Origin of the sequence: Streptomyces sp. NBC_00370 (genome assembly GCF_036084755.1) — a bacterium.
Lineage (GTDB): Bacteria > Actinomycetota > Actinomycetes > Streptomycetales > Streptomycetaceae > Streptomyces.
This window is the reverse complement of record NZ_CP107968.1, coordinates 7,129,234-7,243,253: the sequence shown is the minus strand read 5'-3', so window position 1 is coordinate 7,243,253 and position 114,020 is coordinate 7,129,234. Positions and strand designations below refer to the sequence as shown.

The window sequence follows — 114,020 nt, the reverse complement described above, 5'->3', positions numbered from 1 at the left end:
TTCGAGGAGCGGGCGGCCCGGCAGCCGGACACCGTGGCCGTCGAATCACCGCAGGTCACCCTGACGTACGGCGAGCTGAACGCGCGCGCCAACCGGATCGCCCACCATCTGCGCACCCGCTACGGGGTGCGGCCCGACATGCCGGTCGCGGTGTGTCTGGGCCGTGGGGCCGACCTGGTGACGGCGGAGCTCGCCGTGCTGAAGGCGGGGGCGCCGTACGTACCGCTGGACCCGGAGTACCCCGTCGAGCGGCTGGCGTTCATGGTGCGGGACACCGGGACCCCGGTCGTCCTCACCCACGCGGCGCACGCGGACCGGATCCCGTCCGGTGTCCCCCTGTTGCTGCTCGACGAGTGCGACGCCGAAGGGGGCCCACTGGACGGCGAGCCGGTCACGAACCCCGAACCGGCCGCCACCGCCCACAACTTGGCCTATCTCATCTACACCAGCGGCTCCACCGGCCGGCCCAAGGGTGTCCAGGTCGAGCACCACAGCCTGGTCAACCTGGTCCACTGGACGGCGGGACAGTACGGTCTCGACCCCGGGCAGCGGATCGCGCTGCTGGCGGGGATCGCGTTCGACGCCGCGGCGTGGGAGCTGTGGCTCGGCCTGGTCCGGGGCGCGACCTGCTGCGTCACCACCGAGCGGGTCCGGCTCACCCCGCACCTGCTGCGGGACTGGCTGGGCGAACAGGCCATCCACGCCACGTTCCTGTCCACGCCGATGCTGGAGTCGCTGTCGGCGCTCGACTGGGACGAGGACAGCACCCTCGACTACGTACTGACCGGCGGCGACCGGCTGCGGATGCCGCCGCGTGCCCGGCTGCCGTTCCGCGTGGTCAACAACTACGGCCCGACGGAGACCACGGTCATCGCCACCTCGACCGTGTGCGTCCCCGGGGACACCGTCCCGCCGATCGGCCGGCCGATCGGCAACACCCGGTGCTTCGTGGTGGACCAGCACGGCACACCGCAGCCGGTCGGTGTTCCCGGTGAACTCCTCGTCGGCGGCGTGCAGGTGGCGCGCGGCTACCTGGGGCGCCCCGAGCTGACCGATGAGCGGTTCGTCACGTTCGACGACGAGGAGGTGGGCGGCCGGGTCTACCGCACCGGCGACCTGGTCAGGTGGCAGCCGGACGGGCAGATCGAGTTCCTGCGCAGGATCGACCACCAGGTCAAGATCCGCGGCAACCGCATCGAACTGGGCGAGGTCGAGGCCAACTTGATCACCCATCCCGGTGTCGGCGAGGTCGCCGTGATCGTCCGCGAGGACGTCCCGGGCGACAAGCGGCTGGTGGCCTATCTGGTGCCGGCCGGACCGGAAGCCCCGAGCATCACGGAACTGCACGCGCACCTCGGGCGCTATCTGCCCGACTACATGGTCCCGGCGGCGTTCATGGCGCTGGAGCGGCTGCCGCTGACCGCGAACGGAAAGGTGGACCGGGCGGCGCTGCCGGTCCCCGACGGCAGCCGGCCGGACCTGGGGACGTCGTACACGGCGCCGCGCAACACCGTGGAGCGGCACATCACAGCCGTCTGGTCGGAGCTGCTGGGCATCGAACGCGTCGGCGTCCACGACAACTTCTTCCAGCTGGGCGGGCATTCGCTGCTCGCCACCCAGGTCGCCTCACGGCTGCGGAAGGCGTTGCGGGTCGACGTACCCGTACGGTCGGTGTTCGACCACCCGACACCCGCCGAACTGGCACAGAACGTGGCGGATTTGATGATGGCGGCGATCAACGCGCAGTTCGCACCGGCCGGATGACAGCGGCCGGATGGAGAAGTACGCCCCCACCGTCCGGGTGACGGTGGGGGCGTACGTACGGGCGGGGCCGGGCCGACGGTCGGGGCGTACGCGCAGGCGCGTCAGACCATGTCCTCGACCCGGATGCCACCCTGGGCGATGGCCAGGGCGCCGAGCTGGAAGCGGCTCTGCGCGCCGAAGCGGTCGGTCAGCTTCTCGGAGAGCCGGCGGACCGTGCGCAGCGAGACGTCCATCCTGCGGGCGGCGGCCGCGTCGGTGAGGCCCTGCGCCCAGAGCCGCAGCACGTGCTGCTCCTGGAGGGAGAGGCTGCCACGGGTACGCGGGCGCGCCTCGGTCAGCGGCAGCGCCTCCTTCCAGAGGCGGCTGAACAGGGCGGCGAACGCCTCGGTGACCGACTCGACGCCGCACACCATGGCGCCGACGACGGACCGGGCGCTGGCGACCGGGACCACCGCGTGGGTGCGGTCGCAGAGAATCATCCACGCGGGCAGCGAAGGCAGCGTACGGATCGACCCGACGCTGTCGTCCGTCCCCCGTACGCGGCCCATCGCCTCGGGATCGTTGCGGACGCTCTCCAGGACGATGGTGCGGGCTGCGGTGCCGCGGCGGCGCAGGATCTCGTCGACGGGCCGGGCGGACTCGGCGGCGGCCACGGCCAGCCGCTCGGTGGGACCGACGGTCAGCCACTCCTGCTCGCACCCTTCGGCGAGTTCCGCGAGGCGCCGCCAGACGGCGTCCGCACCGGCCAGCCACTCGACGCCGGGCATGCTCTCCCGGCTGCCGAGGGTGTGCTCGGACAGCAGCCGGGTGACTTCGAGTCTGCTGTCCTCCACCTGGAGCCGATGGCGGGCGAGTTCGTCCTGCTGCCGGGCGAGCATCGCGGCGAGGCCCACCTCGGGGTCGACCGGCCGGAAGCCGGTCGCGGTGTCGCCGGGCACCACGAGCAGCAGGGCGGACAACCGCTCAAGACGCTGCCTGACCGTCTCCTCGGCCTCGTTCAACTGCCCGGCCAACTCGGCGACTCCGGCGTCGGGCTGGTCGACCATGGCGAGATAGACGCTCCGTGCGAGGGAGTCGATACCCAGAGAGGTCCGCATGTCCTTCACTCCTGTTGTCCGGGGGTCCGGGGGTCCGTCGGCCGGTCATCAGTAGACGGGAGTGCGGGCGGCCGGCGGATGCGGGGCGACCACCCAAGTTGTGGGCGCGGTCCCCACGTTGTACGACCGGCGCGGCGGCGCGGTCCCCGGTGCCTCCCGCCGGTCACTCGCGCAGCAGGGGTTAACATCGCGCGCATGCCTGCCTCGCAGCCGACCGTCCTTGCCACCTCCGGAGGGCATCGCGCCGGTGCCCGCGCGCGGGTGCTGTTCGACTCCCTGGTCCACCACGCGGTCGACCTGTCAGGGGTGACCGGCCGCCGGCCGCGCATCCTGTACCTGGGCACGGCGGTGGGGGACGCGGAGCACGTCACCGCGCGCATGCACGAGGCGGCCAGGGTCGCGGGGTTCGACCTGACGCCGCTGCACCTGTTCCCCATGCCGAACGTCGCGGACGTGGAAGGCACCCTCCTCGACCACGACGTCGTGTGGGTCATGGGCGGCTCGGTGGCGAATCTGCTGGCGGTGTGGCGGGTGCACGGCCTGGAAGGTGCGCTGCGGCGCGCCTGGCAGGCGGGGGTCGTGCTGAGCGGGGTGAGCGCCGGGTCGATCTGCTGGTTCGAGGGCGGCGCGACCGACTCGTACGGTCCTGACCTGCGGCCGGTGGTGGACGCGCTCGGCTTCCTGCCGTACGGCAACGGGGTCCATTACGACTCCGACCTGGGCCGCCGCCCGCTGATCCACCGGCTGGTCGCGGACGGCACCCTGCCGACGGCGCACTGTACGGACGACGGCGTGGGGCTCGTCTATCACGGCACCCGTCTCGTGGAGGCGGTCACGGAGTCGGCCGGCAAGGGCGCCTACGTGGTGTCGCGCGACGGCGACGGGGTGCGCGAGGAACGCCTGGAGCCGCGCCCGCTGCCGCCGGCCCGGCACTGACCCCCTTACCGACCGAGCGTCAGGGCGGCCCCTGACCTGCGAGTTGGGACTCTGACGCCGGTAACGCGGCCCGTACGTACCCCCGTTCTTCCGCGCGGCCCCCACCCGGCTACCCGGGGCCGCCGGAGAATATGGGGGCCGCACCCCCATGTGGGGGTCGTGCGATATCTGCGACGTTCTTCCTGTGAACGAATCAGCCGCACCCACGACACCCCGAAGCGCGCACCTGCCGCTCGCCTGGTGGGCCCCCGCGCTCTCCCTCAGCGAGCGGGTCGGCGCCCCCGGACGTCCGGCGGCGTCAGCCACGACCGCCACGTCCGGCCGCGCCCCGTGGGCCGTCGGGGACACGGCGGGCTTCGCGACCCGGCTGGCCCACCTGGGTCTCGACGAACTCGCCGTGTGGGCACTGGCCGGCGAGGCACCGGAACACCTGGCGGACCGTGCCGGTACGCCCCGCTGGGCCGGTTACGTCGAAGAGGCCCTGGAATCCGCGCACTTCGCCGCACGGCCGGTGCCGGGTGACGACGACGCCACCGGGCCCGACGTGTTCGCGCCGGTCGTGGCACCGCTGGTGGTGCCTGCTTCGGACGCCCTCGACCGGCAGCTCGCACCGCTTCCCGCATCCGAACGGAACGTGCTGCGCGCCTCGTTCGAGCAGTGGCTGCTGAGCCGGCTGGCCCGGCAGGCGGCCCGCACCCTCGTCAGCGAACTGGCCGGCGCACGGCGCGCCGGACGGCTCGACGGGGCCACGCCCCGCGACCGGTTCGCCGCCTTCCTCGCCGCCAACGGCAGCGCGGACGGCCTGGGTTCACTTTTCACCGGCTATCCGGTACTGGCCCGGATGCTGGCCCTGACGGCGCTGGACGCCGCCGACGCCGTCGCCGAACTGGGCCTGCGGCTGCACGCCGACCGGGCGGACCTGGTCGGCGTCCTGCTCGAAGGACGCGACCCCGGCCCGCTCACCCGCGTCGAACTGGGCCGGGGCGACGCCCATCGCGGTGGGCGCTCGGTTGCGGTGCTGACGTTCGCCGACGGGTCACGCGCGGTGTACAAGCCGCGCCCGCTGGGGCAGCACGCCCTGCTGGACGACCTGGCCCACTGGCTCACCGGCCGGGTCGACGGCCTGGAGCTGCGCACCCCGCGCACGGTGCGGCGGCAGGAGCACGGCTGGCTGGAGTTCATCGAGCACCGCTGGTGCGGCTCGGTGACCGAGGCGGACGCCTTCTACCGGCGCCAGGGCGCGCTGCTGGCCCTGCTGTACGCGGTGGACGGCGCCGACATGCACTACGAGAACCTCATCGCCGACGGCGGCCAGCCGGTGCTGGTGGACGCCGAGACCCTGCTGCACACCGGACTTCCGCAGGCCGCGACGGCCGGGGCCGACCCGGCGGCCGACGCCCTCCAGGCGTCCGTGCACCGCACGTGCCTGCTGCCGCATCTGCTGATCGGCGAGAACGGCGCGCTGGACATCTCCGCGCTGGGCCGCGCCGAGGAAGGCACGTACCCGAGCGAGGGACTGTGCTGGGAGGACAGCGGCCTTGACACCATGCGGGTCGTCAGGGGCGCGGTGGTCAGCCCGGCAGCGCAGAACCAGCCGCTGCCCGGCGGGCACCGCCTCCAGGGCGCCGACCATCGCGCGGCGCTGCTGGACGGCTTCCGCACCACGTACGCGGCGATCCGGGCGCACGGCGCCGAACTCACCGCGCCGGGAGCCCTGTTGGAGCGGCACGCGGAGAGCCCCGCACGGCTGATCGTCCGCTCCACCCGGCTGTACTCGACGCTGCTGGAGGAGTCTACCCACCCGGCGCTGCTCGGTGACGCGCTCGCCAGGGACGCCGCCTTCGCCGTGCTGTGGACCGAGTCCGCGCACGACCCGGCGCGCGGCCGGCTGGTGGAGCACGAGACCGAGGACCTGTGGCGCGGGGACGTCCCGCTCTTCGTCCACCTGCCGTCCGGCACGGGGGTACGGTCGGCCGGCGGCACCTGGCTGCCGGACCTGCTGCCCGTGTCGAGCCTGAGCGCGGTCCGCGCCAAGATCGCCCGGATGGACGAGGTCGACTGCCGCAACCAGGAATGGATCGTCGCCGCGGCGCTGGCCGCCCGTGAGGCCGACTCCCCGCTGGTCCGGCCGCGCTCCGAGCTGGTGCCCGCCCCGCTGCCCGCCGTGGCGCCCGAACCGTCCCGGCTGCTCGCCGCCGCCTGCGGGATCGCCGACGAGATCGCCGCCCGCGCCGTGCGGTCCGGCGGCCGGGCCAACTGGCTCGGCCTGGAGAGCCTGCCGGGCGGCCACTGGTCGGTGCTCCCGATGGGTGCGGGACTCGCCCAGGGATACACCGGAGTCGCGCTCTTCCTGGCCCAGGCCGGGGTGCTGGCCGGCGCCGAGCGCTACACGGCGCTCGCCCACGAGGCGGTACTGCCGCTGCCCGCCCTGCTGAAGATGCTGGCCGCCGACCCCGAACTCTGCGCCGCTGTCGGACCCGGGGCGTACGACGGGCTCGGCGGCATCCTGTACGGGCTGGTGCGGCTGTCGACCCTGCTCGACGCCGACCTCGCCGACTCGCTGCCCGACGCCCTCACCGCGCTCGAACACGCCGTCATGGGCCGGATGGACCTCGGATTCGCCGACGGCGCCGCAGGCGCCCTGGCGGCGGCCGTCGCCACCCACGAAGCGACCGGCGCCCGCCGGGCCCTGGAACTGGCCGAAGCGGTGGCGGACGCCCTGGCCCCCGCCGCGGCGCGGGGCAACGGCGCCGCGGGGTTCGCCGAGGGCGCCGCCGGCATCGGCTGGGCGCTGTGGCGCCACGCTGACCACCGGGCGGACGGCAAGGGACACCCGGAGATCGCCGCCGGACTGCTGCGCTCGGCCGACACCGCCCCTGAAGCCGCAGCGCCCAACCCGTCGTGGACCACCGGCCTGCCCGGGATCGCCGCCGCCACCGCGCACCTGCCGGGGCGCGACGACCTCGCCACGCGCCTCGCCGCCCTCGGGGACGGACCCGAACTCAGCGCGGGCCACGGCGCGTTCGGTGCCCTGGAAGCCCTGTCGGTGCTGGCCGGCCAGGGCGACACCACGGCGTCCGCCGCTCTCGGCCGGGCCGGCGGCCGGGTCCTCGCGACCGTCGAGGGACAGCAGCACCGCTGCGCGACCCCCGGCCAAGTGCCCTCTCCCGGGATGCTGACGGGCCTCGCCGGCATCGGCTACGGGCTGCTCCGCCTCTGCTCCCCGGCCCATGTCCCGTCCGCGCTCCTGCTGGAGCACTCCTGTCCGGGCAACCCGGTCAATCCGCCCACCTGTTGAGGGCGAGCCTCCCCGGCCGGCCGGACCCGGCCCACCAACCGCTCCTCCCCGCACGCTCGTTGTCTCCGCTCTTCCTCTCGTTCACCCGCTCGTTCATCCGCGCACTTCCCCCACGAAGGAGTTCCCCATGAACCTGCACTCCCGCCGCGCCGCTGCCGTCTCCACCTCCGCCGTCGCCTCCGTCTCCGCCGACACCGAGGCCCCCACGCCCGCTGCCGCCGACGAGCAGGACGCCGCGGGCGGCATCACCCTCTCGGGCCGCAACCGCGCCTGCGCCCGCGCCCGCATCCTGGCCGGGATGGTCCTCACCAGCGGCCTCGTCATCACGCTCAGCTCGATCGACACCTCGGTGTCCGCGCCCCAGTAGCCGCGTCCCACCGCTCGGCGGGCCGACAGGACCGCCGAGCGGAAGGGAAGTCCCGACGGCACACCACGGTTCCGGATATTCTGATTATGCTTGGAAGCCATGCGTCTCCAAGCCTCTTCCCTCATCGGCCGGGATGCCCAACTGGGGCTGCTCGGACGCGCTTTGTCCGACGCTCAGCAGGGGCGCGGTGGCGTGGTCTTCCTGGTCGGCGAAGCCGGGGTCGGCAAGTCCCGGCTGGCGGCCGAGGTCGTGGGCAGTGCGCTCGGGGTCGGCATGGGCGTACTGCGTGGCCGCAGCAGCACCACAGGGCCCGCGGTGCCGTTCCGGCCGCTGACCGAGGCGCTGATGTCGCTCTTCCGCACCGGTGAATCGCTGGACGAGCTGTCCCTGGGACCGTACAAGCCGGTGCTGGGACGGCTGATCCCCGACTGGAACACCGGGGCGGGCGACAGCAGTTCCATCGTGATCCTGGGGGAGGCCGTCCTGCGCCTGCTCATGGCAACCGACCACGGCCGGGGCCGGCTCCTGGTGCTGGAGGATCTGCACGACGCCGACCCCGAGACCCTGGGCGTCCTCGAATATCTCGTGGACAACCTGGAGTACAGCCCGGTCCTGCTGCTCGCCACCGTCCGCACGGACTTCAGCGACGCGCTGGATCTCGCACAGTCGGCCCGCCGGCGCGGCACGGCATCCGTCGTGGAGCTGGCGCCACTCACCCGCCCCCAGGTACGCGACCTGGTCGCGGGCCAGTTGGGCACATCGCCGGAGGATGTGCCGGCGGCGGTGCTGGAGCGGCTGTGGGAGGGCAGCGCCGGAAGCCCTTACCTGGTCGAGGAGTTGCTCCAGTCGATGATCGGCGCGGGCACCCTGGTGCAGGGCCCCGACGGCTGGCGCACGGTCGGCGATCCGCGTGGCGACGTGTCGTCCGCGCTGGCCCGCGGCATCCTGCGCCGTATCGACCGGCTGGGCGCCGAGGGCCTGACGCTGCTGTCGGCGGCGGCCGTGCTGGGCAGACGGTTCCCGCTGACCGTGCTCCAGCGGATGACGGGAGTCGACGACCGGGCCCTGCTCAGCCATCTGCACGCCGGAGTCGCCGCTCGTCTGGTGGTCCCCGACGAGCCCGCCCCCGACTGGTACTCCTTTCGCCATTCGCCCACCGTGGAAGCCCTGTTCACCCAGCTGACGCCCGGTCAGCGCGCGGACCTGGCGCGCCAGGGCGCGGAGGCGGTCGAGAAGCTGCACCCGCAGCTGCCCGGCGACTGGTGCGCGCTCGCTGCCGGGCTGCGGTCCGAGGCCGGCGAGGACGCGGCGGCCGGCAAGCTCTTCGCCGAGGCGGGGCGGCGGGCCCTGGCCGCCGGCGCGCTCGGTTCCGCTGTGACCCTGCTCAGCCGGGCCGAGACCCTGCTGGCGCGGGCCGGCGATCCACAGGAGCGGGCGGGCGCGCTGGAGCCGCTGCTGCCCGCGCTCGCCGAGTCGGGCGACTTCGACCGGGCCTTCGACCTGGTCGAGCATCTGCACGCCCTGGACAGCGCGGGGCTCGGTGCGTCACGTCTGGCGATCCTGCACACCCGGCTGGCCAAGGTGGCGCACACGGCGGGGCGTTGGAGCGACGGCAACCGGCAGATCGACCGGGCCCGCGAGGTGCTGGGTGCCAATCCGGACGGCGCGGCGACGGCGTCCGTCGATGTCACCGCCGCCTATCTCGCCCTGGACACCCCCGGCACCGACCGCACCCAGCAGGCGGAGAAGCTGGCCCGCTCGGCGGCCGACGCCGCCGAGCGCTACGCGCTGCCCTCCGTCGCCTGCCAGGCGTGGGAGCTGCTGGCGACCGTGGCCCGCGAACGGGACCCCGACGAGTCCCGGGCCATGCTGGAGAAGGCCCTGTCGACGGCGGAGCGGCATCAGCTCCCCCTGCGGCGGATGTACGCGGCGACGCGGATCGGCGGCAACGACTGGCTGGCGGAGGGCGACACCGCCGGACTGCTCTCCGCCAGGGACGAGGCGCTGCGGCTCGGTTCGATCAACATCGTGCACACCGTGGACGGCATCCTCGTCCTGGACGGGGTGATGCGGGGCGCGCGCGACGCGACGCGCGAGGCGGCCGTCGAGTGCCTGACGATCGTGCGCAGGCTCAGACTCGCCCCCGCCGTCCGGTATCTCCTCATGTCCCTGGCGTCACTGGAGGCGCACCAGGGCGACCGGCCGGCGATGGAGGCCGCCCTCGACTCGTTCGCCGAATGGGAGGGGGCGGGATCGCAGGAGGAGCCGCTGACGCTGGGCATGGCCCGCGCCTTCTGCGCCCTGATGGAGGAGGACCGCGACCTGGCACGGGCGGAGCTGGGGGCGCTGTCGGCGCTGGAGCGGCACAACCCCAGCACGTACCACCTCGGCGGCACGCACGGGGTCGGGCTGCTGCTGGACGTGCTGGCGGGTGAGGCGGACCGCGCCCGGCACGAGGCGGTGGCCGCGACGGCGGTCGGGCAGATGCGGTGGAACCGCCAGTTCGTCACGCTCGCGGACGCCGTCCTGCTCGGCCGGGAGGGGCAGGGCGAGCGGGCCGCCGAGCGCATCGACACGGCCCTGCGCGACGCCGCCGCGTACCCGGCCGCCCTGCACCTGGGCCTGCGGCTGGTCGCGGACCCGGCGCACGAGGACGGCTGGGGCGAGCCGGTCGCCTGGCTCAGGCGGGCCGAACACCACTTCCACGAGCAGGGCGTACCGGCCGTCACGAACGCCTGCCGGGCCGCCCTGCGCCGGCTGGGCGCCCCGGTGCACCAGCACCGCAGCGGCACGGACGGCATCCCCGAAGAGCTGCGGACCCTCGGCGTCACCGTCCGGGAGTACGAGGCGTTCCTGCTCCTCGCCGACCGGCTGAGCAACAAGGACATCGCCGACCGGCTGTTCATCTCGCCCCGCACGGTCGAGAAACACATCGCCAGCCTGATGAACAAGACGGGCGCGGCCAACCGCGCTGACCTGTGCGAGCGTTCGACCCGACTGCGATGAAGCTGCTCCTCACCGACTCCGGCGTCAGGAACGCGAGCATCCTGGCGGCGCTGGTCGACCTCCTCGGCAGACCGATCGCCGAGTCGACGGCCCTGTGCATCCCCACGGCGGGGTACGGCGGGCCGTACGGGGATCCGGGCGGGCCGTGGCGTTTCATCAGCGGACGCTCCCCCGGTCCCATGACGGAGCTGGGGTGGAAGTCGGTGGGCGTGCTGGAGCTCACCGCACTGCCGGGCATCGACAAGGAACGCTGGGTCTCCTGGGTACGGGAGGCGGACGTCCTGCTGGTGAACGGCGGCGACGCGCTGTACCTGTGCCACTGGATGCGCGAGTCCGGACTGGCCGGCCTCTTCCCGTCGCTGCGCGACACGGTCTACGTAGGGCTCAGCGCCGGCAGCATGGTCCTGACGCCCCGTGTCGGAACGCACTTCGTCGGCTGGAAGCCGCCCGCCGGCGGCGACAGCGCGCTGGGAGTCGTGGACTTCTCCGTCTTCCCGCATCTCGACAGCCCCGACTGCCCCGAGAACACCATGGCCGAGGCGGCACGATGGGCCGCCGGGATCTCCGGCCCGGCGTACGCCATCGACGCCCAGACCGCGATCAAGGTGACCGGCGACGGCATCGAGGTCGTCTCCGAAGGCCAGTGGAAGCTGTTCAACCCGGCCCAGGTCGCTGGCAGTTGAGCTGATCCGTTCGGATACCTCTCAGCTCTCCAGCAGCCTGACCAGCGCGTCGGCGACGGCGGCCATGCCCTTCTCGTTGGGATGGAAGGAGTGCGCCGTGGATTCAAGAGTCGGCTGGAACCCGAAGACCCACGGTTCGGCCGACCCGAGGGCATGCTCAGCGCTCAGCTCGGACACTCGCAGGACCTCGGCCGCAGAGCGGTCCGCCGCGATCCCGTAGGCCCGCGCGATGCCGTCCTGGATCCTGCGGAACGCGGCCCTCTGCGCTGCCGAGAAGGGCAAGTCGTTGTCGGGGCCGGTGGCATCGTCGGATCCGGTGGCATCGTCGAGGACCGTCAGGTAGTCGACAAGGACCACGCGAGCATCGGCAGCACGGGACCGAACCGTCTGGACGATTCGAAGCAGCCCCTGTGCCGTCGCCTCGATCGCCTCCGTGGTCGGCGCTGGGACACCACGAGGAAATTGCTGAGCCATCATCGTGACCAGCGGGCTGTCGGGATCCTTCTGCCGCCAGGCCTCGTAGAGCATCGACCCGGCGAACTGGAGGTCGTTACCGCCGGCAGTCAGCGTGACGAGGTCAGCGTCCGCGGGGAGCCCTTCGATCTGCGGCGCGAACTCCACTCCTGCCATGGTGATCTGCGGTGTGTCGAGAATCGTGGCGGTCGTCGCCCCGGAGACCGTCAGATCGACGAGGTCGGCGCCGAGCCGCTCCGCGGCCAGGTGTGCGTAGTTGCGCTTCGACCGCATCGCGGGAAAGTCCTCGATCGGTTCGATGCCCGGTCCTGCCGCAAAGGAACTGCCCAGGGCGACGACGTGCCGGTATTGAGTCATCGCCCAATGCTCGCAGGTTCGGTGCGCACGACGAAAGCGAGTACCGCTGCGATCTCCGCCGACTCGCCGAACCGTCTGACGGCCGCAGACTTCAGCAGGTCCGATGCGCCGTGGTCCTTCTTGAGCTGACCCATAGCGGTGTCGAAGCTGCCCGGGAGACAGAGACGACGCGAACTCCGGGTCGCGCACCTCAAGGAGCGCCTTGCAGACGGCGACGACGTTGCTCACTCCTCACCTTTCAGCAGGCAGAGCGGCCTGCTCCCCGCGGTGTTCGTGCGCCAGACGGACGGCCATGGCGCCCTCACCGACTGCCGAGGCCACCCGCTTGACCGAGCCGCTGCGGACGTCGCCGACGGCGAAGACCCCCGGCAGACCGGTCTCCAGGGCGAGCGGGGCGCGGGCCAGGGGTTTCCAGAGGTCCGCTGCCGCATGGACCACGTCCTGACCGGTCGGAACGAAGCCACGCCGGTCCAGGGTTACGGCGTCGGCGAGCCAGGAGGTGGCGGGACGGGCGCCGATGAAGACGAACAGGGCCCGGTCCGGCAGTACCTCCTGTTCGCCGGTGCGGTTGTCCTCAACGACGACGGATTCGACCCCGTCCTCGCCGGTGACCTCCCGCACCTCGGTATGCAGTCGGACATCAATCCGGGGGTGCCGCTCGATCCGGTCGATCAGGTAGCGGGACATGCTGTGCGCCAGGTCTCCGCCGCGGACCAGCAGATGGACCGCGGGCGACTCGCGCGCCAGGAACAGGGCCGCCTGGCCGGCGGAGTTGCCGCCGCCGACGACAGCCACCGGGTCAAGGCGGCAGGTCCGTGCCTCCCAGAGGGTGGCGGCGTAGTGGACCCCCGCACCCTCGAACCGCTCCACACCCGGGGCTGTCAGCCGCCGGTAGCGGGCGCCGGTGGCCACCACGACGTTGTCGGCGGCGACCGTGCCGCCGTCGGCGAGCCGTACCACGCTGGTTCCGTCGCGCTGTTCGATGCCGGCGGCCTCGGCGGGGACGGAGATCCGGGCACCGAACCGGTTGGCCTGCACGACGGCGCGTTCGGCGAGCTCCATGCCGGAGATCCCGGCGGGGAAACCGAGGTAGTTCTCGATCCGCGACGACGTACCGGCCTGGCCGCCGGTCGCCACCGCGTCCAGGACGACGGTCGAGAGCCCCTCGGAGGCGCCGTACACCGCGGCGGCCAGACCTCCGGGTCCCGCTCCGACCACCATCAGGTCGCAGACCCCCGCGGCTGTCTGCGTCCGCAGCCCGATGACCCGGGCGAGTTCGGCGTTGGAGGGATTGCGCAGCACACGACGGTCGTGCCAGACGACGACGGGGGTCTCCTGCGGAGTGACACCGAGACGCGTCAGCAGCGCCTCGGCCCCGGTGTCCTTCTCAAGATCGGCCCAGCGGTGCGGAAGGCGGTTGCGGGCGGCGAATTCCAGCAGCCGCCGCGTATCGGGGGAAAAGGCGGAGCCGATGATGCGGAACCCCGCGCCCGCGCCGACCAGCATCGTACGGCGCAGCAGGTAGGCACGCAGGATCAGGTCGCCTAGCGCGGGTTCCCGGCTGAGCAGATCGCGCAGGGCGGCCGAACCCACCGTGAGTACGTCGCCGGGTGTGCTCGCCAGCGCGCTGAGGAAGGGCGTCTGGCCCTCCAGCACGCCCAGTTCACCGAGGAAGCTGTACGGACCGTGCAGTTGGACGATTTCGTCCTGGTCGTCACGGGCTTCGACCACGGCCACCGTGCCGCTGAGGACGACGAAGAACTCCTCGCTGGGCTCGCCCGCGCGGAAGAGATGTTCCCCCTCGCGGAGCGACCGTACCTGTCCGCAGGATCTCAGGATCGCGATCTGGTCGTCCGTCAGCAGTGGGTACGCGTCGTCCACGACGGGGGGCGGTGTCGGTGTCGGCATCCTTCGTTCCCTTCGTCAGAAAGGCGGAGGCGGAAAGCGGGATGGAGAACAGCGGCCGGAGCACGGTGGCTTCCGCCGTGCCGGCCCGGCGGGCTCAGACCATCGCCTCGTGCACGAAACACCACCGCCAGTCCTCGCCGGGCTGGAACGACCGGACGATCGGATGGCCGTCGGCCGCGGCGTGGGCGCGGGCGTGCCGCATCGGCGAGGAGTCACAGCAGCCGACGTGGCCGCAGGTCAGGCACAGGCGCAGGTGCACCCACGGAGTTCCCATGCGGAGGCAGTCCTCGCAGCCCTGCGGTGTTCTGGGCGTGACGGGCCGGACCAGGGACAGGTGCGGGTCGGGAAGACTGGTCATTACGGCCTCCTGGTGGCGGAGCCGGCTGGTCCCGAGGGCGGCGTCGGCAGCGACTCGTCCACCCAGCGGCGCAGCGCGTCCACGGGCGCTGCGCCGGTCCGGCGCGCGAGGGGCCTGCCGTGGTCGAGGATCAGCAGGGTGGGTACCGCTTGGACTTCGAACCGCCGTGCCAGGGCCGGTGACGTGTCGATGTCGACCTTCACGAGCTTGGTCCGGCCCGCCAGGTCCTTGGCGACCTGTTCGAGGGCGGGGCTCACCATGCGGCAGGGCCCGCACCAGGTGGCCCAGAGGTCGACGAGCACGGGCAGGCTCGCCTGCTCGGCGACCTCCCCGAAGTCGGCGTCACGCGCTTCGGCGATCCACGGCAGCGGGGCCCGGCAGTTTCCGCAGCGCGGGCTGCCCTCCGCCACGGCGGGTACGCGATTGGTCCGGCCGCAGCGGGCACAGGCAACCGTCCACACGGAGGTCTTCGCCCCGCCGGTGGCGCCGCCGCGGCCACCGCCGCTTTCCGGAGAGGTGGTCATCACGGCTCCTGCGGCTCGTCCTGGAGGGTCACGGTCAGTTCGCCGTCCCCGGCGTCGACCAGGATGGTCACGCCTTCGCGTGCCTCGCCGCTGAGCAGCGCCCGGCCGATCTTGGTCTCGACCTCGTGCGAGATGAAGCGGCGCAGCGGCCTGGCCCCGTAGACCGGGTCGTAGCCCTCGGCTGCGATCAGCCGGCGGGCCTCCTCGGTGAGGACGAGCGTGATGCGCTGCTCGGCGAGACGGTCGCGCAGCTCGGCGAGGAGCAGGTCCACGATGCGCTCGATCTGCGCGATGCCGAGCGGGTGGAAGAGGACGATGTCGTCCACGCGGTTGAGGAACTCGGGGCGGAACCGGCCGCTGAGTTCGGTCATCACCAGCGCCCGCGCCTCGGGCTTGATCTCGCCCGCCTGGGTGGCGTCCTGGAGCAGGTACTGGGAGCCCAGGTTCGAGGTCATGATGACGACGGTGTTGCGGAAGTCGACCGTACGGCCCTGGGCGTCGGTGATCCGGCCGTCGTCCAGCACCTGGAGCAGGGTGTTGAAGACGTCGGCGTGCGCCTTCTCGATCTCGTCGAACAGGACGACGGAGTACGGCTTGCGGCGCACGGCCTCGGTGAGCTGGCCACCCTCCTCGTAGCCGACGTAGCCGGGGGGCGCGCCGACCAGCCGGCTGACGGTGTGCCGCTCCTGGTACTCGCTCATGTCGAGGCGGATCATGTTGCTCTCACTGTCGAACAGCGCGGCGGCCAGGGTCTTGGCCAGCTCGGTCTTCCCGACGCCGGTGGGGCCGAGGAAGATGAACGAGCCGATCGGCCGACGCGGGTCGCGCACTCCGGAGCGGGCCCTGATCACGGCGTCGGCGACGAGCTGAACGGCCTCGTCCTGGCCCACGACCCGCTCGCGCAGAATCTCGTCCAGCTTGAGCAGCTTCTGCCGCTCGCCCTCCTGGAGCCGGGTGACGGGGATGCCGGTCCACGCGGAGACGATCTCGGCGATCTCCTCGGCGGTGACCACCTCGCGCAGCAGCCGGGTCTCGCCCTGCTTGTCGGCGAGCTGCTCCTCCTCGGCGGCCAGACGGCGCTCCAGCTCGCTGATCGTCCCGTACCGCAGCTGGGCGGCCCGGTTCAGATCGTAGGCGCGTTCGGCCTCCTCGGCCTCCTGCCGGGTGCGCTCCAGTTCCTGACGCAGTTCCTGGACCTTGCGGATGGCCTGCCGCTCGGCCTCCCACTGGGCGTGTTTGGCGTCCACCTCGCCCCGCAGGTCGGCCAGTTCACGCCGCAGGTCCGCCAGGCGGGTGCGGCTGGCCGGGTCGCTCTCCTGGTCGAGCGCGGCCTCCTCGATCTCCAGGCGGGTGGCCCGGCGGGTGAGTTCGTCGAGTTCGGCGGGCATGGAGTCGATCTCGGTCCGCAGCCGCGCGCACGCCTCGTCGACGAGGTCGATGGCCTTGTCCGGGAGGAAGCGGTCACTGATGTAGCGGTGGCTGAGGGTGGCGGCGGCGACCAGGGCGCCGTCCTGGATCTTGACGCCGTGGAAGATCTCCAGCCGTTCGCGGATGCCGCGCAGGATGGAGATGGCGTCCTCGACGGTCGGCTCGTCCACCAGCACGGTCTGGAAGCGCCGCTCCAGGGCGGCGTCGGACTCGATGTGCTTGCGGTACTCGTCGAGTGTGGTGGCGCCGATCATGTGCAGCTCGCCGCGGGCCAGCATCGGCTTGAGCATGTTGCCCGCGTCCATGGCACCCTCGGCGGCGCCGGCCCCGACGACGGTGTGCAGTTCGTCCACGAACAGCAGGATCCGGCCCTCGCCGCTCTTGACCTCGGCCAGCACGGCTTTCAGCCGCTCCTCGAACTCGCCGCGGTATTTGGCTCCGGCCACCAGCGAGCCCATGTCGAGCGAGAACACCGTCTTGTCCCGCAGCCCTTCGGGCACGTCGCCGCGGACGATCCGCTGGGCCAGTCCCTCGACGATGGCGGTCTTGCCGACGCCCGGTTCGCCGATCAGCACAGGGTTGTTCTTGGACTTGCGGCTGAGGATCTGGATGACTCGCCGGATCTCGGCGTCCCGGCCGATCACCGGGTCGAGGCGGCCGGTGCGGGCCTCCACCACGAGGTCACGGCCGTACTTCTCCAGTGCCTCGTACGCTTCCTCGGGATCGGCGGAGGTGACCCGCTGATTCCCGCGCACCGTGGTGAGGGCGCCGAGGAAGGAGTCCTTGCTGACGCCCTGTTCGGCGAGGCGCCGGCCGGCCGCGGTGGCCGGACCCTCGTCCACCATCGCCAGCACCAGGTGCTCGGTGGAGACGTACTCGTCCTTGAGCCGCTTGGCCTCCTGCTCCGCGCTGTCCAGCAGTCTGGCCAGCCGCTGGGTCACCGTCACCTGGCCGGGGGTGGCGCCCGGTCCTGTCATGCGCGGCCGCTTGGCGAGATCGGTCTCCACGGCGGCCCGCAGGGCGGCCGGGTCGGCGCCAGCGTCGGCCAGCAGGCGGCCCGTCAGGCCGTCCTGCTGGTCGAGCAAGGCCAGCAGCAGGTGTTCTCCGTCGACCTCGCTCTGGTCCATCCGCACCGCGAGGCTCTGTGCTTCCCGCAGCGCCTCCTGGGACTTGTGGGTGAGGCGGTTCATGTCCATGTCGCACGCTCCCTGTCGGCTCGTTCGCTGTGCCGCAGTGCGGTCTCCAGACGTTCGATGCGGCCGAGCAGGTCCAGGACGACGCCGACGGCCGCGTAGTTGAGGCACAGTCCGGCCCGCAGCCGCTGCACCCGGGCGATGGCCGACGGTGCGCCGGCCCGGAACCACAGGCGGCCCCGGGCATCACGCTCGGCGTCCACCAGCCCGAGAGCGACGAAGCGGCCGACGAGGTCGGGCGACAGTCCGCTGCGGCCGGCCACCTCGGCCATGGAGAGCTGATAGGGGTTGGGGCTGGTCCGGTAGACCCGCACCAGGGGATAGACGCCCCCGGCGCCGGCCCGTCCGGCGCCTTCGGCGGGCGAACGGTGTTCGGCTCTCATGTCTGCTTCCTCGGGTCGAAGGAGGAGACGGCGGCCAGTTCCTCGAACAGCTCGCGCTCACGCGGGCCGGGCGAGGGCGGCACCATCACCTTGATCTCGGCGTAGAGGTCCCCCGACGAACCCTTGGGGTCGGGCATCCCCTCACCGCGCAGCCGCAGCCGGCGACCGGTGGAGGTACCGGCCGGCACATGCACCTTGGCCGTCCCGCCGGGACCGGAGACCGGCACCGTCGCTCCCAGCGCTGCCTCCCAGGCGGTGACCGGCAGATCGACGTGAATGTCGCGTCCGAGGAGCCGGTAGCGGGGATGGGGGGCGATACGGACCACCAGGTAGAGGTCCCCGGCGGAACCCGGGCCGCGGCCCCGGCCGCCCTCTCCGGCGAGCCGGATGCGCTGACCGTCCACGACACCGGCCGGGATGGTGACGTCGTAGGTGCGCTCCCCCGCGCCTCCGCCGAGGGTGATCTTCCGCCGGCCGCCCCGGTACGCCTCCTCGACGTTGAGGGTGAGTTCGGCCTCCTGGTCGGCGCCGGGGATCGGGCTGCCCCGCCCGGCGCGGCCGGCCCGGCCGCCGAACATGCCTCCGAAGAGATCCTCGAAGTCCACGCCGGCGGTGTCGAAGTCACTCTCCGTCCAGGTCCGGGTGCCTGCCCGGCCGGCGCCTCCGGAGCCGTTGAAGGGACCGCCGCGGTAGGCGCCGGCTCCGCCGCCGAAGCCCTGGCCGGCCGCGACGCGCTCGTCGTAGTCCTCCGGAACCTGCCGGAAGTCCGGGCCGAAGCGGTCGTAGCGGGACCGGGTGTCGGGGTCGGACAGCACGCTGTACGCCTCGTTGATCTGCTTGAAGCGCTCCTCGGCGGCCGGATCGCGGTTGACGTCCGGGTGATAGCGGCGGGCCAGGGTACGGAACGCCTGCTGGATCTCGGCGGCGTCGGCGGTACGGGGGACGCCCAGCACCTGGTAGTAGTCGTCAGCCATGGCGGCCTCACTCCTGCTTGCGGCTGACCGCCACCGCGGCCGGCCGCAGTTGGTGGCCGGGTTCGCCGTAGCCGGGCCGCAGCACCTGGACGACGGTGCCCGCGGCGGTGTCCGGTTCATCCACCACGGACACCACCTCGTGCCGCTCGGGGTCGAAGGGGACGCCGGTCTCCTCGTAGCGGGGGTAGCCGAGGCTTCGCAGCACCTCGACGGCTTGGTCGCGTACCGCCCGGATTCCGCTGACGAGCGCGCCGGGATCGTCGGCGCCCGCGTGGTCGAGGGCCAGTTCGAGGTTGTCGACGACCGGGAGGAACGCGGCGGCCACCTTGGCGCGCTCGGCCTCCCGCTCCCGGGGAAGCTCGCGGGCGTGGCGCTTGCGGAGGTTGTCGAGGTCGGCGAGGGCTCGCCGCCACCGGTCCGCCAACTCCTCCGCGTCGGGGGTGCGGTGTTCCGGTGCGTGCTCCCCCGCTGCGTCGGGAGGCGGCGTGGGGGGCAGGGGCGTCTGCCCGGACTCGGGCGGCGAGCGGTCCTCGGCCGGACGCGTCGTCTGGTCCTGATCCGACATGTCGCCGCCTCAGCTCTTGTCGAAGTCGGCGTCGATGACGTCGTCGTCGCCCCTCGGGGATCCACCCTCGGGGCTCTGGCCGGGCGCCGGGCCGGGCCGTACGTCGCCTTCGGCTCCGCCGGGTGCGGTGGAGTGCGCGGCCAGAGCCGCGTGGAGCTGCTGGAGTTCGGATGTCAGGTTCCGGGCCCGGTCCGCCGGGGCCTCCTCCTTGACGGCGGTGCGCGCCTCGTCGATGAGCAGTTGGGCCCGGGCCCGCTCGTGCTCCGGTGCGGCGTCGCCGAGGTCGTCCAGCCGGCGCTCCACCTGGTACGCGGAGGCGTCCAGCTCGTTGCGGGCGTCGATGGCCTCGCGCAGGGCGAGGTCGGCGGTCCGGTTGCTCTCGGCCTCGTTGATCATCCGCTCGACCTCGGACGGGTCGAGATTGGAGCCCTCGCTGATGGTCACCGACTGCTCGGCGCCGGTGTCCCGGTCCTTGGCGCTGACCTTGAGGATGCCGTTGGCGTCCATGTCGAAGGTGACCTCGATCTGGGTCTCCCCGCGCCTGGCCGGCCGCAGGTTCTCCAGCCGGAAGCGGCCCAGCACCCGGTTGTCGGCGGCCAGTTCGCGTTCGCCCTGGAGAACCACGATGTCCACGGCCGGCTGATTGTCCTCGGCCGTGGAGAACGTCTCGGAGCGGCGGGCGGGGATGGTGGTGTTGCGTTCAATGATCTTGGTCATCACGCCGCCGGCCGTCTCGACGCCCAGGGAGAGCGGCGTGACGTCCAGCAGCAGGACGTCCTTGACCTCGCCCTTGAGCACCCCGGCCTGGACGGCGGCGCCCAGCGCCACGACCTCGTCGGGGTTGACGCTCATGTTCGGGTCCTTGCCGCCGGTCATCCGGCGGACGAGGTTCTGCACGGCCGGTATACGGGTGGAGCCGCCGACCAGGATGACCTCGTCGATGTCGTTGTCCGTGACCTTGGCGTCGCTCATCGCCGTCCTGATCGGGTCCAGGCAGCGCTCCACCAGGTCCGAGGTGATCTGCTCGAACGTGGAACGGCGGATTGTCTCGGTGAGGTGCTTCGGCCCGGAGGCGTCCGCCGTGATGAACGGCAGGCTCACCTGCGTCTGACTGACCGAACTCAGCTCGGTCTTCGCCTTCTCGGCCGCCTCGAACAGGCGCTGCAGGGCCTGCGGGTCCTTACGCAGGTCGATGCCCTCGGCCTGCTGGAAGCCGTCCGCGAGATGGTCCACCAGCCGGCGGTCGAAGTCGTCGCCACCCAGATGGGAGTCGCCCGCCGTGGCGCGGACCTCCACCACACCGTCGCCGACGTCCAGCAGGCTGACGTCGAAGGTGCCGCCGCCCAGGTCGAAGACCATGACCGTCTCGTGGCCCTTCTTGTCAAGACCGTAGGCCAGGGCCGCGGCGGTCGGCTCGTTGATGATCCGCAGAACGTCGAGGCCGGCGATCTTCCCGGCGTCCTTGGTGGCCTGGCGCTGGGCGTCGTTGAAGTAGGCGGGGACGGTGATGACCGCTTCGGTCACCTTTTCACCGAGCGCCTTCCCGGCGTCGTCGGCCAGCTTCCGCAGGACCTGCGCGCTGATCTCCTCGGGCGCGTGCTGCTTCCCGTTCACCTCGAAGCGGGCCACCCCGCCAGGCCCCTCGACGACGTCGAAGGAGACCGCCTTGGCCTCGTCGGAGATCTCGTCGTAGCGACGGCCGATGAACCGTTTCGCCGAGGTGATGGTGCCCTTGGGGTTGAGGATCGACTGCCGGCGCGCGAGCTGTCCCACCAGCCGCTCGCCGTCATCGGAGAAGGCGACCACCGACGGCGTCGTTCTGGCCCCCTCGGCATTCGGGACGACGGAGGGCCCGCCGCCCTCCCACGCCGCGATGACCGAGTTGGTGGTACCGAGATCAATGCCTACTGCCTTCGCCATGGGAATCTCCTCCGTCACAACACGGGACGGCCCGGCGGGCTGCCACGTGAACGGCTGGAGCGCCCACCGCACTTCTTCGAAGCGTCGCGCGGTACTCGTCGCGTTTCCTCACCCCGGCATGACCAATCGGCGCCGTCGTTCCGGTCCGCGAAGACGAGGATGTGGCAGGTCCGCAGGTGAGACCCTGTGCCGGACGGCGTAGCGTGGAAGGTGGAAAGTCGCTTTCGAGCCGCGAATGGACCCGCGATGGACGCTGTTCCGATTCCGACCACCGGGGCCCGCCGCCCCGTTCCGCGACCGGGGGGCGCGCGGGACACACTGCTACGGCTGGTGTCGGTCCTGCTCGACGGCGACGACGAGCGCGAAGTGCTGTGGAGCGCCATGGCGGCAATCACCGCCACCGGTCCTTTCACCGCCGAAGCCGCGTATTCCATGCACCACGGCCTGGCGCGGCGCTGCCCGCCGTGCCGGGTGGCTGCCTCCCCCGCTGCCCGGCCGGGGAGCGCAGCGGTGCGGGAGCCCGCGTCGGACCCGGCCCACGAAGCCCCGGCTGAAGCAGCCGCAGCCGAGGTGGTGGCCGCCGGCCGGCTCGACCGGCGGATCGACACCCTCGACGGCCGCAGCCGGAATCTTCACCAGCGGGACGGGCGGTGGACACGGGCCATCGCCCTGCGGCACCGGGACGCGTGCCTCGGCTATCTCGTCGTCCGCTCTCCGACCACGCCCTCGGCCGAGGAGACCGCGCTGACCGGCCTCCTCGCGCAGCAGACCGGGACCGCCCTCGCACGCCTCACCGGGCGCGAGGAAGAGCGGGCCCGCGCCGGCTCGGACGGAGACCTGCGGGAAACCCTGGAGGGCTCACCCGCCGCCGGCCTCGCCGCGGTGGTCTCCGCGCTGGCCTCCCGACTCGCCACCCACGACGCGCTCTCCCGCGCCGCCGTCTCCGGCGAGGGCGAGGCGGGGATCATGGAAGCCCTGCACGACCGCACAGGGTTCGCGGCCCTCACCGAGGACCGCTTCGGCAACCTGCGGGCCTGGACGGGGCCCGGCCGGGGCGAACACACGGGCGGGCCGCGCCCGGGGGCGGGCAATCGCCGCCGGGAGGCCGCGATACATGACGCGCGACGCCAGGCCGGCGCCGTCCGGGACCGGGACCGGCTCCTTATGCCCGTCGCGATGGCAGGAGATCTGCTGGGCGTGGTCGCACTGGTCGATCCGGACCGGCGGGCAACGCAGACGGACACCTCGGCGCTGGAACAGGCTGCTCTGGTGCTGGCCCCCCTCCTCTCCCACGAGCGCGGGCTGGCCACGCTGGAGACCCAGCTGCGCCATGACCTGGTCGACCGGCTGATCTCGGGTGAGGCGACCGACGAGGACTTCGGCCAGGCCGCGGTTCTGGGCCATGACCTGCACCGACCGCACAAGGTCGCCGTACTGGAGTGGTCCGGGACGGCCGAGCGGGCGGCACTCGGCAACGCGGTGGCGCGGGCGGCCGGGCGGCTGCGCCGGGACGTACTCGTCGGCTCCCGTGGCGCGACCACGGTCGTCCTGGAGCCCGGCGAGGACGGTCGTGCTCGGGAACGCGAGCTGTACAGGGCCGTCTCGGACGAACTCGGCACAGGGGCAGGGACGATCGGGGTCGGCGGCCAGTGCGACGTCATCACCGATCTGCCGCACTCCTACGACGAGGCCGTCCGTGCCCTCACCGTCCGCCGCCGTTCCCAGGACCCCTACGGCAGCACCGGCTTCGAGGAGCTGGGTCTGCGCCGCATGATGGGCACCGGCCAGGGCGAACGGGAAGCCGACCGCTTCGTCCGCGAATGGCTGGGCGGGCTGCTGGACTACGACGCCCGGCACCACACCGAGCTGGTCACGACGGTCTCGCGCTATCTGGAGAGCGGCGGCAGCTACGACGCGACCTCCAAGACGCTCCTCATCCACCGCAGCACCGTCCGCTACCGCCTCCAGCGCATCCGCGAGATCACCGGCCACGACCTGTGCGACGTCGAGACGCGCCTCAATCTGCACATCGCCACCCGCATCCGGGACGTGCTCGACACCCCGCGCTGAGTCCCGTGCGCGCCTGGTCGCCCCCCGGTGGCCTAACGAAGGACGCTGACCGCGCGGGCGATGACGAGTAGTGAGGTCAGCAGCGCGGCGATGCTCTGGATACTCATCATGACTTTGGCGCGGGCCGACAGCGGCATGGTGTCGGTCGGGCTGAAGGCGGCCGAGTTCGTGACGGACAGGTACAGGTAGTCCACCAAGGTGGGCATCCAGTCCGAGACGGCACTGGAGCCGTCCGCGACTTCCTGGACCGCGTCGCCGTTCTCGTCCTGGGAGAAGCGGAAGTCCGCCAGCGGCAGTTCGCCGCGTGGCAGCTGCGTACGGAGGACGGGACCGCCCCGGTCCAGTTCCCAGTAACCCAGACCGAACACGACGATGTTGGTGATCCAGACCTGCAATGCGGCTACCAGCAGCGAACGGCCGTCCTTCACGCCCGCGTACAACAGCTCGTGGATGAGCAGACCCAGCGCGAACAGGTTGCTGGCGGCGATCACCAGGACGAGCGTCAGCGACAGTACGCGGAAGATCGGGGTCTGGCGGGTCAAGCGCTTGGGATTGACCGCGATCAGCGGCACGAGCAACAGCACTTCCAGCGCCGGGAGCAGATAGCGCGGCGCGATCAGCAAGCGCTGCGGCAGGGCCAGGTACAGCACGATCGCGGTGAGCGTCGCGAGGACACCGGGCAGCCGGGCCTCTCCACGACGCTCATGCCGAGGATGCCCGGCCCGGGCCTGGACGATCCTGCGCGTCATGGTGGGCGCGCTCCCCTGTTCGTCGCCTCCGGCCCCTTGCTGACGGGCCGTCACCGGGATCTAACCACCGAGAGTGCGACGGCCGGCGGACCGCCATCCCCTTTTTCGCACGTGGCGCGCATCGGGCGGCATCGAGACGACGCGCCCCGGCGGGCTGAGCCGGGGCGCGAGCAACCGCCGTCGGGCCTCTTACCTCCTGTGGCCGTTGGCGTGTCCGTCCGGATGCAGGATCACCTTGGTCCAGCCGTCGTCGCGGGCGTCGAAGTGCTCGTACGCCATGGGTGCTTCGTCCAGGCTGAGTTCGTGCGACACCAGGAAGCTCGGTGTTGCCTTCCCACCGGCGATCAGGTCCCGCAGCGCCCGGTTGTACCGCTTCACCGGCGCCTGCCCGGTGCCCATGTGCTGGCCCTTGAACCACATCATGCCGAAGTCGATCGGGATCTTGCCCTGCGCCTCCAGCTCCCCCTGGGCCTCGGTGCCGCCGGGGTCCTGGGGCAGGAACACGCCCACCACGCCGATGTCGCCGGTGAACCTGACCGTGTCGATCAGTCCGTTGAGCGTGAGGCTGGCGTCCTCGTGTCCCTGGGCGTCGTGTGCCTGGTAGCCGACGCATTCACAGCCGTTGTCGGCGCCCAGCCCGAGGGTGGCCTCCTTGACGACCTCCGCCGGCTCCTGCTCGGCGGTGTTGATCGGGATGGCCCCGATCTCCTCCGCCTTGCGCAGCCGGTCGGGCTGGTGGTCGGCCACCCAGACGCGGCCGGCGCCCTTGAGGATGGCGGAGTACGCCGCCATCAGCCCGACCGGACCGGCACCGAACACAACGGTCTGGTCGCCCGGCTTGACGTGGGCCATCTCGGTGGCGTGATAGCCGGTGGGGAAGATGTCGGCGAGCATCACATAGTCGCTCTGCCGCTCGGCGGCGTCCTCGCCCAGACGCAGCGCGTTGAAGTCCCCGTAGGGCACGCGCAGCAGTTCCGCCTGGCCGCCCTGGTAGGGGCCCATGTCGGCGAATCCGTAGGCGGCTCCGGCGAGGGCCGGTTCCGGCTGCATCGTCAGGCAGTAGTTCGTCAGACCCCGCTCGCACTGCTTGCAGAAACCACAGGCGATGTTGAAGGGCAGCACCACGTACTGGCCGACCTGGACCTTGCGGACGGCCGGGCCGACCTCGACGACCTGGCCCATGTTCTCGTGTCCCAGGGTGCGACCAGCCTCGAAGGACGTACGCCCTTCATACATGTGCAGGTCGGAACCGCAGATATTGGTGGCGGTGATCTTGACGATGATGTCGCAGGGGTGCTCGATCTTCGCATCCGGTACGTCCTTCACCGTGACCGTGCGCGCTTCTTCGTATACCGCTGCCTTCATGACCGCTCCTCGGGTGCGCGGCAAAACCCGCGGCACCGCACTGATGGAGACGGCGCAAAGAGCCTGACTTCCGGGAGTTGGTGCGACGGGGCCCGTGGCTCCCGTACGCCTCTATGGCCGTTCACCGTTTCCGGTGGGACCGTACGCGCCGCCGCCGGTCCGTCGGGCGCACCCGGCGCTCCACCGGCGTACCGGCCGATCCCCTCGTCCACCACGCTAGTCGACCGCGTACCGATCGACCAGCGCTGTCATCGGCTCCGGACACCCGCAGCCCGCCACGAAACCCCAACTCAGTTATCAGCTAGTCATCGTGGCCGTCCTGGAGCATATGGCGACGTTCCTGTTCGCGCTTGGAGTAGGCGGCTGCCCGGATCGCCTCGTCGCTCTCCAAGCCTGATCCCAGCGCACCACCCACCGTGGCGACCGAAGCGACGAACCACGACAGCGCCACATACTTCGTGGCATGCAGCGAAGTCTGCGTCATCGAGGCGAACACCCGGTCGTTGATGATGAACAACGCCCACACCATATTGATGACGATCAAGCCCGCGTAGCAGACAAGCACCCCGATACCGACCGTCATGACCGTCGAGACGTTGTAGAGCCACGCCCTTTGTCTCTCTTCCGGCGAAGGCTCTGCCGGACGCTGCCACAGGTGCGCGTCAACGATCAGCCAGCCAATCATCAGGGCGACAGACCCGACCATGGCAATCACGAGACGTGCCACGCTCAGAGCCCCGGCCAGACTCCAGACCGTGGAGTTGACGGTGGCGATAGCACCCGTTGCCAACGCGGCCGCCAGAGCCTTCGACAAGCCCGGCACCAACCGCCACGGCCGGTTGGCACGGACCATGCCGACGAGGACCCGCAGATAACCGAACGACCCGTTGACGACGTACCGACGGTCAGCGGCCTCTTCCTCCCCGACCGGCCCGGGGTCGACATGCGTGAGACGACCGGTGAAGGACCCCGTCAGCGGATGGCTCGGAGAAGCCCCAGCGGCCACGGGGGCCTGCGGACCCGCCAGACCGAGCACCACTTCTTCCACGGCCCGCCGGGCCTTCTTCTGCAGCCGAAAGCCCCCGAGCGGTGGAAGACACAGCAACCCGACGCCGTGCTCGTGGCTCAGTTCCACAACGAGCTTGCGCCCCTGCGAGTGGAGAGGAAGATCGGTGAGCGCCACGACGACATCCCAGTTCTCCGTACTCGCGCGGTCGATGATCCGGCCCATCAGGGTGGACGTGTCCTCCGTCCCCGCGGTGAAGGGCTCACTGACCACCACAACGTCGAACCGCCGCCGCTGGCGCGACTTGCCGGCAAGCCGAGCAGGAAGTCGCTCCGCCATGCGATGCGCGACCTCTGTCGGCGCGTCCGGCTCCGCCAGGAGAGCCACGACCGTAACGCCCGGAGACGACACCGGCATGCCTGGCCCCTTCTCTCGTCGCCGCCCCCGCGATCACAAACACCCACAGAATGCCCCCGCCGTGCCCTCGACGCCGTGTGACACGCTCGCCCCCCGGCAGGCGCGAGCGGTACGGACCACATCTCCTCGTCCTCCGACGGGCCTGTCGCCACCGCCGAGCCACAGGTCCGTGCCCGCCGCGCACGCACACCCGTCCTCGCCACCGCCGGCGTCGGCGGCATGACCGTCTACGCGGTGGTCTTTTTCGTCCTGGTAGCGGTGGGGTGCCACGCGGGACGGTTCTTCGCGACCCACTCCGTCATCGCCAAGGCACTCGCCCGCTGGGGCCACATCCCGCTTCCCCTGATCCTCGTCGCCATCGGCCCGTGATACGGCGGAGCGGTTCACCTCTCGACGACGTCCGAACGATCAAAGGCCGGTATCGGATTTCTCCGATACCGGCCCTGACCTCGACTCTTTCGAGTCGGGACGACAGGATTTGAACCTGCGACCCCTTGACCCCCAGTCAAGTGCGCTACCAAGCTGCGCCACGTCCCGATGCCCGTGTGACCTGGGGTTTCCCCCGGCTCGACGTGCATCAGAACAATACCGCACTCGGCCGGGTGCTCACTAACGGCATTCCGGGGGCGTCCCGTGCCGACAAGAGGGAACCTGGACAGGACGTACCGATCAGCATCAGGAAGGGACCCAGTCATGACCGCAAGCGGTGACCTGCTCATCGACGCCTTCGGCCGTATCCGTGAGCTCGTGCACAACGTGGTCGACGGAACGGCTCCCGATGACCTCGCCGCCCGGCTGGACGACGGGGCCAATTCGGTCGCCTGGCTCGTCTGGCATCTCACCCGGATCCAGGACGACCACATCGCCGGCCTCGCGGGGAGCGATCAGCTCTGGACGTCACAGGACTGGTCGGAGCGGTTCGGTCTGCCGTTCCCGGCCGGCGCTACCGGCTACGGGCACTCCACGCGGGACGTGGCCGCGCTCGGGGGCGTGTCCGGTGAGCTGCTCGCCGGGTATCACGACGCCGTCCATGACCGGACCGTCGAGTACGTGGCCACGCTGAAGGACAAGGACTTCGAGCGGGTCGTCGACGACTCGTGGACCCCGGCGGTCACCCTCGGGGTCAGGATCATCTCCGTCATCTCCGACGATCTCCAGCACGCCGGCCAGGCGGCCTTCATCCTCGGTGTGCGGGGGCGGCAGTGAAGAAGCGCCGTATCGGCTCAGTGAAGGTGAGCGCGATCGGGCTCGGCGGTATGCCGATGTCGATCGAGGGGCGGCCCGACGAGGCCCGCTCCATCGCCGCCGTGCACGAGGCGCTGGACTCCGGGATCACCCTCATCGACACCGCGGACGCGTACCACCTGCACGCCCACGAGGTGGGGCACAACGAGGCGCTGCTGGCCAAGGCCCTCGCCTCGCACGACCGCGGTACCGACGTCCTCATAGCCACCAAGGGCGGGATGACCAGGCCGGGCGACGGTTCCTGGGACGTGGACGGCTCCCCCGCCCACATCAAGGCGGCCTGTGAGTCCTCGCTCGGCCGGCTGGGGGTCGACGCGATCGGGCTCTACCAGCTGCACCGCCCCGACCCCAAGGTGCCGTACGAGGAGTCGGTCGGCGCGCTGCGCGACCTGCTCGACGCGGGCAAGATCCGGCAGGCGGGCATCTCCAACGCGAATCCGGAGCAGATACGGGCGGCGAACAAGGTGCTCGGCGGGCGGCTCGCCTCCGTGCAGAACCAGTACTCGCCCGCCTTCCGCTCCAGCGAGGCCGAGCTGAAGCTCTGCACCGAGCTGGGCATCGCCTTCCTGCCGTGGAGCCCGTTCGGCGGCATCAAACAGGCCGGTGACCTCGGCTCCCGGTTCGCGCCGTTCGCGAAGGTCGCCGAGGCCCACGGGGTGAGCCCGCAGCGCGTCTGTCTGGCCTGGCTGCTGGCGAAGTCGCCGGTCGTCGTCCCGATCCCCGGATTCAGCCGGCCCGAGACCGTACGCGACTCGGTCGCCGCCGTCGGGCTCGTACTCACCCCGGCCGAGCTGGCGACGCTGGACGCCGCCTGACCGCACCGCGCGCCCGATCGCGCCCCCACACCTGACCGGCCGGCTCAGACGCGTCAGACGTGCGCGTCGAGCCAGTCGGTCAGGTCCCGGTGCACCTCGTCGCGGTTGGTCTCGTTCAGGATCTCGTGGCGGGCGCCCGGGTAGCCCTTCCAGCTGAGGTCCTCGACACCCGCGTAGCGGAAGTCCTCCAGCAGTTCGTAGATCAGCGTCATCCGCTGGTTGCAGGGGTCCTCCTCGCCCGCAGCGACATGCACCGGCAGGTCGGCCGGGATCCGGGCGACGGAGCGGGGGTCGTTGATCTTGCGGACGGCGTGCAGCCAGTCCAGGGCAAGACCCGCGCTGAAGGGGAAGCCGCACCGCTCGTCCGCCACATAGGCGTCGACCTCCGCCTCGTCGCGGGAGAGCCACTCGAAGCCGGTGCGGTGCGGGAACGGATCGTTGAACGAGGCGAAGAGGCCGGGGATGTACGGGGAGTGCGCCGCCCTGCCGTGCTCGGCGATCTCCTGCTCCAGACCGGCGAGCGAGGTGTCGATCTCCGCGCCCGGCAGGGTACGGAAGGCGCCGGTGAGCACGAGGGCGGTCAGATCGTCCGCGTACTCCTGCGCGTAGTCCCGGGCGAGCATCGAGCCCATGCTGTGGCCGAGGAGCACCACCGGCACGCCCGGGTACAGGGTGCGGGCCTGGTCCCCTGCCGTCTTGAGGTCCCTGACGATGGCCCGCCAGCTGCTCGGGGGGTCGTCGTCCGCGCTGTCGTCACTGTCGCCGGTGTCGGGTTCGGTGACGCCGAGACCGCCGGTTGAGGTGGCCGTGGCGCCGTGCCCGCGATGGTCCGTGGCGACCACCCCGTACCCGTGCTCCAGCAGATGCCGGGCGAACCGGTCGTAGCGCAGGGCGTGCTCGGCGGCGCCGTGGGCGATCTGTACGAGGGCACGCGGCCTGCCGTTGTCGGGGAGCCAGGTGTACGTGGCGATCTGGATGCCGTCGTGGGCCGTGAGCAGCCCCGGTTGGTATGCCGTCATCGGCGGCGTCTTCCCCGTACCCGTCCGTCTCATGCCGTCCGGTGCCCGGGTTGCTCCGGATGCCTCAGATACCGCCGTCCTCCCGGTGGTGGATCTGCCGGACGAGTTCGGCGGCGACGGACTTGACCAGGTCCAGCCCCGGCCGGCCCCAGCGCCTCGGCTCGGTGTCGGACACGCAGACCGTGCCGAGCGCCAGCCCCGTACGGTCGACGAGCGGCGCCCCGAGGTACGAGCGGATGCCGCTCTCCTCCACCAGGGGGTTCCCGGCGAAGCGGGGGAAGTCGGCCACGTCCTCCAGGACCAGGGCCTTGCGCCGTACCACCACATGCGGGCAGAAGCCGTGGTCGCGGGCGAGATAGCGGTCGGCGGGCGCGCCGGGCGGGGTGTGCAGCCCGGCGAAGAACTGTCGCTCCTCGTCGATGAAGTTGACCATCGCGTACGGCGCCGCCGTCTGCTCGGCCAGCTGTCTGGCGTACGCGTCGAACGCCGGCTCGGGCCGCTGCCCGAGCCCGAGGGTGCGCAGACGCCGCACCCGGTCCGGCGCCTCCTGGTCGACGGGGGTGAGCAGTAACCGGCTGAGCGGGTCGTACCCGCGCCTCATGCGGACGCTCCGTCGCTCGGCTCGGCGGCCGTGAGGCCGGCCGCCGTGGCCGCCGTGGCCGGGGGCACAGGCGCCGGGGGCCCGGGCATCGGGGCGGCTCCCGTCGTCGTGGTGAGCAGGTGCTGTACGAGCGTGACCAGCGTTCTGATGCCGGAGCTGGCGATCCGGGCGTCGCAGAGCACGATCGGCACCTCGGGTTTGAGATCTATCGCCGCCCGCACCTCGTCGGGTTCGTAGCGGAACGAACCGTCGAACTCGTTGACGGCGACGACGAACCCGATGCCGCGCTGCTCGAAGAAGTCCACGGCGGAGAAGGAGTATTCGAGCCGCCGGGTGTCGGCGAGCACGATCGCGCCGAGCGCGCCTCGGGACAGCTCGTCCCACATGAACCAGAAGCGCTCCTGGCCGGGGGTGCCGAAGAGGTAGAGCACGTGCCGCTCGTCGAGAGTTATCCGGCCGAAGTCCATGGCGACCGTGGTGGAGGTCTTGGACTCGACGCCCGTCAGATCGTCCGTCTCGGCCCCGACCTGGGTCAGCAGCTCCTCCGTGCTCAGCGGGGCGATCTCGCTGACCGCGCCGACGAAGGTCGTCTTGCCGACCCCGAAGCCGCCGGCGACCAGGATCTTCAGCGCCGTGGGGAACGCCGTCGGGGATGGTTCGGAGCTAGAGCTGTCGTCGTAGACCATCGAGCACCGCCTCCAGCAGGGCTTGGTCGGTGGGGTTGTCGAAGGTGTCGGGCGGCCGTGCGGTGATCGCTCCGCAGCCCACCAGATCGGAGAGCAGCACCTTGGTCACGGTCGCGGGGAGCCGCAGGTACGCCGAGATCTCGGCGACCGAGGTCGGTCCCTGGCAGAGCCCCAGGGCCTCGGCGTGCTCCGGGTCGAGATGTGCCTGCGGGACGCTTCCCGTGGACATCACCTGCGTCAGCAGGTCGAAGGCGACGGCCGGCCGCGTACGGCCGCCGCTGGCCGTGTACGGACGGATGAGCCGGCCGGCGGCTTCGTCGAGCCACGGCCCGTCCGTCGGGACCGGCACCTTCAGCGCCCCGTGAAGCTCTGCGCCGGGCCCGCCGCCTGCCTGACAGGGGTGGCCAGGTACGGCCGTACGCTCTTGACCAGCATCGCCATCTCGTAGCCGAGCACCGCGGCGTCCGCCTCGCGGCCCGCCAGTACGGCCAGACAGGTCCCGGAGCCGGCCGTGGAGACGAACAGCAGGGTGGAATCCAGCTCGACCACGACCTGCCGGACCTCGCCGCTGTCGCCGAAGCGGATGCCGGCGCTGCGTCCCAGGGAGTAAAGACCTGAGGCGAGGGCCGCCATGTGGTCGGCGCTGTCGGAGTCGAGGCCGTGGGCCGACCTCACGAGGCCGTCGGAGGAGAGCAGCACAGCGCTGCGGGTGTACGGGACACGCTGGACCAGGCCGCTCAGCAGCCAGTCGAGATCGGTGACATGTCCGGTCGGTACATCGCTCGCCATGGTGCATCTACTCCTTGGGGGTGGTGTCGTGGGGGGCGGTGGGGGCGGGCCGCGGGTCCGGGTCGGCGGGCCGCGCGGCGAGTCGCTCTCCGGTCCACGGCTCGGGCGGCTCGGACGGCTCGGACAACTCGGGCCGGATCTCGACCCGCGCCTCGGGCTGGGCCTCGGCGAGGCCGATGCCACGGCGGAAGGCGGCCATCAGACCCGGGTCGTGCAGGACGGGTTCGTCGTCGGGACCCGCGGCCGGGGCGTCGCGCAGCTGCGGCACCAGATGCCCCTGGCCCCGGCGTTTGGGCAGTTGGGGCCGGGTCGGCCGACTCATCGTGCCGCGGATCGTCCCGTCCCCAGCGGGCGGCGGGTCGCTCGGTACGGGCGGCGCTGCCGCGACCGTCGCGGCGCGCACGTCGGGGACGGGCTGCCGGGAGCCGTGGGTGACGCCCGGCCGCGCCGCCGCGGGCGTGGGCCGCTCGGCGCGCGCGCCGCGCACCGGCAGACCCGCCACCTGTACGGGGACCACGGGTACCGGTACGCGGGCAGGCACCGGCGCGCGTACGGCGGCGGGCGCTGGCGGGCGTACGGGTGCGGATGCCGGCGCGGGCGGCGCAGCGGCGTCGAGGCCTGGACCGGCGCATTCGGACTCCTCCGAGCCGAGCAGGGCCTGCGGCAGTACGAGGACGGCCTGGATGCCGCCGTAGATGTTGGACTGCAGCCGGACGGCGATGCCGTGTCGGCGGGCCAGCGCCGACACCACGAACAGCCCGATCCTGCCGTCCTGGAGGAGCTGGGCGACATTGACCTGGTCCGGGTCGGCGAGCAGACCGTTCATCCGCTTCTGCTCGTCGGCCGGCATACCGAGGCCGCGGTCCTCCACCTCGATGGCGAGACCGGCCGTCACCTGCTGCGCCCGCAGCAGCACTTGGGTGTGGGGGGACGAGAACACCGAGGCGTTCTCGACCAGTTCGGCCAGCAGGTGGATGACGTCGGCGACGGCGTGGCCGCGCAGGGTGCCGTCGATCGGTGGCACGAGCTTGATCCGCGGGTACTGCTCGACCTCGGCGATGGCGGAGCGCAGGATCTCGGTCATGGTGACCGGCTTGCTCCACTGCCTGCGGGACACGGCGCCGCCGAGCACCGCCAGGTTCTCGGCGTGCCTGCGGATTCGGGTGGCCAGATGGTCGACGTGGAAGAGGCCCTTCAGCAGTTCGGGGTCCTCTACCTCGTTCTCCAGGTCGTCCAGCAGCTGGATCTCCCGGTGGACCAGCGACTGAAGGCGCCGGGCCAGATTGACGAAGACCTCGACCTTCTGCTCGTTGCCCGCGCTGCTGGACAGCCGGGACGCCTGTACGACGGCGGCGAGCGCGGTCTGCTGCGAGCGCTCCAGCTCCTTGGCCAGCAGGTCGAATTCGTCCTCGCCGTAGCCGGCGGTACGGGCGGCGGTGCGGCCGGCGGGTCCTGGCGCCGGAGGCGTACGCCGGGCGGGCACCGGTTCGCCGCGTCTGAGCTGCTCGACGAGGGCGCGCAGTTCGGCCTGGCCGCGCACGCCGGAGCGGCGCAGCGCCTCACAGCGTCCGATGAAGGACTTGGCGGTGCGCTCGGCGCCGAGGGCGGCGGCCGCGACGGCGGCGAAGGCGAGCAGCGCCGTGCCGACGAGGCCGGCCCAGACGGCTGTGGTGGGTTCGGCTGCCGACGAGCGGAGCGTGAGCGCCACACCGGTCGCGCCGCTCAGCGCGGCGACTATGGCGGGCAGCACGGCGGTGCGCAGGAGTTGGGGACGTATCCGGGTGTCCGGTGACGACGGCCCGGTCGGCCGGGCCGTGGGCGAGGCCGGCCGGCCGGCCTGCCTGCCGTGCCGCCCGCCCTCGCGGCGCTCGGGCCGCGCGACGGGTGCGCGAAGGTGAGACATCAGTGTGGAGCCCTCCGTTGATCACCAGCAACACACAGTAGTCGCCAAGCGGTCACGAGCGGAGTGCAGTTGACAAACTCGCCCATACGGCGTCCCGCTCTGGTATGAGGGTTCGTACGCGCGAACGAAATACCCTCAATACCCCGTAGCGGGACTCTTCGATCAGTTCGAGCGGCCCGCCGCCCCGTATCCGTACAGGAAGGCGTCGACGGCCCTGGTGACGCAGTCGCGTATCCGGTCAGGGCCCAGCGAGGGGCTTCCGTACGGGCGGATGGTGATCTCCGACGTCACGAGGGCGATGAAGTGCGAGGTGGCGCGCGCCGGGTCGGCGATACGCAGCAGCCCGGCCTCCGCGAGCCGTCCCAACTGCCCGGCGACCTCCTGCTGCACCCGCGCCGGTCCCGCCTGCTGCCAGGTGTCGATCACGGCCGCGGGGAAGTGCCGCACCTCGGCCTTGATCTGGCCCACCATCGCGAAGTGCTCGGGGAACTGGGTGCGCTGGCCGACGAAGGCGCGGCCGAGGGCGAGCAGGTCGGCCCGCGGGTCGGTGCCGGTCATCTGCTTGTGGACGGTCGCGATGAAGGCGTCGGCGACCTGGGTCGCGCTGTCGTGCAGCACGTCGGAGAACAGCTTCTCCTTGCCGTCGAAGTGGTTGTAGATGGTCCGCGTGGACACCCCGGCCTCGGCGGCGATGGCCTCGATGCTGGTGCGGCTGTACCCCTCCCGGCCGAAGACCGTGCGCGCACCCTGGGTGATGGCCCGGCGCTTCCCGGCCCTGCCGCCGCGGCGGCCCGCGCCGGTGGCGCCCGACGCCGTGTCCGCGTCGGGCTCGGCGGGGGCCGTCGATGTGGTGTTCAGGGGAAGCCTCCAGGTTCAGGTGGCGCGCAGGCCAATTTACCGTGCACGTTGTACTTCACTTTCCGGGCGTACGGCAATACTCGGCGCAGTACGACCGCCTGCCCGACGCTGTACGGCCCGCCTGCCCGACGCGGTACGGCGCCTCGCCCGGCGCGGTACGGCCCTTCGCGCGGGAGCGCGGCCCGCCGGTCAGTCCAGGGGCGGCATCTCCAGGACGGTCTTGCCCTGGCTGTGTCCGCCCTCCACGGCCCGGACCGCCTGCGCGGCCTGCTCGAACGGGACCACCCGGGTCACCCTCGGATCCAGGGCGCCGGTACGGACCAGTTCCACGACGGCGCCCAGGATCGCGGGGTCCCGCACCGGCCCGACCGGTGCGCCGCCCAGCGCGGCGACCGCCTCCCGGTCGGCGCCGCTCACCAGTTTCGTACGGTCCTTCAGCATCTCGGCCACCTCGCGCAGCACTTCGCCCCCGACCAGGTCGAGGACGCCGTCCACGCCGTCGGGCGCCGCTGCCCGCACCCGCGCGGTGAGGCCGGGGCCCGACGCGACGAACCGGACGCCGAGCGATTCGGTGAACTCCCGCTTGGCCGGGGCCGCCGCACCCACCACGGTCAGCCCGAGACCCACCGCCACCTGGGCCGCCGCCACCCCGACCCCTCCCCCGGCACCGGTCACCAGCAGCGTCGCCCCCTCCGGCAGGCCGAGTTGGCGCACGGCGCCGTAACCGGTGGCGGCGGCGATCGGCAGCGCGGCCGCGTCGGTCCAGGAGACCTCCGGGGGCTTGCGCACCGTCGCCGCCGCAGGCAGCAGTGTGTACTGCGCGTACCCGCCGGTCAGCGGGCCGCCGAGGACCGCGTCCCCCACCGCGAAGCCGGTTGTGCCGGGACCGAGCGCGACCACCTCGCCCGCCGCCTCGCCGCCCATCACGGCGGGCAGCTCCACCACGGGCGCCCCGGCCGGTCTGCGGCCCGAACGGCGCTTCCAGTCCACCGGGTTGACGCCGGCGGCGCGCACGGCTATCAGCAACTGGCCAGGTCCGGGGACCGGTTGCGGGAGATCGGTGAAGTGCTCCACCTCGGGGCCACCGAAACGGTCGTAGACATACGCCTTGGGCATGCGACACCTCGTCACTTCTGGCTTGTAGCCGGCGGCTCGCGGCTAAATTGCCATGCAGATTGCATTTTACCTGAGCGGCCCGTTAGGCTCCGCGAAAGTCGGCGGAGCCCCGTTCCCTCCAGTGGGCTCCAGGCGGTACAGCACAAGGAGCGCAACTTATGGGCAGCACGGTCGCGATCGTCGGCGGCGGATACGGAGGGGCCGCGCTGGCCCGTCAGCTCGATCCGGACTTCGACGTCGTACTGATCGACCCCAGGGACGCCTTCGTCCACACGGTCGCGGCCCTGCGCGGGCTGGTCGACGCGGAGTGGGCGGAGCGGATCTACTTCGGCTACGACGGCCTGTTCACCCGTGGCCGCCATCTGCGCGACCACGCGGTGGCCGTGGACGCGGGCGGTGTCACCACGGCGGACGGCACCGGCGTGGCGGCGGACTACGTGGTCCTCGCCACCGGCTCCTCCTACCCCTACCCGGCCAAGCCGGACACCGAGAACAGCGCGGACTCGCAGACCCGGCATGCCGACACCCGGGCCGAACTCGCCTCAGCGTCAAGGGTGTTGCTGCTGGGCGCCGGCCCGGTCGGCCTTGAGCTGGCCGGCGAGATCACCGAGCAGTGGCCGCAGACGGAGGTCGTGGTGGTCGACCCCGCCGACGACGTACTCGGCGGCCGTTATCTGCCCGGGCTGCGCGACGCGCTGCGCGAGCAACTGACCGCGCGGGGCGTGCGGCTGGAGCTGGGCAGCGCACTGACGGAGCCCCCTTCGGTGCCGCCGGGCGTGCGCGAGCCGTTCTCGGTCACCACGGAGGCGGGCGTACGGATCGAAGCGGATCTGTGGTTCCGCTGCTACGGCGTGGTGCCGGTCAGCGACATGCTGCACGGCGAACTCGCCGCGGCCCGGCGGCCGGACGGGCATGTGGAGGTCGACGAGTTCCTGCGGGTGGCGGGCGCCTCCAACGTCTTCGCCGTCGGTGACGTCACGGCCGTGCCCGAGCCGAAGCGGTCCAAGGCCGCCTCCGAGCACGCCGCGGTGGTGGCCGCCAACATCCGGTCGCTGGCCGCAGGCCGGCCCGCGGAACACACGTACCGGCCGGGCGAGGACGCGGTCCTGGTGCCGCTGGGCTCGACCGGCGGCGCCTCGCAGGTGCCCGGCCCCGAAGGCCCGATCGTGCTGGGCGCCGCCGAGACGGCCCGCTACAAGGGTGACGATCTGCTGCTCGGCCGGTTCGCCGATCTGTTCAGCGCCTCGGCCGACAAGGGCTGACGGGTCATCAATCAGTTTCACAAACCGTCGAGTTCGGCCGATCACGACACGATTCCGCAGCACCGTCTTCACGCACGTCCGTCAGGATCGGGGGCAGCTCCCCGTCCCGAACGAGAGGTCGTTGACCGATGAGTAACGGAACGCAGTCCCTCGCCGGCAAGGTGGCCGTGGTCACCGGCGGCGCGGGAGGGATCGGCGTCGCCACCGTGGAAGCACTGGCGACCGCGGGGGCGGACGTCGTGCTCGCGGACGTCGCCGAGGGGCCCGCCCAGGCCGCCGCGGCCGAACTGGCGGCCAAGGGCCTGTCGGTGGTCGGCCACAGCGTCGACATCGCGTCGGAGGACAGCGTCAAACGCCTGGTCGACTTCGCCGTCGACACCTTCGGCGGCATCGACGTGCTGGACAACAACGCGGCGCTGACCTCGGCGATCCGGCAGGACCGCGACGTGGTGACGATGTCCGTGGAACTGTGGGACCAGGTGCTCGCCGTCAATCTGCGCGGGCCCATGCTGCTGTGCAAACACACCGTGCCGGTGATGATCGAGCGCGGCGGCGGGTCGATCATCAACATCACCAGTGGTCAGGGACTGTCCGGGGACCGGGTGATGGTCGCCTACGGCAGCTCCAAGGGCGGTCTTGTCGCACTGACCCGCTTCGTGGCCGCCGCGTACGGAGCGGACGGCGTCCGCTGCAACGCCGTCGCGCCGGGTCTGGTCCGTACTCCCGCGCTGGAGGCGGACATGCCCGTACCGGTGCAGCAGATGTTCCAGAGCGCGAACCTGATACCGAGGCTGGGCACACCGGACGACGTGGCCCAGTTGGTGGCGTTCCTCGCCTCTCCCGCCGCCTCCTTCATCACCGGCCAAGTCCTGTCCGTGGACGGTGGTTTCCTCGCCCACCTCCCCACGCTCTCACCGCTGCCACCGCGCTGACGGCACCGACCGCACCGTCCGGGCGGCCCCGGAACAGTCCGTTGTGACTGCTCCGGGGCCGTTCGGTCCGGCCGGTCCGGCCGACACGCCGGAAGGGACGGGACGGTCAGCCCACCCAGGGGGTGATGCCGGCTTCCAACGCCGACCCGTCCGCCGCCCCGGCCCACGCGTAGTAGCCGTCGGGCCGCACCAGCACCGCTTCGGGCGCCCCGCTGTCACCGTCCGCGCGGTGGGTGACGACCAGTCGCTTCTGCCGGCCGGGAGAGTCCAGCCCGGGGGGCTCGGCCGCCTCCCGCGGCAGGACCAGGACGAACCGGCCCTCCCGCAGCACCTCGTAGAGCCGCCCGCGGTCCAGCGTCAGGTCCGGGGCCCGCTTGCCCACCAGCTTGTGTGCGCCGCGCGCCGCGGGATACGAGTAGCCGATGCCGGTGATCTCCCCCACGGCCTGCCGTGTGACCGGCCGTACGTGCGTGACCACCAGCTTCCGCACCGTGCGCAGCGCGATCTCCAGCGGGTTGTGCGCCATGGCGAGCCGCAGGTTGAGGCCGCTGCTGCGCAGCACCGCCTTGCCGACCGGGTGCCGCTCGCTGTGGTAGGTGTCCAACAGGGCGTCGGGGGCGGCGCCGTCGAGCACGGCAGCCAGCTTCCAGCCGAGGTTGACGGCGTCCTGGAGTCCGGTGTTCATCCCCTGGCCGCCGGCCGGTGAGTGCTGGTGCGCGGAGTCGCCCGCCAACAGCACGCGGCCGACCCGGTATGCGGGCACCTGACGTTCGTCGCTGTGGAAGCGGGAGAGCCAACGCGGTTCGTGCATACCGAAGTCGGAGCCGAAGGCCCGCTCGATGATGGCGCGTAACTCCTCGAACTCGACCGGCGAGTCGTCGGGTTCGCCACGGTGGGCGCGGTCCCAGCCGCCGACCCGCCAGTAGCCGTCGCCGAAGGGGGCGATGAAGCCGAAGGCGTCGCCGGTGCCGTGCACCCGCACCACCAGGCTGGGCTGCTCGGTGAACTTGACGTCGGCAAGCGCCACCGACCGGATCACCACCTTGCCCGGGAAGGGCAGTCCAAGGGCCTCGCGCACCACGCTGCGCCCTCCGTCGGCGCCGACGAGATAGCCGGCCCGCAGGGTCGTGTCGCCCTCCTCGGTGCGCACCGCCACGGTGACACCGTCGTCGTCCTGGTCGAGTCCGGTGACCTCGGTCCCGTAGCGGATGACCGCGCCGTTCTTCAGGGCCCGGCGCAGCAGCAGCTTCTCGACCTCGTACTGCGGTGTGACCAGCAGGAAGGGGTAACGGGACTGCAGCGCGCCGATGTTGAAGGGAATCGCTCCGAACAGCCTTAGCTCACCGATGACTTGGCCGGTGGTGACGAGTTCGTCGGCGAGGCCGCGGGCGTCGAGGAGTTCGAGGGTCCTGGCGTGCACACCGAAGGCGCGGGTCAGATTGCTGATGCCCTCCGGGCGTTTCTCGACCACCACGACGTCCACGCCGGCCGCCGCGAGGTCCCCGGCGAGCAGCAGCCCGGTGGGGCCCGCGCCGGCCACGACGACGGCGTGGGAGCCGGGGGCCCGCTCGGGGCCGCCGCCGGCAGGGAACTGATCCGTGTGGGACATCCGCAACTCGCTTCCTACACGTCGGATTCGGGATCCGGCCCGAACCGCCGGCAGGGCGGAAGACGCTGGGGGTGCCGGGAAGCCGGGGCCGGCTGCGTCCAGCCTGCACCCCGCGTGTGAAGGCGGTGCTGCGACAGCGTTTCGACCCCATGGGGCGGGTGGCCCGGGTCGCCGCGTCGAGGCATACGTCCGGAGGGAACTGACCGGTCGGTTCCCGCGACCGGTCAGTTCCCTCCGGGTATGTCAGCTCGGCTCGGCTCGGCTCAGCTCTTGGCGGGCGAGCCCGCCGGGTCCGTCGCGCCCGCGGTGACCGTGGCGGGCTTCGAAGCGGCGGCGGGCGCCTCGGGCCAGCCGCCGGACGGCACGACGGCGACGGCCCGCCACCACGGCTCGTCCGGCACGTCGTCACCCGTCGGCTCGAAGGGCTCCCCGGGCCGCGGCAGCGCCAGTGGTGCGCCGGCCTCGGCGCCGGCCGTGACCGTACCCTCACCGGGCTCGGCCCACGGGTGCGGAGCGAGATTGAACGTGCCCCAGTGGATCGGCATCATCACACCGGAGGGCGTGCCGCCCTGGAGGTCGAGATGTGCCTGCATCCCCTCGGCCGGTGTCATGTGGATGTCGGGCCAGGCGTCGCTGTAGGCACCGATCTGGATCATGGTCGCGTCGAACGGGCCGTGCTCGGCGCCGATGTCCTGGAAGCCGGGGAAGTAGCCGGTGTCCCCGCTGTGGTAGATCCGGTGCTCGGGCCCCTGGACGGCCCAGGACGCCCAGAGCGTGTGCTGCTTGTTGCGCAGGCCGCGGCCGCAGAAGTGCCGGGCGGGGGTAGCGGTGAGCCGGAGCCCCGCGACCTCCGTCGACTCGTTCCAGTCCAGCTCGCGCAGGCGCGAGGCGGGCACCCCCCAGCGCTCCAGATGGGCGCCGACGCCGAGCGGCACGGCGAAGACGGTGTCCGTCGTGGCGAGCGCCTTGATGGTGGGCAGGTCGAGGTGGTCGTAGTGGTCGTGCGAGATCACGACCACGTCCACGGAGCCGAGCGAGGCGATCGGCACGGGCGCGGGATGCAGTCGCTTGGGGCCGACGAAGGAGAACGGCGAACAGCGCTCGCCCCACACCGGGTCGAAGAGCACCCGGCTGCCGTCGATCTCGGCCAGCACGCTGGAATGACCCATCCAGGTGAGCCGCAGCCCGGAAGCGGGCGGCCTGGCGATGTCGGCGAGCGTGGTGGGGTGGACGGGAATGGTGCCGGCCGGCGCCCGCAGCACCCGCTGCTCCTTCTCGAAGTAGACCTTCGCCAGCCCGACGCCGGAAGCGCCGGACGGCCGGGTCCTGGCTCCCACCGGGTTCTGGAAGACGCCGTCGGCGAAGTTCGGCGAGTTCTGGATGCGCTCCAGCCTCTTCCCCGCCGAGTCGGCCCCGAAGGGCTCGGACCGCAGCGAGCGCAGTCGTGAACGCAGCGATACGGGAGAACCAGCGCCTGTCACAGCACCTCCTGGAGCTTCGGTGTCGCCCCCCATTATGACGGGGGACGTCGTTCGGTGCGGGGCGAGTGCATGAGGAATACACGGACTCGGGGAATACGCCACAACAACGGGCGGGGTGCCCCCAGGATTCCCCGGCATGCCGGGGATCAGCGAGAATTCCGCGTCACCCCCGCAAGAAGTCGACATGACCGAGGAGACCCACCCGATGACGCCCACCCCGCCCGGCGACGCCCCGCTGATCTCGCTCACCTGGACGGACCACGTCACCGGGCGCAAGGGATATCTGGTGGTGGACCGGCTGGTACGCGGCGTGGCCAGCGGCGGACTGCGGATGCGCGAGGGCTGCACGCTGTCCGAGGTGGCCGGTCTCGCCCGCGGCATGACCATGAAGGAGGCCCTGCACTTCGACGCGGACGCTGCCACGGCCCGCTACGTGCCGCTCGGCGGCGCCAAGGGCGGTGTCGACTGCGACCCGCGGGACCCTGGGGCGTACGACCTGCTTGTCAGGTTCCTGCGTGCCACCCGGCCGTACGTCGAGTGCTTCTGGACCACCGGGGAGGATCTGGGGCTGAGCCAGGAGACCGTGGACCGGGCCGCCGCCGAGGCCGGTCTGGTCTCGACCGTCCAGGCCGTCCATCCGCTGCTCGACGACGAGACGGCGGCCAGGCGGCGGCTCGCCGACGCCTTCGCCGTCGAGGTGGCGGGGATCGGTCTCGACGCGCTGGTGGGCGGCTGCGGCGTCGCCGAGTCGGTGCTCACGGCGCTGGACAGGGCGGAGGTCGGCCACGACGGGATCAGGGTCGCCGTGCAGGGCTTCGGGACCATGGGCGGGGCGACCGCGCGGTTCCTGGCCGAAGCCGGGCTGCGGATCGTCGCCGTGGCCGATGTGAAGGGCACGATCGCCCACCCGGACGGTCTTGACGTCGAGGCGCTGCTGGCCGCCCGTGACGGGTACGGCACGGTGGACCGGTCCGCGCTGCGGCCGGACGACCGGGAGCTGCCGGCGGACGGGTGGCTGTCGGAGCCGGCCGACGTGCTGGTGCCCGCCGCCGTCTCGTATGCCGTCGATTCCGTCAACCAGGCCCGGATCGGGGCGCGTTGGATCGTCGAGGCGGCTAACATGCCGGTGCTGCCCGAGGCCGAGGAGCTGCTGGCGTCGCGCGGGATCACGGTGCTGCCCGACGTCGTGGTGAACTCGGCCACCAACGCCTGGTGGTGGTGGACGCTGTTCGGCGACATCGGTCCGACCGCCGACGAGGCGTTCGCCCACATCCGGCGGTCGATGCGCGCGCTGGTCACCCTGGTGCTGGAGCGGGCCGAGGCCGAGGGGACCACTCCGCGCGCGGCGGCGCACGCGGTCGTCGCGGACCGGCTGCCCGTCATCGCGCAGCGGTACGGCTGGTACGGCTGAGGCGGGCGGTGCGGGTGAGTAGGGTGACGGCAACACATCAGCACCGGTGTTCGACACCGGCGCGTGCCGACGCATGACGACCCACCTCAACGTTCACAACTCAAGGGGAGACTGTGGCGCAGCGCCAGACCGACGGGACCGACGGGACCGACGGGACCGAACAGGCGGCTCGGCCCGGACTTGATGTGCTGGTCGTCGGGGGCAGCGGGGTCGACACCGTGGTCCGGGTCGACTCGCTGCCCGTGCCGCTCGCCGACTCGGTCGGGGTGGGGCCGATCATCGAATGGCCGGGCCACTCCGGCGGCAATGTGGCCCTGGGTTGCCGGCGGCTCGGGCTCGATGTCAAGTTCCTCGACTTCATCGGCGAGGACAGGACCGGTGAGCAGGTGCGGGAGCGGCTCACCGAGGGCGATGTCGACTTCGAGACGCTGATATCCCCGGCCGGCACCCGAAGGGCCGTCAACTTCGTGGAGAAGACCGGCCGCCGGATGTCCTTCTTCGACGCCCGCGACCCGGCGGAGCTGCGGATGCCGCGTGAGTTCTATCTGCCGCATCTGCGGCGGGCCCGCCATGTGCATCTGTCCGTCACCAACTTCGCGCGCCATCTCTTCGACGACATCGAAGAACTCGGTGTTCCGGTCTCGACCGATCTGCACGACTGGGACGGCCTGGACGACCATCACAGGGAGTTCGCGCTCCGCGCCGATCTGGTGTTCCTCAGCGCGTCCGGGTCCGGCGGGCGGATCGCCCAGCTGATGAAGGAGATCCTGCGCGAGGGACGGGCCGAGACGGTGATCGCCACCGCCGGCGCCGGCGGCTCGTACCTGATGTCCCGTCAGGGCAGCCGCTCACCGCGCCCGATCCCGGCGACACCGCCGCCAGGTCCTGTGGTGGACTCCAACGGCGCGGGCGACGCGTACGTCTGCGGTTTCCTGTACGGCCGGCTGACCGGCCGCGATCTGGAGGAGTGCGCACACCTCGGCGCCGTCGCCGGTGCCTACGCCTGCACGGGCGAGGGACCCGCTTCCCTGATCGACAGGGACGCGCTGCTCGCCCGTACGGTCTGAGAGGACGGCCCGGGCCACCGGCCTCCCCCTGTCCGGCCGCGGGGCGGGCGCCTCAGGTCTGCCGCACCGGCTCGTACGTGTCGGCGTCGAGCCCGAAGGTCCAGGCCACTCCCTCCTTCGCGGTGCGTGTCGCGGGCGGCACCCGCAGCCAGTACGTGCGGTGTTCGCCGTCAGGCTCGGGGGTCGCGTTGACCACCTCGACCATCACGACGGCCTCGTCGCCCGGCAGCTCCGTCCGCCACAGCACCCCGGTCTCGTCCCGGTGCACGGGCCGGGCGCCGGACTCGGCGAGGAAGCGGTCGTAGCCGTAGTGCTCCAGCATGACGCGGCGCAGCTCCGCGTTCTCCTCGCCCCGTATCCGCTCGGGCGTCAGCGAGGGCAGCTCGTCCAGGAACGTGGCGGGTACGGGCATGCCGCGCCACGCGTACAGCGCGAAGCCGTCCGGGTAGGCGAGCGCGGGCCCTTCCGCGTGGTCGAGCCGGCCTGCCTCGTCGCGGTACAGCGCGACGGGCCGCTCGCAGATCACCGCGACGTTCTCGTAGGGCCACCACCAGCCCGCGTGCTCGGCGACGGCGGCCAGACCTTCGAGCCTGGTACTGCGGCCGTCGAAGGCGGCGAGCCAGGCGGCGTCCTGCTGGCCGAGCACCGCGTCCAGCAGGACGGAGCGCACCCGCGCCGCCTCGGCCAGGTCCTCGCCGCCCGCGGTGAGGGAGTCGACGACGCCGGTGCGTATCCGGTCGGCGAGCAGCCGCGTGGTGTCCCAGAGCCGGGCGCCGGTCGCGCTCCAGTGGGCGGCCCAGCCCGCCGGGCCCAGCGCGTCGTGCACCCTGCGCCGCTCCTCCGCCCAGGGGCGGGTGCGCACCTCGTCGCGCACGGAACGCCCCGCCCCCGCGCCCGCCAGGGCCCGCGCGGTCTCGGCGCCGGCCAGCGGTGATCCGGCCCACCGGATCGTGGCCGGCTCGGCCAGCCCGGCGCTGCGGTAGGCGAGCCGCACCCCGCGCTCGGCCGCCGCCCGGTCCGCCGGACCCGTCGCCGCGGCGACGACCCGCCACTTGTCCAGCTCCTCCACACCCAGGCCCATGCCCGCACCCGTGCCGTCGTCCGTACCGATGTCCGTGCCCATGCCGATGTACACGCCGCTCATGTCCGAAGCCCCTCCGCTGTCATGTCCGTCCTGCCTCCGCCCCCGTCGCCGCGCCCCTCACCGGGCTCAGTCGGCGACGACACGCACGGCCCCCGGCAGGTACTCCCGCTGGCGCACCACCCGGAACCAGCCCTTGGGCAGCGGTATCGCCGCGTGCTCCTCGTGCACCACCCGTCCGCCGTCCGGGAGATGGAGGTACATCGGCCCCGACTCGTCCCCCGGCACCCGGATCAGCCTGCCGGGTCCGGTGACCGCGTGGGCATGGCCCGTGACCTCGCCGAGCGCCAGGACCAGCCGCCCCCGGGCGTCCCTCGGGCCGCCGTCGGCCGTCACGAGATGCGGCGGCACCGCACTCTCGGCGACGGGCATGATCAGCACGTCTCCCTGCCGGAACATGGCTCTCCCCTCGACCGGCCGGCGCCGAGTGCGCCGAACCTGTCTCCGACGCTAGAGGCCGGGTCTGACAATCGGCCCCGGCCGCGCACGACCGGCCCCCCGCCGAGGGGCGTTGTCAGTGGGACTTGGTACAACTTCGCCATTGGCCCGTCAATGCCGCCCGGTGTCAGGAGCATCAGTCATGTCCATCTCGAACCATCTGCAGGAGCTCTACGGCCTGCCCGCGTTCGACTTCCCCGGGGGCGGTGTGACGGAGCCGCTGCCCGAGCCCGGCGCCGTGGCCTGGCGCGTCTCCGTCGACTCGTACGAGGCGGAGGAACCGTGGGAGGCGGCGTTCGCCCGCTTCACCGAGACTGTCGACACCACCGAGGTCCAGGCGCTCATCATCGGTTCCTGGAGCGACGCGTACGAGTCGGGACCCGACGAGGTGATCGCGGCCGTCGTGGCGGCGCGCGGGCAACTGCCCGAGCTGCGGGCCCTGTTCCTCGGGGACATCACGTTCGACGAGTGCGAGATATCGTGGATCAACCAGACCCTGGTGACCCCGCTGCTCGACGCGTTCCCCGCCCTGCGTGAGTTCGGTGTGCGCGGCGGCACGGACCTGCGCTTCCCGCCGGTCAAGCACGAGCAGTTGCGGTCGCTGACGATCGAGACGGGCGGCCTGGACGTCGAGGTGGTGCGGGGCGTCGGCGCGAGTGAGTTCCCCGCGCTGCAGCGGCTGGATCTGTGGCTGGGCGTCGACGACTACGGCGCGAACGCGGAAATCGCCGATCTGGCACCGTTCCTGTCCGGGGCGCGGCTGCCCGCGCTGCGCCATCTCGGCCTGCGCAACAGCCAGCTGCAGGACGAGATCGCCACCGCGCTGGCGGGCGCGCCCGTCGTGGCCAATCTGGAGACGCTCGACCTGTCGATGGGCACGCTCGGCGACGAGGGCGCCGAGGCGCTGCTCGGCGGTCAGCCGCTCACCCACCTCAAGCGGCTCGATCTCAACCACAACTACCTGGGCGAGATCATGCGGCAGCGCATTGTCAGCACCCTCGGGGAGGCCGGAGTCGAGGTGGACGTCTCCAACACCACGGAGGCCGACACGGAGGACGACGGCACCGAATGGCGCTACGTCGCGGTCGGTGAGTGATCAGGTGAGTCCCGGGCAGGGCGGCCTGGTCGTCGTGGGCAATCCGGGCAGCCGCCGCGTCGGCCTGTTCCAGGACGCCGTGCGGTCGGCCGGGCTGCCCGCCGCCCGGGTGCTGGCCTGGCGCGATGTGCTGGGCGGCCGGGGCTCGTTCACGGCCGGCGAGACGGTACGGATCGAGTCGCCCGGCGAGGACCCCGAGGTGGACCGGCTGCTGCGGGGCGCGGTGGAGCCGACCCGGGTCGAGGGTTCCGCCCGCTGGTACGACACGTTCACCGCTGCGGTCCGCCGGCTCGGCCGACTGGCGGAGACGGCGGGTGCACGGCTGCTGGACGACCCCGCCGAGCTGGCCGTCCTCTTCGACAAGCGGCTGTGCCACGGCGTCCTCGACCGGGCGGGCGTGAGCGTGCCGTCCTCACCGACGTCAGGTCCCAGCGCGGCGCCCGTGTCCTGCTGGGACGACGTGCGGGAGCTGCTGGCCGGTGCCGGGCTGCGGCGCGCCTTCGTGAAACTCGCCCACGGCTCGTCCGCTTCCGGGGTGCTCGCCGTCCAGACGGCGGGCCCCGGGCGGGTGCGCGCCACCACCTCCGTCGAAGTGGACGGCGCGGGGCGGCTCTACAACTCGCTGCGGGTGCGCACGTACACGAGCGAGCGCGAGGTCGCCGCCGTCGTCGACACCCTCGCGCCCGACGGTCTGCACATCGAACGGTGGCTGCCCAAGGCGGCGCAGGACGGCAGGTCGGCGGATCTGCGGGTGGTGGTCGTGGCCGGCCGCGCCACCCACGCCGTCGTCAGGACCAGCGCCTCCCCGATGACCAATCTGCACCTCGGCGGCGCCCGCGGTGACCTCGTGGCCGCCCGGGCCGCCGCCGAAGCGGCCGGCGGCGACGGCTGGGCGGGCGCGCTGGCTCTCTGCGAGCGGGCGGCGGCCTGCTTCCCCGGCACGCACTGCGTGGGCGTCGATCTGCTGCCGGTCACCGGCTGGCGCCGGTTCGCCGTCGGCGAGGTCAACGCGTTCGGTGATCTGCTGCCCCGGCTCACCGGGCTGCCCGGCGGCGGAGCCGAGGGGCTCGACACCTACGCGGCGCAGCTCGCCGCACTTCCCGGGAGTGCCCGTGCGTACGTCTGACCGTCACACACCGGACATGAACGAGATCGTCGGGCAGGACGATCTGCTGTTCGTCACACTCGACACCCTGCGCTACGACGTCGCCGCCGCGAGCGCCGCCGCAGGGCGCACCCCGAACCTCACCGCCCGGCTGCCCGGCGGCCGATGGGAGCGCAGGCACGCGCCCGGCAGCTTCACCTACGCCTCGCACCAGGCGATGTTCGCCGGCTTCCTGCCCACCCCTGCCACCCAGGGCCCGCATCCGCGGCTGTTCGCAGCGCGGTTCGACGGCAGCGAGTCGACCGCCGAGCGGACCTTCGTCCATGACACCCCCGACCTGGTCTCCGGTCTCGCCGCCGTCGGGTACCGCACGGTGTGCATCGGCGGGGTCGGCTTCTTCAACCGGAAGGGCCCCCTCGCCTCCGTACTGCCCGGGCTCTTCCAGGAGAGCCACTGGGAGCCGGAGTTCGGTGTCACCTCACCGGTCTCCTTCGAGGCGCAGATCGACCGCGCGGAAGAGGTCATCGCCGGACTGCCGCAGGAGCAGCGGCTGTTCCTCTTCGTCAATGTGTCGGCGCTGCACCAGCCCAACTGGTTCCATCTGCCCGGCGCCGACCGCGGGGCGGGCGATTCGCTCGCCACCCACACGGCCGCCCTGGAGTACGTCGACCGCCATGCCGGCCGGCTGTTCGGTGCAATGAGCAGCAGGCGCCGCTGCTTCGCCGTCGTCTGTTCCGATCACGGCACCGCCTACGGCGACGACGGCTGGAGCGGCCACCGGCTGGGCCACGAGGTCGTCTGGACCGTGCCGTACGCCCACTTCTTCCTGAACCCAGGTGACACCCGATGAGGACCGCACGCCCGTACGAGAGTTATGTGTACGCCTATCCGCACAAGACGGCGTACCGCGAGCTGCCCGACCTGCCGCCGCTGCGTGAACTGTGGGCGGGGGAACGGACCGAGGCGCTCTCCCTCTATCTGCACATCCCGTTCTGCGAGGTGCGGTGCGGCTTCTGCAACCTGTTCACCCGGGTCGGCGCGCCCGACGAGCTGACGACGCGCTATCTCGACGCCCTCGACCGGCAGGCCAGCGCCGTGCGCGACGCGCTGGGCGACGCCAGGCCCGTACGGTTCGCGGCGGCGGCTTTCGGCGGCGGCACCCCCACCTTCCTCACCGCGGCCGAACTGGACCGGCTGTGCGACATCGCGGAGAAGCGCACCGGCGTCGACCTGCGCTCCGTCCCGCTGTCCGTGGAGACCTCACCGGCCACCGCGACCGCCGACCGGCTGGCGGTGCTCGCCGACCGGGGCACGACGCGGCTCAGCATCGGCGTGCAGAGTTTCGTCGACGCGGAGGCCAGGGCGGCGGTCCGTCCGCAGCGCAGGGCCGAGGTCGAGGCGGCCCTCGGCCGGATACGTGACACGGGCGTGCCCGTGCTCAACATCGACCTGATCTACGGCATCGAGGGCCAGACGGCGGCCACCTGGCGCAGCTCGCTGGACGCCGCGCTGGCCTGGCGCCCGGAGGAGCTGTATCTCTATCCGCTCTATGTGCGGCCCCGCACCGGCCTGGCCCGCCGCGAGAGCGCCGCACAGACCCGGGACGACGCCGCGGCCCGGGACGACGAGGCGGCCTGGGACGCGCAGCGGCTGCGGCTCTACCGGCAGGGCCGTGACCACCTGCTGGAACAGGGCTACGAGCAGGTGTCCATGCGGATGTTCCGCAGGCCGGGCTCGTCCGTCCCGGCGGCGGACGACTACGCCTGCCAGAGCGACGGCATGATCGGCCTCGGCTGCGGCGCCCGCTCGTACACCTCCCGGCTGCACTACTCCTTCGACTACGCCGTCGACATGCCGAAGATCAGGAACATCATCGACGACTACACGGCGACCGAGGACTTCTCCCGCGCCCGGATCGGCTTCGCGCTCGCCCCGGACGGGGACGAGGCCCGGCGCCGCCATCTGCTCCAGTCGGTCCTCCAGGCGCGGGGCATGGCGACGGCGGAGTACCGGGAGCGGTTCGGCAGCGCACCCGACGAGGACTTCCCGGCCGAGCTGCGGTTCGCGGCGGAGCGGGGCTGGCTCGACGCGGAGGCCGGCGCCGGCCTGCTGCGGCTCTCGGCCGAAGGTCTCGCGCACTCCGACGCGCTGGGTCCGCTGCTGTTCTCGCCCGCCGTGCGCGCGCGTATGGCCGCCTACGAGACGAAGTGAGCGGCGCCGTGGACCTGACGATCCTCTACCGGGGCCCGCTGGCCTCCTGCGACTACGACTGTCCGTACTGCCCCTTCGCCAAGCGGCGCGACAGCCGCGAGCAGCTGCGCGCCGACCGCGCGGCGCTGGAGCGGTTCGCCGGCTGGGCCGCCGGGCGGACGGAGGACCGGCTGTCGCTGCTGTTCACGCCGTGGGGCGAGGGTCTGGTCCGGTCCTGGTACCGCAGGTCGCTCGCCGAGCTGTCCCGGCTGCCGCACATACGGCGGGTCGCCATCCAGACCAATCTCAGCGCACGCGCCGACTGGCTGGACGACGCCGACCCGGACACGCTCGCCCTGTGGTGCACGTACCACCCGGGGCAGACGCCGTACGACCGCTTCCTCGCCAAGTGCGAGGAGCTGACGGCGCGGGGCGTCCGGTTCAGTGTGGGGGTGGTGGGTCTTCCCGAGCATCTGGAGCACGCCCGCAGACTGCGCGCCGCGCTGCCCGGCCAGGTCTATCTGTGGATCAACGCGGCCGAGGGGCACACCTACACCGACGAGGAGGCCGCCCGCTGGACGGACCTCGACCCGCTGTTCCCGTACAGCCGCCATCCGCACAGGTCGGCGGGGCTGCCGTGCCGCACGGGCGAGTCCGTGATCTCGGTGGACGGTGCCGGTACGGTACGGCGCTGCCACTTCGTCCCGGCCGAGCTGGGCAATCTCTACGACGGTTCGTACCGCGCGGCGCTGCGCCCCCGCGCCTGTCCGCTCGCGGTGTGCGACTGCCACATCGGCTATGTGCATCTGGAGACGCTGCCGTTGTACGACGTGTTCGCCGGCGGTGTGCTGGAGCGGATCCCCGCCGCGGCCGGCAGGCCCGGGTCTCCCCCGGGCGGGCTCTCAGTGGTCCAGCGGGAGCAGGTCGGGCCGCTTCGCGGCGACATGGTCACCTGACGACTCGCCGCGCAGCCGCCTGCCGATCCAGGGCACCAGGTGTTCCCTGGCCCAGTTGATGTCGTCGCGCCGCACCTCGAAGGCGCCGCGCGGTGCCTGCGGTGGCCAGAGCTGGTCCGGGTCGGCCGGTACGTCGAGGCCGAGCACCTGTGCTGCGCGCAGCGCGACCCGGGTGTGGCCCTCGGGGGACAGATGCAGCCGGTCGGCGTCCCAGGCGCGCCGGTCCTGCACGGACCTCAGGGACCAGAGGTCGAGGACGGGGCAGTCGTAGCGGTCGGCGATGGCCCGTACATGGGCGGTGTAGGTGGCGATCTTGCCGCGCAGATGGCGCAGGACGGGCACGCCCCGGGTGTCGAACCCGGTGGTGATCATGACGGCGGGTACCGCGCCCGCGAGGTCGGCGACGGCGCGTTCGAGCCGTTCGGCGACATCGTCGGGGTCGGTGCCCGGCCGGATGATGTCGTTGCCGCCGGCACAGAACGTCACGAGATCCGGGGCGAGTTGCTTCGCGCGCGGAATCTGCTCGGCGACGATCTGGTCGAGGAGCCTGCCCCGTACGGCGAGATTGGCGTAGCGGAAATCGCCGTGGGCCGTGTCCACGGGTGCGTGGCACACCGGCAATTGGTCGGCGAGCAGGATCGCCAGCCGGTCCGCCCAGCCTATGTACCGGCCGTCCGGCCCCGGATCTCCTACACCTTCGGTGAAACTGTCACCGATCGCGGTGTACGACCCGATGACGTCATGTCTTCTTGATCTCGAATCGTTTGCCACGTCTCCATATGCTCCTCTTACGGATGTGACCTACGCGACCGTAAGGAGGGGTTGACGGGTGGTGAGAAATGCCACCGGTCAAGTTCTGCAAAAGCCGGAATAGCCGCCGCCCGCGACGAAGCGGACGGCGGCCATTCCGGTTGATCGACGTGGCGGGACGGTTCAGACCGTGACGCCGTGCGCGCGCAGGTAGGCCAGCGGGTCGATGTCCGAGCCGTAGTCGGGGCCGGTGCGGATCTCGAAGTGCAGGTGCGGGCCTGTCACATTGCCGGTCGCGCCGGAGACACCGATCTGCTGTCCCTCGGTGACGGTCTGCCCGGCGGAGACGTTGAGGGACGACATGTGGCCGTACTGCGAATAGTCGCCGTCGCTGTGCCGGATGACGACCTGGTTGCCGTACGAGCCGCCCCAGCCCGCCGTGACGACGGTGCCGGCGGCGACGGCCTTGACCGTGGTGCCGGTGGGCACCACGAAGTCGGTGCCGGTGTGGTAGCCGCTGGACCACATGGCGCCGTTCTGGTGGTACGGCGTGCCGATGGGGGCGCCGTCGACCGGCAGGGTGTAGCCGCCGTCGGTCTGCTTCGTGGCGGCCGCCGGGGTCGCGGTGGCGGCGGTGGTCTTCGCCGCGGCGCTCGGGGCCGCCGCCGCCGGTGCCTTCGCGCCGATGGTCAGCTTCGTACCGGGCCTGATCAGGGACGGGTCGGAGCCGATGACCGAGCGGTTGTCGTCGTAGAGCTTGTGCCAGCCGCCGCTCACCTGCTCCCTGGCCGCGATCTTGGACAGATAGTCCCCGGGGACCACGGAGTACGTCGTGGCCGCCTTCGCCGGGGCGGTCCTGACCGACGCTGCCTTCGCCGGGGCCGCCTTCACGGGCGCCGCGGTGGGTGCGGCGTGTTCGGCCGCGTGGGCGCCGGTGGCGCCGATGAACGGCATCGCGAGCGCGGCGCCGCCGGCGCCCGCGGCGGCGAATCCACGGGCGAGTGAACGGGACTTGGGACGGCGGTGCTTACCCTTTCCGGGCATGGCGAATTTCCTCTCCTGCGCCTGCGAGGTGAGCTGTCGGGTTAGGGCCGGAGCTGCCCTGCCGCGCTTGTCGCGCGACTTCACCCCAAGCCGTCCGGACATCCGGAATCGGCGTACTACCTGGGTCCCCCGCTCCTGCCACACGTGGGTGGATGGGAATTCCGGGCGGCGGCAGGATTCGGCGTTCCGCTCGGATTGACGGTGACGGTAAGCGAGCGGGGACGGCGGTAACAAGCCGTTCGGTGAATTCACCCACGGCCGCCCGGACAACACGTCGGAGCGCCGGTCACCCTGCGTGGATTACGGATCTTCGAATTCCCCCGGACCACGGAATTCCGTTTCTCTCCTCCGCCACGGACCGTCACCGATATGATCCTGCTCACCAGCATGGCGCCCATTTCCCCCGCGCTCGGGGCACGTTGGGTCAATGTTCCCAATACGGACACCCGATACGGGCAGGTCACGTCAGAACCGATGCCATAAAGTCGGAAGCCGACATCGCCGTCCCCCCGGGTCGGCGCCAGATCTGGAGGAGCTTCCGTGACACAGCAGCTGCCACCCGTCCCGTCGACAGAGCCCGAGCTGACCGGAGTACGCAATTTCCGTGACGTCGGCGGGCTGCCGACGACCGACGGACGGCGGGTGCGGCACGGCAAGCTGTTCCGCAGCGGCCATCTCGCGTCGGCCGCCGCCGCCGACGCCGCGTTCCTCGCCTCGCTCGGGCTGCACACGGTCTTCGACTTCCGTAACTCCGCCGACCTCAAGCTGGACGGCCCCGACATCGAGCTGCCCGGCGTGCGGAACGTGAACATCCCGCTCAGCGACCCGGCGGACGGCGCGCAGTTCTGGCGGCTGGTCCGGCAGGGCGATCTCGACCAGCTGCGGGCGATCCTCTCGGAGGACAGGGCCGCCGAGCGGATGACCGGCTCGTACCGGTCGATGCCCGTCGAGCGCGCGGCCGAGCTGAGCCGCGTCCTGCACGCCCTCGCCGACGACGACCTCCCCGCGCTGCTGCACTGCGCCGCGGGCAAGGACAGGGCCGGGGTGACGATGGCGGTGACCCTGCTGGCCCTCGGGGTGGACAGGGACGCGATCGAGGAGGACTACCTCAAGTCCAACGACCCGCGCAGGCGGTATCTGGTGCACCGCGACGACACCTCACCGACCGGGCGCTCCGCCGAGGTGATGGAGCTGCTCAGTCCGCTGTTCGAGGCCCGCGCCGCGTATCTGGCCGCCGCCTTCGAGACCATCGACACCACGTGGGGCTCCACGGACAGCTATCTGGCCGAGGGCCTGTCGCTGGCCCCCGAGACCCGCGAGCGGCTGCGCGCGAATCTCCTGACCGACGGCGACGCCTGAGGCGACCGCCGTACCAGCGGCAGTGACCGGCCTACTTCCCGACCGTGAAGAGCAGGTACAGGAAGCCGGCGAAGAGATGGCCGGCCACCAGATAGGCGAAGAGCCGCACGACGAGGGTCTTCGGCAGCGTCCACTCCTTGCGGGCGGGCTTGGGCGCGGGCTCGGTTGCGGGATTCTCCGACATGGGACGACCTCTTCTTCCGTGCGGGGGCGGGCAGGTCAGCGGCGATGGGCCGGGCCGCCGAGACACAGCTCGGCGGTCGGGCTCTGCAGCAGGGTGTGGACGAACAGCAGCTCGGTGCCCGGCGGACCGGCGGCGGCGATGCGGTGCGGGGTGAGCGAGTCGAAGTGCGCGCTGTCCCCCGGGTCGAGCACATGGACACCGTCGCCGAGGCCCAGCCGTAGCCGGCCTTCGAGGACGTAGATCCATTCCTCCCCCGGGTGCACCCTGATCAGGTCGCCCTGGGCGCCGTACGGCACGGTGACCCGCAGCGGCTGCATCGCCCGGCCGGAGCCGCCCGCCTGGTGGTACGTCCAGCCGTCGGCCTCGACGGCCTCGGTGCGTCCCGCGCGGACGATCGGGTCACGCTCGGGCGGCATCTCACCCAGCAGATCGGAGACCGTCGTACCGTAGATCCTGGCCAGGGCCAGCAGCATGGGCAGTGACGGCTGCCGGCCGCCGGTCTCCAGACGGGACAGGTGGGCGGCCGAGAGCCCCGCGCGCAGGGCGGCGGCCTCCAGGGTGAGCCCCCGGCTGCGGCGCAGTTCACGCAGCCGGGGCGCGACGCCCGGAAGTTCGTCGGGCAGCTGGTCCGCCGCCCGTCCGGCAGGAGGTGTGGTCATGCCTCCATTGCGCCAGGGATTTTCCTCCGAGGCAAATTTCTTGCCTCGGAGGCAAATGTCGCGCCTATCGGTTGGCGACCGCCTGCTTCACCAGTGTCTTGCCGAAGTCCCACATCAGTCCGCCGCCGCCGTGCGCGTCGTCCATGACGGCGGTGAAGGCGTCCACGAACCGGTCCACCTCACGCTCACCGATGGTCAGCGGCGGAATCAGCTTGATCACTTCGAGGAAGTCGCCGGACACCTGGGTGAGGATGCGGTGCTTCTGGAGCAGCGGTACGACGACCATCTGCGCGAAGAGCCCCTTGCGGGCCGCCTGGAGCATGGTCCAGCGGCTCCGCAGCTTGATCGAGTTCGGCCGGCCGAACTCGATGCCGATCATCAGCCCCCGGCCGCGCACGTCGTGCAGCAGCTCGTAGCGCGGCACCAGCTCGGCCAGCCGGGTCCTGAGCAGATCGCCGGTGGTCCTGGCGTTGGCGACGATCTGCTCGTCCTCCATCACGGACAGGACGGCGAGTCCCGCCGCCATGGCCTGCGCGTTGGAGCCGAAGCTCGCCGAGTGGACGAGCACCCGGTCCATCGACGAGTAGACCTTCTTGAAGATCCAGTCCTTGCCGAGGGTCGCGCCGACGGGTACGTAGCCGCCGGAGAGCGCCTTCGCCACACAGACCAGGTCCGGCTCCACACCGGCCTCGTGCTGGTAGGCGTAGAAGTCGCCGGTCCTGCCGAGCCCGCTCTGCACCTCGTCGGCGATCAGCAGCGCCTTGTGCTTGCGCAGCAACTCCTGGGCGCCGAGCAGGAATCCGGGCGGTGTCTCGTGCACGCCCTTGCCCTGGATCGGCTCCACGACGAAGCCGGCCACATCGCCGCGCTTCAACTCCCGCTCCAGCGCGTCCAGATCACCGAGCGGGATCGCGGTGTCGGGCAGCAGCGGCGCGAAGCCGTCCTTGAAGCTGGCCTCGCCGTTGACCGAGAGCGATCCCGTGGTCAGTCCGTGGAAGGCGTGCGAGGCGTAGAGGATCCTGGGCTTGCCGGTGGCGTAGCGGGCGAACTTCAGCGCGGTCTCGACCGCTTCGGTGCCGCTGTTGCCGAAGAACACCCGGTCCAGGTGCGGGGTGTGGGCCAGCAGCTTCTCGGCGAGCAGTCCCGGCAGCGGCTGGCAGTCGAAGCGGGTGAGGTCGGCCAGCGAGGCGTCGAGCACGTCGTGCAGCGCCTTGCGGACGACGGGGTGATGACGGCCGAGGCCCATCACACCGAAGCCGGCCAGCATGTCGAGGTAGTCGTTGCCCTCGGCGTCCCAGAAGTAGGCGCCCTCGGCCCGCTCGTAGACCCGGTCGAAGCCGATCGTGTGGAGCATGCGCGGGAGTTGGTGGTTGAGGTATTTGGTGTGCAGTTCGTAGCGCTCGGCGCCGCGCTCGGCGAGGAGCTGCGTCAGGTCGAAGCCCTTGGGCTCCTCCGTGGGCTGGGTCATTCCGTGCTCTCCTTGTGTGCCAGGGCGGCACTGATCCGTCCTGCGATCTCCACCGGTGTCAGTCCGATCTCGGCCAGTACCTCACCGCGTTTGGCGTGTGCCAGGAACTGCTCGGGGATGCCGAACGTCCGCAGCGGTACGTCAACCCCGGCGTCCCGCAGTGACTGTCCGACCGCCCAACCGACCCCGCCGCTACGGCTGTTGTCCTCGACGACGGCGACGAGCCGGTGCTGGGCAGCGAGCGGTGCGAGGTGTTCGTCGACGGGCCGCACCCACCGCGGGTCGACGACGGTGCAGCGCACGCCCGCTCCGGCGAGCAGCTCCGCCGCCTGCAGACAGGTGGCAGCCAGCACCCCGACGGCGACGAGCAGGACGTCGGCGGTCCCTTCGTCGGGCCTGTGCAGGACGTCAAGACCGCCCACCCGTCCCACGGCCGGTACGGGCTCGCCCACCGACTCCTTGGGGAAGCGCAGCACCGTCGGCGCGTCGTCCACCTCGACGGCTTCGCGCAGTTGGGCCCTGAGCTGGTCGGCGTCCCGGGGTGCCGCGATCCGGATCCCGGGGACACACTGCAGGATCGACATGTCCCACATGCCGTTGTGCGAGGGGCCGTCGACCCCGGTGACCCCGGCCCGGTCCAGGACGAAGGTGACACCGAGCTTGTGCAGCGCCACATCCATCAGCAGCTGGTCGAAGGCGCGGTTGAGGAAGGTGGCGTAGACGGCGACGACCGGATGCAGTCCGCCGGTGGCGAGTCCCGCCGCCGAGACGGTCGCGTGCTGTTCGGCGATGCCCACGTCCCAGACCCGCTCGGGGAAGCGCTCGGCGAACTTGGTCAGTCCCACGGGGTGCAGCATGGCCGCCGTGACGGCGACGACGTCGGGCCGCTCGGCGCCGATGGCGGCGATCTCGTCGCCGAACACCGACGTCCAGGAAGGGGCGCCGGGTGCCACGAGCGGTTCACAGGTCAGTGGGTCCATCACACCGACGGTGTGGAAGTGGTCGGCCTCGTCCTCAAGGGCCGGCGGGTAGCCTCGGCCCTTCTCGGTCAGTACGTGCACCAGGACGGGCCCGTGGAACCGTTTGGCGCGGTCCAGCGCTGACTCCACGGCCTCGACGTCGTGTCCGTCGACCGGGCCGATGTACTTGAGGCCGAGGTCCTCGAACATGCCCTGCGGGGCGAAGGTGTCCTTGAACCCCTTCTTGGCGCCGTGCAGCGACTCGTAGAGCTGTCTGCCCACCACGGGGGCGCTCTGCAGTCGCTCCTTGCCCCAGGCCAGCGCCCGTTCGTAGCCGTCCGTGGTGCGCAGCGTCGCCAGGTGGTCGGCGAGGCCGCCTATCGTCGGCGCGTAGGAGCGTTCGTTGTCGTTGACGACGATGATCAGGGGGCGGTCCGGGGCGGCGGCGATGTTGTTCAGCGCCTCCCAGGCCATCCCGCCGGTGAGCGCCCCGTCGCCGGTGACGGCGACGACATGGTGGTCCGTGCCGCGTACGTCCCGGGCCTTGGCGAGGCCGTCGGCCCAGCCGAGCACGGTCGACGCGTGGGAGTTCTCGATGACGTCGTGCGGGGACTCGGCGCGTGAGGGGTAGCCGGAGAGGCCGCCCTTCGCCCGCAGCTTGGAGAAGTCCTGCCGCCCGGTGAGGAGTTTGTGGACGTAGCTCTGGTGCCCGGTGTCCCACAGGACGCGGTCGACGGGCGAGTCGAAGACCCGGTGCAGGGCGATGGTCAATTCCACCACGCCGAGGTTGGGCCCGAGATGTCCGCCGGTTCTGGCCACTGCCCGGACCAGGAATTGCCTGATGTCCTCGGCGAGTTCACCGAGTTCACTTGTCGCCAGCGCCTTGAGGTCGTGCGGCCCCCGGATGTTCTCCAGGATCGTCACGCTCGGGCCCCCTCTCCGTTTCTGATCAGCTCACGGTGACGGCGGGTCCCCACCGCCCGCCGCCGGTCCGGACAGGCGGCGCCACGGCATGTGCCACGGCGCCGCTGCCCGGACCGGCGGTCACGGCTTCGTCAGCGCGTTCCGGCGACCGTCTCGCGCGCCGCGCGGATGGTCTCCTTGAGCGAGCCCATGGTGGCGAGGACGGCGGTCGGCTCGTAGCCGCAGTGGGCCATGCAGTTGGCGCACCGGTCGTCCTTGCCCCGGCCGTACTTGCTCCAGTCGGTCTCGTCGATGAGCTTCTGGTACGTCGGGACGTAACCGTCGGCCATCAGGTAGCAGGGGCGCTGCCAGCCGAAGAGCGAGTAGTTGGGAATGGCCCACGCCGTGCAGGGGAAGTCGGCCTTGCCTTCGAGGAAGTCCAGGAAGAGCGGCGAGTGGTTGAGCCGCCACTTGCGCCGGTTGCCACCGCCGAACGCCTTCTTGAACAGCTCCCGCGTCTGCTCGACACCCAGGAAGTGCTCCTGGTCGGGGGCCTTCTCGTAGGCGTAGGCGGGCGAGAGCATCATCTCGTCCACCTGCAGCTCGTCGTTGAGGTAGTTGAGCACCTCGATGATGTTCTGCGGGGTGTCCGTGTTGAAGAACGTCGAGTTGGTGGTCACCCGGAAGCCGCGCCGCTTGGCTTCCTTGATGGCCTCGACCGCCTCGTCGAAGACGCCTTCCTTGGCGACCGACTCGTCGTGCCGCTCGCGCATGCCGTCGATGTGGACGGTGAAGGCGAAGTAGGGCGAGGGGGTGAACTTGTCCATCTTCTTACGGAGCAACATGGCGTTGGTGCACAGGAAGACGTACTTCTTCCTGGCCACCAACTGCCGCACGATCTCGTCGATCTGAGGGTGCATCAGCGGCTCGCCGCCGGCGATGGACACCATCGGGGCGCCGGACTCCAGCACGGCACCGACGGCTTGGGCAACGGGCATGCGCTGCTTCAGCACACCGGCGGGGTGCTGGATCTTGCCGCAGCCCTCACATTTGAGATTGCAGGCGAACAGGGGTTCAAGTTCGACAATGAGCGGAAACTTCTCGCGCCTGCGAATCTTCTGTTCGACGAGATAGGTTCCGATTTTGATGGTCTGGCGGAGCGGCATGGCCATCTGGCTCACCTCCTGGGGAGCAGCGAAGAACGGTGCCATTCGTAAAAGGCCGGAAGGACGGCACGCAGTACGCGGAAGGCTGTGGTGCCGCCGCGTACGGTGCCGATACGGACAAGCTCGTGCTCCGGAGCGTCCACGACCACACGTACGGCCGCGACCGGGCGGGGCCCGGCGCTCAGAGCGGTTCGGAGTGTCGCCGCCGACTCCATGTCGACGGCGATCGCCCCCGTGGTGCGCAGTTCGGCCCGTTCCTGGCCGCGTACCACGTGGTCCGACCCGGTCAGCGGTCCGGTGTGGACCGTGTGGCCGGGCACGGCCCGGGTCAGCGCGTCGACGAGCAGTCCGGTGCCGGTGCAGGGCGTGACGCCGTGCGCGCTCCGGGTCTCGTCGGCGACAATCAGGTCCCCCGGGTGCATCCCGGGGGTGAGACCGGCACAGAAACCGGACGCGATGACCGCGGCGTCCCTGTTCCGGTCGGTGCCGAGGGTGCGTGCCACCGCACGCTCGGCATTGTCGGGCCCCATCCCGGTGCGCAGGACCGTCACCGGCCCCGCCGCGCCGCGCCTGCCGCGCAGGGCGAACCGCTCGATGCCCAGCGCGCAGGCGATCAGCAGCGGATCGGCGGGGCCTTCGGGGCCGGTGGATCTGCCCATCAGCTCGCCTTGCGGCCGTGTACGGCGAACGGTTCCCCGTTGACGTAACGGCCGAGGGCGGTGAGGGGGAACACCTGCCGGTAGAGGTGGTAGTTGATGGAGAAGTCCCACGGGAATCCGGTGCCGGTGAAGTACGGCTCGTCCCACGAGCCGTCCTCCAGCTGGGTGTCGGCCAGATAGGCGATGCCCCGCTCGACGGCCTTGCTCTCCTGCTCACCGGCCGCGAGGAGCGCGAGGAGCGCCCAGGCGGTCTGTGAGGCGGTCGAGGCGCCGTGCCCGATCCACTTCTCCTCGCGGTACGAGCGCAGGTCCTCGCCCCAGCCGCCGTCGTCGTTCTGCACCGATTCGAGCCAGGTCACCGCCCGCCGGACGGCGGGGTGCGAGACCGGCAGCCCGGCTGCGGTCAGCGCCGGCACCACGGAGCCCGTGCCGTAGACGTAGTTGACGCCCCAGCGCCCGAACCAGGCGCCGTTGGTCTCCTGTTCGGCGAGCAGCCACTCCACACCGCGCCGGGTGGCGGGGTGGTGTGCCTTGCCCTCGTAGGCCAGCATCTCGACGACATGTCCCGTGACGTCGGCCGACGGCGGGTCGATGACCTCGCCGAAGTCCGAGAACGGCAGCCTGTTGGGGAACGGGCTGGTGTTGTCGGCGTCGAAGGCGGCCCACGCGCCGTTGCGTGACTGCATGCCCATCGTCCACCGGGCGCCGCGCTCGACGGAGGCGTCGAGCCGTGCGGGCACGGGGTGTTTGACGCGGCGCAGCGCCAGGATGACCTCGGCGGTGTCGTCGATGTCGGGGTAGTTGTCGTTGTGGAACTCGAACGCCCAGCCGCCCGGTGTCAGGGCCGGCCTGCGCACGGACCAGTCGCCCGGCCGCGCGATCTCCTCGTTCATCATCCAGTCGGCGGCCTTGACCAGCGCCGGGTGGTCCGGACTCAGGCCCGCGTCGGCGAGCGCGATCGTGGCGAGACAGGTGTCCCAGACCGGTGACTGGCACGCCTCGATCATCCGGGCGCCGTCCTCGCGCCGCACGGCGAACCGGTCGAGCGATTCGAGTCCGGCACGCATCACGGGGTGGTCGATGTCGTAGCCGAGCAGATGCAGCGCGATCACCGAGTAGACGGCCGGCGGCTGGATACCGCCCCAGCAGCCGTCGTTCTCCTGCCGCTCGATGATCCAGCGCGCCGCCGCGTTCATCGCGGTACGCCGCACACTGCGCGGGGCGAGCTTGTGGTAGGCGTGCAGGCCCTTGTCGAGGCGCTGGAACACACCGTCCCAACTGGCGAGCGGCGCGATCGGCTTGCTCGGGTTGGGCCGGCGCACATCGCTGTGCAGCTCGTCCAGGGCGAAGGGAGCGGGCCGGACGGGACGTTTCGCCGAGACGATGGTCAGCGGCACGATGGTCTGCCGGGCCCAGCAGCCGAAGTCGTAGATGTTGAGCGGGAACCACTTGGGAAAGAAGATCAGCTCGGGCGGCATGACGGGGAGGTCGTCCCACTTCCACCAGCCGAACAGGGCGAGCCAGATCCGGGTGAAGACCCGGCTCTCGGCGATGCCGCCCCGCTCCCGTACCCAGGCGGAGGCGCGCGCCATGTGCGGCTCATCGGGCTTGTCGCCCGCCAGCCGCAGGGCGACGTACGCCTCGATGGTGGTGGACAGCTCACCGGGACCGCCGTAGAAGGTGGCCCAGGTGCCGTCGGCGCGCTGTTCGCCGCGGATGAAGAGTGCGGACGCCTCGGTGGTGCCGGCGTCCTGGATACCGAGGAACTGACGGAGCAGCAGGTCTTCCGCGTCCATCGTCACATTGGTGGCCAGGTCGCCCTTCCACCAGCCCTCGGCGTCCTGCTGGCCGAGCAGGTACTCGACCGATCGTGCGGTGGCCCGCTCTGCGGCCACCAAAAGGTCTCCGGCCGCGGCGATGGTGGTATCGGTCGGTCGGTTGGCCGAGGCTGCGCGGGGTCCCATAGCCCCGGTGCTTCCGTCGGTCGTCGCTGTCATGGCTTCCCCTTCGTGCAGTGGTGCTTCTGCTGTGCTGGGGTCTCCGTCGTCCGGTGCCCGACGGGCGGTGGACGGCGACTGTTGGGGCTATCCCCCAGAAGAGGCGTGTATGGGAATTCTGATCATCTCTTTCGTACGACGACGAAGTCGGCGAGCGCGACGAGCTGCGCCCTGACCTGTTCCGGCATGTCCACGGCCGCCAGCGTTTCGATGGCGGTGGCGTGCTGTCTGCGGGCTTCCTGAGAGGTCCACTCCCGGCCGCCCGCCTCTTCGATCAGCGCTGCCCTGGTGGCGAATTCTTCCTCGGAGAAGGTCTCGAAATCATTGCTTTTCGCGTCGGCGGCCAGCAGTTCGGCCAGCCGCTCCGAAGCGGGCCCGCCCGCGGCGAGCGCGGCGACCACCGGCAGTGACTTCTTGCGCTGCCGCAGGTCGCTCCAGGTCTGCTTGCCGGTGGCGTCCGGATCGCCCCAGATGCCGAGCAGATCGTCCACCGCCTGGAAGGCCAGGCCGAGATGGTGGCCGAAGGACTCCAGTGTGTCGGCGGTCCTGTCGTCGGCGCCGCCGAGCACGGCGCCGATGGAGACGGCGCAGGCCAGCAGGGCGCCGGTCTTGTTGCCCTCCATCAGCAGGCATTCCTCGACGGTGACGCGCTCGCGGTGCTCGTACGAGATGTCCTGCGCCTGACCGTCGATCAGCTTGCGGGTGGCGGCGGTGAGACGGCGTGTCGCGCGGCCTGCCTCGGCCGTGCCGAGCTCCAGCAGCACCTCGTTGGCGAGGGCGAACAGCGCGTCGCCGACGAGGATCGCCTGGGCGGGGCCGTGCACCTTCCACACCGTGTCGCGGTGCCTGCGCTGCTCGTCACCGTCCATCAGGTCGTCGTGCAGCAGCGAGAAGTTGTGGACGAGTTCCACGGCGACGGCGCCGGGCACACCCGTCTCGGGTGACGCGCCCGCCGCCTCGGCGGAGATCAGCGCGAGCGCCGGGCGTACGGCCTTGCCGCCGTCGCCGTCGGCGGGCCTGCCCTCGGCGTCGATCCAGCCGAAGTGGTAGGCGGCGACGGTGTCCATGGGCGGGGCGAGCCGGTCGACGGCGGCGCGCAGCACCGGGGTGGCAAGCGCACGTCCCCGCTCCAGGAGCGCGAAGACGTCCGCGGTGTCGACAGCCGGATCGGCCGGGGGCACAGTCGGCACGGTCTCTCCTCTTGTTCCAGTACTCGTCGGTGCAGTACTCAGGCTCATGCCGCCTCCTCCAGCGGATGTTCATGGGGGTGGCCGAGCTCGGAGAGGGCGGCGCCGGCAGCGCTGAAGCCGCTGCGCACGGCGCCCTCCATGGTCGCGGGCCAGCCGGTGGCGGTCCACGCACCGGCCAGGAAGAGGCCGGGCGCGTTGGTTCGGGCCGCTGGCCGCAGCCGGCCCACCCCGGGCGTGGGGGCGAAGGTCGCCGTCCGCTCCCGGGTGACGAAGAAGTCCCGCACCTCGGCGCCGCGCGCGGCGGGCAGCAGCCGCTCCAGCTCGGGAAGGTAGCGGGCGCGCAGCTCGGAGACCGGTGTGTCGATCTCGTCCTGGGCCGCCGACTGGGACACGGCGAGGTACTGGCCGTCGGTCAGACCCGAGGCGTCCGTGCGGTCGAAGACCCACTGGACGGGCGAGCCGAGCGCGGCGAAGAAGGGGCGGCGGAGCACCTTGCGGTCGTAGACCACATGGACGTTGAGGATCGGCGCCGTGCCGATGTCGAGCAGGTCCCCTGGCCGGTCGAGGGCGCCTTCGGGGAGCAGTGCGTGTGTCTCACGCTGCGCCATCGCGAGGACGACCGTTGCGGCTTCGAGCCGTTCGCCGTCGGTGTCGACGTACCAGCCGCCGTCGGTGGCACGGGTGACGGCGTTGACACGGGTGCGCAGTTCGGTGCGTACCCCGGCCGAGTCGAGTGCCTTGCGGGCCAGCTTGTCGTGCAGTTCGCCGAGCGGGACCCGTGCCCAGCCGATGTCGGCCGCGCCGGGTTCGGAGAGCAGGCCGGTCTTGAAGACCATCGCCGCGAGCGCCAGCGAGGAGTGCGGGGCCGTGGCGTTGAGGGTGGCCACACCGACCAGGTCCCACAGCGCCTCGACGGTGCGCTGCGACTGTCCGTGCCGGCCGAGCCAGCTCCCGAAGTCGGTGTCGTCCAGGGCGGGATCGGCGAGGTCGAGAGCCTTGAGCGCGAGGGCGGCGCGGCCGACGGAGGCCCGTTCGGCGAGGGACAGGTGCGGGTAGCGGGCGAGCCCTGCGGCGAGGTGCAGCGGTACGGGCAGCGCGTTGCGCCGCAGCCGGCCGAGTCTCGGCTCGGGGCGCCCGACGTCGAGCACCGGTACGTCGAGCCGGTCCTGCAGCGGTGCGAGGCCCGCGCCGTCGACCCGGTCGAGGAACCAGCGGTACGCGGTGCAGCAGCGCAGGTACACGTGCTGGCCGTTGTCGACGGTCAGTTCGCCGCGCCGGAAGGAGAAGGCGAGACCGCCGAGCCTGGGGCGTCCCTCGACCAGCGTCACCCGCACTCCGGCGTCGGCCAGCTGCAGCGCCGCCGTGATTCCCGCGAGTCCGCCGCCGATCACAACGGCGTGGCCGGAACCGGACGGTGTGGCCTCGGCCGTTGTCATGCGCGCTCCCCTCGGACTGTCGCAGTCAGGGACGCGCTTTCCTTGTGCGGGGTTGTCAGGGCGCGGGAGGCGACTTCGGCGATCTGCCGCATCAGCCGCGCCTCCTGATGGTCTGCCTGGAGACATGGCGGGCATCGAGACCGGAAAGCCCGCGCACGGCAACATACGCCTTCTCACGCCCCGGTAGTGAGACCCTGCCCCGCAGAACCGCCTCGGGATCACGTTCGATGCGGTCGAGGAGGCGGCGGTAGATGCCCGCCATGGCCGCGACGCAGGCGCCGCTGCGCCGGTCGAGCATCGGCAGCAGCCGGTAGCCCTCGGCGAACAGCGCGCGGGCGCGGCGCACCTCGAAGTGCACGAGTCCGGCGAAGTCGGAGCCGGCCGGCGGGGTCGCGCTGTGGAACCCCACGGAGCAGCCGAACTTGGCGAGGTCGTCGGCAGGCAGGTACGTACGCCCGTTGCCCGCGTCCTCCCGTACGTCCCGGAGGATGTTGGTCAACTGGAGCGCGAGCCCCAGCGTGTCGGCGTACTCGGCGGCACGCTCGGCGCCCGGTACGCCTGCTCCGGTGCCGAACACGCCGAGCGAGAGCCGGCCGATCGCACCGGCGACACACCGGCAGTAGTTCTTGAGGTCGTCCCACGTCTCGTACGTCTCGCCGCGCACGTCCATCAGGACACCGTCGATGAGCTCGTCGAGCCCTTCGATCGGGATCGGGAAGCGGCGCGCCGCGTCGGCGAGCGCGACGGCGACGGGGTCCGTGTCGTCCTCGTCGACGGCGCCTTCCCTGATCCTGGTCAGCAGCCCGCGCGTCTCTTCGAGGCGGGCGTGTTTGGCATCGGCGGGGAGCGTCCCGTCACCGATGTCGTCGACCCGCCGGGAGAGCGCGTACAACGCGGACATGGCTTGCCGCTTCTCCAGCGGCAGCAGCCTGATGCCGTAGGCGAAATTCCGGGCCTGCTGCCCGGTCACAGCCTCGCAGTAGCTGTAGGCCGCCTGTACCGGCGCGGACATGGGTGTCTGTCCCTCCACGTTCCGGCTCACCCCTCTCTGTGCGCTCTTCGCAAGACAGCTCCCACTTCGCGCAGCAGACGCGGCTTGGTGGGTTTGGGCGGTCCGGGGAGCACATCGTGCCCGGCGGCCGCGATCGAAGCGAGGGCGGCGCGCCCTCCGGCCACAAATCCGGCGAGCAGCAGCTGGAGCCTGCCGTGGACGCTACCCACCAACGGGGTGCCTTCATTCAGCAGGGTGCCGGCCCGTTCGGCTTCGTAGGCGATCAGGGTGCGCACCGACGCGTTCCCCGAAGCCTCGGCCAGGTCCGCCTCGGTGACATGGAACCGTTTCATGTCGGCGGCCGGCAGATAGACGCGGTCGCGGCCCAGGTCCTCGGCCACGTCCTGCAGGTGTTCGACGATCTGCAGCGCCGTGCAGACCGCGTCGGAGCGGCGGATCCGCTCGGGGGTCGCCGTCCCGGTGATCTCCAGGACGAGCCGGCCGACGGGGTTGGCGGACAGCTCGCAGTAGGCGAGGAGGTCGTCGTACGTCTCGTACCTCCCCACCAGTTGGTCCTGGCGGTTGGCGGCGATCAGCCCGAGGAACGGGTCGAGACTGAGCGACCTGCGCCGCACGGTGGGCACCAGGGCCCGCAGCAGCGGATGGCCGGGTTCCGGCCCGCCGGACGCGAACACCCGTCGGAGGTCGGCCTCGAAGGCGTCGAGCATGACGAGCCGGTCGTCGGCCTGCGCCTCGGCCACCCCGAGATGGCGCGCGTCCGCGCCGCCGGGGGCCAGATCGCCGTCGCCGATGTCGTCCACGAGCCGCGCGAATCCGTAAACCGCCATCAGATCGCCCCGCCAGGCGCGGGGCAGGAAGAACGGGGCTACGGGGAAGTTCTCTTCCGTGGCCTTGTCCAATGTGCTGCGCGACGAGGCGTCAGGGCGCACCTGCGGAGCGCCCGTCACTGCGAGCTTCCCGGTACGGGGACGGAATAATCCTCGTGGCGCTGGAGATTTTCCGTCATTGCCGTCACATCTCCCGTTCTACACTGCCGACCTAATACATCCCATTTCGGACACGCCGCCCGCTTGTCCGAGTAAACGCCTTCGGGCAGGCGGAATGGCCAGGGTGTATCACCCCACTTGCCGCGAATTCAGAACCAGCTCAGCTTACGTTGTACAACGCGGACGACCACGCCGGGGTGTTGCGCGCATTACAAGAACGCTGCAATACGCACCAACCTTCCCCGGCACCGCATGACTTGACCCGTTCTTGACGAGCACGACCAGGGCCCCCGCCGGAACGATCCCGGCGGAGGCCCTGGTCGGAGCTGGGTGGGAGCGGCTACTTGCCGGTCTCCTTCTCGTACGCCTTGAGCACCTCGTCGGTGGGTCCGTCCATCAGCAGCTCGCCCTTCTCCAGCCAGAGCACCCGGTCGCAGGTGTCCCTGATGGACTTGTTGCTGTGGCTGACCAGAAAGACCGTGCCCGCCTCTTCGCGCAGTTCGCGGATGCGCGCCTCGGAGCGGATCCGGAACTTGCTGTCGCCGGTTGCCAGTGCCTCGTCGATCATCAGCACGTCATGGTTCTTGGCCGCGGCGATGGAGAACCTCAGCCGGGCCGCCATACCGGACGAGTAGGTGCGCATCGGGAGCGTGATGAAGTCGCCCTTCTCGTTGATGCCGGAGAACTCGACAATTCCGTCGTAACGCTCCCGCACCTCCTCCCGCGACATGCCCATGGCCAAACCGCCGAGCACCACATTGCGTTCACCGGTCAGATCACTCATCAGGGCGGCGTTCACGCCCAGCAGTGAGGGCTGGCCGTCGGTGTAGACCTTGCCGCTCTCCGGCGGCAGCAGTCCCGCGATGGCGCGCAGCAGGGTCGACTTGCCCGAGCCGTTGGTGCCGATCAGGCCGATGGCCTCGCCCCGGTAAGCGGTGAAGGTGACGCCCCGTACGGCGTGCACCTTGCGGATCCCGCGCGACTCGCCCTTGTCCCTGCGCACGATCCGGTTCAGCGCTGCGGTCGCCGACCCCCGGCCGCCGCCACCGCCGTTGACCCGGTACACGATGTGCACGTCGTCGGCGATGACGGTGGGGACGCGCCCCTTCACGTTGACATCAGCCACGCCCATACTGCTCCTCAGCCTTCCAGAAGAACACAAAACCGAAGACGCCCACGACGAGCGCCCAGACCAGCGCGATGGCCCAGACGTGTGCGGGCAGGTTGCTCGATCCGTAGCCGTTGATCATCGCGTACCGGACGAGGTCCATGTACACCGCGGCCGGGTTGTACTGCAGTACGTCGGCGATCCAGCTCGGCTTGCCCTTGAGCATCACCGGGATGGAGAACATCACGCCGGACGAGTACATCCACGTGCGCATGACGAACGGCATGAGCTGCGCGAGGTCGGGTGTCTTGCTGCCCATCCTGGCCAGGATCAGCGCGAGCCCCGTGTTGAAGACGAACTGGAACGTCAGCGCGGGCACGACCAGCAGCCAGCGCGGCGAGGGGTAGCTGCCGAAGGCGCAGGTGATGACGACGAGCACGATCATCGAGTACAGCAACTGCTGGAGCTGCTGGAGCGCGAACGAGATCGGCAGCGCGGCGCGCGGGAAGTGCAGCGCGCGCACCAGTCCCAGGTTCCCGGAGATGGCGCGTACCCCCGCCGTCACCGAGCTGGTGGTGAAGTTGAAGACGAACACCCCGGTCACCAGGAAGGGGATGAACACCTCCTGCGGAATGCCCCGCTTGGTGCCCAGGATCAGGCCGAAGATCAGGTAGTAGACGATGGCGTTGAGCAGCGGGGTCGCCACCTGCCACAGCTGTCCGAGCTTCGCCTGGCTGTACTGGGCGGTCAGCTTCGCGCTGGAGAAGGCGAAGATGAAATGCCGCCTGCCCCACAGCTTGCGGGCGTACTCTGCGAGTCCCGGCCGGGCGCCGCTGACCGACAGCCCGTACTTGGCGGCCAGCGCCTCGGGGGGCAGACCGTCGTCGGGAGACGGCGGCGCGCTCGTCATGGTCGCACCGTCATGGGTTGTGTCACTCACAAGTGGAAACTTCCGTGTTCGAGAAGCGCAGCTGATCGGGCACGGGCACGGCGGCCGGGCCCCTGGGCGTTCGGACCGGGCTGACAGCACCTGATGCTGTCAGATCCGAGCTTGTCAGACGACCGGCGGCCGGCCCAGTCGGGTCAGCCGCCATACCGTACGCCACTTCATGGGGTGCCGGGGTCCCGGCGGCGAGGCCCAGCCTTCCCTGAAGCCGGCGAACCAGACTTTCAGGGCGGCCACCGACGGCCGTCTGACCAGGGTGAGCAGCAGCCACACCCCCAGATAGAGCGGGACGACGGGCGCGGGCAGATTACGGCGGGCCAGCCAGACCCGGTTGCGGGCCACCATCCGGTGATATTCCGCATGCCGCGACGGCGGCATGGTCGGGTGGTGCAGGACGAGGTCGGCGCGGTAGTCGATCTGCCAGCCGGCGTCCAGGGCCCGCCAGGCGAGATCGGTCTCCTCGTGGGCGTAGAAGAAGGCGCCGGGCAGCGGGCCGACCTCGGCCAGGACCCTGGTTCGCACGGCGCTGGCGCCGCCCAGGAAGGTCGTCACCCGGGACGAGCGCAGCGGGTCGGAGGCGCGCAGCCGGGGCACATGGCGGCGCTGGGTGAGACCGGTCACCGGGTCGGCGATGCGGAAGCTGACGATGCCCAGCACCGGGTCGGCGGCGAACGCGGCGCGGAGCAGCTCCGCTGTCCCGGTGTCGGGCAGCGAGCCGTCGTCGTCGAGGAAGAGCAGGACGTCCACGTCCGCACCCGCCGGGCCGAACGCCTCGATCCCCGCGTTGCGGCCGGCCGGGATCCCGAGGTTCTCCGGCAGCAGGACCGTCCGTACCCCGGCGGGCACTTCGGGCACCGGGGCGCCGTTGCCGACCACCACGATCTCGACCGGATCGCCCTGCTGGGCGCGGACCGAGTCGAGCAGCGCGCGCAGTTCGGCGGGGCGGTCCCCCATGGTGAGGATCACGGCGCCGAGCCGCATGTCGCTCACCTCAGCCTGCTGGACGCCAGGATGGAGACGAGGTGCAGCAGGGTCTGCACGAGGGCGATGCCGGCGAGTACGGCGATGCCGAGGCGGGTGAAGAACAGGTCGCCGTGGACCACGTCGAGGATCGCCATCAGCAGGATGAACAGGCTGGCCTCGATACCGCCGACGAGCCGGTGGAACTTGAGCGCGGCGGCGCCGCGCCGGGCGAGGGCAAGACCCGAGGAGCGGGGCGCCGACGCCTCGTCCTTGACCGCGGGCAGTCCGCTGCGCTGCCGTGCGACGTCGACCAGGTCCGTCTCGGCCTTGATCAGGATCGCGCCGAGCGCGGCGAGCGTGCCGAGGAACGCCCAGAGCCAGTTGGCGGTCGAGCCGTTCTGCTCGAAGACGTCGGCGCCGCGCACCCCGAAGCCGACGAGCAGGGCCGCCTCGCACAGGTAGTGGCCGACACGGTCGAGATAGACGCCCGTGATGGAGGTCTGCTTGCGCCAGCGGGCGACTTCGCCGTCCACGCAGTCGAGCAGCAGATAGATCTGGAACAGCACCACGGCGAGGATCGCGCCGGTGATGCCGGGCACCAGCAGGGCGGCGCCGCCGATCACCCCCACGACCACCATCAGATACGTGAGCTGGTTGGGCGAGATACGGGTGTTGACCAGGTACGGGTCGATGTGCAGCGAGATTTCCCGCATGTACATGCGCCCGGCCCAGTGCTCCCCGCTGCGCCGGTCCTTCACGCCCTCCGGGTGAACGACCGGACGGAGTTCAGCTACTGATGGTCTTGGCATAGTCGGCGTACGCGTCCCTGATCTGATCGGTGGACAGGTCGAGGTGCTCGAGAATCGTGAAGCGCCCGGGGCGGGTCTGCGGCGCGTAGGCCACGGCCCGTACGAACTCGTCGGCGGAGAAGCCGATCTCCTCCGGCAGCACGGGCAGCCCGTGGCCGCGCAGCACCTGGGCGAAGAGCGCCGACTGCTCGTGCGCGCCGCGCAGGTGCATGGCGAACGCGGCGCCGAGGCCGACCTGTTCGCCGTGGAGCGCGGCGCGCTTGGGGTACAGCAGGTCGAAGGCGTGGCTGATCTCGTGGCAGGCGCCGGACGACGGGCGGGTGTCGCCGCTGATCGACATGGCGATACCGGTGAGGACCAGTGCCTCGGCGAGGACGGTGAGGAACGCGTCGTCGGCCGCGCCCGCCGGGTGGCGCAGGACGGCTTCGCCGGCCGTGCGGGCCATCGCGGAGGCGAGACCGTCCACCTGCTCGCCGTTGACCTGGTGGGAGAGTTCCCAGTCGGCGATGGCGGAGATGTTGGAGAGCGCGTCGCCGATGCCCGAGCGGACGAAGCGGACCGGGGCCTGCCGGATGACGTCGAGGTCGATGACGACGGCGATGGGCGTCGGGACGCCGTACGAGCCGCGGCCGTTGTCGTTGTCGAGGGTCGAGACCGGTGAACAGATGCCGTCGTGCGAGAGGTTGGTGGCGACGGCCACCATGGGCAGGCCGAGCCGGGCCGCCGCGTACTTCGTCACGTCGATGATCTTGCCGCCGCCGAGACCGACCACGGCGTCGTACCGCTTGCCCTTGATGCCGTCGGCCAGCTTGACCGCCGAGTCGATCGTGCCGTCAGCGACGGGGTACCAGTCGGCGTCCGGCAGCAGCGGCGCCAGCTTCTCGCGCAGCGCCTGTCCCGACCCGCCGCTCAGCGCGAAGGCGAGCTTGCCCGAGCTGGAGATCCGCTGGTCGGCGAGGAGCCCGGCGAGCTGGTCCATGGCGCCCCGGCGGATGTCGACGACGACCGGCGAAGGGATGAGCCGGGTCAGTACTGGCACGCGATCTCACGGCCCTTCGCGAGGTCGTCGTGGTTGTCGATCTCGACCCAGGGGACGTCCCCGATCGGCGCCACGTCCACGATGAAGCCGCGGTTGACCAGCTCCTGGTAGCCGTCCTCGTAGTACAGGTCGGGGTCGCGCTCGAAGGTGGCCTTGAGCGCGTCCGCCAGCTCCTCGGCCGCCTCGGGCTCGATGAGAGTGACGCCGATGTACTCGCCGGTGGCGGTGGCCGGGTCCATCAGCTTGGTGATGGAGCGCACGCCCTTCTCGCCGTCGGTGATGACCTTCATCTCCTCGTCGGCGAGGTGCTTGACCGTGTCGAGGGCGAGGATGATCTTGCGGCCCTGGCCCCGGGCGTCGAGGAGGGTGCGCTGGACGGAGACCGGGTGCACGGTGTCGCCGTTGGCGAGGATCACGCCCTGCTTGATGACCTCACGCGCGCACCACAGGGAGTAGGCGTTGTTCCACTCCTCGGCCTTGTCGTTGTCGATCAGGGTGATCTTCAGACCGTAGGTCCGCTCCAGCTGCTCCTTGCGGGCGTACACGGCTTCCTTGCGGTAACCGACCACGATCGCGGCCTCCTTGAGGCCGACCTCGGCGAAGTTGCCGAGCGCCAGGTCGAGGACGGTGATGCTGCCGTCCCCCGCCGCGTCCACCGGCACCAGGGCCTTCGGGAGCGTGTCGGTGTAGGGGCGCAGTCGCCGGCCGGCTCCGGCGGCCAGTACGAGGCCGATCATGCGGTTTCTCCTTCGTCGTGTACGGCGGGGGCCGCCGAGGACACCCAGAAGCGGATGGACTCGGCGAGCACGACCAGCGCCACGGCGACCGCGAGCACCGTCAGGGCCGTGGGGAAGTCGGTGTGCCGCGTCACGAGTACGGCGGCGAGGACGGTGACGACGAGCGTCCTGCCCTCGTGTCCGCCGATCGTCATGACCAGCCACCGGGGCGGGGCGCCGGTGCCGCCGCGGATGCGGTACACCGTGTCGTAATGATGGTAGGCCACGGCGGCCACCAGGCCGAAGGCCGCGGGCAACGCGCCGTTCACCTCGGACCGGGCGGCCAGCAGCAGGATCGTGCCGTACTCGGCTGCCCGGAAGACCGTGGGGACAAGCCAGTCGAGCGCGCCGGTCAGCGGGCGGGCGACCGCGATGCCCGAGGTCAGGACGTAGACCACGGCGGCGACCGCGGGCCAGGGCCCGTCGATCGGCGCGAAGGCGGCGGTGGCGGCGACAGCGGCTCCGCCGACGAAGGCCACCAGGAACGACAGGACGGCGGGCATCCGGCGGGCCGGGCGGCGCAGCAGTCCCGCGACCGACCGGGCGAGCGGCCCGGAGTCGGTGAGTTCGGCGAGGGCGCGGGCGGCCCGCTCGGTGCGGTTGGCCTTGCGGGTGACCGAGCGCAGGACGCGTCCCGCGCTGGTGTAGCAGGCGGCGAAACCGCAGCCGACGAGCAGCGCGTAGAAGACGATCCGGGGCGTGGTGAACGCGGTGAGGACGGCGATCATCGCCCAGCGCTCGCCGATGGGCAGGACGATCATCCGGCGCACCCACACCGTCCAGCCGACGCTGTCGAGCTTGCTGGAGAGCGCGGCCGTCGGGGTGCCGGCCACGGCCTTGCCGTCGGCCGTCGCCGCCGTGGCGTCGACGTTGGCCTCATTGAAGGAGGAGTCGAGGAGATGGCGGCAGGCCTGGAGCACCATCGCGCCGAGCGCCAGCGCCCACACGTCGTCGCCGTTACGGGCGGCGCCGAGGGCGAGTCCCGCGTAGTACGCGTACTCCTTGGCGCGGTCGAAGGTCGCGTCCAGCCAGGCGCCCAGCGTCGAGTACTGGAGCGAGTAGCGGGCGAGCTGTCCGTCGGTGCAGTCCAGCACGAAGGAGAAGATCAGCAGGACCGCCGCGGCGACGAAGCCGCCTCGGGTGCCGGTGGCGGCGCAGCCCGCCGCGATCAGGGCGGTGACCAGCGAGGCGGTGGTCACCTGGTTGGGCGTCAGGCCGCGGCGCGCGCACCAGCGTGCGAGGTAGCGGGAGTAGGGGCTGATGCAGAAGGTGGTGAAGAAGCCGTCGCGCGCCTTGACCGCGGAGCGCAGCCGTACGGCTTCGTCGTCGACGGCGCGGACGGCGGCCTCGGCCTGGGCACGCGCGGTCGCGTCGTCCGGTACGGCGGCGACGAGCGAGCCCAGTTCGGGGCGGTGCACGGCGGTGCCGTCCGCCTCGACGGCGTCGGCGACGAGGTCGGTCAGCGGCGCCTGCCGGGTGAGCTGGCCGGCGAGCGCGGGTCCTGCCGGGGCCGGGACCGGGGCTCCGGCCGGGACGCCGGCGGCACCGACGGCGCGCAGCAGCGCGGCCCTGGCCTCCGGCTTGGCGGTGAGCGCTCCGGGCACGGCGACGGCGGGGAACCGGGGGTCGGTCAGCGCGAGGCGCAGTGTGTGCACATGGCCGACGAAGCGCGGGTCGACGAGCGCGATCCGCTCACCGGCCGGGGCCGCGGCGGCGAGCTGCCCCGCTTCGGCGGCGTCCGACGCGTTGCGGACGTCGAATCCCAGGGACCGCAGATGGCCTTCGAGCGGCGATCCGGGCACCGGCGTACCTGTGAGAATGGCGGTCGACAGACGAACTCACTCCTTGGCACTGACAGGGCTGGGTGCGCGGCTTCGTGACCCGGTGTGTCCGGGGCGGCGGCACGTCGGCAGAGGCTATCGGATGAACGCCAGCCGGAGTTCACCGGCCGTTTACGCCCAGGACGCTCCGGTCCGATCCCGCCGGGCCCCGGCCGGTGATCATCATCGTCCACCGGCACCCCACCGCCAAACCGGCCACCCGGCCGCCGCGCACCGGCCGGTTAGGGTGACCGCATGACGTGGCTGATCACAGGCGGAGCGGGTTATATCGGGGCACATGTGGCGCGGTCGATGGCCGACGCCGGCGAGCGGGTCGTCGTCCTCGACGACCTGTCGACGGGGGTCCCCGAGCGGCTGCCGAAGGAGATCGAGCTGGTCGAGGGGTCGCTGCTGGACCGGGGCCTGGTCGACCGGACGCTGGCCGCCCACGCGGTCACCGGTGTGGTGCATCTGGCCGGGAAGAAGCAGGTGGGTGAGTCCGTCGAGCAGCCGCTCCGGTACTACCGGGAGAACCTGCACGGGCTGACGGTGCTGCTCGAAGCGGTGGTGGCGGGCGGCGTCGGCCGCTTCCTGTTCTCGTCCTCGGCGGCCGTCTACGGGGTGCCGGACGTGGAGCTGATCACCGAGCAGACCCCGGCGGCGCCGATCAGTCCGTACGGCGAGACGAAGCTGGCCGGCGAGTGGCTGGTCCGGGCCACCGGGCAGGCGCACTCCCTGGCCACCGCCTGTCTGCGGTACTTCAACGTGGCGGGCGCCGCTTCGCCCGAGCTGTCCGACACGGGCGTGTTCAACATCATCCCGATGTACTTCGACCGGATCACCCGGGGCGAGGCCCCGCTGATCTTCGGCGCGGACTATCCGACGCCGGACGGCACCTGCGTACGCGACTACATCCATGTCGCCGATCTCGCCGACGCGCATCTGTCGGTCGCCCGGCGGCTGGCCGGACAGCGGCAGCCCGGGGACCTGACCCTCAACATCGGCCGCGGCCGGGGCGTATCGGTGCGTGAGCTGGCCGATCTGGTGGCCGATGTCACCGGTCACGGGCTCACACCCGAGGTCGGGCCGCGCCGTGCCGGCGACGCGGCGCGAGCCGTCGCCTCGGTGGATCTCATCGCCCAGGAGCTGGGCTGGACGGCGAAGCGCTCGATGCGCGACATGGTCGGGTCCGCCTGGGAAGGGTGGCGGCTGCGCCATCCGGCGGCCCCGGTCGGATGATCTTGAAAGGGCGCTGACCTGCGCTCATTTCCGCAGGTCAGACGGAATGACAACGGTGTTCAGTCCCGTGTTGCCGGATACCCCCCACCCGTAGTTCACTGACGGGGTCCGGCAGTTCGTCCGACCAGCGGGAGGTGTCCTCATGGGGGCAGGGCACGACCACGGACACAGCCACGGGAGCGTGCCGACGGGCACGGCGGCCGCCGCCTACAAGGGCCGGCTGCGGATCGCGCTCGGCATCACGCTGTCCGTGATGGTGATCGAGATCATCGGTGGTCTCGCCGCCGACTCGCTCGCCCTCATCGCCGACGCCGCCCATATGGCGACCGACGCGGTCGGGCTCGGGATGGGCCTGCTCGCCATCCACTTCGCCGCGAGGCCCGCCGACGACAGCCGGACCTTCGGCTACGCGCGGGCCGAGATCCTCGCCGCGCTCGCCAACTGTCTGCTGCTGCTCGGCGTCGGCGGCTATCTGGTCTACGAGGCGGTCGAGCGCTTCATCACGCCGCCGGACACCCGGGGTGGTCTCGCGATCGTCTTCGCGCTGATCGGCATGGTCGCCAATGTGATCTCCCTCTCGCTGCTGATGCGCGGCCAGAAGGAGAGCCTCAATGTGCGCGGCGCGTATCTGGAGGTGCTGGCCGACACCCTCGGCTCGCTCACCGTGCTGGTCTCCGCGTCGGTGATCCTGACCACCGGCTGGCAGACCGCCGACCCGATCGCCTCCCTGCTGATCGGGCTGATGATCGTCCCGCGCACGGTGAAGCTGCTGCGCGAGACGCTCAACGTGCTGCTGGAGGCGGCGCCCAAGGACGTGGACATGGGCGAGGTGCGGGCGCATATGCTGTCCCTGCCCGGAGTGGCGGACGTGCACGACCTCCACGCCTGGACCATCACGTCCGGCATGCCGGTGCTCTCCGCGCATGTGGTGGTGGACCAGGACGCGCTGGACGCGGTGGGCCACGAGAAGATGCTCCATGACCTGCAGGGCTGTCTCGGTCATCACTTCGATGTCGAGCACTGCACCTTCCAGCTGGAGCCGGGTGGCCATGCCGAGCACGAGGCGGGACTCTGCCCCTGACGGGGCGCGGCGCCGGTGGTACACCAGTGGTGCGCGCGCCGTCGCCACACCTCCGTGCACCGACGGGCCGGCCCTGTGGCGGTGTCCCGGCGGGTAATTGTGGGAACGGACATGCCCACGCCCCCGAAGTGCGGACACGGGGCTTTTGTACGGCAGACTTGGGGGCCGAGGCCCGAAGCGAAGGATGGTTATGCCGACCACACCAGTCACTGCTGCGGCGAACAGCTCGTCGAACGGCGTACAAGAACCGATCATGCTGGAGCTGGTCGACGAAGACGGCAACACCATCGGTACGGCCGAGAAGCTCTCCGCGCATCAGCCACCGGGGAAGCTGCACCGCGCCTTCTCCGTCTTCCTCTTCGACGAGCAGGGCAGGCTGCTGATCCAGCGCAGGGCGCTGAGCAAGTACCACTCCCCCGGCGTCTGGTCGAACACCTGCTGCGGGCACCCGTACCCGGACGAGGCGCCGTTCGCGGCGGCCGCCCGCCGTACCCACGAGGAGCTGGGCATCTCGCCCACGCTGCTCGCCGAGGCCGGCACGGTGCGCTACAACCACCCCGACCCGAAGTCGGGCCTGGTGGAGCAGGAGTTCAACCATCTCTTCGTGGGTCTCGCGCAGTCCTCGCTGCGGCCCGACCCCGACGAGATCGACGACACGGCGTTCGTCACCCCGGCCGAGCTGACCGAGCTGCACGCCGAAGCGACGTTCTCCGCCTGGTTCATGACCGTGCTGGACACGGCGCGTCCGGCGATCAGGGAGCTGACGGGGCCCGCCGGGGGCTGGTGAGCGGCAGCGCCGCCCAGACGATCTTCCCGCCGCCGGCGGTGTGCTCGACATCGCAGCTGCCGCCGGCCTCGGCGGTGATCTCCCTGACCAGCAGCAGCCCGCGCCCGCTGGTCTGGGCGTAGTCCCGCTCCAGCGCCTTGGGCCGGTACGGGTGGTTGTCCTCGACGGCGATCCGGATCCAGCCGGCGCCGATAGCGACCTCGACGCCGACCTCGGGCGAGAGCAGGGCGGCGTGCCGTACGGCGTTGGTGACCAGCTCGGAGACGATCAGCAGGACGCCCTGGACGAGATCGTCGGGGGCCTCGGCCGCCTGACGCTTCAGCAGGTCGCGTACCGCGTGCCGGGCCTGGGGCACCGACACCTCCACGGCCGGTGCGGTGAACCGCCAGACCCCCTCGTACACCGGCGGCGGGGCCGGAACACTCGCGCGGCTCTCCATACTGCGGCACCCACCCTCGGCTCGGCCCGCCGGCGGACCGGCGCTGTCCTCGGTCACCGAGTCTTGGGAAAGATCCGGTCCGCCCCCGGCTACTGAACAGAAGTCAGCGGGTATCGACGCGATATGACCGAACGGGCACGTGGGACGGCGTCTTGCGACCGGCCCTGATCATCGGTTGTCGCTTCGCCGGCGTCTTCGGTGCCCGATACCATCCGGTCCATGGAGCCCCAGCTGCTGCTCACCGTCGCGGACGGCGTCGCGACCGTGGTGATCCACCACCCGGCCAAGCGCAACGCGATGACCGCCGGGATGTGGCGTGAGCTGCCGCCGCTGCTCGGGCGGCTCGCGGCGGACCCCGCCGTCCGGGTGCTGGTACTGACCGGCGCGGGCGGCACCTTCTGCGCGGGCGCCGACATCTCGTCGCTGCGGGAGCCCGGCGAGGATCCGCAGTCCCTGGCCGTTCGGGCGGAAGAGGCGCTGACCGGCTTCCCCAAGCCGGCGCTGGCCGCCGTACGCGGCCACTGCGTGGGCGGCGGCTGCCAGCTGGCCGTGGCGTGCGATCTGCGGTTCGCCGACGAGGGCGCCGTGTTCGGGGTCACCCCCGCGCGACTGGGAATCATCTACCCGCCGTCCTCCACCCGGCGGCTGACCGAGCTGGTGGGCCCGGCGGCCACCAAACACCTGCTGTTCTCCGCCGAGTTGATCGACACGGACCGCGCCCTGCGCACCGGGCTCGTCGACGAGGCGCTGCCCGCGGGCGAACTGGACAAGCGGGTGGCCGAGTTCGCCCGTACGCTCGTCTCGCGCTCGCAGCTGACCCAGGCGGCGGCCAAGGAGTTCGTCTCGGGCAGGACCGACCGGGCGGCGCACTGGGCCCGGCAGGCGCGGGTCAGCGGCGAAACCGCCGAGGGCGTCGCCGCCTTCCTGGAGCGCCGCGAGCCGCGCTTCGGCTGGTCCCCGCCAGGATGAACCGGCTCGTGTCGCCCGTCCGCGCGCCCGTCGCGACGGGCGATGTCACAGCCACCTGCCACAATGCAGACCGCGGAACGGACAGAAATGCGGAGCGTGAAGTGACGACGTCCATCGAAGGCAGGATCGCCGAGGAACTCGGCGTACGGGAGCGGCAGGTGCGGGCGGCCGTCGAGCTGCTCGACGGCGGATCGACCGTGCCGTTCATCGCGCGCTACCGCAAGGAAGCGACGGAGACGCTCGACGACGCGCAGCTGCGCACCCTTGAGGAGCGGCTGCGCTATCTGCGGGAGTTGGAGGAGCGGCGCACGGCCGTCCTCGAATCCGTACGGGAGCAGGGCAAGCTCGACGCCGCCCTGGAGGCGCAGATCCGCGCCGCCGACACCAAGGCGCGCCTGGAGGACATCTATCTGCCCTTCAAGCCCAAGCGGCGTACGAAGGCGCAGATCGCCCGTGAGGCGGGTCTTGAGCCGCTGGCCGAGGGGCTGTTGAGCGACCCGTCGGTGGATCCCCTGACCGCTGCCGCCTCTTTCGTGGACGCCGAGAAGGGTGTGGCGGACCCGGCGGCGGCCCTGGAGGGCGCGCGCGCCATCCTCACCGAGCGCTTCTCCGAGGACCCCGACCTCATCGGCGAGCTGCGCGAGCGGATGTGGTCCAAGGGCAGGCTCGTGGCGAAGGTCAGGGACGGCAAGGAGGAGCCCGGCGCGAAGTTCGCCGACTACTTCGACTTCGCCGAGGCCTTCACCGCGCTGCCCTCGCACCGCGTCCTGGCCATGTTCCGCGGCGAGAAGGAGGACGTCCTCGATCTGACGCTGGAGCCCGAGGAGCCGTCGGACCAGCCGGGACCCTCCCTGTACGAGAACATGATCGCCCGGCGCTTCCAGGTCAACGACCGGGGCAGGCCAGGCGACAAGTGGCTCGGCGACACCGTGCGCTGGGCCTGGCGGACCCGGATCCTGGTCCATCTCGGGATCGATCTGCGGCTGCGGCTGCGCACGGCAGCCGAGGACGAGGCGGTGCGGGTCTTCGCCTCGAACCTCCGCGACCTGCTGCTGGCCGCGCCCGCCGGCACCCGCGCGACGCTCGGCCTCGACCCCGGGTTCCGCACCGGTGTGAAGGTCGCCGTCGTGGACGCGACGGGCAAGGTCGTCGCCATCGACACCATCCACCCGCATGTCCCGGCCAACCGGTGGGACGAGTCGCTGGCGGCCCTCGCCCGGCTCGCGAAGCAGCACTCGGTCGATCTGATCGCCATCGGGAACGGCACAGCGTCCCGCGAGACCGACAAGCTCGCCGGTGCACTCATCGCCAAGCACCCGGAGTTGAAGCTCACCAAGGTGATGGTCTCCGAGGCGGGCGCCTCGGTGTACTCGGCGTCGGCCTTCGCATCGCAGGAGCTGCCCGACCTCGACGTGTCGATCAGGGGCGCCGTCTCCATCGCGCGCCGGCTCCAGGACCCGCTCGCCGAGCTGGTGAAGATCGACCCCAAGTCGATCGGTGTCGGCCAGTACCAGCACGACCTGTCCGAGGTGAAGCTCTCCCGCTCGCTCGACGCGGTCGTGGAGGACTGTGTGAACGGCGTGGGGGTCGACGTGAACACGGCGTCGGCGCCGCTGCTCTCCCGGGTCTCCGGCATCGGCGCGGGGCTCGCGGAGAACATCGTGGCGCACCGCGACGCGAACGGCCCGTTCCGCTCCCGCAAGGCCCTCAAGGACGTGGCGAGGCTCGGCCCCAAGGCGTACGAACAGTGCGCGGGCTTCCTGCGCGTGCGCGACGGCGACGACCCGCTGGACGCGTCCAGCGTGCACCCCGAGGCGTACCCGGTCGTGCGTTCCATGGCGAAGACCACCGGTGCGGAGGTCGCCGCGCTCATGGGCAACTCGACGGTGCTGCGCTCGCTGCGCCCGGCGGACTTCGTGAACGACTCCTTCGGGCTCCCGACGGTCACGGACATCCTGCGCGAGCTGGAGAAGCCGGGCCGCGACCCGCGGCCGGCGTTCAAGACGGCCACGTTCAAGGACGGCGTCGAGAAGCTGGGCGACCTGGAGTCGGGGATGATCCTGGAGGGTGTCGTGACGAACGTCGCCGCGTTCGGGGCGTTCGTCGACATCGGCGTCCATCAGGACGGTCTTGTCCATGTGTCGGCCATGTCGAGGACGTTCGTCAAGGACCCGCGTGACGTGGTGAAGTCGGGCGACGTGGTGCGGGTGAAGGTGCTGGACATCGACATCCCGCGCAAGCGGATCTCACTGACGCTGCGTCTGGACGACGAAGCGGCGGGCGGTTCGGGCGCGGAGTCCGGCGACGCCGGACGGGACCGGGCGCCGCGGCAGCGCTCCGGCGGCGGCCCCCGGCGCAAGGCAGCCGGGCAGGGACAGGGTCAGGGGCAGGGGCAGGGGCAAGGCCAGGGACGGCGGTCGGCTCCGGCGCCGGCTCCCGGGAACAGCGCGATGGCTGACGCCTTGCGCAAGGCGGGACTTGTCGACCCGAAGGGCCGCTGAGCCCGGCGTCGTGCACAAGCAGCCGACGAGTAGCGGCGGGAGCCGGGGGTAGCCGGAAAAGACCAACACGAAAAGAGGATCTGATGTCGAACCTCTCTACGTCCGGAACGGGTCATATGCGGGCCGGTGCCACCCCCGGCACCACGCACAACGGCATGGGCACGGCTTCCCTGGTGCTGGGAATCATCGGTCTGCTGCTTTCCTGGTACTGGATCGCCGCGCTGCCGCTGGGAATCGTCGCCATCTGCCTCGGTGTCGCAGGCCGCCGCAGGGCCGCACAGGGCCAGGCCGACAACCGCGGTTCCGCGACCGCCGGAATGGTGCTCGGAATCGTCGCCGTGGTGCTGGCGGTGGCGTTCGTCGCCATTGTCGCCGCCACTCTGTGACGCGCGGGAACGCAGCTCTTCGGCGTAACAGCGGGAACAGGCGGGGTGCGTGGTCACGCACCCCGCCTGTTCTTCGCGCCCCGGCTATTCCTCGTGCACCTTTCCCGCCGACACGACCAGCCGGCGCGTCGTACTGACGGCGTCCAGCATCCGGCGGTCGTGGGTCACCAGCAGCAGCGTGCCGCCGTAGGAGTCGAGCGCCGACTCCAGCTGCTCGATGGCGGGCAGGTCGAGATGGTTGGTCGGCTCGTCCAGCACCAGCAGATTGACGCCCCGGCCCTGGAGCAGCGCGAGCGCCGCCCTGGTCCGCTCCCCCGGTGACAGCGTCGTCGCGGGACGCGACAGATGACCGGCCTTCAGCCCGAACTTCGCCAGCAGGGTGCGGATCTCGGCGGGTTCGGTGTCCGGCACCGCGGCGCGGAACGCGTCCAGCAGGCTCTGCGTTCCGTGGAACAGCGCGCGGGCCTGGTCGACCTCGCCCACCACCACGCCCGCGCCGAGGGTGGCGTGGCCTTCGTCCAGCGGCAGCCGGCCCAGCAGGGCCGCGAGCAGCGTGGACTTGCCGGCGCCGTTGGCACCGGTGATGGCGACCCGGTCGGCGCGGTCGATCTGGAGCGACACCGGGCCGAACTGGAAGCCGCCGCGCCGCACTTCGGCGTCCCGCAGCGTCGCGACCACGGCGCCCGAGCGGTCGGCGGCTGCGATCTCCATCCGCAGTTCCCACTCCTTGCGCGGCTCCTCGACCACGTCGAGCCGTTCGATCATCCGCTGCGTCTGGCGCGCCTTGGCCGCCTGCTTCTCGGTGGACTCGGTGCGGAGTTTGCGGCCGATCTTGTCGTTGTCGGTGGCCTTGCGGCGGGCGTTCTTGACGCCCTTGTCCATCCAGGCGCGCTGCATCTGGCCGCGGGCTTCGAGGGACGACTTCCTGTCGGCGTACTCGTCGAACTCCTCGCGGGCGTGCCGCCGCGCGGTCTCCCGCTCTTCGAGATACGCCTCGTAGCCGCCGCCGAACAGGGTGATCTTCTGCTGGGCCAGGTCGAGTTCGAGCACCTTGGTGACGGTGCGCACCAGGAACTCGCGGTCGTGGCTGACCACGACCGTCCCCGCGCGCAGCCCGCTCACAAACCGTTCGAGCCGCTCGAGTCCGTCCAGGTCGAGGTCGTTGGTCGGCTCGTCCAGCAGGAAGACGTCGTAGCGGGAGAGGAGCAGCGAGGCGAGGCTGGCGCGGGCCGCCTGGCCGCCGGAGAGGGTGGTCATGGGCTGGTCGAGCCCGATGGTCAGACCCAGCGACGCGGCGACCTCATCGGCGCGTTCGTCGAGGTCGGCGCCGCCCAGCGCGAGCCAGCGCTCCAGACCGACGGCGTACGCGTCGTCGGCGCCCGGCGCCGCGTCCACGAGCGCCTGGGTGGCCGCGTCCAGGGCGGCCTGCGCCGCGCTGACGCCGGTCCTGCGGGCCAGGAAGTCCCGTACGGTCTCGCCGTCCCGCCGCTCGGGCTCCTGCGGGAGATGGCCCACGGAGGCGGTGGGCGGGGAGAGCCGCAGCTCCCCGCTCTCGGGCGAGTCGAGTCCGGCGAGCAGCCGGAGCAGGGTCGACTTGCCCGCCCCGTTGGCACCGACGAGTCCGATCACGTCACCGGGGGCCACGACGAGGTCGAGCCCGGTGAAGAGCGAGCGGTCGCCGTGTCCTGCGGCGAGATCCTTGGCTACGAGCGTGGCAGTCATCAGGGGACTGATCCTATCGCCGGGCCGGGGCGCGGGAGCTGGGCGGCCGGGCGAGCCGTCCGCCGCGGGGTAACCGGGCCCGTCCCCAGGGCGAAATGCCGCGTGTCGGGCCGGATTCCGCTACGGTCCGACCATGACCAGCAGTGATGTGATCGTGGTCGGCGGCGGAGTCATCGGGCTGACGACCGCGGTGGTACTGGCGGAGGACGGCCTGCGGGTCGGCCTGTGGACGCGCGATCCGGTCGGCCGGACGACATCGGCGACGGCCGGTGCCCTCTTCTGGCCGTACCGGATCGAGCCCGCGCAGCTGGTCGGGACCTGGCTGGAGAGATCCCTCTCGCGCTACGAACGGCTCGCGGAGAATCCTGCGGCGACCGGCGTCCGGGTGGTCGAGGGGCTGATGGCCAACACGCCTCTGAGCGACCTCGGCGCCTGGGCGTCCCGGGTGCCGGGGCTGCGGGAGGCGCGCCAGGACGAGTTGCCCCAGGGCTTCGCCCAAGGGGTGCGGGCCGCCGTTCCGTTGATCGACATGCCGGTGTATCTGCGCTATCTGAAGGCGCGGTTGCGGCTCGCCAGCGGCACCGTCGACGTACGGTCGGCCACGGGCTTCGACGAGCCGGCCGCCGAGGCGCGGGTGGTGGTGGACTGCACCGGGCTCGGCGCCCGCGAACTGGCCCCCGACGCCTCGGTGTTCCCGGTGCGCGGTCAGGTGGTGGTGGTCGAGAACCCGGGCGTCGACGAGTGGTTCGTGGCGACGGACCCCGACTCGACCGACATGACGTACGTGATGCCGCAGCCGTACGGGGTGCTGCTCGGCGGTACGGCGAGCGAGCACTCCTGGGACCTGGAGACCGACCCGGCGGAGGCGGCGGCGATCGTGGCGCGCTGCGCGCGGGTCCATCCCGGGCTCGCCACCGCGCGGGTGCTGGACCACCGGGTCGGGCTGCGGCCCGCCAGGCCCCAGGTGCGGCTCGATGTCGTACAACTGCCGGGCGGCGGACGGCTGGTGCACAACTACGGGCACGGCGGCGCCGGTGTCACCGTGGCCTGGGGCTGCGCCGAGGACGCCGCCAGGCTGGCGACGGACGGGCTGACCTTCTGAGCGGCCGGACCCCCGGCGGAGAAAGCGCTCTCCGTCGGCGGACCGGCAGCGGATAGGGTGTAACGGTTCAATGTGTCAGTTCGCTGCCGAGGAGCGCACGCCTTGACCGATTCGTCCCCCGGGGACCGCCCCACGCTGGAAGCCGTGGCCGCGCGTGCCGGTGTCTCACGGGCCACCGCCTCGCGGGTCGTCAACGGCAGCACGGGTGTGCGTCAGTCGCTGGTGGAGAAGGTGCGCGAGGCGGTCGACGAGCTGGGGTACGTGCCGAACCACGCGGCCCGCACGCTGGTCACCCGGCGCACCGGCGCGGTCGCCGTGATCATTCCCGAGCCGGAGATACGGATCTTCTCGGACCCGTTCTTCTTCCAGCAGATCCGCGGTATCAGCAAGGAACTGACCCTGCACGACACCCAGTTGGTGCTGCTGCTGGTCGAGGGTCCGGGCGACCACGGGCGGATCGCCCGCTATCTGACGGGCGGCCACGTGGACGGCGCGCTCGCGTTCTCGCTGCACACCGACGACCAGATCCCGGCGATCACCCGGCGGGCCGGGCTGCCGACCGTCTACGGCGGCCGGCCGGTGTGGACGGTGGCGCCCGAGCAGCAGGCGGTGCCGTACGTGGACGCCGACAACCGGGGCGGTGCGCGGGCCGCGGTCCGGTATCTGCGGGACATCGGCAGGCGCCGGATCGCGCACATCGCGGGCCCGCGCGACCAGACGTCGGCCACCGACCGGCTCGACGGGTACCGCGACGTGCTGCCGGACGCCGATCCCGCACTGGTCGTCGAGGGCGCCTTCACCGCGGAGAGCGGTGTCCGGGCGATGACGGAGCTGCTGGAGCGGTGTCCCGACCTCGACGCGGTGTTCGCGGGCAACGACCTGATGGCCTCCGGCGCGCTGCGGGTGCTCAAGGAGCACGGCCGCACGGTGCCCGGGGATGTGGCCCTCGTCGGCTTCGACGACATGGATTCCGTGGCCGAGAACACCGATCCGCCGCTGACCACCGTCCAGCAGGACGTGGAGGGGCAGGGCAGGCTGATGGCGCGGCTGCTGCTGGGCGGCTTCGACCGGTCGCCGGACGGCGCGCCCGCCCCTGAGCAGGAGTCGGTGATCATGCCCACCACACTGGTGCGCCGCGCCTCCGCCTGATCGCGGGAGCGGCCCGCTCCGGCTTTCGCAGTGCCGGTGCGACAGCAATACTGTTGCACCGGAGACAGTGACGGGAGGCGGCGTATGACGACCGGTGCCGAGGTCACACTCACCGTCGACCAGCTCGCGGCGCGGGCCGGGGTCAGCGTGCGTACCGTCCGCTTCTACAGCACCCGTGGACTGCTGCCGCCGCCGGTGCTCGGTCCGCGCCGGGTGGGGCAGTACGGCAGGGACCATCTCTCGCGTCTCGCGCTCATCGAGGAACTGCAGCACCAGGGCATGACCCTCGCGGCGATCGAGCGCTACCTCCAGCAGCTGCCGCCCGATCTGAGCGCCCATGACCTCGCCATCCACCGCGCCCTCGTGGCCTCCTGGGCGCCGGACTCCGCCGAGGAGGCGGACAGGGCCGAGCTGGAACGGCGGGCCGGGCGGGCGCTGACCGAGCAGGACATCGACCGGCTCGCCGCGATGGGGGTGCTGGAACGGGCCGACGACGCCGGCGGCTACCGGCTCGATCCGGGACTGCTGCGGCTCGGGGTCGAGCTGCTGGAGCTGCCGCTCGCCCACGAGACGATCCTCGCGGCCCGTACCGTCCTGCTGGAGCACACCCGCGCGGTGGCGCACGAGCTGTCCCGGCTGTTCCGGGACGAGGTGTGGGGGCCGTACACGGAGCGGGAGCAGGACCCCGAGCAGGTGGCGGCGATGCGTTCGCTGTCGGGCCATGTGCGGCCGCTGGTGGCGCAGGCGCTGGTGACCGCGTTCCGGCGCTCGCTCAAGGATGAGCTGCGGACCGCGTTCCCGGCCGAATAAGCCGGGGAGCGCGGCCCGCCACGTCCTGCGGGGCCCAGGTGGCTCACGTGCGGCGCCGGCTCACGCGTCGGTGAACGTCTCGCCCTTCTCCGCCTTGGTGACGAGCAGCGCGGGCGGCTCGAACCGCTCGCCGTACCGCTCGGCCAGCTCGCGGGCGCGCCCGACGAAGCCGGCGGGGCCGCCCTCGTAGCCGTTGATGTACTGCAGGACGCCGCCGGTCCACGCGGGGAAGCCGATGCCCATGATGGAGCCGATGTTGGCGTCGGCCACCGACGTGAGCACGCCCTCCTCCAGACAGCGCACGGTGTCGATCGCCTCGGCGAACAGCATCCGCTCCCGCATGTCGGCGAAGGGCACATCCGCTTCCGGCTTCGTGAAGTGCTCGCGCAGCCCCGGCCAGAGCCGGGTCCTGGCGCCGTCCTCGCCGTACTCGTAGAACCCGGCGCCGCCGCCGCGTCCCGTGCGGCCGAACTCGTCGACCATCCGGTCGATGACGGTGTCAGCGGGGTGCGCGGTCCAGCTGCCGCCCGCCTCCTCGACGGCGCGCCGCGCCTCGGCCCTGATCTTGCGCGGCAGGGTCAGCGTCAGCTCGTCCATCAGCGACAGCACCTTGGCGGGGTAGCCGGCCTGGGCGGCCGCCGCCTCGACGGAGGCGGGTTCGACGCCCTCGCCGATCATCGCGACGCCTTCGTTGATGAACTGGCCGATGACGCGTGAGGTGAAGAAGCCACGTGAGTCGTTGACGACGATCGGCGTCTTCCTGATCAGCCGCACCAGGTCGAAGGCGCGCGCCAGCGCTTCGTCGCCGGTCCGCTCACCCTTGATGATCTCGACCAGCGGCATCTTGTCGACGGGTGAGAAGAAGTGCAGCCCGATGAAGTCGGCGGGGCGGGTCACCCCGTCGGCGAGCGTGGTGATGGGCAGGGTCGAGGTGTTGGAACAGAGCAGCGCGTCCGGCTCGACGATCTCCTGGATCTCCTGGAACACCTTGTGCTTGAGCGACACGTCCTCGAAGACCGCCTCGATCACCGCTTCGCAGCCCGCGAGGTCGGCGGGTTCGGCGGTGGGGGTGATCCGGGCGAGCACCTGGTCGCGCTCAGCCTCGGTCGTACGGCCCCGGCCGACCGCCTTGGCGAGGACCTTCTCCGCGTGCGCCTTGCCCTGGTCGGCGGCTTCCCGCGAGACGTCCTTGAGGACGACGTCGAGGCCTGCCCTGGCGCAGGAGTACGCGATGCCCGCGCCCATCATCCCGGCGCCGAGGACGGCGACCTTGCGGATCTCGCGCTTGGCGATGCCCTGCGGCCTGCTCGCCCCGGAGTTGACGGCCTGGAGGTCGAAGAAGAACGCCTGGATCATGTTCTTCGCGGTCTGTCCCGTGACCAGCTCGGTGAAGTACCGGGACTCGACGGTCTGCGCCGTCTCGAAGTCGACCTGCGAGCCCTCGACCGCCGCGGCGAGGATGTTGCGCGGCGCCGGGTAGGGCGCCCCGCCGGTCTGCTTCTTCAAGTTGGCGGGGAAGGCGGGCAGATTGGCGGCGAAGCGCGGGCTGGCCGGGGTGCCGCCGGGGATCCGGTACCCCTTCGCGTCCCAGGGCTGGGACGACTCGGGGTGGGCGTCGATGAAGGCGCGCGCCTTGGCGAGCATGTCGTCGGGGGTAGCCGCGACCTCATGGATCAGCCCGTGCTCCAGAGCGCGCGCCGGGGAGTACTGGGTGCCTTGCAGCAGCACCTTGAGCAGCGCGTCGGCGATGCCCATCAGCCGGACCGTACGGGTGACTCCGCCGCCGGCGGGCAGCAGGCCGAGCGTGACCTCGGGCAAGCCGATCTTCGACCCGGGGGCGTCCAGCGCGACGCGGTGGTGGCAGGCGAGGGCGATCTCATAACCGCCGCCGAGTGCCGCGCCGTTGATGGCGGCGACCACCGGCTTGCCCAGGGTCTCGATGCGGCGCAGGGCGTGCTTGATCGCCATGCTGCTGTCGAAGACCCGCTGGGCGTCGCCGGGCCCGACCTTGATCATGTCCTTGAGGTCGCCGCCCGCGAAGAACGTCTTCTTCGCCGAGGTGACGATGATGCCGCGGATGGTGTCCCGCTCGGCCTCGGCGCGGTCGGCGACCGCCGTCACGGACCTGCGGAACGCCTCGTTCATGGTGTTGGCCGACTGCCGTGGGTCGTCGATGACGAGGGTGACGACGCCGGTCCCGTCCTGTTCCCAGCGGATGGTGGTGGACTCGCTCATGCTGCTGCTCCGTATCGGGGGTGGGGAGGGGCTGGCCGGGGTCAGACGCGCTCGACGACGGTGGCGACGCCCATGCCGCCGCCGATGCAGAGCGTGGCGAGTCCGTACCGCTTGTCCTGCCGCTCCAGTTCGTCGACGAGGGTGCCGAGGATCATCGCGCCGGTGGCGCCGAGGGGGTGGCCGAGCGCGATGGCGCCGCCGTTGACGTTGATCTTGTCGACGGAGACGTCCATGTCGGCGGCGAAGCGCAGGACGACGGCGGCGAACGCCTCGTTCATCTCGATCATGTCGATGTCACCGATGGTCAGCCCGGCCTTGGCGAGCGCCTTGCGGGTGGCGGGGGCCGGTCCGGTCAGCATGATGGTCGGCTCGGATCCCGAAACGGCGGCCGAGACGATCCGGGCGCGCGGTGTCATGCCGTACCGCTCGCCGATCTCCTTGGAGCCGACGGCGACGAGCGCGGCGCCGTCCACGATGCCGGAGGAGTTGCCCGCGTGGTGGACATGGTCGATCTTCTCGACCCAGTGGTACTTCTGCAGCGCGACCGCGTCGAACCCGCCCACGTCACCGATGGTGGCGAAGGACGGCTTGAGGCCGGCCAGCGAGTCGGCGGTGGTGCCGGGCCGCATGTGCTCGTCGTGGTCGAGGACGGTCAGGCCGTTGCGGTCGGTGACCGGTACGACGGACCGGGCGAAGCGGCCGTCCTTCCAGGCCGTCGCCGCCCGCTCCTGGGACAGCGCGGCGAACTCGTCCACGTCACGCCGGGTGAAGCCGCCGATGGTGGCGATCAGGTCGGCGCCGATGCCCTGCGGGGCGAAGCCGGTGTCGAAGCTGGTCATCGGGTCCATCGCCCAGGCACCGCCGTCGGAGCCCATCGGCACCCGGGACATCGACTCGACGCCGCCGGCCAGGATCAGGTCCTCCCAGCCGGAACGGACCTTGGCCGCCGCCAGGTTGACGGCCTCAAGGCCTGACGCGCAGAAGCGGTTCTCCTGTACGCCGGCGACGCTGTCGGGCAGTCCCGCGGCGATGGCGGCGATCCGGGCGATGTCCGAGCCCTGGTCGCCGAGCGGGCTCACCACGCCGAGCACGATGTCGTCGACGGCCGCCGGGTCGAGTCCGGGGAACCGGGCGCGCATCTCGTGGATGAGCCCCACGACCAGATCGATCGGCTTGGTGCCGTGCAGGGCGCCGTTGGCCTTGCCCCGGCCTCGGGGGGTGCGGATCGCGTCGTAGACGAACGCTTCGGTACTCACGACAGCTGCCTTTCGAAGATGCGGTGTGCGGGTCACGGTGTGCGGCTGCTCAGAGCCAGCTCTTGACGGTCTCGACCAGCTTGACCGGATCGGACCCGGTGGGGACGACGTTGAGCATCGTGACGCCCGCCTCGCGGAACGCCTCGACGCGGTCGCGTACGTACCCCTCGGGCCCGCACAGCGTCATCAGCTCGCAGAACTCGGCGGGGACGGCCGCCTCGGCGTCGCGCTTGTTGCCGCCGAGGTAGAGCTCCTGGATCTTCGCCGCCTCCTTCTCGTAGCCGTAGGCCACGGCGAGGTCGTTGTAGAAGTTCTTGCCGGGGGCGCCCATCCCGCCGACGTACAGCGCGATCAGCGGGCGGGCGAGGTCCCGGTGGCGGGCCGCGTCGTCGCCGATGGCGAGCAGTCCGCCCGCGACGGTCCGCAGCGGTCCGCGCGCCGGGTCGCGCTTGGCGGCGCCCCTGGCGAGCGGCCCGCCCCAGACCTGCCGCGCCTTCTCCGGGACGAAGAGGTGCGGCAGCCAGCCGTCGGCGATCTCCGCGGTCATCTCCACGTTGGCGGGGCCGAGCGCGGCGACGTACAGCGGGATCTCCCGGCGCACCGGCCTGCCGAGGAACTTGAGCGGCTTGCCCAGCTTGCCGCCCTTCTCCGGGGGCAGCGGCATGTCCGTGATGCCGTGGTGGTCGATGGTCTCGCGGCGCCAGATGCGCCGGCAGAGGTCGACGGTCTCGCGGGTGCGGCCGAGGGGCTTGTCGTACGGCTTGCCGTGCCAGCCCTCGACGACCTGGGGCCCGGAGGCGCCGAGGCCGATCATCGCCCGGCCGCCGGAGACCGCGTCGAGTCCCGCGCCGGTCTGCGCGATCAGCGCGGGGGTGCGTGAGTAGACGTTGAGGATCGCGGCGCCGATCTTCATGCGCTCGGTGCGGGCGGCGAGGTAGCCCATGAGCGTCGGTGAGTCGAAGCCGTACGCCTCGGCGACCCAGACGGCGTCGAGTCCCGCCGCCTCCAGGGCCACGGCCTGGTCGCAGGCGGTGCGGGGGTCGCCCGCGTACTCCAGCGGAAGGGAGATCTCCATCAGTGGACGTCCTTGTCCTGGTCGGCGGGCTTGTCCTCGTTGATGCCCGGTACGTCCCAGTCGCGCGCCACCTCTGCGGTGTCGGCTCCGGGCAGCGCGGGCCCTGTGCGCACGGATCCGGGGGTGGCGGAGAAGCGGGGCGCGGGTGCGGGCTGGGTGATCCCGGCGTGCCGGGTGAAGGTGCCACGGGCGGCGAGATGCGGATGCGCGGGCGCCTCACGCAGCGTCAGTACGGGGGCGACGCAGGCGTCGGACCCGTCGAAGACCTCGGTCCACTCCTGCCGGGTCCTGGTCCTGAACCGGTCAGCGACGGCGGTCCGCAGCTCGTCCCAGCGGGCGAAGTCGTTGCGCGCCGGGACCTGGTCCTTGATGCCGAGCAGTTCGACGAACTCGTCGTAGAACCGCTTCTCCAGGGCGCCGACCGCCATGTACCCGCCGTCGGCCGTCTCGTAGGAGCCGTAGAACGGGCTGGCGCCGTCGAGGAGGTTGGCACCGCGCTCGTCCCGCCAGCCGCCGGCCGCCATCATGCCGTGGATCATGGTCGTCAGATGGGCGGCGCCGTCCACGATGGCGGCGTCCACGACCTGTCCTGTGCCGTCGGGTGTACGGGCGTGCTGGAGCGCGGCGAGTACGCCGATGACGAGGTAGAGGGCGCCGCCCGCGTAGTCCCCGACGAGGTTGGCGGGGATGGCGGGCGGCTCGTCGGCCTTGCCGATCATGGAGAGCGGTCCGGCGAGCGCGAGATAGGTGAGGTCGTGTCCCGCCCGCTCGGCGAGCGGCCCTTCCTGGCCCCAGCCGGTCATCCGGCCGTACACCAGCCGGGGGTTGCGGGCGAGGCACGCGTCGGGTCCGATGCCGAGCCGTTCGGCGACGCCGGGGCGGTAGCCCTCGATGAGCACATCGGCGCGGGCGACCAGGTCCAGCACCCGGGCGGGGCCCGACTCCGACTTGAGGTCGATCAGCACGGAGCGCTTGTTGCGGTTGGTGAGGTCGTACGGCGGATCGATGCCGAGCCCCGCGCCGCCGGGGCGGTCGACCCGCACCACGTCGGCGCCGAGGTCACCGAGGTGCATGGCGGCGAACGGGCCGGGCCCGATGCCGGCCAGCTCGACCACGCGCACGCCGGTCAGCGGGCCGTTTCCTGTCGCTGCCATCGTTCTCCCGAGACTGTGACACAACTGATGTAACACTGACGATGCTAAGAACGCGGTCCGCCGCGCACAAGCCCCGGCGGCCCACAGAACAAGCAAGCGCTTAGTTTCTCACCGGTCTTCGATTGTGCCGCAGATTCGGCGCGGCGGCGCGGCTCAGGCCGTGGCTTCGCGCAGCGCGGCCCGGCACAGGGCGTCCGCCCTGCGGGTGGACTCCGGCAGGCGGAACTCCGGGGCCAGCCGCAGCGTGTGGGCGCAGGCCGTGTCCAGCGACACGCGGTGGCCGACCGAGACGAAGACCGGCTTGACGCCCCGCTGGGTGCGCAGCGCGCGGCCCACCTCCTCGCCGTCGTCCGCGCGCAGTGGCGAGAAGTCGCCACGGTCCTGGCCCGGTTGCTCGTAGCGGAAGGTGAACGGGTTCTTCGCGACGCCGATCACCGGGTGCCCGGTGAGCACACCGAGGTGGCTGGCGAGCCCGAAGCGGCGCGGGTGGGCGCGGCCGTAGCCGTCGCAGACGATCAGACCGGGGTCGCCCGGCAGCGCTTCGAGCGCGGCGAGGACGGTCGGGATCTCCCGGAAGGCCAGCAGCCCCGGCACGTAGGGGAAGGTGACCCGGCCGACGGCGGTGGCCTCGGCGACCACGGTGAGCGTCGCCGCTTCGAGCACGACGGCCGCTGCCGCGACCACGTCGCGCTCGTCGTCGTACGCCACGTCGACCCCGGTGACCAGGCCCGTACCGGCCGGCGGTCCCGGCTCGTCGAGGACGACCCGGCCGCGCAGTTCGTCCTGGACGGCGCGCGCCTCGTCCTCGGAGCCGGGCGTGGAGAACGAGGGAGTACCGGTGGTCGTCATGGCGCGCCAGCTTAGGGTGAGGGTCAGGTGACACACGAGAAGAGACGGGATTCGCGATGACTGAGGGGCGTCCGGCGGCCAAGGAGTATCCGGGTGAGCGGATCTCGGTCTCCTTCGAGACCCGGCGCTGTCTGCACGCCGCCGAGTGCGTGCGAGGGCTGCCCGAGGTCTTCGACACGGCCGCCCGCCCCTGGGTGCGGCCCGACGGCGCCGCCGCCGAACAGGTGGCCGAGGTCGTACGGCGCTGTCCGTCCGGCGCGCTCCAGTACCGGGCCGCCGACGGCGCCGGCGAGGCGCCCGACCGGCCGACCACCGTCGTCCACTCCCCCGCGGGACAGCTGGTCGTACGGGGCGATCTGCGCGTCGAGTCGGCCGAGGGGACCCGCGCGGAGACCCGGGCGGTGCTCTGCGGCTGCGCCGCCAGCGACCTCCAGCCGTACTGCGACCACTCGGGACCCTGTGGCGAGGACTGACCAGACCCGCGCACGGTGATACAGCTCACCACCCTTCTTGAGCACGGAATGGACCGTTCCGGCGTCCTCATGGGTAAGCGGAGGGCCGCCGGGCCCGTAAATCCGATCCGTCGGAGGGAACAGGCCATGTCACCTGTCATCGAACAGGCCGTGCAGGCCCGCGTGGTCGCGTCCGCCCCGAGCCCGGAGACCGTCCCCGCGACGCTGCTGTACGACCGGCAGGACCCGTTCGCGGTGCGGATGGCGTTCCCGCCGCCGGCGACGCTCGAAGGCACCGAGGTCACCTGGGAGTTCTCCCGTGAGCTGCTGACCACCGGTGTCTCCGAGCCGGCCGGTGAGGGCGATGTGCGGGTACGGCCGTTCGGCTACGGCCGTACCGTCGTGGAGTTCCGGGCGCCGGAGGGCACGGCGATGGTGCATCTGCGCACCAACGAGCTGCGGCGTTTCCTGGCGCGGGTGCAGGGACTCGTGCCGGTCGGCGACGAGCACCTCTATCTGGACCTGGACCACGATCTGGCGGAGCTGCTGCGCGACGCGTGAAACGCGGCGCGTGACAACGTGACGCGTCACGCGTGAAAAAACGCGTTGACGTCGTCGCCCGTCCTCTCCTACCGTCGGTGGCGTTCCCGCAGTCGCCCGATCGGAGTAGGACGTTGAACTACTGAGGTCCTGAGACACCGTCCGCACAGCGTGCCGCGCTGTGCGTGTTTCGTGTGTGACCTCGGCAGTTGAGCCCGTCCTGCCGTACCGGGAACGCCCGGTGTCTCCATCCGTTGCCCTGATGCCCCGCTCAGCAGCCGGAGACCCGCATGTCTACTTCCGCTACGCACATCACCTGTACCGACCTCTCCTTCGACTGGCCCGACGGGACCGGAGTCCTCGCCGGATTCCAGCTCGCCGTCGGCCCCGGCAGGACCGGGCTCATCGGCCTCAACGGGTCAGGGAAATCAACCCTGTTGCGACTGATCGCCGGTGAACTCACCCCGACCGGCGGGCGGATCCGCACCGCCGGCGAGGTGGGGTACCTGCCGCAGACCGTCGTCCTCGACACCGCCCTGCGGGTGGACGAGGCGCTGGGCATCGCCCGGATCCGCGGCGCGCTGCACGCCATCGAGGCGGGTGACGCGCGGGAGGAGCACTTCACCGCCGTCGGTGACGACTGGGACGTCGAGGAGCGGGCGCGTGCCACCCTCGACCAGCTCGGGCTCCTCCACATCGGACTCGACCGCACCATCGGCGAGGTGTCCGGCGGTGAGTGCGTCCTGCTCAGACTGGCCGCGCTGTTGCTGGCCAGGCCCGATGTGCTGCTGCTCGACGAGCCGACCAACAACCTCGATCTGCGGGCGCGACGGCGGCTCTACGCGGCCGTCGAGTCCTGGACCGGAGTACTGGTCGTGGTCAGCCACGACCGTGCCCTGCTCGAACTCGTCGACCAGATCGCCGATCTGCGCGACGGTGAAGTCTCCTGGTACGGCGGGAACTTCACCGCGTACGAGGAAGCGCTGGCCGTCGAACAGGACGCGGCGGCCCGGATGGTGCGGGTCGCCGAGACGGATCTGCGCCGGCAGAAGCGCGAACTGGCCGAAGCTCAGCTCAAGTTGGCCAAGCGGGTGCGGTACGGCCAGAAGATGTACGAGCAGAAGCGTGAGCCGCGGGCCGTGATGAACGCGCGTAAACGCACCGCCCAGGAGTCGGCGGGCAAGCACCGCGTCCTGCACGAGGAGCGGCTGGCCGGCGCACGGGAGCGGCTGGACGAGGCGGCGGACGCCGTCAGGGAGGACGAGGAGATCCGTATCGAGCTTCCCCGCACCGCCGTCCCCCCGGGCAGGACCGTGCTCACCCTGCGCGAGCTGGAGCTGCGGCACGGGGCGCGGGTGGCCGGTGAGCTCGAACTGCGCGGCCCCGAGCGGATCGCGCTGGTCGGGGCCAACGGTTCCGGCAAGACCACGCTGCTGCGGAGCATCGCGGGCGAGCTGGCGCCGGCCTCGGGCGAGGTGGTCGCGCACGTACCGCTGCGCTTCCTGCCGCAGCGTCTCGACGTCCTGGACGGGGAGCTGACGATCGCCGAGAACGTGGCGCTGCTCGCCCCCACGGCGACCAACAACCGGATCAGGGCGCGTCTCGCGCACTTCCTGTTCAAGGGCGCCCGGGCGGACCAGTTGGCCGGCACGCTGTCGGGCGGGGAGCGGTTCCGTGCCTCGCTCGCCGCGCTGCTGCTCGCCGAGCCGCCGCCGCAGCTGCTGATGCTGGACGAGCCGACCAACAACCTGGACATGGCGAGCGCCGCCCGGCTGACGGCCGCGCTGGACTCGTACGCGGGCGCGCTGATCATGGCCAGCCATGACGTGCCGTTCCTGAAGTCCATCGGCGTCACCCGCTGGCTGCTGCTCGACGGCGAGCTGCGCGACACCACGCCCGAGACCCTGGAGTAGCGACAGCCGGAGCGGTGACGAGCCGGGAAACCGGACAGAAGGTGTCTGGTTTCCCGGTTAGCTTCGGTCGTATGGCTCAGAACATCGTGATCGCGGGCGCCCGCGAGAACAATCTCCAGGACGTCTCCCTCACCATCCCGAAGGACCGGATCACCGCCTTCACCGGCGTCTCGGGGTCCGGCAAGTCGTCGCTCGTCTTCGACACGGTCGCCGTGGAGTCGCAGCGCCAACTGGGCGAGACCTTCGGCTCGTTCCTCCGTAACCGGCTGCCCAAGCACGAGCGGCCGCAGGTCGACACCATCGACGCCCTCGCGGTCGCGATCGTGGTGGACCAGAAGCCGCTCGGCGGCAACGTCCGCTCCACGGTGGGCACGATGACGGACATCTACGCGGCGATCCGGGTGCTGTTCTCCCGCTGCGGCACGCCGAGCGCGGGCCCGGCCGGTGCGTACTCGTTCAACGACCCGGCGGGGATGTGCCCCGGCTGTGACGGGATCGGCAAGGTGGTGGAGCTGGACATCGGCCGGGCCGTCGACTGGTCGAAGTCGCTCGACGGGGGCGCGCTGCTGCTGCCCGGACTCGCGGTGGGCAACTGGGAGTGGAAGCTGTACGCGCGGTCCGGCCGGTTCGACCCGGACAAGCCGCTCGGTGCGTACACCGAGGACGAGCGCGGGACCCTGCTCTACGGCGAACCGGCCGACGGTGTCGAGGGAGTGGTCCGCCGCTTCGAGCGGCTCTTCATCAGGCGGGACACCGCGGGGCTCTCCGAGCGCCGCCGGGAGGCCACGGCCCGGTTCACCGTGCAGCGCGTGTGTGCGCGGTGCGGGGGCGCCAGGCTCAACGAGGCGGCCCGTGCGACCCGGGTGGCCGGTTACTCCATCGCCGAACTGACCCGGATGGAGGTCGCCGACCTGGTGGAGGTGCTGGGCCGGATCGACGATCCGGTCGCGACGCCGATCGCCGCGGCCGCCCGCGAGCGGCTTGAGCGGCTGGTGGGCATCGGGCTCGGCTATCTGAGTCTGGACCGGGAGACCACCAGCCTGTCGGGCGGCGAGGGCCAGCGGCTCAAGATGGTGCGCCATCTGGGGAGTTCGCTGACCGGGCTCACCTATGTCTTCGACGAGCCGAGCGTGGGACTGCATCCCCGCGATGTCGGCAGGCTGGCCGACCTGCTGGTCCGGCTGCGCGACAAGGGCAACACGGTCCTGGTGGTGGAGCACGACCCCGATGTGATCGCCGTCGCCGACCATGTCGTCGACATGGGGCCCGGCGCGGGCGCCGACGGCGGCCATGTCGTGTACGAGGGTCCGGCCGCCGGGCTGGCGGCCGCGGACACACTCACCGGGCGCTGCCTTCGTGAACGTACCCCGATGAAGGACTCGTTCCGCTCCCCCACCGGCCATCTCGCGGTGACCGGCGCCGCGTTGCACAATCTCAAAGGCATCGACGTGCGGTTTCCCACCGGGGTGCTCACCACCGTCACCGGGGTGGCCGGATCGGGCAAGTCGTCCTTGGTCTCCGGGGTGTTCACGGCGGCCCACCCGCAGTCGGTCGTCATCGACCAGGGCGCCATCGGTGTGTCGTCGCGCTCGACGCCCGCCTCCTACCTGGGTGTGCTGGACACCGTGCGTGCGCTCTTCGCCAAGGAGAACGGTGTCGACCCCGGCCTGTTCAGCTTCAACTCCTCGGGCGCCTGCGGGAATTGCGCCGGGCGCGGAGTCATCCACACCGATCTGGCCTTCATGGATCCGGTGACCGCGGTCTGCGCGGCCTGCGAGGGGCGGCGCTTCCACGACGACGTGCTGAAGCACCGGGTGCGCGGCGCCTCCATCGTGGACGTACTGGACATGACGGCGGCGCACGCCGTGGAGTTCCTGGAGTTCACCGGCGACCGGGCGCTGCTGCGCAAGCTGCGCGCCCTGCACGACGTCGGGCTCACCTACCTGGCGCTCGGCAGGCCGCTCAGCTCGCTCTCCGGGGGCGAGCGCCAGCGCGTCAAACTCGCCACCCAACTGCACCGCACCGGCAGTGTGTACGTGCTCGACGAGCCGACCACCGGGCTGCACCTGGCCGATGTGCGCACACTGGTCGCGCTGTTCGACCGGCTGGTGGACGCGGGCAACTCGGTGATTTGTGTGGAGCACAGTATGGATGTCGTGAAACGTTCGGACTGGGTGATCGATCTCGGTCCCGACGGCGGTAAAAATGGTGGTGAGATCGTGTTCGAAGGCACTCCGCGCCAGTTGCTGGACGACCCGAGGTCCAGCACGGCCGAGCACCTGCGACGGGATCCGGCCATTCCGTAACGGGGGCACATCGGGTCATGATGGGCGCGACCGGAACCTCATGGACCTGGAGAGACGCCCGTGCCCAGCAGGAAAGCCCTGATCCGCCGCCCGAGCCCGCGCCTCGCCGAGGGGCTGGTCACCCATCTCGAACGTACCGCCGTCGACACCGCGCTCGCCGGCCTGCAGTGGGAGGCGTACGTCGGGACGCTGCGTGAACACGGCTGGGAGACCGTCGAGGTGGCGCCCGCCGACGACTGCCCGGACGGTGTGTTCGTCGAGGACACGGTGGTGATGTTCCGCAACGTGGCCCTCGTCGCCCGTCCTGGGGCGCCGTCCCGGCGCGACGAGACGGCCGCCGTGGAGCAGGAGCTGGGCAGGCTCGGCTGCTCGGTGAACTGGATATGGGAGCCGGGCACACTCGACGGCGGTGATGTGCTGAAGACCGGCGACACCGTCTACGTGGGCCAGGGCGGCCGGACGAACGCGGCCGGCGTGCAGCAGCTGCGGGCGGCCTTCGAACCGCTCGGGGCGCGCGTCGTCGCCGTACCCGTGAGCAAGGTGCTCCATCTGAAGTCGGCGGTGACGGCGCTGCCGGACGCCACGGTGATCGGTTACGAGCCGCTGGTGGACGTGCCGTCCGTCTTCCCGCGCTTCCTGCCGGTGCCGGAGGAGTCCGGCGCGCACGTGGTGCTGCTCGGTGGCGGCCGGCTGCTGATGGCGGCGAGCGCGCCCAAGACGGCCGAGCTGTTCGCGAGCCTCGGCTACGAGCCGGTATTGGTCGACATCAGTGAATTCGAGAAGCGTGAGGGCTGTGTGACCTGCCTGTCCGTGCGCCTGCGTGACTTGTACGTCTGACCTGCGCTTCTGTCCCCTTCGGGGCCCTGCGGCGCACCCCGGACGGAAGGGTTCCGTTCCCCGGGTCTTGGCCATAGGCTTACCTCGGCTTTAACCTACGGTCTCGTAACCTACGAGTCCGTAGGTTTTTTCTCCCGTCCCCAGGAGTACCCGTGACGCTCACCTCTCCGCACCTCGGCAGTTCGGACGCGTGGACAGACGCCCGACTGCTGTACGCCCTCGAAGAGGTGGTGGAGAAGGAGCTCAATCGCCATCTCAAGGCGGCCAAGGACTGGATGCCGCACGAGTACGTGCCCTGGTCCGACGGCCGCAACTTCCCCGGGATCTTCGACGACGGCGAGGCCTGGGCGCCGGACCAGTCCAAGGTCACCGACATCGGCAAGACGGCGCTCGTGGTCAACCTGCTGACCGAGGACAACCTCCCCAGCTACCACCACGAGATCGCCTCGCTCTTCGGCCGCGACGGCGCCTGGGGCACCTGGGTGCACCGCTGGACCGCCGAGGAGGGCAGGCACGGCATCGTGATGCGTGACTACCTGCTCACCTCGCGTGCCGTCGACCCGGACAAGCTGGAGCAGTTCCGGATGGCGCACATGTCGGAGGGGTACGAGTCCGACAACCGGCACTCGATGCTGCACTCCGTGGCCTATGTGGCCTTCCAGGAGCTGGCGACCCGCGTCTCGCACCGCAACACCGGACACCAGTCGGGCGACCCGGTCTGCGACCGGATGCTGGCCAGGATCTCCACCGACGAGAACCTGCACATGGTCTTCTACCGGAACCTGCTGGGCGCGGCCTTCGAGCTGGCCCCCGACGCGACCATGCTGGCCGTCCGGGACGTGGTCGTCGACTTCCGGATGCCGGGGCACGGCATGCCGGGCTTCGAGCGCGCGGCGGCGCAGATGGCCATAGGGGAGATCTACAACATGCGGATCCACCACGACGACGTGCTCCAGCCGATCCTGCGCTACCTGAAGGTGCTCGACATCGACGGGCTCGGCCCGGAGGGGCTCAGGGCGCAGGAGGAGATCGGCGTGTACATGGGCGGTCTGGACTGCGAGGCGAGCAAGTTCGACGAGAAGCTCGCCGCCCGCAAGGCGCGGATGGCGGCCCGCGCCGCGGGCTGACGCCGCTCTGGACAGATGTGCGGGCGTCGTACGCTCTTCACCGTGAAGCCAGCCACCCGCCTCCTTCTGATAGGCGCCCCCGTAGTCGTCGTCGTGGCCGTCATCTTCGGCCGTGGCGGCGACTCGGGGGCGCTCGCCGACCATCCGCCGGCGCTCCCGGCCCGCAGCGCGCCCGACCCGCTCGCCTCCGTTTCACCGGGCGACGACCGACCGGACGGACTCGCGGCCCCGGGCAAGAAGGAGATCGCGGCGCGGCTCCTGGCCAGCGCGGAGAGCTCCACGCTGGACTGGCGCGGCCAGTACGGCGCGATCGAGGATCTGGGCGACGGCAACGGCTACACGGCGGGTGTGATCGGTTTCTGCTCCGGCACCCACGACATGCTGCAACTGGTCGAGGCGTACACCAGGACCCACCCGGACAACCCGCTCGCGCGCTATCTGCCGGCGCTGCGCGAGGTGGACGGCGGCGACTCGCACCAAGGGCTCGACCCCGGCTTCACCGCGGCCTGGGCCAAGGCCGCGCGGTCCGCCTCGTTCCGCGAGGCGCAGGACACGATCCGCGACACGCTCTACTTCGATCCGGCGGTGAAGCGGGCCAAGCAGGACGGGCTCGGCACGCTCGGCCAGTTCATCTACTACGACGCCATGGTGCTGCACGGCCCCGGCCATGACGACGAGGGCTTCTACGGCATCCGCGAGGCGGCGATGAAACAGGCCAGGACCAAGGCCGGGGGCGGGGACGAGAAGACCTATCTGAACGCCTTCCTGGACGCGGGCCGCTCGGTGATGAAGCGGATGCCCACGGCGGCGCAGCGGGACAGCTCACGGATCGACACGGCCCAGCGGGTCTTCCTCGACGAGGGCAACCTGGATCTCTCGCTGCCGCTGAAGTGGCGGGTGTACGGGGAGACGTTCCGCATCACGCACTGACCGGCGCGCCCCAGCTGATCGTCAACCGACCGGCGAAGCGCGGGGTCAGCCGCGGCCCCGCCGCAGTCGCTGCCGCTCCTTCTCGGAGAGGCCGCCCCACACCCCGAACCGCTCGTCGTGGTCCAGCGCGTAGGCCAGGCACGCCTCCCGGCCCTCACAGGCGCCGCACAGCTGCTTCGCCTCGCGGGTGGAGGAGCCAGGGGCGGGGAAGAAGAAGTCGGCGCCTGTCTGGGCGCACAGGGCGCTCTCCTGCCAGGCGAGTGCGTCGTCGCGGTGGGCATACGGCTCTGGTGTGCTGTCCATGATGCGGTCCACGGTGCTGTCGGTGACGTTGATCGGCATGGGGACACCTTGCCGGGCCGCGATAAACATCCTCTTGACGAAGCGTCAACGGGCCGTCCCTGGCGGGTCAGCCCTCCGGCGTCACGCCGCGCATGACGGCGAACTCGGCGCCGTACGGGTCGGTCAGCTTGGCGAACCTGCCGACGCCCTCGATGTCGGTCGGGGCCAGCCGCACGGCGCCGCCGAGCCGCTCGGCGGTCCGTACGGCGGCGTCGCAGTCGTCCACCGCGAAGTACAGCAGCCAGTGCGGGTGGCTGTCCGCCTCCAGCGGGTCGGAGCCGAGCGGCACGAGCCCGCCGAACATGCTGTCGGGGCTGTTTCCAGCCGGGTGCACCATCCGGTACGAGCCGCCGCCGCCCGGCATCGGCATGGTGAGGCTCTCCCAGCCGAAGACCGACCGGTAGAAGCCGTAGGCCGCCGCCTCGTCCGGGGTGTACAGCTCGGTCCAGCACAGGCTGCCGGGCTCGTCGACAAGGCCCATGCCCTTGTTGTGGCCGGGCTGCCAGACGGAGAACCCGGCCCCGGAGGGATCGTTGAAGACCGACATCCTGCCGATGTCCATGACGTCCGTGGGCTTGAGCACGACGGAGCCGCCGCCCTTGGCGACGGCCTTCGCCGTGGCCTGCGCGTCCGGCGCCTGGAAGTAGAGCGACCAGGACGGCGGCGCCTGGTCCGGCGGTACGGCCATGGCTCCGGCGACGGTCCTGCCGTCCAGCTGGAACATGCCGTACCCGCCGGCCTCGGGCCCGGCCGACCGGAACGTCCAGCCGAACAGCCCGCCGTAGAAGCCCGTCGCGTCCTCGATGTCAGGGGTGGCGAGATCGGTCCAGTTCGGGGAGCCGGCGGCGAACGGCCTGGTGAGCATGGTGCGCTCCTTCGGTGGAGACCCGTCGTGACACACGTCGCGCGTACTTCCGAGTCTCCTCCTGATACGCCGACGCCGCATGTGTGTCACGCGCGTACCAGGGTGTCCGCCGCCGGACCGGGCCTCAGTGGGCGGAGTGGTCCATGCCGGGCATGTCGGCCATGCCCTTCATTCCCTCGGTGGTCTTCGTTCCCTTCGTGTCCATCGGGTGGTGGTCGGGGTCGTAGTTGGGGATGGTGCCGTCCGGCTTGGCGATCAGGAACATCCCGGCCATGCCCATGTCGGAATGGCTCTGCACATGGCAGTGGTACATCCAGGCGCCCGCGCCCACATGCTCCCCGGCGATGATCTGGAAGCCGAAGGAGTTGGCAGGCCCGGTGATCTTCGTGTCGATGACCGGGCTGGTGTCGTCGGGGCCTGTCAGCAGACCGGTCCTGTTGTCCGCCCAGCGGTGACCGTGGATGTGGAACGTGTGGTAGTACTCACCGTGCGTGATCATGATGACTTCGAGCCGGTCGCCCACCGTGGCCTCGAAGTTGGGCGACTCGGCCGCCGGCTTGTTGTTGATCTGCAGGTCGTTGAAGACGATGGTGAACTGCTTGTCGGGCAGGATGTCGCCCTTCCTGCGGACCACCACGGGGCCGTACATGCCGGCCCGGATCCCGCCGGTGCCGTGGTCGGTGCCCACGACATGGTCGTGGTAGTGCCAGTAGCCCGCGCTGCCCGGCTGCCAGGTGCCGTCGGCGCGCTTGCCCGGGGCGTGCGTGCGCCAGGTGTAGGTGCGCTTGCCGCCGGGTTCCACATGGCTCTTGTTCATCCTGGTGCCGTCGCTGGCGACGTCGTAGTCGACGCCGTGGACATGGAGACTGGCGGCCACGTCCATCGTGTTCTCGAAGTCGATGTGCAGCGTGTCGCCCTCGACCAGCTCGATGAGCGGTCCCGGGATCGTCGCCTTGCCCTTCTCCAGGCCGTAACCCATCGAACCGTCCGCCAACTTCTCGGCGAACAGGGTGATATGACGCACCTGCCCACCGGCGGGCGCGGTCTTGGGAGGGGTCGCCGCCGAGGTGGCGGAGGTGGCTGAAGTGGCCGCTGGGGCCGATGCGACCGCGAGCGACGTCACGCCCGTCGCGGCGGCGCCGCCCGCCAACAGCCGCCGGTTGAAGCTCCGTCTGTCCATGGCCATGCCGAACTCCCGCGTGCCGTACGGAATTTGCAGGGGCTTGCTCCCCCGGGGTCGGCCACACGGTAGACCAGGGATCTTCGTTTATCCACACTCAGGACAAAGTTTGTGGGATTCCGGTCATAGCTATTGGCGGACCGCCGAAAGGGGTCTAGCTTTCCTGGCTGTTGCTGTGACCAAAGAGGGGTGGGTGAAACATGCAGCGCGCACCACATCACCGGTCAAGATCGAGGCGCGGAATAACCGTGGCCCTGTTGGCCGGCGCGATGGCGGCATCTCTGCTCGGCGGAACCGCCGCGACCGCCAACCAGGCGCCGGTGTCCACGGCGAAGGCACTCGACCTTCCTTCGCCGCCCGGCGGCTCGAACGTCAAGGTGCTCGTCTACTACGCGTCCGCGACCGAGGAGTCGCCCGTCGTCAACGCCGGTATCGAGGCGATCGAGGCGATCGGGCAGACCAGCCCGGCGGGCAAGCGCTTCAAGACCGAGGCCACCGCGGACGGTTCGGTCTTCACCAACGCCAACAAGCTCGGCAAGTACAACGCGGTCGTCTTCCTGACGGGCGGCGGCGATGTGCTCGACCCCGACCAGGAAGCCGGGCTCGAGTCGTACGTGGAGGCCGGAGGCGGCTTCCTCGGCATCCATGACGCGGCCAACACCGAGCCGTACTCGGACTGGTTCACCGGACTGATCGGGGCCCGGCCCGCCGCGTCGGCCCCGCCGGCCGTCCAGCGCGCGACCGTCGAGGTCGGCGACCGCATCCACCCGGCGACCAAGGACCTGCCGCTGGAGTGGAAGCGCTCCGACCAGTGGTTCAACTGGGCGACCAACCCGACCGGTTCGGTGCACACCGTCGCCAAGGTCAGGGAGAGCACCTACAAGCCGGGCACCGGCGCCAACGGCGCCGACCACCCGGTCTCCTGGTGCCGTGACTACGACGGCGGCCGCTCGTTCTACACCGCCATGGGCGGCACGGCCGACTCGTACTCCGAGACCGACTTCCGCGACCACCTGCGCGGCGCCCTCCAGTGGACGACGCGCCTCTCGCGCGCCGACTGCAAGGCGACGATCGACGCCAACTACACGGCGGAGCGCGTCACCCAGCCGAACCAGCCCGACCAGCAGGACCAGATCGGCGAGCCGCACGGCATGACGATCATGCCGGACGGACGGGTGATCTACATCGGCCGCGGCGGCGGCGCCGCGAACGCGCCCGTGGTGACGGACTGGAACGACCCCAACGTCGGCAAGGGCATCGGCCAGATCCACATCTACGACCCGAAGACGAAGAAGGTGACCCTCGCGGGATCGCTGACGGTCTTCGGCAACAAGGGCGGCGGCGACGAGCTGGTCAAGGTCGAGGAGGGGCTGCTGGGGATCACCCTGGACCCGAACTTCGCGACCAACGGCTGGGTGTACGTCTACTACTCGCCGTTCTCCGAGATCGACCGCGACACCCAGATCGGGCAGCGCCGGGTCGCGAGGTTCACCCTGAACCCGACGACCGACAAGCTGGACATGACCTCCGAGAAGGTGCTGCTCCAGTGGCCCGCCCAGATCCACAGCTGCTGCCACGCGGGCGGCGGGATGGCCTTCGACTCGAAGGGCAACCTGTACATCGCCGTCGGTGACAACAACTCGTCGCAGTTCAGCGACGGTTACTCGGGCAACAACCCCGAGCCCAACTACAAGGGTGTCTCCTTCGCCGACGCGCGCCGCACGGCGGGCAACACCAACAACCTCAACGGCAAGATCCTGCGGATCCACCCCGAGCAGGACGGCACGTACACCCTGCCGGAGGGGAACCTCTTCACCGGCAAGGAGACCGCCGAGGGCGGCGGCAAGACCCGCGGTGAGATCTATGTGATGGGCGTGCGCAACCCGGCACGTATCTCCATCGACAAGAAGACCGACACGCTCTACGCGGGCTGGGTCGGACCCGACGCGGGTGAGCCGAGCACCACCTGGGGCCCGGCGAAGTACGACACCTTCTCGGTCATCACCCACGCGGGCAACCACGGCTGGCCCTACTGCATGGGCAACAAGCAGCCCTACCGCGACCGCAACCTGCCCGACCCGACCAAGCCGCTCGGCTGGTACGACTGCGACCACCTGAAGAACGAGTCGCCCAACAACGACGGTCTGGTGAACATCCCGCCGGCCGAGGCCAACAACATCTGGTACTCGCCGCAGGGCGGTGCGCCCGACTACCCGCGCAACGCGGACGGCGTACCCAGCTACGACCCGACCCAGGCGACGTACCTGCTGCCGTGGCTCAAGGGCGGCGGCCAGGCCACCATGGACGGCCCGGTCTACCGGTTCGACCCGACGGTCAAGAGCAGCGTCAAGTGGCCCGAGTACTGGGACGGCAAGTGGTTCGTGGGTGACTTCTACGACGCCACCAACCCGCGCCACGCGGTGCAGATGGACCCGAAGAACGCCGGCGCGGGCGGGCTGCCCGTCAGCGCCGACTCCCTGCGGAAGATCATTCCGGTCGGTGCGGGCGGTATCCGCAACCTGATGGACTGGAAGTTCGCCCCGGACGGTTCGCTCTACGTCCTCGACTACGGGCGCGGCTTCTTCAACTCCGACAAGGACTCCGCGCTGTGGCACATCACCTACAAGGGCGGTGCGCCCACTCCGGCCGCCAAGGACCTCGCCAGGAAGGCAGCCCAGTGAGACAGCGACCTCTACGCCTCTGGACCGCCCTGGTGGGTGCGTTGCTGCTGGTGCTGGGGCTGACCTCGACCGCGGCGTACGGACGCTCAGGCGCCGACGCCAAGGCGGGTGCGGCGGCGGCCCAGACGCTCAACTGGACGGCCGGTGACCCCATCGACCACTTCCTCAGCGCACCGACCACGGCGGTGGCGGGCCCCGCGACGCTCGTCTTCGAGAACAGCGCCGCGACCGGCAACACCACCGGCATGCCGCACACGTTGACCTTCGACGTCTCCAACACCGACTACAACAACGACGTCTCGGTCAACATCCTGGCCAACCCGGCCGACGACACCGGCGGCAAGCACTCCGTCGAGGTCAACCTGACCCCGGGCACCTACCGCTACTTCTGCAGCATGCCCGGCCACAACATGATGACCGGCATCCTGGTCGTGACCGACGGCGGCGGTGGCGAGGACACCACGGCCCCCGAGACCGCGGCCAAGGTGGACGGACAGCAGAACGCCGACGGCGCGTACGTCGGTTCGGCGACCGTCACGGTGACGGCGACGGACGACTCGTCCGGGGTCGGCACCATCGAGTACGCGGTCGGCGCCGACGGCGAGTGGCAGCCCTACACCGCCCCCGTCGTGGTGGACCAGGTCGGTGACCAGTCGATCAGATACCGGGCCACCGACAAGGCGGGCAACGCCGCCGCGGAGAAGTCGGCCGACTTCACCGTCGTGGCGCCACCGACCGACGACACCACGGCGCCGGAGACCTCGGCGACCGTGAGCGGCGAGAAGGACGCCGACGGCAACTACCTGGGCATGGCCACGGTCACGGTGACCGCGTCCGACACCGGGTCAGGCGTCAACACCATCGAGTACGCGATCGGCGCCGACGGTGCCTGGCAGCCGTACACCGCGCCGGTGATGGTCCACGAGACCGGCGCCCAGACGGTCCGCTACCGCGCGACCGACAAGGCGGGCAACGCGGCTGCGGAGAAGTCGGTCGACTTCACCGTCGTGGCACCGCCGGCCGAGGACACGACGGCTCCCGTCACCTCGGCGGCCGTCACGGGCAGCAAGAACTCGAACGGCGCCTACATCACGAGTGCCAAGGTGACCCTCACGGCCACCGACGACGACTCGGGTGTCGACAAGGTCGAGTACTCCATCGACGCGGGCCCGTACCTCGCGTACACCACACCGGTCATCGTCGACCGGGCGGGCGCGCACACGCTGGCGCACCGCGCGACCGACAAGGCCGGCAACACCTCGCAGGCCAAGGAGGTGTCGTTCACCGTCGTCGAGGGCGGTGGCGTGCCGCCGCCCCCGTGCGCCGAGCACGACGAACGGCTGACGGTCATCGTCGGCACGGTCGACACGGGTGTGCCGAACCGGATCACCAGCAACCGCTGCACCATCAACGAGCGGATCGAGGACGAGCGTGAGTGGACCTCACAGGCGCTCTTCCTGAAGCATGTCGACGGTGTGCTCAGCCAGTTGCTGAGCGAGAACGTCATCGACAAGCGCGAGCAGAAGGCGATCACCAAGGCCGCCAAGCAGTCGAAGATCGGCCTCCCGGGTCAGACCGAGGGGTACAAGGACATCTTCGACGGCACCCAGGCGTCCTTCGACAAGTGGGAGCACGTCGGCGGCGGTCAGATCGACCTGACCACGGACGGCACCATGACCGTCAACCCGACGGTCGGGGGCAGTCTGGGCATGGAGTGGTACCCGGTGCGGAAGTACGACAACTTCTCACTGAAGCTCCAGTTCCGCGACGACGCCACCGGTACGGGCAACGCCAACGGCGGTGTCTTCATCCGCTTCCCGCAGCCGCACGACTTCCCCGGGGAGTCCCGTCCTGAGTGGGTGGCGATCAACTACGGCCACGAGATCCAGGTCTACGACGGTCCTGGCGGCGACATGTACAAGACCGGGTCCGTCTACGGCTTCGACCGCGTGGGTCTGGCCGGGGCGCATCCCACCACCAAGGGCACCTGGAACGACTACGAGATCCAGGCGGTCGATCAGCACTTCAAGATCTTCCGCAACGGTGTCCTGATCAACGAGTTCGACAACAACGCGGGCCAGGCCTTCGAGCCGCCGCGCGACGGTGACGTGGGCACGGACGGACGGCGTTACTCGTCCGGCTACATCGGCCTGCAGAACCACAGCACCACGGACCTGGTCTCGTACCGCAACGTCCGTATCAAGGAGCTGTGACCGGCGCCGACAGAGCCGGTCGACCAGAGTGCCCCCTCCCCGCGCGCACCGCGCGGGGAGGGGGCGTCCTCACTTCTCCGGCTTCTCCGGCCTGGCCTTGCTGGGCTGGACCCGCTTGGGCTCCCCCGGCATCTTCGGATAGTCCGGCGGATACGGCAGATCGCCGTGGCCGTGGTCGCGCTCGTCGCGGTCGGCCAGCTCCAGCAGCCCTTCGAGACTGTGCGGATGCTCGTCCATCCCCGCGTGGACGTCGCCGACGTCGGCGTATCTGACCGGCATCGTGGCGATGTCGAAGTCCTGCGGCGCGACGTCGTCCAGCTCGTCCCAGCGCAGCGGCGCCGAGACCGGGGCGTGCGGCCGCGGCCGCACGGAGTAGGCGGAGGCGATGGTGCGGTCACGCGCCGTCTGGTTGTAGTCGACGAAGATCCGCTCGCCGCGCTCCTCCTTCCACCAGGCCGTGGTGACCCGGCCCGGCATCCGGCGCTCCAGCTCGCGCCCGGTGGCGATGGCCGCGCGGCGCACCTGGGTGAAGGTCCAGCGGGGTTCGATCGGTACGAAGACATGGAGGCCGCGCCCGCCGGACGTCTTGAGCCAGCCGGTGAGCCCCAGCTCGCCGAGGAACGCGTTCAGCTCGTGCGCCGCCCTGACGGCGTCGGCGAAGTCGGTGCCCGGCTGCGGGTCGAGGTCGATCCGCAGCTCGTCGGGGTGGTCGAGCCGGTCACCCCGTACCGGCCAGGGGTGGAAGGTGAGACAGCCCAGGTTGGCGGCCCAGAGCACGGCGGCGACCTCGGTCGGCCGGATCTCGTCGGCGCTGCGGCCGCTGGGGAAGGTGATGTGCGCCGTGGGGATCCAGTCGGGCAGGTTCTTCGGCGCCCGCTTCTGGAAGAACGACTCACCGTCGACGCCTTCGGGGAAGCGCTCCAGGGTGGTGGGCCGGTCGCGCAGGGCGCGGGTGATCCCGTCCCCCACGGCCAGGTAGTAGCGGGCCACGTCCAGCTTGGTGAAGCCGCGCTCGGGAAAATAGATCTTCTCAGGGCTGGACAGCCGTACGGTCCTGCCGCCCGCCTCCAGCTCCACAGCTGCACCCATGCTCGTCACGGTAGGCCGCCCGTGCGGCGCGCGCACATCGAGGTCGTGTCCGCGAAGTCTCGTCTGGCTCGCGATGCCTGGCACGCACGCCCTCGGCGTTGCCGACCTGCCCGAGTAGCTCCGCTACAAGGGCACATCGGCGCCTTGCGATCGCACGCACCAGCCCCCGCGAGCCCCGCCAAAGGGCGGACGACGATACTTCGCGGACGCTCCCGAGCGCCCGAACCTTTTACCGCGCACAATCGACGCATGGATCTGCCGGTGATGCCGCCCGTGAAGCCGATGCTCGCCAAGTCCGTCGCCACCATCCCGCCCGGTATGCAGTACGAGGCGAAGTGGGACGGGTTCCGGGCGATCGTGCACCGCGACGGGGACGAGGTGGTGATCGGCAGCCGGAACGGTAAGCCGCTCACCCGCTACTTCCCCGAGCTGGTCGCGGCTCTGCGCGCCGAGCTGCCCGACCGGTGCGTGCTGGACGGCGAGATCGTGATCGTGCACGAGGGGCGGCTGGACTTCGACCGGCTGACCGAGCGGATCCACCCGGCGGACTCCCGGGTGACGCTGCTGGCTGAGCGGACCCCGGCGAGCTTCGTCGCCTTCGACCTGCTGGCCAAGGGGGACGCCTCGCTGCTGACCAGCCCGCAGTCGCTGCGCAGGGAGGCGCTGGAGGCGGCCCTGGTCGGCGCGGGGCCGCCGGTGTACGTGGCGCCCGCCACCACCGACATCGAGCTGGCCGGCGAGTGGTTCGAGCAGTACGAGGGCGCGGGGCTCGACGGGGTGGTGGCCAAGCCGCTCGACCTGCCGTACCGCCCCGACGTACGGGCGATGTACAAGATCAAGCACGAGCGGACCGCCGATGTGGTGGTGGCGGGCTACCGGCTGCACAAGAGCGGTCCCGTGGTCGGGTCGCTGCTGCTGGGGCTGCACGACGGCGAGGGTGTGCTCCAGCACGTCGGGGTCTGCGCCGCGTTCTCCATGAAGCGCCGGGCCGAGCTGGTGGATGAGCTGGCGCCGCTGCTGATGGATCCCGCCGACGCCGCAGGCCATCCGTGGGCCGCCTGGGCGCGGGAGTCGGCGCATGAGGGCGCCAGGCTGCCCGGCGCGCCGAGCCGCTGGTCGGGCAAGAAGGACCTGTCCTGGGTGCCGGTGCGGCCCGAGCTGGTCTGCGAGGTGGCCTACGACCACATGGAGGGCGACCGCTTCCGGCACACCGCCCAGTTCCGCAGGTGGCGCACCGACCGTACGCCGGAGAGCTGCACCTACGCCCAGCTGGAGGAGCCGGTCGGCTACGACCTGGGTCAGGTGCTGGCGGGGCCCTGAGCCGCCGGAGCGAGGACGGACCGCAGGCCGCCCAGCAGATGGGCGCGGAAGCCGGGGTCGGCGTAGGACTCCCGGGTGTGGCCGAGGGCGGTGTAGAAGACCCGGGCGCCGCCGTGTTCGTGACACCACACCAGCGGCCGGTCCACGCCGGGCGCGCCGCCCTTGTACGACGTGCCGTCGGCCGAGGCGAGGACCCGTGACCGGCCGCGCACGCTGACGTCGAACTCGTACCACTCGTCGGTGCACCGCCATGCGGCGGGCAGCGGCCGGGTCGCCGGGTGGTCCCGGTCCTCGACCCTGACCAGGCCGGGTTGCAGCGCCGGATGGCTGACGAAGCGGGCGCCGATCAGCTCGCCGTAGAACGGCCAGCCGCCCTCGGTGCCCGCCGCCAGATGGACCCCCATGAAGCCGCCGCCCGCCGCGCAGTGCGCCCGCAGCCCTTCGCGGCCCGCGGGGGTGAGGACATCGCCGCTGGTGGAGAGGAAGACCACGGCGCCGTACCGGCCGGGACCGCCCTCCAGGGCCGCCGGGTCCTCGGTCGCCTCCACGGCGAAGCCGTGTGCGGCGCCCAGCTCCTGGAAGGCGCGGACGCCTGCCGGGATCGAGTCGTGCCGGAAGGCGGTGGTGCGGGTGAAGACCAGGACGCGGGTCACGCGAGGATCCTAGGGTGACGGCGCCTCACCGGTCTGGCCGCCCCCGCATGCGGGGGCGGCGGCGCGGTGTGACGGTGCAAGGGTGACCACAGCCAGCGAGACCACGAATCCGGCGCCGGCTCCCGAACCCCCCGTGCTCGAAGGACGGCAGCGGAACATCGTCTTCGGCACGATCATGCTCGGTGTGCTGCTGGCCGCGCTCGACCAGACGATCGTCGGCACGGCGCTGCCGACGATCGTCGCGGATCTCGGCGGCGCCTCCCACATGTCCTGGGTGGTCACCGCGTATCTGCTGGCCGAGACGGTCTCCACGGTCCTCGTCGGCAAGTTCGGCGACATGTTCGGGCGCAAGCTGATCTTCCAGGTGTCGGCGGTCATCTTCATCACCGGCTCGTTCCTCTGCGGTCTCGCGACCGACATGATCCTGCTGATCTCCTTCCGCGCGCTCCAGGGCATCGGCGCCGGCGGTCTCATGGTCACCGCCATCGCGCTGATCGCCGATGTCATCCCGCTGCGTGAGCGCGGCAAGTACCAGGGCGCCATCGGCGCCGTGTTCGGGGTGTCGACGGTCGTCGGGCCGCTCCTCGGCGGGGTGTTCACCGACCATCTGACCTGGCGCTGGTGCTTCTACGTCAATGTCCCGATCGCCGCGCTCGTGGTCGTCGCCGCCGCCCGTACCATCCCCGCCGTCCGCTCGGCGCTGCGCCCGGTCATCGACTACCTGGGCATCGCGCTGGTGGCGGTCGGGGCCAGCGCCCTGATCCTGGCGACGAGTTGGGGCGGCAACCAGTACGCCTGGGGCTCGCCGACGATCATCGCGCTGTTCACCGGCGGTGTCGTGGCGCTCGCGCTGTTCTGTGTGGCCGAGACCCGGGCGGCGCAGCCGATGCTGCCGATGCGGCTGTTCCGCAACCCGGTGTTCGCCGTCTGCTCCGTCCTCAGCTTCATCGTGGGTTTCGCGATGCTCGGCGCGCTGACCTTCCTGCCGACCTATCTCCAGTACGTGAAGGGCGACTCGGCGACGATCTCCGGGGTGCGCACCCTGCCGATGGTCGTCGGTCTGCTGCTCGCCTCGGTCTTCAGCGGCAACGTGGTCAGCAAGACCGGCTCGTACCGCTACTTCCCGGTGGTCGGGACGCTGGTGATGGCGGTCGGGCTGTATCTGATGTCGCACATGGGTCCTGGCTCCGGGGTGTGGCTGGAGTCGCTGTACATGTTCGTGCTGGGTGTCGGCATCGGACTGTCCATGCAGGTGCTGACCATCGCGGTGCAGAACACCGTCGACTACTCCGACCTCGGCACGGCGACGTCCGGGGTCACCTTCTTCCGTACGCTGGGCAGTTCGTTCGGCACGGCCGTCTTCGGCACGATCTACGCCAACTCGCTGAGCGGCCATCTGCGTACGGGGGTCGCCGAGGCGGTCAGGAACGGCGGGAGCGCTGCGGCGGTCTCCAAGGCGGCGGGGAGCCCGCGGACCCTGCACCGGCTGCCGGCCGCCCAGTCGGGGCCGCTCGTGCAGTCGTACACGGACGCGCTGCAGACGGTGTTCCTGTGGGCGGTGCCGGTCGCCCTCGCCGGGTTCGTGGTGGCGCTCTTCCTCAAGCAGGTGAAGCTGCGGGACTCGGCGCGGGCCGGCTCCACCGACATGGGCGAGGGGTTCGCCTCACCGAGCGGCAGCAACTCGGCGCGGGTGCTGGAGCTGTCCGTCGCGAAGATCCTGCACAGCGCCCACCCGGACACCGGGCGCGGCATCGTCGTCGCTTCGGACACCCGGCTCGACGTCGCGGGCGCCTGGGCGGTGATGCAGGTGGAGCTGTTCAGCCGGCTCGTCGGGCACGCGAGCGTCGGGCTGATCGCCGCGAGCCGCAGCATGCCTCCCGAGGTGCTGGTGCCGGTCTTCCAGCGGATGGTGGACGAGGGTTATCTCACCCGGCACGGCAATCTCTTCGCGCACACCGAGGCGGGGCGGCGCGAGGCGGCGCTGATCACCTCGGCGTGGGGGCGCTGGCTCAACGAGCGGCTGGCCACCGACCGGGGCGCTCCGAGCGACGCCGAGCTGCGCCGCGCCGTGGACTCCATCGCCAAGCGGCTGCTCGCCGAGGACCTGGCGAGGCCGCTGCGCCCGGCCCCGCGCCGGGTGCCGGCGGGCGCGACGGCGGTGGAGGACTGATCAGCCGGGGCGGGAACAGCCGGTCAGTCGAGGTAGCTGCCGTCCACGTAGACCCAGGCGCCGTCGTGCCGGGCGAAGCGGCTGCGTTCGTGCAGCGCGCCCCGGCTGCCCAGGTTGGTGTAGCCGGCCCGGAAGGTGACCGTGCCATGGGTGTGGAAGGCGGTCCCCTCGGTGCTGTCCAGGATCTCCAGGCCGGTCCAGCGCATCGCCGGGTCGAGGTCGACGCCCGACGGGCGGGTGGCCGGGTCCCAGGTCTTGAGCAGATACGACTCGTCCAGGACGACGAAGGCGCTGTAGCGCGAGCGCATCAGCAGCACGGCGGTGGGCGCGGTCATGGGCCCGATGTGGAACCGCCCGCAGCACTCGCCGTACGGGGCGGGGAGCCCGCAGGGGCACGGCGCCCCGGTGGGGTGCTCCGGGGCCGAGGGGCGGGTGCCGGGGCCGGTGGCGCCGGTGCGCCGGGGGCGGGCGGGACGTCGGGACATGCCCCTATTGTGCCTCGGCGGAGGCGCGGAAAGCCCCTGGTTGCTGTCCTGGACCGAAGCGCCGGCGGTACGCGCTGGGCGGCAGTCCGGTGCGCCGGCGCAGCTGGGCGCGCAGGTTCGCCGCGGTGCCGAGGCCGCTGAGCCTGGCCACCCGCTCAAGACGGGTCTCGCCGTGCTCCATGAGCCGGCAGGCGAGGGCGACGCGCTGTGCGGTGAGCCAGGCCAGCGGGGTGGTGCCGAGCTGGGTGCGGAAGCGGCGGTGCAGCGTCGCCTGGCTGACGGCGGCGCGTACCGCCAGGTCGGGGACGGTCAGCGGGGTGTCGAGGTGGGCGGTCGCCCAGTCGAGCAGCGGGGCGAGCGAGGAGTCG

The 114,020-nt window shown here is 71.2% G+C and carries 98 protein-coding genes, 1 tRNA gene, 1 pseudogene and 1 riboswitch (2 of these 101 only partly in view); of the genes and pseudogenes, 40 read left to right on the top strand and 60 right to left on the bottom strand.

Translation table 11 applies throughout. The features are described 5' to 3' along the window. Positions 1-1,764: the 3' end of a non-ribosomal peptide synthetase gene (locus tag OHS57_RS32185; protein WP_328584177.1), read on the top strand. The gene continues 7,065 nt to the left of window position 1, outside the view; 1,764 of the gene's 8,829 nt are visible here — the last part of the coding sequence; the start codon falls outside the window, past its left edge; its stop codon occupies positions 1,762-1,764. Between the two features lie 101 nt (positions 1,765-1,865). Here the strand turns inward: OHS57_RS32185 and OHS57_RS32180 are convergent, their stop codons facing one another. Beyond that, positions 1,866-2,861, bottom strand: a complete 996-nt coding sequence (locus OHS57_RS32180; RefSeq protein ID WP_041993278.1) for a LuxR C-terminal-related transcriptional regulator — start codon at positions 2,859-2,861, stop codon at positions 1,866-1,868. A 195-nt stretch (positions 2,862-3,056) separates the two neighbouring features. On the opposite strand from OHS57_RS32180, the gene OHS57_RS32175 reads away from it, so the two are divergent. The 5 genes from OHS57_RS32175 (at position 3,057) to OHS57_RS32155 (ending at position 11,151) form a co-directional block, all read left to right on the top strand. Further along, entirely contained in the window at positions 3,057-3,797 is a 741-nt protein-coding gene (locus tag OHS57_RS32175) for a peptidase E (RefSeq protein ID WP_041993274.1), read from the top strand. A gap of 184 nt (positions 3,798-3,981) precedes the next feature. Further along, positions 3,982-7,095, top strand: a complete 3,114-nt coding sequence (locus OHS57_RS32170) for a type 2 lanthipeptide synthetase LanM family protein (protein ID WP_328584176.1) — start codon at positions 3,982-3,984, stop codon at positions 7,093-7,095. Between the two features lie 127 nt (positions 7,096-7,222). Beyond that, positions 7,223-7,462, top strand: a complete 240-nt coding sequence (locus OHS57_RS32165; protein WP_041993266.1) for a hypothetical protein — start codon at positions 7,223-7,225, stop codon at positions 7,460-7,462. 99 nt (positions 7,463-7,561) lie between these two features. Next, positions 7,562-10,468 carry a helix-turn-helix transcriptional regulator gene (locus OHS57_RS32160; RefSeq protein WP_041993263.1) on the top strand — a complete coding sequence of 969 codons (2,907 nt, stop codon included), beginning with the start codon at positions 7,562-7,564 and terminating at the stop codon, positions 10,466-10,468. Continuing rightward, positions 10,465-11,151: a Type 1 glutamine amidotransferase-like domain-containing protein gene (locus OHS57_RS32155; RefSeq protein WP_041997242.1), complete on the top strand. Its 687-nt coding sequence runs from the start codon at positions 10,465-10,467 to the stop codon at positions 11,149-11,151. Before OHS57_RS32160 ends, OHS57_RS32155 begins: the two co-directional genes overlap by 4 nt. Before the next feature lie 21 nt (positions 11,152-11,172). Here the strand turns inward: OHS57_RS32155 and OHS57_RS32150 are convergent, their stop codons facing one another. The 9 genes from OHS57_RS32150 to dnaK all read right to left on the bottom strand — a co-directional run bounded on the left by OHS57_RS32150 (position 11,173) and on the right by dnaK (position 21,235). Then, positions 11,173-12,210, bottom strand: a complete 1,038-nt coding sequence (locus tag OHS57_RS32150) for an SGNH/GDSL hydrolase family protein (RefSeq protein WP_328584175.1) — start codon at positions 12,208-12,210, stop codon at positions 11,173-11,175. 3 nt (positions 12,211-12,213) lie between these two features. Then, positions 12,214-13,890, bottom strand: a complete 1,677-nt coding sequence (locus OHS57_RS32145; protein ID WP_328584174.1) for an FAD-dependent oxidoreductase — start codon at positions 13,888-13,890, stop codon at positions 12,214-12,216. Between the two features lie 94 nt (positions 13,891-13,984). Next, positions 13,985-14,248, bottom strand: a complete 264-nt coding sequence (locus OHS57_RS32140; protein WP_041993254.1) for a UBP-type zinc finger domain-containing protein — start codon at positions 14,246-14,248, stop codon at positions 13,985-13,987. Beyond that, positions 14,248-14,772, bottom strand: coding sequence for a thioredoxin (trxA, locus tag OHS57_RS32135; protein WP_328584173.1), 525 nt, complete (start codon positions 14,770-14,772; stop codon positions 14,248-14,250). The genes OHS57_RS32140 and trxA overlap by 1 nt, the downstream gene beginning before the upstream one ends. Continuing rightward, complete coding sequence (clpB, locus tag OHS57_RS32130) at positions 14,772-17,396, bottom strand: ATP-dependent chaperone ClpB (protein ID WP_041993250.1); 2,625 nt, start codon at positions 17,394-17,396, stop codon at positions 14,772-14,774. Before clpB ends, trxA begins: the two co-directional genes overlap by 1 nt. After that, on the bottom strand, positions 17,387-17,776 hold the full coding sequence (locus OHS57_RS32125) for a chaperone modulator CbpM (RefSeq protein WP_078863791.1): 390 nt from the start codon (positions 17,774-17,776) through the stop codon (positions 17,387-17,389). Before OHS57_RS32125 ends, clpB begins: the two co-directional genes overlap by 10 nt. Continuing rightward, positions 17,773-18,750 carry a DnaJ C-terminal domain-containing protein gene (locus tag OHS57_RS32120; RefSeq protein ID WP_328584172.1) on the bottom strand — a complete coding sequence of 326 codons (978 nt, stop codon included), beginning with the start codon at positions 18,748-18,750 and terminating at the stop codon, positions 17,773-17,775. The genes OHS57_RS32125 and OHS57_RS32120 overlap by 4 nt, the downstream gene beginning before the upstream one ends. Positions 18,751-18,757: 7 nt before the next feature. After that, positions 18,758-19,315: a nucleotide exchange factor GrpE gene (locus tag OHS57_RS32115; protein ID WP_328584171.1), complete on the bottom strand. Its 558-nt coding sequence runs from the start codon at positions 19,313-19,315 to the stop codon at positions 18,758-18,760. A 9-nt stretch (positions 19,316-19,324) separates the two neighbouring features. Further along, positions 19,325-21,235, bottom strand: coding sequence for a molecular chaperone DnaK (dnaK, locus tag OHS57_RS32110; RefSeq protein ID WP_328584170.1), 1,911 nt, complete (start codon positions 21,233-21,235; stop codon positions 19,325-19,327). 330 nt (positions 21,236-21,565) lie between these two features. Here dnaK and OHS57_RS32105 point away from each other — a divergent pair, with 330 nt between their 5' ends. Beyond that, a complete protein-coding gene (locus tag OHS57_RS32105; RefSeq protein WP_328584169.1) occupies positions 21,566-23,305 on the top strand; it encodes a PucR family transcriptional regulator in 1,740 nt (579 codons plus the stop codon). A 32-nt stretch (positions 23,306-23,337) separates the two neighbouring features. Here the strand turns inward: OHS57_RS32105 and OHS57_RS32100 are convergent, their stop codons facing one another. From OHS57_RS32100 to OHS57_RS32090, 3 genes are all read right to left on the bottom strand, one after another. Further along, positions 23,338-24,054, bottom strand: a complete 717-nt coding sequence (locus OHS57_RS32100; protein ID WP_041993237.1) for a hypothetical protein — start codon at positions 24,052-24,054, stop codon at positions 23,338-23,340. Between the two features lie 189 nt (positions 24,055-24,243). Then, positions 24,244-25,419, bottom strand: a complete 1,176-nt coding sequence (locus OHS57_RS32095) for a glutathione-independent formaldehyde dehydrogenase (protein WP_041993234.1) — start codon at positions 25,417-25,419, stop codon at positions 24,244-24,246. Positions 25,420-25,720: 301 nt separating this feature from the next. Next, complete coding sequence (locus OHS57_RS32090; RefSeq protein WP_328584168.1) at positions 25,721-26,842, bottom strand: hypothetical protein; 1,122 nt, start codon at positions 26,840-26,842, stop codon at positions 25,721-25,723. Positions 26,843-27,061: 219 nt separating this feature from the next. Here OHS57_RS32090 and OHS57_RS32085 point away from each other — a divergent pair, with 219 nt between their 5' ends. Further along, positions 27,062-27,211 carry a hypothetical protein gene (locus tag OHS57_RS32085; protein WP_328584167.1) on the top strand — a complete coding sequence of 50 codons (150 nt, stop codon included), beginning with the start codon at positions 27,062-27,064 and terminating at the stop codon, positions 27,209-27,211. A gap of 94 nt (positions 27,212-27,305) precedes the next feature. On the opposite strand, the gene OHS57_RS32080 is transcribed toward OHS57_RS32085, so the two are convergent. Further along, a tRNA-Pro gene (locus tag OHS57_RS32080) sits at positions 27,306-27,379 on the bottom strand. 156 nt (positions 27,380-27,535) lie between these two features. On the opposite strand from OHS57_RS32080, the gene OHS57_RS32075 reads away from it, so the two are divergent. Together OHS57_RS32075 and OHS57_RS32070 are read left to right on the top strand one after the other, a co-directional pair. Beyond that, positions 27,536-28,048: a mycothiol transferase gene (locus OHS57_RS32075; protein WP_328584166.1), complete on the top strand. Its 513-nt coding sequence runs from the start codon at positions 27,536-27,538 to the stop codon at positions 28,046-28,048. Next, the gene (locus OHS57_RS32070; RefSeq protein ID WP_107070131.1) at positions 28,045-28,902 is read left to right on the top strand and encodes an aldo/keto reductase; all 858 of its coding nucleotides are present in this window, start codon (positions 28,045-28,047) and stop codon (positions 28,900-28,902) included. Before OHS57_RS32075 ends, OHS57_RS32070 begins: the two co-directional genes overlap by 4 nt. 53 nt (positions 28,903-28,955) lie before the next feature. Here the strand turns inward: OHS57_RS32070 and OHS57_RS32065 are convergent, their stop codons facing one another. The 8 genes from OHS57_RS32065 to OHS57_RS32030 all read right to left on the bottom strand — a co-directional run bounded on the left by OHS57_RS32065 (position 28,956) and on the right by OHS57_RS32030 (position 35,874). Next, positions 28,956-29,921, bottom strand: a complete 966-nt coding sequence (locus OHS57_RS32065; RefSeq protein WP_328584165.1) for an alpha/beta hydrolase — start codon at positions 29,919-29,921, stop codon at positions 28,956-28,958. A 64-nt stretch (positions 29,922-29,985) separates the two neighbouring features. Then, complete coding sequence (locus tag OHS57_RS32060) at positions 29,986-30,522, bottom strand: GAF domain-containing protein (RefSeq protein WP_041993226.1); 537 nt, start codon at positions 30,520-30,522, stop codon at positions 29,986-29,988. Continuing rightward, positions 30,519-31,208: a GTP-binding protein gene (locus tag OHS57_RS32055; RefSeq protein ID WP_328584164.1), complete on the bottom strand. Its 690-nt coding sequence runs from the start codon at positions 31,206-31,208 to the stop codon at positions 30,519-30,521. The genes OHS57_RS32060 and OHS57_RS32055 overlap by 4 nt, the downstream gene beginning before the upstream one ends. Next, entirely contained in the window at positions 31,186-31,557 is a 372-nt protein-coding gene (locus tag OHS57_RS32050) for a DUF742 domain-containing protein (protein WP_041993222.1), read from the bottom strand. The genes OHS57_RS32055 and OHS57_RS32050 overlap by 23 nt, the downstream gene beginning before the upstream one ends. A 2-nt stretch (positions 31,558-31,559) precedes the next feature. After that, positions 31,560-31,997, bottom strand: a complete 438-nt coding sequence (locus OHS57_RS32045) for a roadblock/LC7 domain-containing protein (protein WP_041993219.1) — start codon at positions 31,995-31,997, stop codon at positions 31,560-31,562. A 7-nt stretch (positions 31,998-32,004) separates the two neighbouring features. After that, on the bottom strand, positions 32,005-33,900 hold the full coding sequence (locus OHS57_RS32040; protein WP_328584163.1) for a sensor histidine kinase: 1,896 nt from the start codon (positions 33,898-33,900) through the stop codon (positions 32,005-32,007). A 162-nt stretch (positions 33,901-34,062) separates the two neighbouring features. Next, positions 34,063-34,575, bottom strand: a complete 513-nt coding sequence (locus OHS57_RS32035; RefSeq protein ID WP_328584162.1) for a TetR/AcrR family transcriptional regulator C-terminal domain-containing protein — start codon at positions 34,573-34,575, stop codon at positions 34,063-34,065. A 372-nt stretch (positions 34,576-34,947) separates the two neighbouring features. Further along, positions 34,948-35,874 carry an NADP-dependent oxidoreductase gene (locus OHS57_RS32030; RefSeq protein WP_328584161.1) on the bottom strand — a complete coding sequence of 309 codons (927 nt, stop codon included), beginning with the start codon at positions 35,872-35,874 and terminating at the stop codon, positions 34,948-34,950. Positions 35,875-36,032: 158 nt separating this feature from the next. Between OHS57_RS32030 and OHS57_RS32025 the strand changes: the two genes are divergently transcribed. Beyond that, complete coding sequence (locus tag OHS57_RS32025; protein ID WP_328584160.1) at positions 36,033-37,136, top strand: FAD-dependent oxidoreductase; 1,104 nt, start codon at positions 36,033-36,035, stop codon at positions 37,134-37,136. 128 nt (positions 37,137-37,264) lie between these two features. Then, positions 37,265-38,068, top strand: coding sequence for an SDR family NAD(P)-dependent oxidoreductase (locus OHS57_RS32020; protein WP_041993204.1), 804 nt, complete (start codon positions 37,265-37,267; stop codon positions 38,066-38,068). A gap of 106 nt (positions 38,069-38,174) precedes the next feature. Here OHS57_RS32020 and OHS57_RS32015 read toward each other — a convergent pair whose 3' ends face one another. Together OHS57_RS32015 and OHS57_RS32010 are read right to left on the bottom strand one after the other, a co-directional pair. Beyond that, on the bottom strand, positions 38,175-39,677 hold the full coding sequence (locus OHS57_RS32015) for an FAD-dependent oxidoreductase (protein WP_328584159.1): 1,503 nt from the start codon (positions 39,675-39,677) through the stop codon (positions 38,175-38,177). Positions 39,678-39,940: 263 nt separating this feature from the next. Beyond that, on the bottom strand, positions 39,941-41,158 hold the full coding sequence (locus tag OHS57_RS32010; protein ID WP_328584158.1) for an MBL fold metallo-hydrolase: 1,218 nt from the start codon (positions 41,156-41,158) through the stop codon (positions 39,941-39,943). A gap of 184 nt (positions 41,159-41,342) precedes the next feature. On the opposite strand from OHS57_RS32010, the gene OHS57_RS32005 reads away from it, so the two are divergent. Together OHS57_RS32005 and OHS57_RS32000 are read left to right on the top strand one after the other, a co-directional pair. Beyond that, positions 41,343-42,569 (top strand): Glu/Leu/Phe/Val dehydrogenase dimerization domain-containing protein, encoded by a 1,227-nt coding sequence (locus OHS57_RS32005; protein ID WP_443043001.1) that lies wholly within the window; start codon positions 41,343-41,345, stop codon positions 42,567-42,569. A 188-nt stretch (positions 42,570-42,757) separates the two neighbouring features. Then, complete coding sequence (locus tag OHS57_RS32000; RefSeq protein ID WP_328585215.1) at positions 42,758-43,636, top strand: carbohydrate kinase family protein; 879 nt, start codon at positions 42,758-42,760, stop codon at positions 43,634-43,636. A 52-nt stretch (positions 43,637-43,688) separates the two neighbouring features. Here the strand turns inward: OHS57_RS32000 and OHS57_RS31995 are convergent, their stop codons facing one another. Next, positions 43,689-44,717 (bottom strand): DUF6745 domain-containing protein, encoded by a 1,029-nt coding sequence (locus OHS57_RS31995; RefSeq protein ID WP_443043110.1) that lies wholly within the window; start codon positions 44,715-44,717, stop codon positions 43,689-43,691. A gap of 129 nt (positions 44,718-44,846) precedes the next feature. Continuing rightward, complete coding sequence (locus OHS57_RS31990; RefSeq protein ID WP_041993189.1) at positions 44,847-45,176, bottom strand: hypothetical protein; 330 nt, start codon at positions 45,174-45,176, stop codon at positions 44,847-44,849. Positions 45,177-45,357: 181 nt separating this feature from the next. Here OHS57_RS31990 and OHS57_RS31985 point away from each other — a divergent pair, with 181 nt between their 5' ends. From OHS57_RS31985 to OHS57_RS31965, 5 genes are read left to right on the top strand one after another with little or no spacing between them, the layout of a single operon-like run. Next, positions 45,358-46,311: an STM4015 family protein gene (locus OHS57_RS31985; protein ID WP_328584157.1), complete on the top strand. Its 954-nt coding sequence runs from the start codon at positions 45,358-45,360 to the stop codon at positions 46,309-46,311. Continuing rightward, positions 46,304-47,437 carry an STM4014 family protein gene (locus tag OHS57_RS31980; RefSeq protein WP_328584156.1) on the top strand — a complete coding sequence of 378 codons (1,134 nt, stop codon included), beginning with the start codon at positions 46,304-46,306 and terminating at the stop codon, positions 47,435-47,437. Before OHS57_RS31985 ends, OHS57_RS31980 begins: the two co-directional genes overlap by 8 nt. Before the next feature lie 16 nt (positions 47,438-47,453). Then, positions 47,454-48,266: an STM4013/SEN3800 family hydrolase gene (locus OHS57_RS31975; protein WP_328584155.1), complete on the top strand. Its 813-nt coding sequence runs from the start codon at positions 47,454-47,456 to the stop codon at positions 48,264-48,266. Next, positions 48,263-49,627, top strand: coding sequence for an STM4012 family radical SAM protein (locus tag OHS57_RS31970; protein ID WP_328584154.1), 1,365 nt, complete (start codon positions 48,263-48,265; stop codon positions 49,625-49,627). Before OHS57_RS31975 ends, OHS57_RS31970 begins: the two co-directional genes overlap by 4 nt. 8 nt (positions 49,628-49,635) lie before the next feature. Then, positions 49,636-50,562 carry an STM4011 family radical SAM protein gene (locus OHS57_RS31965; protein ID WP_328584153.1) on the top strand — a complete coding sequence of 309 codons (927 nt, stop codon included), beginning with the start codon at positions 49,636-49,638 and terminating at the stop codon, positions 50,560-50,562. Here OHS57_RS31965 and OHS57_RS31960 read toward each other — a convergent pair. After that, a complete protein-coding gene (locus tag OHS57_RS31960; protein WP_328584152.1) occupies positions 50,509-51,333 on the bottom strand; it encodes an SGNH/GDSL hydrolase family protein in 825 nt (274 codons plus the stop codon). The genes OHS57_RS31965 and OHS57_RS31960 overlap by 54 nt on opposite strands. A gap of 162 nt (positions 51,334-51,495) precedes the next feature. Further along, positions 51,496-52,356 (bottom strand): M23 family metallopeptidase, encoded by an 861-nt coding sequence (locus OHS57_RS31955; RefSeq protein WP_041993173.1) that lies wholly within the window; start codon positions 52,354-52,356, stop codon positions 51,496-51,498. A gap of 3 nt (positions 52,357-52,359) precedes the next feature. After that, positions 52,360-52,517: riboswitch (cyclic di-AMP (ydaO/yuaA leader) on the bottom strand. 379 nt (positions 52,518-52,896) lie between these two features. Between OHS57_RS31955 and OHS57_RS31950 the strand changes: the two genes are divergently transcribed. Further along, positions 52,897-53,715: a tyrosine-protein phosphatase gene (locus OHS57_RS31950; RefSeq protein ID WP_328584151.1), complete on the top strand. Its 819-nt coding sequence runs from the start codon at positions 52,897-52,899 to the stop codon at positions 53,713-53,715. Between the two features lie 31 nt (positions 53,716-53,746). Here OHS57_RS31950 and OHS57_RS31945 read toward each other — a convergent pair whose 3' ends face one another. The 18 genes and pseudogenes from OHS57_RS31945 to OHS57_RS31860 all read right to left on the bottom strand — a co-directional run bounded on the left by OHS57_RS31945 (position 53,747) and on the right by OHS57_RS31860 (position 73,807). Next, positions 53,747-53,899, bottom strand: coding sequence for a DUF6126 family protein (locus OHS57_RS31945; RefSeq protein WP_198533344.1), 153 nt, complete (start codon positions 53,897-53,899; stop codon positions 53,747-53,749). Between the two features lie 35 nt (positions 53,900-53,934). Next, positions 53,935-54,558 (bottom strand): helix-turn-helix domain-containing protein, encoded by a 624-nt coding sequence (locus OHS57_RS31940; RefSeq protein ID WP_041993167.1) that lies wholly within the window; start codon positions 54,556-54,558, stop codon positions 53,935-53,937. Between the two features lie 64 nt (positions 54,559-54,622). After that, positions 54,623-56,026, bottom strand: coding sequence for an aspartate aminotransferase family protein (locus tag OHS57_RS31935; protein WP_041993164.1), 1,404 nt, complete (start codon positions 56,024-56,026; stop codon positions 54,623-54,625). Further along, positions 56,023-57,909 (bottom strand): 1-deoxy-D-xylulose-5-phosphate synthase, encoded by a 1,887-nt coding sequence (gene dxs, locus OHS57_RS31930; protein WP_328584150.1) that lies wholly within the window; start codon positions 57,907-57,909, stop codon positions 56,023-56,025. The genes OHS57_RS31935 and dxs overlap by 4 nt, the downstream gene beginning before the upstream one ends. Positions 57,910-58,040: 131 nt before the next feature. Beyond that, on the bottom strand, positions 58,041-59,060 hold the full coding sequence (gene hpnH, locus OHS57_RS31925; protein WP_041993158.1) for an adenosyl-hopene transferase HpnH: 1,020 nt from the start codon (positions 59,058-59,060) through the stop codon (positions 58,041-58,043). Between the two features lie 5 nt (positions 59,061-59,065). After that, a complete protein-coding gene (locus OHS57_RS31920; protein ID WP_041993155.1) occupies positions 59,066-59,713 on the bottom strand; it encodes a phosphorylase family protein in 648 nt (215 codons plus the stop codon). Beyond that, positions 59,713-61,710 carry a squalene--hopene cyclase gene (shc, locus tag OHS57_RS31915; protein ID WP_328584149.1) on the bottom strand — a complete coding sequence of 666 codons (1,998 nt, stop codon included), beginning with the start codon at positions 61,708-61,710 and terminating at the stop codon, positions 59,713-59,715. Before shc ends, OHS57_RS31920 begins: the two co-directional genes overlap by 1 nt. A 122-nt stretch (positions 61,711-61,832) precedes the next feature. After that, positions 61,833-62,948, bottom strand: a complete 1,116-nt coding sequence (locus OHS57_RS31910) for a polyprenyl synthetase family protein (protein WP_241778686.1) — start codon at positions 62,946-62,948, stop codon at positions 61,833-61,835. Continuing rightward, a pseudogene (hpnE, locus tag OHS57_RS31905) lies at positions 62,945-64,357 on the bottom strand (hydroxysqualene dehydroxylase HpnE); the annotation flags it as partial. The gene OHS57_RS31910 and the pseudogene hpnE, both read right to left, overlap by 4 nt. 70 nt (positions 64,358-64,427) lie before the next feature. Next, positions 64,428-65,378, bottom strand: coding sequence for a presqualene diphosphate synthase HpnD (hpnD, locus tag OHS57_RS31900; protein ID WP_198533343.1), 951 nt, complete (start codon positions 65,376-65,378; stop codon positions 64,428-64,430). Further along, positions 65,375-66,295, bottom strand: a complete 921-nt coding sequence (hpnC, locus tag OHS57_RS31895) for a squalene synthase HpnC (protein ID WP_041993143.1) — start codon at positions 66,293-66,295, stop codon at positions 65,375-65,377. The genes hpnD and hpnC overlap by 4 nt, the downstream gene beginning before the upstream one ends. 379 nt (positions 66,296-66,674) lie before the next feature. Continuing rightward, positions 66,675-67,466 (bottom strand): ABC transporter ATP-binding protein, encoded by a 792-nt coding sequence (locus tag OHS57_RS31890; protein WP_443043000.1) that lies wholly within the window; start codon positions 67,464-67,466, stop codon positions 66,675-66,677. Further along, on the bottom strand, positions 67,453-68,382 hold the full coding sequence (locus OHS57_RS31885; protein WP_041993140.1) for an ABC transporter permease: 930 nt from the start codon (positions 68,380-68,382) through the stop codon (positions 67,453-67,455). Before OHS57_RS31885 ends, OHS57_RS31890 begins: the two co-directional genes overlap by 14 nt. A gap of 114 nt (positions 68,383-68,496) precedes the next feature. Next, positions 68,497-69,369 carry a glycosyltransferase family 2 protein gene (locus OHS57_RS31880; protein WP_041993137.1) on the bottom strand — a complete coding sequence of 291 codons (873 nt, stop codon included), beginning with the start codon at positions 69,367-69,369 and terminating at the stop codon, positions 68,497-68,499. A gap of 5 nt (positions 69,370-69,374) precedes the next feature. Beyond that, entirely contained in the window at positions 69,375-70,160 is a 786-nt protein-coding gene (locus OHS57_RS31875) for a CDP-alcohol phosphatidyltransferase family protein (protein ID WP_078863789.1), read from the bottom strand. Beyond that, positions 70,138-71,199, bottom strand: coding sequence for an iron-containing alcohol dehydrogenase family protein (locus OHS57_RS31870; RefSeq protein ID WP_041993135.1), 1,062 nt, complete (start codon positions 71,197-71,199; stop codon positions 70,138-70,140). Before OHS57_RS31870 ends, OHS57_RS31875 begins: the two co-directional genes overlap by 23 nt. Continuing rightward, a complete protein-coding gene (locus OHS57_RS31865; protein ID WP_041993132.1) occupies positions 71,187-71,936 on the bottom strand; it encodes a phosphocholine cytidylyltransferase family protein in 750 nt (249 codons plus the stop codon). The genes OHS57_RS31870 and OHS57_RS31865 overlap by 13 nt, the downstream gene beginning before the upstream one ends. Continuing rightward, positions 71,933-73,807 carry a DUF5941 domain-containing protein gene (locus OHS57_RS31860; RefSeq protein WP_328585213.1) on the bottom strand — a complete coding sequence of 625 codons (1,875 nt, stop codon included), beginning with the start codon at positions 73,805-73,807 and terminating at the stop codon, positions 71,933-71,935. Before OHS57_RS31860 ends, OHS57_RS31865 begins: the two co-directional genes overlap by 4 nt. A 243-nt stretch (positions 73,808-74,050) precedes the next feature. Here OHS57_RS31860 and galE point away from each other — a divergent pair, with 243 nt between their 5' ends. The 3 genes from galE to idi all read left to right on the top strand — a co-directional run bounded on the left by galE (position 74,051) and on the right by idi (position 76,902). Continuing rightward, complete coding sequence (galE, locus tag OHS57_RS31855; RefSeq protein ID WP_328584147.1) at positions 74,051-75,034, top strand: UDP-glucose 4-epimerase GalE; 984 nt, start codon at positions 74,051-74,053, stop codon at positions 75,032-75,034. Positions 75,035-75,176: 142 nt separating this feature from the next. Then, positions 75,177-76,115: a cation diffusion facilitator family transporter gene (locus tag OHS57_RS31850; protein ID WP_041993122.1), complete on the top strand. Its 939-nt coding sequence runs from the start codon at positions 75,177-75,179 to the stop codon at positions 76,113-76,115. Between the two features lie 190 nt (positions 76,116-76,305). After that, positions 76,306-76,902, top strand: coding sequence for an isopentenyl-diphosphate Delta-isomerase (idi, locus tag OHS57_RS31845; protein ID WP_041993120.1), 597 nt, complete (start codon positions 76,306-76,308; stop codon positions 76,900-76,902). On the opposite strand, the gene OHS57_RS31840 is transcribed toward idi, so the two are convergent. Then, positions 76,868-77,341 carry an ATP-binding protein gene (locus OHS57_RS31840; protein WP_328584146.1) on the bottom strand — a complete coding sequence of 158 codons (474 nt, stop codon included), beginning with the start codon at positions 77,339-77,341 and terminating at the stop codon, positions 76,868-76,870. The genes idi and OHS57_RS31840 overlap by 35 nt on opposite strands. A gap of 219 nt (positions 77,342-77,560) precedes the next feature. Here OHS57_RS31840 and OHS57_RS31835 point away from each other — a divergent pair, with 219 nt between their 5' ends. The 3 genes from OHS57_RS31835 to OHS57_RS31825 all read left to right on the top strand — a co-directional run bounded on the left by OHS57_RS31835 (position 77,561) and on the right by OHS57_RS31825 (position 81,197). After that, positions 77,561-78,310 carry an enoyl-CoA hydratase/isomerase family protein gene (locus OHS57_RS31835; RefSeq protein ID WP_328584145.1) on the top strand — a complete coding sequence of 250 codons (750 nt, stop codon included), beginning with the start codon at positions 77,561-77,563 and terminating at the stop codon, positions 78,308-78,310. Positions 78,311-78,411: 101 nt separating this feature from the next. Next, positions 78,412-80,811, top strand: coding sequence for a Tex family protein (locus tag OHS57_RS31830; RefSeq protein WP_328584144.1), 2,400 nt, complete (start codon positions 78,412-78,414; stop codon positions 80,809-80,811). Between the two features lie 83 nt (positions 80,812-80,894). Beyond that, a complete protein-coding gene (locus OHS57_RS31825; RefSeq protein WP_328584143.1) occupies positions 80,895-81,197 on the top strand; it encodes a DUF4190 domain-containing protein in 303 nt (100 codons plus the stop codon). 84 nt (positions 81,198-81,281) lie between these two features. Here OHS57_RS31825 and OHS57_RS31820 read toward each other — a convergent pair whose 3' ends face one another. Continuing rightward, positions 81,282-82,919 carry an ABC-F family ATP-binding cassette domain-containing protein gene (locus OHS57_RS31820; protein ID WP_328584142.1) on the bottom strand — a complete coding sequence of 546 codons (1,638 nt, stop codon included), beginning with the start codon at positions 82,917-82,919 and terminating at the stop codon, positions 81,282-81,284. 133 nt (positions 82,920-83,052) lie between these two features. Between OHS57_RS31820 and OHS57_RS31815 the strand changes: the two genes are divergently transcribed. The 3 genes from OHS57_RS31815 (at position 83,053) to OHS57_RS31805 (ending at position 85,980) form a co-directional block, all read left to right on the top strand. Further along, positions 83,053-84,021: an FAD-dependent oxidoreductase gene (locus OHS57_RS31815; RefSeq protein ID WP_328584141.1), complete on the top strand. Its 969-nt coding sequence runs from the start codon at positions 83,053-83,055 to the stop codon at positions 84,019-84,021. Positions 84,022-84,123: 102 nt separating this feature from the next. After that, positions 84,124-85,170, top strand: a complete 1,047-nt coding sequence (locus tag OHS57_RS31810) for a LacI family DNA-binding transcriptional regulator (protein WP_041993099.1) — start codon at positions 84,124-84,126, stop codon at positions 85,168-85,170. 84 nt (positions 85,171-85,254) lie between these two features. Next, the gene (locus tag OHS57_RS31805) at positions 85,255-85,980 is read left to right on the top strand and encodes a MerR family transcriptional regulator (RefSeq protein WP_328584140.1); all 726 of its coding nucleotides are present in this window, start codon (positions 85,255-85,257) and stop codon (positions 85,978-85,980) included. Positions 85,981-86,040: 60 nt separating this feature from the next. Here the strand turns inward: OHS57_RS31805 and OHS57_RS31800 are convergent, their stop codons facing one another. From OHS57_RS31800 to OHS57_RS31780, 5 genes are all read right to left on the bottom strand, one after another. Further along, positions 86,041-88,215, bottom strand: coding sequence for a 3-hydroxyacyl-CoA dehydrogenase NAD-binding domain-containing protein (locus OHS57_RS31800; protein ID WP_328584139.1), 2,175 nt, complete (start codon positions 88,213-88,215; stop codon positions 86,041-86,043). A gap of 41 nt (positions 88,216-88,256) precedes the next feature. Then, positions 88,257-89,471, bottom strand: coding sequence for an acetyl-CoA C-acetyltransferase (locus OHS57_RS31795; protein ID WP_328584138.1), 1,215 nt, complete (start codon positions 89,469-89,471; stop codon positions 88,257-88,259). 49 nt (positions 89,472-89,520) lie between these two features. Further along, positions 89,521-90,546: an LLM class F420-dependent oxidoreductase gene (locus OHS57_RS31790; protein WP_328584137.1), complete on the bottom strand. Its 1,026-nt coding sequence runs from the start codon at positions 90,544-90,546 to the stop codon at positions 89,521-89,523. Next, a complete protein-coding gene (locus tag OHS57_RS31785) occupies positions 90,546-91,700 on the bottom strand; it encodes a CaiB/BaiF CoA transferase family protein (RefSeq protein WP_078863787.1) in 1,155 nt (384 codons plus the stop codon). The genes OHS57_RS31790 and OHS57_RS31785 overlap by 1 nt, the downstream gene beginning before the upstream one ends. A 153-nt stretch (positions 91,701-91,853) precedes the next feature. Then, positions 91,854-92,549 (bottom strand): endonuclease V, encoded by a 696-nt coding sequence (locus OHS57_RS31780; protein WP_328584136.1) that lies wholly within the window; start codon positions 92,547-92,549, stop codon positions 91,854-91,856. Positions 92,550-92,605: 56 nt separating this feature from the next. Between OHS57_RS31780 and OHS57_RS31775 the strand changes: the two genes are divergently transcribed. The 7 genes from OHS57_RS31775 to OHS57_RS31745 all read left to right on the top strand — a co-directional run bounded on the left by OHS57_RS31775 (position 92,606) and on the right by OHS57_RS31745 (position 100,654). Continuing rightward, on the top strand, positions 92,606-93,022 hold the full coding sequence (locus OHS57_RS31775) for a (4Fe-4S)-binding protein (RefSeq protein ID WP_328584135.1): 417 nt from the start codon (positions 92,606-92,608) through the stop codon (positions 93,020-93,022). A 126-nt stretch (positions 93,023-93,148) separates the two neighbouring features. Further along, a complete protein-coding gene (locus OHS57_RS31770; RefSeq protein ID WP_041993076.1) occupies positions 93,149-93,562 on the top strand; it encodes an SsgA family sporulation/cell division regulator in 414 nt (137 codons plus the stop codon). A 269-nt stretch (positions 93,563-93,831) separates the two neighbouring features. Beyond that, positions 93,832-95,454 carry an ABC-F family ATP-binding cassette domain-containing protein gene (locus OHS57_RS31765; RefSeq protein WP_328584134.1) on the top strand — a complete coding sequence of 541 codons (1,623 nt, stop codon included), beginning with the start codon at positions 93,832-93,834 and terminating at the stop codon, positions 95,452-95,454. A gap of 71 nt (positions 95,455-95,525) precedes the next feature. Continuing rightward, on the top strand, positions 95,526-97,760 hold the full coding sequence (locus OHS57_RS31760) for an excinuclease ABC subunit UvrA (protein ID WP_328584133.1): 2,235 nt from the start codon (positions 95,526-95,528) through the stop codon (positions 97,758-97,760). Between the two features lie 60 nt (positions 97,761-97,820). Next, a complete protein-coding gene (gene ddaH / locus OHS57_RS31755) occupies positions 97,821-98,597 on the top strand; it encodes a dimethylargininase (protein WP_328584132.1) in 777 nt (258 codons plus the stop codon). Positions 98,598-98,749: 152 nt separating this feature from the next. Beyond that, positions 98,750-99,724: an acyl-ACP desaturase gene (locus tag OHS57_RS31750; protein WP_041993062.1), complete on the top strand. Its 975-nt coding sequence runs from the start codon at positions 98,750-98,752 to the stop codon at positions 99,722-99,724. A 15-nt stretch (positions 99,725-99,739) separates the two neighbouring features. Continuing rightward, positions 99,740-100,654: a chitosanase gene (locus tag OHS57_RS31745; RefSeq protein WP_328584131.1), complete on the top strand. Its 915-nt coding sequence runs from the start codon at positions 99,740-99,742 to the stop codon at positions 100,652-100,654. Positions 100,655-100,699: 45 nt separating this feature from the next. On the opposite strand, the gene OHS57_RS31740 is transcribed toward OHS57_RS31745, so the two are convergent. The 3 genes from OHS57_RS31740 to OHS57_RS31730 all read right to left on the bottom strand — a co-directional run bounded on the left by OHS57_RS31740 (position 100,700) and on the right by OHS57_RS31730 (position 103,041). Further along, a complete protein-coding gene (locus OHS57_RS31740) occupies positions 100,700-100,957 on the bottom strand; it encodes a WhiB family transcriptional regulator (protein ID WP_328585212.1) in 258 nt (85 codons plus the stop codon). 106 nt (positions 100,958-101,063) lie between these two features. Continuing rightward, positions 101,064-101,861 carry a VOC family protein gene (locus tag OHS57_RS31735; protein ID WP_041993056.1) on the bottom strand — a complete coding sequence of 266 codons (798 nt, stop codon included), beginning with the start codon at positions 101,859-101,861 and terminating at the stop codon, positions 101,064-101,066. Positions 101,862-101,985: 124 nt separating this feature from the next. Further along, positions 101,986-103,041 (bottom strand): multicopper oxidase domain-containing protein, encoded by a 1,056-nt coding sequence (locus OHS57_RS31730; protein WP_328585211.1) that lies wholly within the window; start codon positions 103,039-103,041, stop codon positions 101,986-101,988. A 200-nt stretch (positions 103,042-103,241) separates the two neighbouring features. Between OHS57_RS31730 and OHS57_RS31725 the strand changes: the two genes are divergently transcribed. Further along, a complete protein-coding gene (locus OHS57_RS31725) occupies positions 103,242-105,722 on the top strand; it encodes a ThuA domain-containing protein (protein WP_328584130.1) in 2,481 nt (826 codons plus the stop codon). Then, entirely contained in the window at positions 105,719-107,935 is a 2,217-nt protein-coding gene (locus tag OHS57_RS31720) for an OmpL47-type beta-barrel domain-containing protein (RefSeq protein WP_328584129.1), read from the top strand. Before OHS57_RS31725 ends, OHS57_RS31720 begins: the two co-directional genes overlap by 4 nt. Before the next feature lie 69 nt (positions 107,936-108,004). Here OHS57_RS31720 and ligD read toward each other — a convergent pair whose 3' ends face one another. Further along, positions 108,005-109,024: a non-homologous end-joining DNA ligase gene (gene ligD / locus OHS57_RS31715; protein WP_041993050.1), complete on the bottom strand. Its 1,020-nt coding sequence runs from the start codon at positions 109,022-109,024 to the stop codon at positions 108,005-108,007. A 249-nt stretch (positions 109,025-109,273) separates the two neighbouring features. Here ligD and OHS57_RS31710 point away from each other — a divergent pair, with 249 nt between their 5' ends. Beyond that, positions 109,274-110,344 carry an ATP-dependent DNA ligase gene (locus OHS57_RS31710; protein ID WP_328584128.1) on the top strand — a complete coding sequence of 357 codons (1,071 nt, stop codon included), beginning with the start codon at positions 109,274-109,276 and terminating at the stop codon, positions 110,342-110,344. Here the strand turns inward: OHS57_RS31710 and OHS57_RS31705 are convergent. Then, positions 110,323-110,997 carry a ThuA domain-containing protein gene (locus tag OHS57_RS31705; RefSeq protein ID WP_328584127.1) on the bottom strand — a complete coding sequence of 225 codons (675 nt, stop codon included), beginning with the start codon at positions 110,995-110,997 and terminating at the stop codon, positions 110,323-110,325. The two genes, OHS57_RS31710 and OHS57_RS31705, sit on opposite strands and share 22 nt — an antisense overlap. A gap of 82 nt (positions 110,998-111,079) precedes the next feature. Here OHS57_RS31705 and OHS57_RS31700 point away from each other — a divergent pair, with 82 nt between their 5' ends. Further along, on the top strand, positions 111,080-113,167 hold the full coding sequence (locus OHS57_RS31700; RefSeq protein ID WP_328584126.1) for an MDR family MFS transporter: 2,088 nt from the start codon (positions 111,080-111,082) through the stop codon (positions 113,165-113,167). A 23-nt stretch (positions 113,168-113,190) separates the two neighbouring features. Here OHS57_RS31700 and OHS57_RS31695 read toward each other — a convergent pair whose 3' ends face one another. Continuing rightward, positions 113,191-113,652 (bottom strand): YchJ family protein, encoded by a 462-nt coding sequence (locus OHS57_RS31695; RefSeq protein WP_328584125.1) that lies wholly within the window; start codon positions 113,650-113,652, stop codon positions 113,191-113,193. A 4-nt stretch (positions 113,653-113,656) separates the two neighbouring features. Further along, positions 113,657-114,020, bottom strand: partial view of a helix-turn-helix domain-containing protein gene (locus OHS57_RS31690; protein WP_328584124.1) — the end only. 638 nt of this gene lie beyond the right edge of the window; 364 of the gene's 1,002 nt are visible here — the last part of the coding sequence; the start codon falls outside the window, past its right edge; the stop codon is at positions 113,657-113,659.

Excerpts from the sequence above, each read along its gene's own strand:
- OHS57_RS31740 (WP_328585212.1), bottom strand. The coding sequence starts at position 100,957 with ATGGACAGCACACCAGAGCCGTATGCCCACCGCGACGACGCACTCGCC.
- OHS57_RS31710 (WP_328584128.1), top strand. The coding sequence starts at position 109,274 with ATGGATCTGCCGGTGATGCCGCCCGTGAAGCCGATGCTCGCCAAGTCC.
- OHS57_RS31820 (WP_328584142.1), bottom strand. The coding sequence starts at position 82,919 with ATGACTGCCACGCTCGTAGCCAAGGATCTCGCCGCAGGACACGGCGAC.
- OHS57_RS31945 (WP_198533344.1), bottom strand. The coding sequence starts at position 53,899 with ATGTCGGAGAATCCCGCAACCGAGCCCGCGCCCAAGCCCGCCCGCAAG.
- OHS57_RS32175 (WP_041993274.1), top strand. The coding sequence starts at position 3,057 with ATGCCTGCCTCGCAGCCGACCGTCCTTGCCACCTCCGGAGGGCATCGC.
- OHS57_RS32125 (WP_078863791.1), bottom strand. The coding sequence starts at position 17,776 with ATGAGAGCCGAACACCGTTCGCCCGCCGAAGGCGCCGGACGGGCCGGC.
- OHS57_RS32095 (WP_041993234.1), bottom strand. The coding sequence starts at position 25,419 with ATGAAGGCAGCGGTATACGAAGAAGCGCGCACGGTCACGGTGAAGGAC.
- OHS57_RS31770 (WP_041993076.1), top strand. The coding sequence starts at position 93,149 with ATGTCACCTGTCATCGAACAGGCCGTGCAGGCCCGCGTGGTCGCGTCC.
- OHS57_RS32160 (WP_041993263.1), top strand. The coding sequence starts at position 7,562 with ATGCGTCTCCAAGCCTCTTCCCTCATCGGCCGGGATGCCCAACTGGGG.
- OHS57_RS31985 (WP_328584157.1), top strand. The coding sequence starts at position 45,358 with ATGTCCATCTCGAACCATCTGCAGGAGCTCTACGGCCTGCCCGCGTTC.
- OHS57_RS32145 (WP_328584174.1), bottom strand. The coding sequence starts at position 13,890 with ATGCCGACACCGACACCGCCCCCCGTCGTGGACGACGCGTACCCACTG.
- OHS57_RS31975 (WP_328584155.1), top strand. The coding sequence starts at position 47,454 with ATGAACGAGATCGTCGGGCAGGACGATCTGCTGTTCGTCACACTCGAC.
- OHS57_RS32140 (WP_041993254.1), bottom strand. The coding sequence starts at position 14,248 with ATGACCAGTCTTCCCGACCCGCACCTGTCCCTGGTCCGGCCCGTCACG.
- OHS57_RS31725 (WP_328584130.1), top strand. The coding sequence starts at position 103,242 with ATGCAGCGCGCACCACATCACCGGTCAAGATCGAGGCGCGGAATAACC.
- OHS57_RS32045 (WP_041993219.1), bottom strand. The coding sequence starts at position 31,997 with ATGGCGAGCGATGTACCGACCGGACATGTCACCGATCTCGACTGGCTG.
- OHS57_RS31910 (WP_241778686.1), bottom strand. The coding sequence starts at position 62,948 with ATGAGCCTGAGTACTGCACCGACGAGTACTGGAACAAGAGGAGAGACC.
- OHS57_RS32090 (WP_328584168.1), bottom strand. The coding sequence starts at position 26,842 with ATGCCGGTGTCGTCTCCGGGCGTTACGGTCGTGGCTCTCCTGGCGGAG.
- OHS57_RS31785 (WP_078863787.1), bottom strand. The coding sequence starts at position 91,700 with ATGGCAGCGACAGGAAACGGCCCGCTGACCGGCGTGCGCGTGGTCGAG.
- OHS57_RS31840 (WP_328584146.1), bottom strand. The coding sequence starts at position 77,341 with ATGGAGAGCCGCGCGAGTGTTCCGGCCCCGCCGCCGGTGTACGAGGGG.
- OHS57_RS32180 (WP_041993278.1), bottom strand. The coding sequence starts at position 2,861 with ATGCGGACCTCTCTGGGTATCGACTCCCTCGCACGGAGCGTCTATCTC.
- OHS57_RS32025 (WP_328584160.1), top strand. The coding sequence starts at position 36,033 with ATGGGCAGCACGGTCGCGATCGTCGGCGGCGGATACGGAGGGGCCGCG.
- OHS57_RS32085 (WP_328584167.1), top strand. The coding sequence starts at position 27,062 with ATGACCGTCTACGCGGTGGTCTTTTTCGTCCTGGTAGCGGTGGGGTGC.
- OHS57_RS31880 (WP_041993137.1), bottom strand. The coding sequence starts at position 69,369 with ATGCGGCTCGGCGCCGTGATCCTCACCATGGGGGACCGCCCCGCCGAA.
- OHS57_RS31990 (WP_041993189.1), bottom strand. The coding sequence starts at position 45,176 with ATGTTCCGGCAGGGAGACGTGCTGATCATGCCCGTCGCCGAGAGTGCG.
- OHS57_RS32120 (WP_328584172.1), bottom strand. The coding sequence starts at position 18,750 with ATGGCTGACGACTACTACCAGGTGCTGGGCGTCCCCCGTACCGCCGAC.
- OHS57_RS31970 (WP_328584154.1), top strand. The coding sequence starts at position 48,263 with ATGAGGACCGCACGCCCGTACGAGAGTTATGTGTACGCCTATCCGCAC.
- hpnH (WP_041993158.1), bottom strand. The coding sequence starts at position 59,060 with ATGGCCATGCCGCTCCGCCAGACCATCAAAATCGGAACCTATCTCGTC.
- OHS57_RS31815 (WP_328584141.1), top strand. The coding sequence starts at position 83,053 with ATGACCAGCAGTGATGTGATCGTGGTCGGCGGCGGAGTCATCGGGCTG.
- OHS57_RS32020 (WP_041993204.1), top strand. The coding sequence starts at position 37,265 with ATGAGTAACGGAACGCAGTCCCTCGCCGGCAAGGTGGCCGTGGTCACC.
- OHS57_RS32115 (WP_328584171.1), bottom strand. The coding sequence starts at position 19,315 with ATGTCGGATCAGGACCAGACGACGCGTCCGGCCGAGGACCGCTCGCCG.
- OHS57_RS32015 (WP_328584159.1), bottom strand. The coding sequence starts at position 39,677 with ATGTCCCACACGGATCAGTTCCCTGCCGGCGGCGGCCCCGAGCGGGCC.
- OHS57_RS31955 (WP_041993173.1), bottom strand. The coding sequence starts at position 52,356 with ATGCCCGGAAAGGGTAAGCACCGCCGTCCCAAGTCCCGTTCACTCGCC.
- OHS57_RS31995 (WP_443043110.1), bottom strand. The coding sequence starts at position 44,717 with ATGGGCCTGGGTGTGGAGGAGCTGGACAAGTGGCGGGTCGTCGCCGCG.
- OHS57_RS32075 (WP_328584166.1), top strand. The coding sequence starts at position 27,536 with ATGACCGCAAGCGGTGACCTGCTCATCGACGCCTTCGGCCGTATCCGT.
- OHS57_RS32165 (WP_041993266.1), top strand. The coding sequence starts at position 7,223 with ATGAACCTGCACTCCCGCCGCGCCGCTGCCGTCTCCACCTCCGCCGTC.
- OHS57_RS31805 (WP_328584140.1), top strand. The coding sequence starts at position 85,255 with ATGACGACCGGTGCCGAGGTCACACTCACCGTCGACCAGCTCGCGGCG.
- OHS57_RS31800 (WP_328584139.1), bottom strand. The coding sequence starts at position 88,215 with ATGAGCGAGTCCACCACCATCCGCTGGGAACAGGACGGGACCGGCGTC.
- OHS57_RS31940 (WP_041993167.1), bottom strand. The coding sequence starts at position 54,558 with ATGACCACACCTCCTGCCGGACGGGCGGCGGACCAGCTGCCCGACGAA.
- OHS57_RS32155 (WP_041997242.1), top strand. The coding sequence starts at position 10,465 with ATGAAGCTGCTCCTCACCGACTCCGGCGTCAGGAACGCGAGCATCCTG.
- OHS57_RS31745 (WP_328584131.1), top strand. The coding sequence starts at position 99,740 with ATGTGCGGGCGTCGTACGCTCTTCACCGTGAAGCCAGCCACCCGCCTC.
- dnaK (WP_328584170.1), bottom strand. The coding sequence starts at position 21,235 with ATGGCGAAGGCAGTAGGCATTGATCTCGGTACCACCAACTCGGTCATC.
- idi (WP_041993120.1), top strand. The coding sequence starts at position 76,306 with ATGCCGACCACACCAGTCACTGCTGCGGCGAACAGCTCGTCGAACGGC.
- OHS57_RS32030 (WP_328584161.1), bottom strand. The coding sequence starts at position 35,874 with ATGCCCAAGGCGTATGTCTACGACCGTTTCGGTGGCCCCGAGGTGGAG.
- OHS57_RS31835 (WP_328584145.1), top strand. The coding sequence starts at position 77,561 with ATGGAGCCCCAGCTGCTGCTCACCGTCGCGGACGGCGTCGCGACCGTG.
- OHS57_RS32100 (WP_041993237.1), bottom strand. The coding sequence starts at position 24,054 with ATGACGCGCAGGATCGTCCAGGCCCGGGCCGGGCATCCTCGGCATGAG.
- OHS57_RS32040 (WP_328584163.1), bottom strand. The coding sequence starts at position 33,900 with ATGTCTCACCTTCGCGCACCCGTCGCGCGGCCCGAGCGCCGCGAGGGC.
- OHS57_RS32055 (WP_328584164.1), bottom strand. The coding sequence starts at position 31,208 with ATGGTCTACGACGACAGCTCTAGCTCCGAACCATCCCCGACGGCGTTC.
- clpB (WP_041993250.1), bottom strand. The coding sequence starts at position 17,396 with ATGGACATGAACCGCCTCACCCACAAGTCCCAGGAGGCGCTGCGGGAA.
- OHS57_RS31695 (WP_328584125.1), bottom strand. The coding sequence starts at position 113,652 with ATGTCCCGACGTCCCGCCCGCCCCCGGCGCACCGGCGCCACCGGCCCC.
- OHS57_RS31935 (WP_041993164.1), bottom strand. The coding sequence starts at position 56,026 with ATGACCCAGCCCACGGAGGAGCCCAAGGGCTTCGACCTGACGCAGCTC.
- OHS57_RS31735 (WP_041993056.1), bottom strand. The coding sequence starts at position 101,861 with ATGCTCACCAGGCCGTTCGCCGCCGGCTCCCCGAACTGGACCGATCTC.
- OHS57_RS31865 (WP_041993132.1), bottom strand. The coding sequence starts at position 71,936 with ATGATCGGCCTCGTACTGGCCGCCGGAGCCGGCCGGCGACTGCGCCCC.
- OHS57_RS32065 (WP_328584165.1), bottom strand. The coding sequence starts at position 29,921 with ATGACGGCATACCAACCGGGGCTGCTCACGGCCCACGACGGCATCCAG.
- OHS57_RS31920 (WP_041993155.1), bottom strand. The coding sequence starts at position 59,713 with ATGGGCAGATCCACCGGCCCCGAAGGCCCCGCCGATCCGCTGCTGATC.
- OHS57_RS31825 (WP_328584143.1), top strand. The coding sequence starts at position 80,895 with ATGTCGAACCTCTCTACGTCCGGAACGGGTCATATGCGGGCCGGTGCC.
- galE (WP_328584147.1), top strand. The coding sequence starts at position 74,051 with ATGACGTGGCTGATCACAGGCGGAGCGGGTTATATCGGGGCACATGTG.
- OHS57_RS31875 (WP_078863789.1), bottom strand. The coding sequence starts at position 70,160 with ATGCCAAGACCATCAGTAGCTGAACTCCGTCCGGTCGTTCACCCGGAG.
- OHS57_RS31775 (WP_328584135.1), top strand. The coding sequence starts at position 92,606 with ATGACTGAGGGGCGTCCGGCGGCCAAGGAGTATCCGGGTGAGCGGATC.
- trxA (WP_328584173.1), bottom strand. The coding sequence starts at position 14,772 with ATGACCACCTCTCCGGAAAGCGGCGGTGGCCGCGGCGGCGCCACCGGC.
- OHS57_RS31760 (WP_328584133.1), top strand. The coding sequence starts at position 95,526 with ATGGCTCAGAACATCGTGATCGCGGGCGCCCGCGAGAACAATCTCCAG.
- OHS57_RS31780 (WP_328584136.1), bottom strand. The coding sequence starts at position 92,549 with ATGACGACCACCGGTACTCCCTCGTTCTCCACGCCCGGCTCCGAGGAC.
- OHS57_RS31850 (WP_041993122.1), top strand. The coding sequence starts at position 75,177 with ATGGGGGCAGGGCACGACCACGGACACAGCCACGGGAGCGTGCCGACG.
- OHS57_RS31730 (WP_328585211.1), bottom strand. The coding sequence starts at position 103,041 with ATGGACAGACGGAGCTTCAACCGGCGGCTGTTGGCGGGCGGCGCCGCC.
- OHS57_RS31765 (WP_328584134.1), top strand. The coding sequence starts at position 93,832 with ATGTCTACTTCCGCTACGCACATCACCTGTACCGACCTCTCCTTCGAC.
- ligD (WP_041993050.1), bottom strand. The coding sequence starts at position 109,024 with ATGGGTGCAGCTGTGGAGCTGGAGGCGGGCGGCAGGACCGTACGGCTG.
- OHS57_RS32060 (WP_041993226.1), bottom strand. The coding sequence starts at position 30,522 with ATGAGGCGCGGGTACGACCCGCTCAGCCGGTTACTGCTCACCCCCGTC.
- OHS57_RS32005 (WP_443043001.1), top strand. The coding sequence starts at position 41,343 with ATGACCGAGGAGACCCACCCGATGACGCCCACCCCGCCCGGCGACGCC.
- OHS57_RS31890 (WP_443043000.1), bottom strand. The coding sequence starts at position 67,466 with ATGGGCGTGGCTGATGTCAACGTGAAGGGGCGCGTCCCCACCGTCATC.
- shc (WP_328584149.1), bottom strand. The coding sequence starts at position 61,710 with ATGACAGCGACGACCGACGGAAGCACCGGGGCTATGGGACCCCGCGCA.
- OHS57_RS31790 (WP_328584137.1), bottom strand. The coding sequence starts at position 90,546 with ATGGAGATCTCCCTTCCGCTGGAGTACGCGGGCGACCCCCGCACCGCC.